The 115,343-nt window shown below is 59.4% G+C and carries 97 protein-coding genes and 7 tRNA genes; 60 read left to right on the forward strand and 44 right to left on the reverse strand.

Features of this window, described 5'->3' with window-relative positions; genetic code table 11:
• Positions 1-100 precede the first annotated feature (100 nt).
• The 3 genes from I6L44_RS04890 to I6L44_RS04900 all read left to right on the forward strand — a co-directional run bounded on the left by I6L44_RS04890 (position 101) and on the right by I6L44_RS04900 (position 3,357).
• Positions 101-1,216 carry an ATP-NAD kinase family protein gene (locus tag I6L44_RS04890; protein ID WP_216953443.1) on the forward strand — a complete coding sequence of 372 codons (1,116 nt, stop codon included), beginning with the start codon at positions 101-103 and terminating at the stop codon, positions 1,214-1,216.
• Positions 1,217-1,315: 99 nt separating this feature from the next.
• Entirely contained in the window at positions 1,316-1,594 is a 279-nt protein-coding gene (locus tag I6L44_RS04895) for a YfcL family protein (RefSeq protein ID WP_005333639.1), read from the forward strand.
• A 98-nt stretch (positions 1,595-1,692) separates the two neighbouring features.
• Positions 1,693-3,357 carry an AMP-binding protein gene (locus tag I6L44_RS04900; protein ID WP_005333638.1) on the forward strand — a complete coding sequence of 555 codons (1,665 nt, stop codon included), beginning with the start codon at positions 1,693-1,695 and terminating at the stop codon, positions 3,355-3,357.
• A gap of 109 nt (positions 3,358-3,466) precedes the next feature.
• Here I6L44_RS04900 and I6L44_RS04905 read toward each other — a convergent pair whose 3' ends face one another.
• From I6L44_RS04905 to I6L44_RS04915, 3 genes are all read right to left on the reverse strand, one after another.
• The gene (locus tag I6L44_RS04905) at positions 3,467-4,630 is read right to left on the reverse strand and encodes a PLP-dependent aspartate aminotransferase family protein (RefSeq protein WP_216953444.1); all 1,164 of its coding nucleotides are present in this window, start codon (positions 4,628-4,630) and stop codon (positions 3,467-3,469) included.
• A gap of 133 nt (positions 4,631-4,763) precedes the next feature.
• On the reverse strand, positions 4,764-5,807 hold the full coding sequence (locus I6L44_RS04910; protein WP_216953445.1) for an isopenicillin N synthase family oxygenase: 1,044 nt from the start codon (positions 5,805-5,807) through the stop codon (positions 4,764-4,766).
• Positions 5,808-6,183: 376 nt separating this feature from the next.
• A complete protein-coding gene (locus I6L44_RS04915) occupies positions 6,184-6,822 on the reverse strand; it encodes an NAD(P)-dependent oxidoreductase (RefSeq protein ID WP_216953446.1) in 639 nt (212 codons plus the stop codon).
• 101 nt (positions 6,823-6,923) lie between these two features.
• On the opposite strand from I6L44_RS04915, the gene I6L44_RS04920 reads away from it, so the two are divergent.
• Positions 6,924-7,814: a LysR family transcriptional regulator gene (locus I6L44_RS04920; protein ID WP_216953447.1), complete on the forward strand. Its 891-nt coding sequence runs from the start codon at positions 6,924-6,926 to the stop codon at positions 7,812-7,814.
• Positions 7,815-7,938: 124 nt separating this feature from the next.
• Here I6L44_RS04920 and I6L44_RS04925 read toward each other — a convergent pair whose 3' ends face one another.
• From I6L44_RS04925 to I6L44_RS04940, 4 genes are all read right to left on the reverse strand, one after another.
• Positions 7,939-8,841 carry a LysR family transcriptional regulator gene (locus tag I6L44_RS04925; protein ID WP_005352600.1) on the reverse strand — a complete coding sequence of 301 codons (903 nt, stop codon included), beginning with the start codon at positions 8,839-8,841 and terminating at the stop codon, positions 7,939-7,941.
• Between the two features lie 100 nt (positions 8,842-8,941).
• Positions 8,942-10,201 carry a CynX/NimT family MFS transporter gene (locus I6L44_RS04930; RefSeq protein ID WP_216953448.1) on the reverse strand — a complete coding sequence of 420 codons (1,260 nt, stop codon included), beginning with the start codon at positions 10,199-10,201 and terminating at the stop codon, positions 8,942-8,944.
• Positions 10,198-11,097, reverse strand: a complete 900-nt coding sequence (locus tag I6L44_RS04935) for a pirin family protein (protein ID WP_201987811.1) — start codon at positions 11,095-11,097, stop codon at positions 10,198-10,200. The genes I6L44_RS04930 and I6L44_RS04935 overlap by 4 nt, the downstream gene beginning before the upstream one ends.
• A gap of 58 nt (positions 11,098-11,155) precedes the next feature.
• A complete protein-coding gene (locus I6L44_RS04940; RefSeq protein WP_216953449.1) occupies positions 11,156-11,893 on the reverse strand; it encodes an isochorismatase family protein in 738 nt (245 codons plus the stop codon).
• A gap of 192 nt (positions 11,894-12,085) precedes the next feature.
• On the opposite strand from I6L44_RS04940, the gene I6L44_RS04945 reads away from it, so the two are divergent.
• Complete coding sequence (locus I6L44_RS04945) at positions 12,086-13,021, forward strand: LysR substrate-binding domain-containing protein (RefSeq protein WP_216953450.1); 936 nt, start codon at positions 12,086-12,088, stop codon at positions 13,019-13,021.
• 6 nt (positions 13,022-13,027) lie between these two features.
• On the opposite strand, the gene I6L44_RS04950 is transcribed toward I6L44_RS04945, so the two are convergent.
• Positions 13,028-13,936: a LysR substrate-binding domain-containing protein gene (locus I6L44_RS04950; RefSeq protein ID WP_216953451.1), complete on the reverse strand. Its 909-nt coding sequence runs from the start codon at positions 13,934-13,936 to the stop codon at positions 13,028-13,030.
• Positions 13,937-14,227: 291 nt separating this feature from the next.
• Here I6L44_RS04950 and metE point away from each other — a divergent pair, with 291 nt between their 5' ends.
• Positions 14,228-16,492: a 5-methyltetrahydropteroyltriglutamate--homocysteine S-methyltransferase gene (gene metE / locus I6L44_RS04955; RefSeq protein ID WP_201910718.1), complete on the forward strand. Its 2,265-nt coding sequence runs from the start codon at positions 14,228-14,230 to the stop codon at positions 16,490-16,492.
• A 217-nt stretch (positions 16,493-16,709) separates the two neighbouring features.
• A complete protein-coding gene (locus I6L44_RS04960; RefSeq protein ID WP_164536967.1) occupies positions 16,710-17,417 on the forward strand; it encodes an ABC transporter substrate-binding protein in 708 nt (235 codons plus the stop codon).
• A gap of 36 nt (positions 17,418-17,453) precedes the next feature.
• Here I6L44_RS04960 and I6L44_RS04965 read toward each other — a convergent pair whose 3' ends face one another.
• On the reverse strand, positions 17,454-18,317 hold the full coding sequence (locus tag I6L44_RS04965; protein ID WP_216953452.1) for a LysR family transcriptional regulator: 864 nt from the start codon (positions 18,315-18,317) through the stop codon (positions 17,454-17,456).
• A 166-nt stretch (positions 18,318-18,483) separates the two neighbouring features.
• On the opposite strand from I6L44_RS04965, the gene I6L44_RS04970 reads away from it, so the two are divergent.
• The 4 genes from I6L44_RS04970 to pflB all read left to right on the forward strand — a co-directional run bounded on the left by I6L44_RS04970 (position 18,484) and on the right by pflB (position 25,430).
• On the forward strand, positions 18,484-19,917 hold the full coding sequence (locus I6L44_RS04970; RefSeq protein WP_021231363.1) for a glycoside hydrolase family 1 protein: 1,434 nt from the start codon (positions 18,484-18,486) through the stop codon (positions 19,915-19,917).
• A 193-nt stretch (positions 19,918-20,110) separates the two neighbouring features.
• Positions 20,111-21,871 (forward strand): 30S ribosomal protein S12 methylthiotransferase accessory factor YcaO, encoded by a 1,761-nt coding sequence (gene ycaO / locus I6L44_RS04975; RefSeq protein ID WP_216953453.1) that lies wholly within the window; start codon positions 20,111-20,113, stop codon positions 21,869-21,871.
• Positions 21,872-22,252: 381 nt separating this feature from the next.
• Positions 22,253-23,101 (forward strand): formate transporter FocA, encoded by an 849-nt coding sequence (gene focA / locus I6L44_RS04980; protein ID WP_005333620.1) that lies wholly within the window; start codon positions 22,253-22,255, stop codon positions 23,099-23,101.
• Positions 23,102-23,147: 46 nt separating this feature from the next.
• Positions 23,148-25,430, forward strand: a complete 2,283-nt coding sequence (gene pflB, locus I6L44_RS04985; RefSeq protein WP_005352571.1) for a formate C-acetyltransferase — start codon at positions 23,148-23,150, stop codon at positions 25,428-25,430.
• A 532-nt stretch (positions 25,431-25,962) separates the two neighbouring features.
• Here the strand turns inward: pflB and I6L44_RS04990 are convergent.
• Positions 25,963-26,397, reverse strand: coding sequence for a YcgN family cysteine cluster protein (locus I6L44_RS04990; protein ID WP_005352569.1), 435 nt, complete (start codon positions 26,395-26,397; stop codon positions 25,963-25,965).
• A gap of 410 nt (positions 26,398-26,807) precedes the next feature.
• Positions 26,808-27,293: a cell division inhibitor gene (locus tag I6L44_RS04995; RefSeq protein ID WP_139399333.1), complete on the reverse strand. Its 486-nt coding sequence runs from the start codon at positions 27,291-27,293 to the stop codon at positions 26,808-26,810.
• 230 nt (positions 27,294-27,523) lie between these two features.
• Between I6L44_RS04995 and I6L44_RS05000 the strand changes: the two genes are divergently transcribed.
• Positions 27,524-27,721 carry a DUF4250 domain-containing protein gene (locus tag I6L44_RS05000; RefSeq protein ID WP_005333612.1) on the forward strand — a complete coding sequence of 66 codons (198 nt, stop codon included), beginning with the start codon at positions 27,524-27,526 and terminating at the stop codon, positions 27,719-27,721.
• Between the two features lie 375 nt (positions 27,722-28,096).
• Positions 28,097-30,571, forward strand: coding sequence for a glycogen/starch/alpha-glucan phosphorylase (locus I6L44_RS05005; RefSeq protein ID WP_216953454.1), 2,475 nt, complete (start codon positions 28,097-28,099; stop codon positions 30,569-30,571).
• Between the two features lie 366 nt (positions 30,572-30,937).
• Here the strand turns inward: I6L44_RS05005 and I6L44_RS05010 are convergent, their stop codons facing one another.
• Both I6L44_RS05010 and trxC read right to left on the reverse strand, forming a co-directional pair.
• Positions 30,938-32,323 carry a DASS family sodium-coupled anion symporter gene (locus I6L44_RS05010; RefSeq protein WP_216953455.1) on the reverse strand — a complete coding sequence of 462 codons (1,386 nt, stop codon included), beginning with the start codon at positions 32,321-32,323 and terminating at the stop codon, positions 30,938-30,940.
• A gap of 161 nt (positions 32,324-32,484) precedes the next feature.
• Positions 32,485-32,919 (reverse strand): thioredoxin TrxC, encoded by a 435-nt coding sequence (gene trxC, locus I6L44_RS05015; protein WP_216953456.1) that lies wholly within the window; start codon positions 32,917-32,919, stop codon positions 32,485-32,487.
• A 167-nt stretch (positions 32,920-33,086) separates the two neighbouring features.
• Between trxC and I6L44_RS05020 the strand changes: the two genes are divergently transcribed.
• The 4 genes from I6L44_RS05020 (at position 33,087) to I6L44_RS05035 (ending at position 40,183) form a co-directional block, all read left to right on the forward strand.
• Positions 33,087-35,891: a response regulator gene (locus I6L44_RS05020; RefSeq protein ID WP_216953457.1), complete on the forward strand. Its 2,805-nt coding sequence runs from the start codon at positions 33,087-33,089 to the stop codon at positions 35,889-35,891.
• 166 nt (positions 35,892-36,057) lie between these two features.
• Positions 36,058-37,794: an ABC transporter transmembrane domain-containing protein gene (locus I6L44_RS05025; protein ID WP_216953458.1), complete on the forward strand. Its 1,737-nt coding sequence runs from the start codon at positions 36,058-36,060 to the stop codon at positions 37,792-37,794.
• Entirely contained in the window at positions 37,791-39,542 is a 1,752-nt protein-coding gene (locus tag I6L44_RS05030) for an ABC transporter transmembrane domain-containing protein (RefSeq protein ID WP_216953459.1), read from the forward strand. The genes I6L44_RS05025 and I6L44_RS05030 overlap by 4 nt, the downstream gene beginning before the upstream one ends.
• 167 nt (positions 39,543-39,709) lie before the next feature.
• On the forward strand, positions 39,710-40,183 hold the full coding sequence (locus I6L44_RS05035; protein WP_019446113.1) for a DUF4442 domain-containing protein: 474 nt from the start codon (positions 39,710-39,712) through the stop codon (positions 40,181-40,183).
• A gap of 33 nt (positions 40,184-40,216) precedes the next feature.
• On the opposite strand, the gene ybcJ is transcribed toward I6L44_RS05035, so the two are convergent.
• Positions 40,217-40,450 (reverse strand): ribosome-associated protein YbcJ, encoded by a 234-nt coding sequence (gene ybcJ, locus I6L44_RS05040; protein ID WP_005361116.1) that lies wholly within the window; start codon positions 40,448-40,450, stop codon positions 40,217-40,219.
• Between the two features lie 260 nt (positions 40,451-40,710).
• Here ybcJ and I6L44_RS05045 point away from each other — a divergent pair, with 260 nt between their 5' ends.
• From I6L44_RS05045 to pdxY, 3 genes are all read left to right on the forward strand, one after another.
• Complete coding sequence (locus tag I6L44_RS05045) at positions 40,711-41,274, forward strand: hypothetical protein (RefSeq protein ID WP_005352548.1); 564 nt, start codon at positions 40,711-40,713, stop codon at positions 41,272-41,274.
• Positions 41,275-41,358: 84 nt separating this feature from the next.
• Positions 41,359-42,135: a DUF429 domain-containing protein gene (locus tag I6L44_RS05050; RefSeq protein WP_204383358.1), complete on the forward strand. Its 777-nt coding sequence runs from the start codon at positions 41,359-41,361 to the stop codon at positions 42,133-42,135.
• Positions 42,136-42,309: 174 nt separating this feature from the next.
• The gene (gene pdxY / locus I6L44_RS05055) at positions 42,310-43,173 is read left to right on the forward strand and encodes a pyridoxal kinase PdxY (RefSeq protein ID WP_216953460.1); all 864 of its coding nucleotides are present in this window, start codon (positions 42,310-42,312) and stop codon (positions 43,171-43,173) included.
• 77 nt (positions 43,174-43,250) lie between these two features.
• On the opposite strand, the gene I6L44_RS05060 is transcribed toward pdxY, so the two are convergent.
• Positions 43,251-43,643 carry an NUDIX domain-containing protein gene (locus tag I6L44_RS05060; protein WP_216953461.1) on the reverse strand — a complete coding sequence of 131 codons (393 nt, stop codon included), beginning with the start codon at positions 43,641-43,643 and terminating at the stop codon, positions 43,251-43,253.
• A gap of 339 nt (positions 43,644-43,982) precedes the next feature.
• Here I6L44_RS05060 and I6L44_RS05065 point away from each other — a divergent pair, with 339 nt between their 5' ends.
• Complete coding sequence (locus I6L44_RS05065) at positions 43,983-44,828, forward strand: DUF5718 family protein (RefSeq protein ID WP_216953462.1); 846 nt, start codon at positions 43,983-43,985, stop codon at positions 44,826-44,828.
• Positions 44,829-44,886: 58 nt separating this feature from the next.
• Complete coding sequence (locus I6L44_RS05070; RefSeq protein WP_216953463.1) at positions 44,887-45,327, forward strand: acetyltransferase; 441 nt, start codon at positions 44,887-44,889, stop codon at positions 45,325-45,327.
• A 77-nt stretch (positions 45,328-45,404) separates the two neighbouring features.
• On the opposite strand, the gene I6L44_RS05075 is transcribed toward I6L44_RS05070, so the two are convergent.
• From I6L44_RS05075 to I6L44_RS05085, 3 genes are all read right to left on the reverse strand, one after another.
• Positions 45,405-45,722, reverse strand: a complete 318-nt coding sequence (locus I6L44_RS05075; RefSeq protein ID WP_216953464.1) for a DUF4377 domain-containing protein — start codon at positions 45,720-45,722, stop codon at positions 45,405-45,407.
• Positions 45,723-45,813: 91 nt separating this feature from the next.
• Positions 45,814-47,100, reverse strand: coding sequence for a citrate synthase (locus I6L44_RS05080; protein ID WP_005346116.1), 1,287 nt, complete (start codon positions 47,098-47,100; stop codon positions 45,814-45,816).
• 189 nt (positions 47,101-47,289) lie between these two features.
• The gene (locus tag I6L44_RS05085; RefSeq protein WP_216953465.1) at positions 47,290-47,478 is read right to left on the reverse strand and encodes a hypothetical protein; all 189 of its coding nucleotides are present in this window, start codon (positions 47,476-47,478) and stop codon (positions 47,290-47,292) included.
• A 64-nt stretch (positions 47,479-47,542) separates the two neighbouring features.
• Between I6L44_RS05085 and sdhC the strand changes: the two genes are divergently transcribed.
• The 10 genes from sdhC (at position 47,543) to I6L44_RS05135 (ending at position 58,309) form a co-directional block, all read left to right on the forward strand.
• Positions 47,543-47,920: a succinate dehydrogenase cytochrome b556 subunit gene (gene sdhC / locus I6L44_RS05090; RefSeq protein ID WP_005346101.1), complete on the forward strand. Its 378-nt coding sequence runs from the start codon at positions 47,543-47,545 to the stop codon at positions 47,918-47,920.
• A complete protein-coding gene (gene sdhD / locus I6L44_RS05095) occupies positions 47,914-48,258 on the forward strand; it encodes a succinate dehydrogenase, hydrophobic membrane anchor protein (protein ID WP_216953466.1) in 345 nt (114 codons plus the stop codon). The genes sdhC and sdhD overlap by 7 nt, the downstream gene beginning before the upstream one ends.
• Before the next feature lies 1 nt (position 48,259).
• On the forward strand, positions 48,260-50,026 hold the full coding sequence (sdhA, locus tag I6L44_RS05100; protein ID WP_013723668.1) for a succinate dehydrogenase flavoprotein subunit: 1,767 nt from the start codon (positions 48,260-48,262) through the stop codon (positions 50,024-50,026).
• A 16-nt stretch (positions 50,027-50,042) separates the two neighbouring features.
• On the forward strand, positions 50,043-50,759 hold the full coding sequence (locus I6L44_RS05105) for a succinate dehydrogenase iron-sulfur subunit (RefSeq protein ID WP_216953467.1): 717 nt from the start codon (positions 50,043-50,045) through the stop codon (positions 50,757-50,759).
• A gap of 115 nt (positions 50,760-50,874) precedes the next feature.
• Positions 50,875-53,685 (forward strand): 2-oxoglutarate dehydrogenase E1 component, encoded by a 2,811-nt coding sequence (sucA, locus tag I6L44_RS05110; RefSeq protein ID WP_216953468.1) that lies wholly within the window; start codon positions 50,875-50,877, stop codon positions 53,683-53,685.
• Positions 53,686-53,718: 33 nt separating this feature from the next.
• The gene (odhB, locus tag I6L44_RS05115; RefSeq protein WP_041210302.1) at positions 53,719-54,906 is read left to right on the forward strand and encodes a 2-oxoglutarate dehydrogenase complex dihydrolipoyllysine-residue succinyltransferase; all 1,188 of its coding nucleotides are present in this window, start codon (positions 53,719-53,721) and stop codon (positions 54,904-54,906) included.
• A 170-nt stretch (positions 54,907-55,076) separates the two neighbouring features.
• Positions 55,077-56,243 carry an ADP-forming succinate--CoA ligase subunit beta gene (gene sucC / locus I6L44_RS05120; protein ID WP_005361097.1) on the forward strand — a complete coding sequence of 389 codons (1,167 nt, stop codon included), beginning with the start codon at positions 55,077-55,079 and terminating at the stop codon, positions 56,241-56,243.
• Positions 56,243-57,115 (forward strand): succinate--CoA ligase subunit alpha, encoded by an 873-nt coding sequence (gene sucD / locus I6L44_RS05125; RefSeq protein WP_005333542.1) that lies wholly within the window; start codon positions 56,243-56,245, stop codon positions 57,113-57,115. The genes sucC and sucD overlap by 1 nt, the downstream gene beginning before the upstream one ends.
• Positions 57,116-57,154: 39 nt before the next feature.
• On the forward strand, positions 57,155-57,709 hold the full coding sequence (locus tag I6L44_RS05130) for a GNAT family N-acetyltransferase (RefSeq protein ID WP_216953469.1): 555 nt from the start codon (positions 57,155-57,157) through the stop codon (positions 57,707-57,709).
• A gap of 291 nt (positions 57,710-58,000) precedes the next feature.
• Positions 58,001-58,309: a hypothetical protein gene (locus I6L44_RS05135; RefSeq protein WP_216953470.1), complete on the forward strand. Its 309-nt coding sequence runs from the start codon at positions 58,001-58,003 to the stop codon at positions 58,307-58,309.
• 163 nt (positions 58,310-58,472) lie between these two features.
• Here the strand turns inward: I6L44_RS05135 and I6L44_RS05140 are convergent, their stop codons facing one another.
• Positions 58,473-59,228 (reverse strand): NYN domain-containing protein, encoded by a 756-nt coding sequence (locus I6L44_RS05140; RefSeq protein WP_216953471.1) that lies wholly within the window; start codon positions 59,226-59,228, stop codon positions 58,473-58,475.
• 251 nt (positions 59,229-59,479) lie between these two features.
• On the reverse strand, positions 59,480-61,411 hold the full coding sequence (locus I6L44_RS05145; protein ID WP_216953472.1) for an amidohydrolase: 1,932 nt from the start codon (positions 61,409-61,411) through the stop codon (positions 59,480-59,482).
• A 196-nt stretch (positions 61,412-61,607) separates the two neighbouring features.
• On the opposite strand from I6L44_RS05145, the gene I6L44_RS05150 reads away from it, so the two are divergent.
• Positions 61,608-62,306 (forward strand): TetR/AcrR family transcriptional regulator, encoded by a 699-nt coding sequence (locus I6L44_RS05150; protein WP_216953473.1) that lies wholly within the window; start codon positions 61,608-61,610, stop codon positions 62,304-62,306.
• Between the two features lie 83 nt (positions 62,307-62,389).
• Here the strand turns inward: I6L44_RS05150 and I6L44_RS05155 are convergent, their stop codons facing one another.
• The 5 genes from I6L44_RS05155 to phnR all read right to left on the reverse strand — a co-directional run bounded on the left by I6L44_RS05155 (position 62,390) and on the right by phnR (position 68,762).
• A complete protein-coding gene (locus I6L44_RS05155; protein WP_216953474.1) occupies positions 62,390-63,796 on the reverse strand; it encodes an FAD-dependent oxidoreductase in 1,407 nt (468 codons plus the stop codon).
• An 18-nt stretch (positions 63,797-63,814) separates the two neighbouring features.
• Positions 63,815-65,551, reverse strand: a complete 1,737-nt coding sequence (locus I6L44_RS05160) for a putative 2-aminoethylphosphonate ABC transporter permease subunit (protein WP_216953475.1) — start codon at positions 65,549-65,551, stop codon at positions 63,815-63,817.
• Positions 65,548-66,642 (reverse strand): putative 2-aminoethylphosphonate ABC transporter ATP-binding protein, encoded by a 1,095-nt coding sequence (locus I6L44_RS05165; RefSeq protein ID WP_194496318.1) that lies wholly within the window; start codon positions 66,640-66,642, stop codon positions 65,548-65,550. The genes I6L44_RS05160 and I6L44_RS05165 overlap by 4 nt, the downstream gene beginning before the upstream one ends.
• A gap of 272 nt (positions 66,643-66,914) precedes the next feature.
• Positions 66,915-67,934, reverse strand: coding sequence for a putative 2-aminoethylphosphonate ABC transporter substrate-binding protein (locus tag I6L44_RS05170; RefSeq protein WP_139440599.1), 1,020 nt, complete (start codon positions 67,932-67,934; stop codon positions 66,915-66,917).
• Between the two features lie 120 nt (positions 67,935-68,054).
• Positions 68,055-68,762 (reverse strand): phosphonate utilization transcriptional regulator PhnR, encoded by a 708-nt coding sequence (gene phnR / locus I6L44_RS05175; protein ID WP_005352498.1) that lies wholly within the window; start codon positions 68,760-68,762, stop codon positions 68,055-68,057.
• Positions 68,763-69,015: 253 nt separating this feature from the next.
• Here phnR and phnW point away from each other — a divergent pair, with 253 nt between their 5' ends.
• From phnW to phnX, 3 genes are read left to right on the forward strand one after another with little or no spacing between them, the layout of a single operon-like run.
• Positions 69,016-70,158, forward strand: a complete 1,143-nt coding sequence (gene phnW / locus I6L44_RS05180; RefSeq protein ID WP_216953476.1) for a 2-aminoethylphosphonate--pyruvate transaminase — start codon at positions 69,016-69,018, stop codon at positions 70,156-70,158.
• On the forward strand, positions 70,155-71,594 hold the full coding sequence (locus tag I6L44_RS05185; RefSeq protein ID WP_216953477.1) for an aspartate aminotransferase family protein: 1,440 nt from the start codon (positions 70,155-70,157) through the stop codon (positions 71,592-71,594). The genes phnW and I6L44_RS05185 overlap by 4 nt, the downstream gene beginning before the upstream one ends.
• Positions 71,587-72,426, forward strand: a complete 840-nt coding sequence (phnX, locus tag I6L44_RS05190; RefSeq protein WP_216953478.1) for a phosphonoacetaldehyde hydrolase — start codon at positions 71,587-71,589, stop codon at positions 72,424-72,426. The genes I6L44_RS05185 and phnX overlap by 8 nt, the downstream gene beginning before the upstream one ends.
• A 144-nt stretch (positions 72,427-72,570) precedes the next feature.
• On the opposite strand, the gene nrfF is transcribed toward phnX, so the two are convergent.
• The 12 genes from nrfF to I6L44_RS05250 form a co-directional block, all read right to left on the reverse strand.
• Complete coding sequence (nrfF, locus tag I6L44_RS05195; protein ID WP_254204285.1) at positions 72,571-73,734, reverse strand: heme lyase NrfEFG subunit NrfF; 1,164 nt, start codon at positions 73,732-73,734, stop codon at positions 72,571-72,573.
• A gap of 38 nt (positions 73,735-73,772) precedes the next feature.
• Positions 73,773-74,375 (reverse strand): DsbE family thiol:disulfide interchange protein, encoded by a 603-nt coding sequence (locus I6L44_RS05200; RefSeq protein ID WP_103251170.1) that lies wholly within the window; start codon positions 74,373-74,375, stop codon positions 73,773-73,775.
• Positions 74,372-76,339: a heme lyase NrfEFG subunit NrfE gene (nrfE, locus tag I6L44_RS05205; RefSeq protein ID WP_103251171.1), complete on the reverse strand. Its 1,968-nt coding sequence runs from the start codon at positions 76,337-76,339 to the stop codon at positions 74,372-74,374. Before nrfE ends, I6L44_RS05200 begins: the two co-directional genes overlap by 4 nt.
• 46 nt (positions 76,340-76,385) lie before the next feature.
• Positions 76,386-76,829: a hypothetical protein gene (locus I6L44_RS05210; protein WP_216953480.1), complete on the reverse strand. Its 444-nt coding sequence runs from the start codon at positions 76,827-76,829 to the stop codon at positions 76,386-76,388.
• Positions 76,830-76,948: 119 nt separating this feature from the next.
• On the reverse strand, positions 76,949-77,902 hold the full coding sequence (nrfD, locus tag I6L44_RS05215; RefSeq protein ID WP_103251172.1) for a cytochrome c nitrite reductase subunit NrfD: 954 nt from the start codon (positions 77,900-77,902) through the stop codon (positions 76,949-76,951).
• Positions 77,903-77,989: 87 nt separating this feature from the next.
• The gene (gene nrfC / locus I6L44_RS05220) at positions 77,990-78,670 is read right to left on the reverse strand and encodes a cytochrome c nitrite reductase Fe-S protein (RefSeq protein ID WP_103251173.1); all 681 of its coding nucleotides are present in this window, start codon (positions 78,668-78,670) and stop codon (positions 77,990-77,992) included.
• Positions 78,667-79,266: a cytochrome c nitrite reductase pentaheme subunit gene (nrfB, locus tag I6L44_RS05225; protein WP_047439514.1), complete on the reverse strand. Its 600-nt coding sequence runs from the start codon at positions 79,264-79,266 to the stop codon at positions 78,667-78,669. The genes nrfC and nrfB overlap by 4 nt, the downstream gene beginning before the upstream one ends.
• Positions 79,267-79,319: 53 nt before the next feature.
• On the reverse strand, positions 79,320-80,765 hold the full coding sequence (gene nrfA, locus I6L44_RS05230; protein ID WP_216953481.1) for an ammonia-forming nitrite reductase cytochrome c552 subunit: 1,446 nt from the start codon (positions 80,763-80,765) through the stop codon (positions 79,320-79,322).
• A 625-nt stretch (positions 80,766-81,390) separates the two neighbouring features.
• Positions 81,391-82,593, reverse strand: coding sequence for an anaerobic glycerol-3-phosphate dehydrogenase subunit GlpC (gene glpC / locus I6L44_RS05235; protein WP_216953482.1), 1,203 nt, complete (start codon positions 82,591-82,593; stop codon positions 81,391-81,393).
• Between the two features lie 51 nt (positions 82,594-82,644).
• Entirely contained in the window at positions 82,645-83,910 is a 1,266-nt protein-coding gene (gene glpB / locus I6L44_RS05240; RefSeq protein ID WP_159143803.1) for a glycerol-3-phosphate dehydrogenase subunit GlpB, read from the reverse strand.
• Complete coding sequence (glpA, locus tag I6L44_RS05245; protein WP_216953483.1) at positions 83,900-85,573, reverse strand: anaerobic glycerol-3-phosphate dehydrogenase subunit A; 1,674 nt, start codon at positions 85,571-85,573, stop codon at positions 83,900-83,902. The genes glpB and glpA overlap by 11 nt, the downstream gene beginning before the upstream one ends.
• Positions 85,574-85,815: 242 nt before the next feature.
• The gene (locus I6L44_RS05250) at positions 85,816-86,271 is read right to left on the reverse strand and encodes a YchJ family protein (RefSeq protein ID WP_216953484.1); all 456 of its coding nucleotides are present in this window, start codon (positions 86,269-86,271) and stop codon (positions 85,816-85,818) included.
• Between the two features lie 123 nt (positions 86,272-86,394).
• Here I6L44_RS05250 and I6L44_RS05255 point away from each other — a divergent pair, with 123 nt between their 5' ends.
• The 4 genes from I6L44_RS05255 (at position 86,395) to I6L44_RS05270 (ending at position 91,312) form a co-directional block, all read left to right on the forward strand.
• A complete protein-coding gene (locus I6L44_RS05255; protein WP_103251177.1) occupies positions 86,395-88,062 on the forward strand; it encodes a methyl-accepting chemotaxis protein in 1,668 nt (555 codons plus the stop codon).
• 130 nt (positions 88,063-88,192) lie between these two features.
• Positions 88,193-89,404: an ROK family transcriptional regulator gene (locus I6L44_RS05260; protein WP_164536668.1), complete on the forward strand. Its 1,212-nt coding sequence runs from the start codon at positions 88,193-88,195 to the stop codon at positions 89,402-89,404.
• Positions 89,405-89,578: 174 nt separating this feature from the next.
• Positions 89,579-90,334 (forward strand): tRNA-uridine aminocarboxypropyltransferase, encoded by a 756-nt coding sequence (locus tag I6L44_RS05265; RefSeq protein WP_216953485.1) that lies wholly within the window; start codon positions 89,579-89,581, stop codon positions 90,332-90,334.
• 201 nt (positions 90,335-90,535) lie between these two features.
• Positions 90,536-91,312: a TSUP family transporter gene (locus I6L44_RS05270; protein ID WP_005333472.1), complete on the forward strand. Its 777-nt coding sequence runs from the start codon at positions 90,536-90,538 to the stop codon at positions 91,310-91,312.
• 76 nt (positions 91,313-91,388) lie between these two features.
• Here the strand turns inward: I6L44_RS05270 and I6L44_RS05275 are convergent, their stop codons facing one another.
• Together I6L44_RS05275 and I6L44_RS05280 are read right to left on the reverse strand one after the other, a co-directional pair.
• Complete coding sequence (locus I6L44_RS05275; protein WP_167574348.1) at positions 91,389-92,255, reverse strand: LysR family transcriptional regulator; 867 nt, start codon at positions 92,253-92,255, stop codon at positions 91,389-91,391.
• Between the two features lie 69 nt (positions 92,256-92,324).
• On the reverse strand, positions 92,325-93,242 hold the full coding sequence (locus tag I6L44_RS05280) for a DMT family transporter (RefSeq protein WP_167574347.1): 918 nt from the start codon (positions 93,240-93,242) through the stop codon (positions 92,325-92,327).
• A gap of 168 nt (positions 93,243-93,410) precedes the next feature.
• Between I6L44_RS05280 and I6L44_RS05285 the strand changes: the two genes are divergently transcribed.
• From I6L44_RS05285 to I6L44_RS05295, 3 genes are all read left to right on the forward strand, one after another.
• A complete protein-coding gene (locus I6L44_RS05285) occupies positions 93,411-94,289 on the forward strand; it encodes a helix-turn-helix domain-containing protein (protein WP_216953486.1) in 879 nt (292 codons plus the stop codon).
• A 262-nt stretch (positions 94,290-94,551) separates the two neighbouring features.
• Positions 94,552-96,189 (forward strand): ATP-dependent endonuclease, encoded by a 1,638-nt coding sequence (locus I6L44_RS05290; protein ID WP_216953487.1) that lies wholly within the window; start codon positions 94,552-94,554, stop codon positions 96,187-96,189.
• 168 nt (positions 96,190-96,357) lie between these two features.
• Positions 96,358-97,077 (forward strand): hypothetical protein, encoded by a 720-nt coding sequence (locus I6L44_RS05295; RefSeq protein ID WP_151285685.1) that lies wholly within the window; start codon positions 96,358-96,360, stop codon positions 97,075-97,077.
• 67 nt (positions 97,078-97,144) lie between these two features.
• Here the strand turns inward: I6L44_RS05295 and glgX are convergent, their stop codons facing one another.
• A complete protein-coding gene (glgX, locus tag I6L44_RS05300) occupies positions 97,145-99,208 on the reverse strand; it encodes a glycogen debranching protein GlgX (protein WP_151285686.1) in 2,064 nt (687 codons plus the stop codon).
• Between the two features lie 196 nt (positions 99,209-99,404).
• Between glgX and I6L44_RS05305 the strand changes: the two genes are divergently transcribed.
• From I6L44_RS05305 to yjjG, 9 genes are all read left to right on the forward strand, one after another.
• A tRNA-Met gene (locus I6L44_RS05305) sits at positions 99,405-99,481 on the forward strand.
• A gap of 87 nt (positions 99,482-99,568) precedes the next feature.
• Positions 99,569-99,645, forward strand: a tRNA-Met gene (locus I6L44_RS05310).
• Positions 99,646-99,732: 87 nt separating this feature from the next.
• Positions 99,733-99,809, forward strand: a tRNA-Met gene (locus I6L44_RS05315).
• An 87-nt stretch (positions 99,810-99,896) separates the two neighbouring features.
• Positions 99,897-99,973: transfer RNA gene (locus I6L44_RS05320), tRNA-Met, on the forward strand.
• An 87-nt stretch (positions 99,974-100,060) separates the two neighbouring features.
• Positions 100,061-100,137: transfer RNA gene (locus I6L44_RS05325), tRNA-Met, on the forward strand.
• Positions 100,138-100,224: 87 nt separating this feature from the next.
• Positions 100,225-100,301, forward strand: a tRNA-Met gene (locus I6L44_RS05330).
• A gap of 87 nt (positions 100,302-100,388) precedes the next feature.
• A tRNA-Met gene (locus tag I6L44_RS05335) sits at positions 100,389-100,465 on the forward strand.
• 172 nt (positions 100,466-100,637) lie between these two features.
• Complete coding sequence (locus I6L44_RS05340; protein ID WP_216953488.1) at positions 100,638-102,128, forward strand: leucyl aminopeptidase family protein; 1,491 nt, start codon at positions 100,638-100,640, stop codon at positions 102,126-102,128.
• Positions 102,129-102,150: 22 nt separating this feature from the next.
• Positions 102,151-102,831: a pyrimidine 5'-nucleotidase gene (gene yjjG, locus I6L44_RS05345; protein ID WP_216953489.1), complete on the forward strand. Its 681-nt coding sequence runs from the start codon at positions 102,151-102,153 to the stop codon at positions 102,829-102,831.
• Positions 102,832-102,967: 136 nt separating this feature from the next.
• Here yjjG and I6L44_RS05350 read toward each other — a convergent pair whose 3' ends face one another.
• The 3 genes from I6L44_RS05350 to dusC form a co-directional block, all read right to left on the reverse strand.
• Positions 102,968-103,675 (reverse strand): ABC transporter substrate-binding protein, encoded by a 708-nt coding sequence (locus tag I6L44_RS05350; RefSeq protein WP_254204286.1) that lies wholly within the window; start codon positions 103,673-103,675, stop codon positions 102,968-102,970.
• A gap of 158 nt (positions 103,676-103,833) precedes the next feature.
• Positions 103,834-104,202 (reverse strand): RNA polymerase-binding protein DksA, encoded by a 369-nt coding sequence (locus I6L44_RS05355; RefSeq protein WP_019445807.1) that lies wholly within the window; start codon positions 104,200-104,202, stop codon positions 103,834-103,836.
• A 97-nt stretch (positions 104,203-104,299) separates the two neighbouring features.
• Complete coding sequence (gene dusC / locus I6L44_RS05360; protein ID WP_216953491.1) at positions 104,300-105,244, reverse strand: tRNA dihydrouridine(16) synthase DusC; 945 nt, start codon at positions 105,242-105,244, stop codon at positions 104,300-104,302.
• 123 nt (positions 105,245-105,367) lie between these two features.
• Here dusC and I6L44_RS05365 point away from each other — a divergent pair, with 123 nt between their 5' ends.
• The 5 genes from I6L44_RS05365 (at position 105,368) to nfo (ending at position 110,781) form a co-directional block, all read left to right on the forward strand.
• Positions 105,368-105,745 carry a YbaN family protein gene (locus I6L44_RS05365; RefSeq protein WP_064335934.1) on the forward strand — a complete coding sequence of 126 codons (378 nt, stop codon included), beginning with the start codon at positions 105,368-105,370 and terminating at the stop codon, positions 105,743-105,745.
• A 134-nt stretch (positions 105,746-105,879) separates the two neighbouring features.
• Positions 105,880-106,425 carry an adenine phosphoribosyltransferase gene (gene apt / locus I6L44_RS05370; RefSeq protein ID WP_005352403.1) on the forward strand — a complete coding sequence of 182 codons (546 nt, stop codon included), beginning with the start codon at positions 105,880-105,882 and terminating at the stop codon, positions 106,423-106,425.
• Positions 106,426-106,597: 172 nt separating this feature from the next.
• Complete coding sequence (gene dnaX, locus I6L44_RS05375) at positions 106,598-109,189, forward strand: DNA polymerase III subunit gamma/tau (RefSeq protein WP_216953492.1); 2,592 nt, start codon at positions 106,598-106,600, stop codon at positions 109,187-109,189.
• Between the two features lie 114 nt (positions 109,190-109,303).
• Positions 109,304-109,633, forward strand: a complete 330-nt coding sequence (locus tag I6L44_RS05380; protein WP_005333445.1) for a YbaB/EbfC family nucleoid-associated protein — start codon at positions 109,304-109,306, stop codon at positions 109,631-109,633.
• A gap of 305 nt (positions 109,634-109,938) precedes the next feature.
• On the forward strand, positions 109,939-110,781 hold the full coding sequence (nfo, locus tag I6L44_RS05385; RefSeq protein ID WP_005352396.1) for a deoxyribonuclease IV: 843 nt from the start codon (positions 109,939-109,941) through the stop codon (positions 110,779-110,781).
• Between the two features lie 95 nt (positions 110,782-110,876).
• Here the strand turns inward: nfo and I6L44_RS05390 are convergent, their stop codons facing one another.
• On the reverse strand, positions 110,877-111,782 hold the full coding sequence (locus I6L44_RS05390) for a LysR substrate-binding domain-containing protein (protein ID WP_216953493.1): 906 nt from the start codon (positions 111,780-111,782) through the stop codon (positions 110,877-110,879).
• A gap of 102 nt (positions 111,783-111,884) precedes the next feature.
• On the opposite strand from I6L44_RS05390, the gene I6L44_RS05395 reads away from it, so the two are divergent.
• The 3 genes from I6L44_RS05395 to I6L44_RS05405 all read left to right on the forward strand — a co-directional run bounded on the left by I6L44_RS05395 (position 111,885) and on the right by I6L44_RS05405 (position 115,268).
• Positions 111,885-112,877 (forward strand): TDT family transporter, encoded by a 993-nt coding sequence (locus I6L44_RS05395; RefSeq protein ID WP_158112510.1) that lies wholly within the window; start codon positions 111,885-111,887, stop codon positions 112,875-112,877.
• Positions 112,878-113,132: 255 nt separating this feature from the next.
• Positions 113,133-114,122, forward strand: coding sequence for a lauroyl-Kdo(2)-lipid IV(A) myristoyltransferase (gene lpxM / locus I6L44_RS05400; RefSeq protein WP_216953494.1), 990 nt, complete (start codon positions 113,133-113,135; stop codon positions 114,120-114,122).
• A gap of 150 nt (positions 114,123-114,272) precedes the next feature.
• A complete protein-coding gene (locus tag I6L44_RS05405) occupies positions 114,273-115,268 on the forward strand; it encodes a lauroyl-Kdo(2)-lipid IV(A) myristoyltransferase (RefSeq protein ID WP_216953495.1) in 996 nt (331 codons plus the stop codon).
• Positions 115,269-115,343: the final 75 nt, after the last annotated feature.

A 115,343-nucleotide genomic window follows, 5' to 3' on the forward strand; every position in this document is an offset into this window, starting at 1 on the left:
TTGGTTGGAAAATTGAAGATGCGAATTCTAGCAGGGGTGCCACTGCTTGTCCCAGAGGGGGGAAAAGATAAAAATGGGGGCCATCGCAAGGGAGGCAGGCATGTTTCGATTAGGGTTCATTATTAATCCGGTCGCCGGGATTGGCGGCGCAGTGGGGCTCAAGGGGAGTGACGGCGTGGTGGATGAGGCGCTTGCTCGTGGTGCCGTGCCCAGAGCACAAGATCGAGCGCGGCAAGCTCTGTTGCCACTGTGCGAGCTGAGCATCCCGTTCGAACTGCTGACGGTGGCGGGAGAGATGGGGGAGGCGGTGGCCCGCGAGCTGGGGTTGCCCTGTCGGGTCATCTATCAACCGGTCGGGGAGAGCACCTCGGCCGATGATACCCGCCACGCTGCCGAGTTGATGCGCGAAGCCGGGGTCGATCTGCTGCTGTTTGCCGGTGGCGATGGCACGGCGCGGGATATCTGCGCCGCGGTGGGGGAGTCTTGCCATGTGCTCGGCATTCCGGCGGGGTGCAAGATCCACTCCGGCGTCTACGGGGTGACGCCCGCTGCCAGCGGGCGGGTGGTAGCGCGGATGATCGCAGGGGAACTGCTCAGCCTGATCGATGCCGAGGTGCGCGACATCGACGAGGAGGCGTTTCGCGTGGGCAAGGTGCGGGCCCGCCACTACGGCCAGCTGAAGGTGCCCGGCGATCTGCGTTACGTACAGGCGGTAAAACAGGGGGGCAAGGAGTCCGAAGAGCTGGTGTTGGCGGATCTCGCCGCCGGTGTGGTGGAGCAGATGGAGCCCGATACCCTCTATCTGATGGGCTCCGGCAGCACGGTGGCAGCCTGTATGGCTGAGCTCGGTCTGGAAAATACTTTGCTCGGTGTGGATCTGGTGGAAAATAGCCGACTTATCGGGCAGGATCTCAGCGCCGCCGAGATCCTGACCCGGATCCGCGGCCGTCGCTGCCGACTGATCATTACCCTGATAGGCGGACAGGGACATCTGTTCGGGCGCGGAAATCAGCAATTGAGTCCTGAGGTGATTCGGTGTGTCGGGCTGGACAATATCCAGGTGCTGGCAACCAAAGCCAAGCTTGCCGCCCTTGCGGGCAGGCCGCTGCTGGTGGACACCGATGATCCGCAATTAAACCGGGCGTTGCGTGGTTATCTGCGAATAACCACGGGATACAAGGATCAGGTCATCTACCCGGTGGCCAACCCGGAATAGGACGCCAAGGACGCTGCTGGCCTGGCGCCAGAGAGCCGCAATCAACCGGATTGCGGTTCCATACCCCCGAATTTTTTGCCGCAAATGAGGCTGCGTTACATGACGATTCACGATTTTGAGCACAAGTTGTTGGGACTGATCGACAGCATGGTTGCCACCGCGACCGACGATGAGCTGTTTGCGGGGGGTTACCTGCGAGGTCATATCTCATTGGCCGTTGCCCGGGCCGAGCTGGAAGGCAAGACCCTGGTGCGGGACGTCAAGAGCTATGTGCTGCGCAGCCTCAACGAGGCGATCTTGCAAGGTGAGCTATCTGAAGAGGATGAAAAACTGGTGCAGGCGATGTGGAGTCGTTTGCAACAAGATGCAGAAGCTTGATCGGATACACAATTCAAACTGAAGTTTGAGTTTATCCTTCCCCTGAAGTTAGTGAAAGGTTAATAATAAGTTTCGCCTTTTGTTTCAGGGATTAAACTATGGCCTCCTCCTCACGCATTGCCAATAAACTGCCGCTCGAGATGCTCTATCACTGGGAGCGGCAGTGTCCTGATCGAACCTACCTGCGTCAAACCATCAACCGCGAATATGTCGATTTCACCTGGGGTGAAGTGGCCGATGAAGCGCGGCGGATGGTGACGGCCTTGCGTCACCTCGGTCTGGTGGCCGGTGACAAGGTGGCGCTGCTCTCCAAGAACTGCGCCCAGTGGTTTATCGCCGATCTGGCGATGCAGATGGGGCAGTATGTGAGCGTGCCCATCTACCCGACTGCCAACGTCGATACCATCGAATATGTGCTGCGCCACAGCGAAGCCAAGGCGATCTTCGTCGGCAAGCTGGATGACTGGAAGAGTCAGGAGGCTGGCGTACCCGCCGATCTGCTGCGCATCGCCTTCCCCTATGACACCATGCCAGCCAGCCACCAGTGGGATGACCTGCTGGAGGCGCACGAGCCGATCCCTGACAGCCCGGTGCAGGCCCCTGACTCCCTGCTGAGTCTGGTCTACACCTCTGGCAGTACCGGCAAGCCGAAAGGGGCCATGCTGAGCGTCGAGCGCTACGCCTGGTCGTGCGAGAAGCTGGTGGAGACGGTGAGCCTGAGCCAGGCCGATCGGGGCTTCTCCTACCTGCCGCTGGCCCATATTACCGAGCGGGTCTACATCTATGGCGGCAGTCTCTATGGCGGCGCTACCATCGCGTTCCCCGAATCCCTCGACACCTTTATCGAAGATGTCAAACGCTGCCGTCCCACCGTCTTTATCTCGGTGCCACGGCTGTGGGCCATGTTCCGCATCAAGATCCACGAGAAGCTGCCCCAGAACAAACTGGCGTTGCTGCTCAAGATCCCGCTCATTTCCGGCCTTATCAAACGCAAGCTGCAAAAGGGGCTTGGGCTGGATCAGGCCCGGGTACTCGGCTGCGGCTCCGCGCCTGTCTCCCCTGCGCTGCTTGAGTGGTATCTGAGCATCGGCCTCAAGGTGACTGAAGCCTGGGGCATGACCGAGAACCACGCCTACTCCACCATCAACTACCCGTTCCGCGCCGACAAGATCGGCACCGTCGGCAAGGCGGGGATCGGGGTGACCATCAAGATCTCCGACGAGGGGGAGATCCTCTGCCGCTGCGAAGGGATGATGCTGGGTTACTACAAGGATCCCGAGCACAGCGCCGAGGCCATCGATGCCGAGGGGTGGCTCCATACCGGCGACATGGGCAAGCTGGACAAGGAGGGTTATCTCACCATCACCGGCCGGATGAAGGATGTGTTCAAGACCGCCAAGGGCAAGTATGTGGCGCCGGTGCCCATCGAGGGACTGCTGGGGCAGGAGCCCATTATCGAACAGCTCTGCGTGATTGGTTATGGCATGCCCCAGCCCATTGCGCTGGTGCAGCTGGCCGAGAGTGCCATGAAGGGCAATCGGGAGGAGGTCAACGCCAGACTGGAAGCGGCGCGGGTACGGGTCAACGATCAGCTGGAATCTCATGCCAAAATTCGCGGCATTCTGGTAGTGAAGACTCCTTGGAATATCGAGAACGGTGTGCTGACTCCCACCATGAAGATCAAGCGTCACCTGCTGGAGCAAAAGTACGCCCAGGTCGGGGATCGCTGGCCCTCATCCCAGGTGGTGGTGTGGGAGGAGTAAATCCCGTCTTTCCATAGCGCAACAAACAACAACGGCCCTTGATGGGCCGTTGTTGTGTTTGAGGCATATCACTCGCCGCTGTTTTGTCGGCGAGTAAAAGCGCGCCCGGTTAGATCTGCGCCAGCGCGGCGGCCAGATCGGCGATCAGATCGTCAGCATCTTCCACCCCGATGCTGAAGCGGATGAGGTCGTCATTGACTCCGGCGGCGAGGCGGCTCGCCTCGTCCATGGCGGCGTGGGTGGTACTGGCCGGATGGCAAGCGAGACTCTCGAGATCCCCCAGACTCACCGCCTGCACGAACAGCTGCAGGTTATCGAGCAGGGTGGCGCAGCGCTCAAACCCGCCTTCCAGCTCAATGCTCACCATGCCGCCAAAGCCGCTGGCGAAGGCGCCTAGGGCATCGTGGCCCGGATGGCTGGCAAGCCCCGGGTAGATCACCTTCTTCACCGCCGGCTGGGCCGCCAGAAACTCGGCCACTTTCTGCGCATTGTGCAGGTGGGCATCCATCCGCAGCGGCAGGGTCTTGACTCCACGCTGCAGCAGGTAGGCCTCCTGCGGGCCGATGGGGGAGCCGATATGCTTGAGGGCCACGGTACGGATCGACTTCATCAGGGCGTGAGAGCCCGCCACCACCCCGGCGATGATGTCGCCGTGGCCGCCCAGATATTTGGTGCCGCTGTGCATCACTACATCGACCCCGAGTTCCAGCGGACGCAGCAGGTAGGGGGTGAGGAAGGTGTTGTCACATACCGTAATGGCGCCCACCTTGCGGGCCGCTTCCACCACCAGCCGCGGATCCACCACCTTGAGGGTGGGGTTGGTCAGGGTTTCGAACAGTACCACCTTGGTGGCAGGGCGGATGTTGGCCAGCAGATCTCGATCGCTCTCGTAGGCGGTGACCTTGATGCCGGCGCGGCTGAAGGTCTGCTTGAGGAAGGCATCGGTGCCGCCGTAGAGCGGGCCGATATAGGCCACCTCATCGCCGCTGTCGGCTAGGGCATACATGATGGCGCTCACCGCCGCCATGCCGCTCGCCACCACCAGCGCTTCATCGGCACCTTCCAGCTCCGCCAGTTTCTGCTCCAGCTCGGCAGTGGTGGGGTTGCCAAAGCGACTGTAGATAAAGCCGGGGGCTTGACCTGCAAAGCGCTCCTTGCCCGCCTGGGCGTTGAAGTAGCTGAAGGTGCTGCTCTGGTAGAGCGGGGTGGTGAGGGCGCCGGTCTGGGGGTCGATCCGCTGGCCGCTGTGTACGCTCATGGTCTTGAATTTCATCGTGTTGCTCCGTGATGGCCAGGCTCTGGCCATGACTTGTTTTGTTGTTCGTTGCTTGTTGTTTTTGTCAGCGCGGGTATATCCATGCGGCTTGTGGCTTGTGCATATACCCGGCTGCGGATCTCTGCGCTGCTTAGGCCGGTATCGCTTCGCTCTCTGTGCGCGGGAGGCGAGCGGGTTCCACCGGCCCATAGTGACGTGCCGCCACATCCGGGTGGGAGCGCAGCCGCCCTTTCAGCACATTCTCCCCCACCTGATAGAAGAGCGGGTTGGTCGGGTCACTCTCCGGCCCTTGCGCCTGCGCTGCCAGCGCGGTGGAGAGGCTGAGCAGCGGCACGGTGGCATCGAGCCGCGCCGCCATAAAGAAGGCACAGGAGAGGCGCGATACGCCGGGCGGCGGGCTTACCACCCGATGCAGGGTCGCCTTGAGATAGCCGTTGGAGGCCAGCTCCAGCAGCTCGCCGATATTGACCACCAGCGCTCTCGGCAGGGGGGGCGCGGAGATCCAGCCGTCGGCCGTCTCGACCTCAAGCCCCGAGTGATTGTCCTGCATCACCAGCGTCAGGTAGCCGGGATCCTTGTGGGCGCCGACTCCCTGACTGCTGCCGCCCGCCTCTTGCCCCGGGTAATGAATCAGCTTCATGTGCTGGTAGGGGGCGCCGCGGATGCTGTCGTCAAACACGTTGGCCGGTTGCTCCAGCACCTCGGCAAAAGCGGCCAGCAGGGTGAGGGTGATGTCGCTCAGCCGATCCTGCCACGCCAGCAGATGGGCTTTCATCTCTGGCAGGGCGGTCGGCCACTGGTTAGGGCCGATCAGCCGCTGCCATGGTTCACGGATCAGGTCCGCAGGCAGGGCTTGCGCCTCATTCATGATATCGAACTGCTCCCGCAGATCCGGCCGCGCTCGGGTCAGCTCGGCACCGACCCGGTTGTAGCCGCGAAAGTGGGGGCTGTTGACCATCTGCACCGCCAGCTTCTCCTGCTCCGGCAGGGCAAAGAAGCGCTCTGCCAGCGCCAGAGTCTCTCGTTGCTCGGCGTCACTCAGGCCATGCCCTGTCAGATAGAAAAAGCCGACGTCGCGGGCGGCCACGGCCAGGCGGGCCAGCATAGGGCGACGCACCTCGGGTGCCCCGTTGAGGGCAGCCAGATCGATGATCGGCAGTGGTGAATGTTCCATGTGCACCTCCTCACTCTTTCGTTATACGGGATGGCGCGACAGTGTGGCTGTATGCGCAGCGGTGTGGCGCCATCTGGAATAAAAGGGATGCTACTGTTCGGTGTTATAAGACGGAAACAACAAATTATTCTTAGTTATATACAAAATTCGAAATGGAATTCGGCGTCTGATGGGCTGACGGTTTTTTGCGCAGCCATTGAGAGCTAAAAGGGGAATGATTGGGAGGCAGGCAAGCTGCCAGCGGCAAAAATGGCTAAAACAGAAAATGACCAAAACAGAAGGGAGGCGGATGCCTCCCTTCTGATTGAGCGGTTTTCACCTGACCGGGTGCACGGGCGAGTGGCCGCGTATTCTGGCCTTAACCGCCTGCTGGCTCTCAGTAACCCAGGGTAAAGCGCTGGCGCTGGTGAGCCGGTTTTTCCACCTCGTTCATCACACCGTCAGCCAGATCACCGGCGGTGATCCCGGCAGGCTGTTCGCCGCTGAACAGCACCTGATCGCCACCAATCCGATAGCCGCCGCTCTTCTCGCCCGGTTCGAGGAACACCGGGGGAGAGACAAAGCGCCAGTCGAGGGTGGTTTCACGGCGCAGGGCGGTGAGACCGTCGCGGGCCGCCAGCGCCCCCTGTTTCCACTCAGCCGGGAACTCAGGGGTATCCACCAGTTGCACGCCGGGGGCAACCTCCAGACTGCCGGCGCCACCTACTACCAGCAGCCAGCTGTTGGCCGCTTTGGCTGCTGCGACGATCGCGTTGGCGCCCTTGAGGTACTGGTCGTAGATATCCGGTGTGGTCCAGCCCGGGTTGTAGGCGCTGATCACCCGATCGTGCCCCTTGAGCACCTCGGCCAATGCCTGCGGGTTTTGGGCATCCACCGCCACGGCGGTGACCTGCGGATGGGCGGCCACCTTGCTGACATCGCGGACGATGGCGGTGACGTGATGGCCGCGGCTGATGGCCTCGTTCAGGATGGCTGAACCGACAAAACCGCTCGCACCGATCAGGGCAATCTTCATGGGGAACTCTCCTTCACTGTTGGAATGGGGCTATCCTACGCCGCCATTTATGATTTAATAATCACCTCAAAAATGCATTCACTTATAAGCTGAATTTAATAATGGAACAGCTCAGACGTTACGCCATCTTCGCCGCCGTGGTGGAAGCGGGCAGCATGACAGGGGCTGCCAAATCCCTTGGCATGACCCCCTCCGCCGTCAGTCAGCATATCAGTCAGCTGGAGAGCCTGCTCGGACTGCCCCTGCTCCATCGCTCCACCCGTCGTCTCAGTCTGACCGAGGCGGGAGAGGTGGTGTGGCAAGGGTGTCGGGCGTTGCAGCAGACTCTGAGCGAGACCGAACTGCGCCTCTCGGAGGTGCGCGACGCCCTGCTCGGTGAAGTGCGGATCACCGCCCCGGTGGGGATGGCGGGCCAGCCGCTGGCACTGGCTCTCTCGCCGCTGTTGCAGGCCCACCCCGGCCTCACCATCCAGATCATCGCCGACGACGAGAAGCGGGATCTGATTGCCGAGCGGATCGACGTGGCATTGCGGGTAGGCAGTTTGCCTGACTCAACCCTGGTTGCCCGTAAACTGGGGCAGACCCGAATGCTGCTCTGCGCCGCTCCCGCCTATCTGGCGCGCAAGGGGACGCCGCGCATGCCCGACGATCTGGCGACTCACGACTGGCTTTGCGGCGACATGCTGGGCAACGGTTTGCTGCTGCTCGATGAAAAGGGGGGCGAGCACAGGGTGAGGTTCAAGGCCAAGGTGCTCTGCAATAACGTGTTGCCCTTGCGCCAGTTTGCGCTGGCAGGGCAGGGGATCTCGCTGCAACCGGAGGGGGAGATTGGCGAGGATCTGGCGCAGGGGCGTCTGCTGGAACTGCTGCCCGGTTTTCGGGTGCAGCCGATGGAGATCCACGCCATCACGCCGCAGCGGGAGATCCCGGAGAAGGTGCGGCGGGTGGTGGAGGCGCTGCGCAGCTATTTCGGCACGACGATGTCGTCATGAGCTGCGCCTTAATGGTTGAGAAAAGGCGCCCGATTATCCTGAAGGGGGATTATCCATAAGGCGGTTTGTCGAGAAGGGCGATAGCCCGGATGAGTAGATGGGCATGCTTGACTGTTAAGCATACTTAAAACGAACTGACGGCCCGCACCTGATCTTTGAGCCAATTAAGTCCGGTATCCTGACCGGAGCTCTTGTGCCAACTCATGTAGACGGGGCAATCCTCCGAGAGCCAGGGGAGGGGATAGCTGGCCAGATCCAGCGCCTGCCCCAGCTTCTCCATGTGCCACTGGCTAGCGACGCAGAGCCAGTCGGTACGACTCACCAGATGAAGGGCGGTGAGCAGGGAGTCGCTCTCGTAGGCAATCTGGCGCGGCGGCAGCGGCGCCTTGGTCAGGGTGTTGAGCAGCAAGCTGTCGAGCCGCCTGGTTTGCAATACCACGTGCTTTTCGTTGAAGAAGGTGGCCATGTCGGGGGCCTGGCGGATCCTGGGGTGATCCTTGCGGCAGGCGATGCGCAGGGCCTGGGACATGATCTGCTCGTTTTCGATCCCCTGCTCCGCCATCGGCTTGGTGGCCAGCACCAGATCCACGCTGTGCAGATAGAGGCTGTTCTGGCGCAGGGCTTCGTCCTGCACCTGGGTGTTCCACTCCAGCTGACAGTTGGGGGCTTGGGTCTGCAGCAGGTTGTTGAGCTCCGGCAGGAAGAAGATATCGATATCGGGCACCCCCGCGATGCGAAAAGTGCGCCGACTGGTCTGGGGATCAAAGAGATCGGTGCGCTGCAGGCTGCGCTCCATGTCGTGCAGCGGCACCATGATCTCGTGGTGCAGACTGAGCGCTCGCGCCGTGGGGGTGATGCCGCGTCCCTGGCGGACAAACAGCGGCTCGCCCACCAGGGTGGTCAGGCGGCTGATGGCCTGGCTGATGGCCGAGGGGGTCATCTCCATCATCTCGGCGGCCGTGGTGACACCACCATAGCGGATCACCGCATCGAGGACGCGAAAGAGATTGAGATCGACTTGAGACATGGTGGCTACCGTTAAGCATGATTAAACAGTTAACATACTGAACAGCCTCTTGTCCGGCCAGCATTCCCTGCGATAACTGTGATGTTTCCCTCTCTATTCGTCATCTTCCATCTTGCCGCGAATGCGATCGAGCCTGTTTCGCAGCCATGCTTGAGTCCGGCAGGTGGCCCGCGGCATAGAGCAGCGCGACCAGCAGCAAGCCGCCCAGAAAGAGCCAGCGAGCGCTCCCCCAATGGCCGCTGTCCGTCATCAGGGCCGCCAGCAGCAAGGGCCCCAGCAGCTGACCGAGGTTGGCGAGCTGGACAAAAAAGCCCTGCACGATGGCCAGTTGTACCGGCCCCTGACTCACTTCCTGCGCAGACGAGAGGATGGCTGGCGGCGCCATACCGCCCGCCAGGGAGAGGGCGAGGCAGAGCCCATAGGCCCACCACGGCGACAGGCCGGGCCAGAAGGCGATCATGCCACACAGCGCCATCAGGCCCAGTGCCCAGCTGATGAGCCGATCTCGCGCCACGCCCCGGCGCAGCAGCCATGCCCCCAGCAGGTTGCCGGGAATATTGGCGACCACCGCCAGCGCCGAAAGCAGGGCGATCTGGCTTTGGCCAATCCCGGGGCTGCCTTGCAACATGGTTGGCAGCCAGACAAAGAGCGCCCAGAGCATCAGGCTGTAGAGCGTGAACGCCAACCCGTAGCGCCAGAGTGCCTTCTGCCGGAGCACCGTGAGCTGGCGCAGCGGGTGGCCCGAGTTGATCGAGTTTTGGGGTGCCCAGACCCGCAGTTTATCTGCTGAGCGACTGGCGAGCAGAAGCAGCAGGGCAGAGAGTTGCGGGATCATCAGGAGCAGCCAGGCCAGCCGCCAGCCCCCTTGCGCCGTGAGCCAGGGGGTGAGCAGCATACCCGCCGCCGCCCCGAGAGGCAGGTTGACCGCCCACAGGCTCAAGGCCAGCCGTTTATCCTCCTCCCGGGTCACCGCCACGATAAAGGCGGGCATAGCCACCGAGACCAGCAAAAAGCCAATCCCCTCGACAATGCGCGACAGCAGCATCATGGCCAGCCCGGTGGCGGGCAGCGCCAACGCACCGCCTGTGACGATAACCAAAAGCCCGACAACCCCGGTTTGCCGCCCACTCCAGCGGGTCAGCAACAGGCCGAGAAAGAGACTGCAGAGGATCGCCAGCGTATTGAAAGCTGAGGCGAGATAGCTGGCTTCGACCAGTGTCAGCCCCAGCTCGCTGCGCAGTATGCCGAGTACGGCGGGCACTTTGCCAAGGCAGAGGGCGCCGCTGGCACCGGCAAAAATGGCGAGGAAGACCAGAGGCCAGCGCGTGCTTTGTGGCTGGTGGCCAGCGAGCGTGCTCATGGCCGATATTGGCCGTTGCGCAGCCACTCATCGTTGAGCTGACCAAATTCGCCGCGCTGATAGGCATGCAGCCGATCTGCAATGGCGTCGTGGCTGTTCATGACGAAGGGGCCATGTTTGACCAGGGGTTCATTGAGTGCCTGGCCTGAGAGCAGCACGAAGTGGCAGGGCTCTGTGGCCTCAAGCTGCAGAGCCACCGCCTCGCCGCCATCGGCAGAGAGGCTGACACCCATCCCGTGACCTGCCGGGATGAGGTGCCGCTCTCCCTCCGCCTGAAGGGTCAGCGATCCGGTCAGGGGATAGATCATGGCATTCCAGCCTGCCGCCAGCAGATGGGTGAAGCGGCTGCCGGGCGAGCAATGGCCATCGAGCAGGGTAAAGGGTTGGGGCAGTTCTGCCGAGTGTGGTGCCGTTATCCCGTTACTGTGGCCTGCGACCACCCGTACTCGCACCCCTTCGCCATGAAACTCGGGGATGGTGGCTGCGTCTGCGTGGACGGTAAAAGGCGACGCCATCTTTTGACGGGCAGGCAGGTTGACGAAGATTTGCAGGGCGTGGACATAGGGCGATGCCCCTTCCGGCTGCTCGGTATGTACGGCCCCGCGCCCGGCCGCCAGCCAGTGGAGCGCGCCCGGTTCGATGGGGCCCTGATTGCCGAGGGTGTCGTAGTTGACGTGGGGGCTCGTCGAATCCTCGAACAGATAGGTGACGGCAGAGATCCCGGCGTGGGGATGGGGCTCGAAGGTGGGGGCGGTCATCTGGAAGTGATCCACCATCACCACGGGGTCTATCAGACCGTTGAAAAAGTGTTCGCCAAAATGATGTGCTTCAAAGCCGCTGCCAATGCGCAGTGGTTGGCCCTTGACGGGGGCGGAGAGAGTCAGGCGTCTGGTCATCAATGGATCCTCCAGAAGATAAAAGATGCCTTCGGTCATCTGACCGAAGGCGGGCGAGTTACGACTTCTTGGCACCTTCTTGCATCTGCCACACCAGGGTAGCGAAAGGCATGTCGAGGGCGCTGTAGACATCGTGCGCCTTGGGGTCGACGTTGCTGCGCAGCATCTCGACCGCGGCAGAGGCGTAGTCGGTGACCGGGATACCGGCCCCCAGCAAGCGTTGCAGCCCAGTGGTGCGCTTGGCTTCGTTGAAGGTGCCGGAGGCATCGAGCACCACCCGGGCATCATAGCCGGCAGCCTTGGCAGAGAGGGCCGGGAAGCTGGCGCAGATCTCGAGGGATACACCGGCGATGATCAGCTGTTTGCGGCCGGTCTTCTCAATGGCGGTGCGCACGGCAGGATCGTCCCAGGCGTTGATGACGGTGCGGTTGATCACCTTCACATCCGGCAGGGCACTGGTCAGTTCAGGCATGGTGGGGCCCCACATGCCATCGGGCATGGTCGCGGTCACGATCACCGGCACGCCGAGGGCGCGGGCGGCGTTGGCCAGCGCCACCACGTTGTGCTTGAGCTCGCCCACCGTGGTGTCGCGCACGCCGCTCAGCAAGCCGACCTGATGGTCGACCAGCAGCAGTACCGCATTGTCTCGGGAGAGCATCTCCAGATAGCGGTTGGGTGATACGGTCGGATGGCTGGCAGCCTCGGCGGCCATGGCCGGTGTCGCTGTGGTGGCCAGCGTGGCGGTCAGGGTCGCCAGACCGAGCAGGGTGGCAGAGCAGATTTGTCGCAGTTTCATGGTGAACTCCTTGTGATATCGGAACAGTCAAACGGCCCTTGCTGGTGGAGCGGATTGCCCGCGCAGCAACCGTCTGATGGGGACAGGGCCATTATGATGGCTGCAAAAATGGCGACAATCTGGTGAAATAGGTTCTTATCGTTCCATTAATGGAACGATGTGAATGATCCTCACCCTGACCAAGGCTGCTCGATGACACCACTGGAACTTGATTTGAATGATCTCTATCTCTTCACCCATGTGGTGCAACGGCAGGGATTCACTGCCGCCGCGCGGGCGCTTGGCGTGCCCAAGTCGCGGATCTCGCGCCGGATCCGGCTGCTGGAGGAGCGGCTGGATACCCGGCTGCTGCAACGTACCTCGCGCCAACTCAGCCTGACCGATGCTGGTGAGGTGCTCTATCGCCACTGTCAGGCGATGCTGGCCGAAGCGCAGGCGGGAGAGGCGGCTGTGCGGCAACGGCAGCAGGAGCCGAGCGGTCTGGTGCGCATCAGCGTGCCCATTACCATTGCCGATGCGCTGCTTGCCCGCTTGCTGCCCGCTTTTATGGCGCAATACCCCAAGGTGAGGCTCGCCGTGCAAGCCAGCAATCGGCAGGTGGATCTGCTGGAGGAGGGGCTGGATGTGGTGATCCGCGGGGTGGCCTTTGAGCAACCCCCCTCCAGTCTGGTGCAGGTGCCGCTCTGTACGGTGCAGTGGGGCGTGCTGGCGACCCCGGCGTGGCTCTCGCGCCACAATGCGCTGGCGCATCCACGCCAGCTGGAGGGAGAGGATGCCCTGCTCTTCAGCTCGCTGGAGCGTCAGGCCGATCTGTTGCGGCTACGGCACGATAGCGGGGAGAGTGAGGAGGTGGCGGTCAATGTGCTGCTGCGCAGCGACAATGTGCAAACCCTCAAACAGGCGGCGCTGGCGGGGCTAGGAATGGTGGGCTTGCCACTTTACGCCTGCGTGAATGAGCTGGCGGATGGGCGGCTGCAACAACTGTTGCCCGAGTGGCGTCCCAAAGATGGCAAGCTGGTGATGCTCTATCCCGCGCGGCGCGGCCTGTCAGCGGCGGTCAGAGCCCTCATCGACTTTATCAAGTCAAAGTTGCCTGCACTGCTGGCAGAGGTCGGCCAGCCTCGCTGAGGAGGGCTATCCCTCCATCTTGGTGCGAATGCGCTCGAACAGACTCTGCAGGCAGGCTTGATCCCGATCGGCGGCCCGCACCGCGCCGTACATATGGCGACGAATACCGCTGCCGAGGGGACGGGCGCAGAGCATCCCCTGTCTGACAAACTCCTCGCTGGCCCAGCGCGGCAAGGCGGCGACCCCGAGCCCTGCGGCGGCCATCTGCAGCATCACAGAAGTGTTGTCCACCGGCTTGCAGCGGGCGGGCTCCACCCCGGCGGGTTGCAAAAAGCGGCTGAAGATATCCATGCGGCTGCGCTCTACCGGATAGACCAGCAGCACCTCCGGCCCCAGATCGCCCGGCTTGATGTGGCTCCGGTGGCAGAGGGGGTGATCCGGCGCCATCACCAGAGTCAGATCGAAGGCAAACAGCGGCTCGAAGTGGAGATCGCCGCGGGCCTGCACATCGGAGGTGAGCAGCAGATCGAGCTGGCCGCCTAGCAGGGCATTGATGGCATCAAAGCCCGGCACTGACTCCACCTCCAGATCCACCCCAGGCCACTGGCGGCGAAATTCCGGCAACAGCGGCAGCAGCCACTGGATGCAACTGTGGCAATCGAGCGCCAGATGCAGCCTGCCCGCATCGCCGCTCTGCAAGGCCTGCAATTGCTTCTCGGTCTGGGATAGCGCAGGTAACACCTGACGGGCGAGGGCGAGCAGCTGGCTGCCGGCTGCGGTCAGCACCAGCGGACGGCTTTTGCGCAGGTAAAGCTCCAGATTGAGGCGGGTCTCCAGCTCTTTGAGCTGGTGGGAGAGGGCGGACTGGGTGAGGTTGAGGGTCAGCGCCGCACCGGCCAGCGAGCCCTGCTCGGCCAGCGCGGTCAATGTTTTCAAGTGTTTGATCTCTATCCCTGCATTGCTTGGCACTGCCATAAGATGGCTCCTTGTGAGATTGCGTATGGCGCTGAGGTTGCGGCCGGCGCGGCCTGACCTTTAGCCTCAGCCTCCTGCCGTCTTGCTGCTGCGCTTCTTGACACATGCAAGAACGGGCCTCTGTATCCTCGCGTTTAACCTGTTCGGCGGTCAGTTGAGGATTATTTGAGAGCCAGTTGAAGAGGATTCAATAGCCAGCGTCACCTTATCTTGTCATTTTGGATGTGTAAACATCTGGATGGCTAAATCATCCAGTTCCCATCAGATGAATGAGCATAAGGAAATGAACCTATGACACGAGCACACACCCTGGGCTTCCCCCGTATCGGCGCCAAGCGCGAGCTGAAATTTGCCCTCGAATCCTACTGGCGTGGCGAGACCACTCAGGCCGAACTCGTTGCCGTGGGCAAGACGCTGCGTGAGCGCCACTGGCAGGCCCAGCACGGCGCCGGGGTCAATCTGCTGCCGGTGGGGGACTTTGCTTGGTACGATCAGGTGCTCGGCACCAGCCTGCTGGTAGATGCAGTGCCTGCCCGCCACCGCCATGGCGAGACCGACCTCGACACCCTGTTCCGGGTGGCCCGCGGCCGTGCGCCGACCGGCCCGGCGGCGGCGGCCGCCGAGATGACCAAATGGTTCAATACCAACTACCACTATCTGGTGCCGGAATTTAGCCGTGACCAGCGCTTCAAGCTGGGCTGGAGCCAGCTGTTTGACGAGGTAGAAGAGGCCAAAGCACTGGGGCTGCCGGTCAAGGCGGTACTGCTGGGGCCGGTCTCTTATCTGTGGCTTGGCAAGGAGAAAGAGAGCGGCTTCTCCCGCCTTGAACTGCTCGATCGCCTGCTCATCGTCTATCAGGAGATCCTGGCCAAACTGGCCGCCCAAGGGGTGGAGTGGGTACAGATCGATGAACCTGCGCTGACGCTGGACTTGCCGGACGAGTGGCGGCTGGCCTACCTCAACGCTTACGAGCGCCTCGCGGGCCCTTGCAAGCTGCTGCTCACCACCTATTTCGGTTCGGTGGCTCATCAGCGCGACATTATCACCAGCCTCAAGGTAGATGGCCTGCATCTGGATCTGGTGGCTGCCCCCGAGCAGTTGGAGACCCTGGTGCCGCATCTGCCCGCCCAGTGGGTCATCTCAGCAGGGGTGATCAACGGCCGCAACGTCTGGCGTGCCAATCTGGCCAAGCTGGCGCCGACACTGAAGGCACTGAAAACCAAACTCGGCGAGCGGCTCTGGGTGGCCTCATCCTGTTCCTTGCTGCATAGCCCGGTGGATTTGACCCTGGAGCAGGAGCTGGATCCCCAGACCCGCAGCTGGTTCGCCTTTGCCTTGCAAAAATGTTTCGAGTTGGGACTGCTCAGAGAGTATCTGGATGGGGGCGAACTCGACAAAATCACTGCCTACAGCCAGCCCATCGTCGATCGGGAGTCCGACAGCCGGGTGCACAAAAAAGCGGTGCAGTCACGGCTCGCCAGCCTCACCAACAGCGATTTTGATCGCCACAGCCCCTATCCGGTCAGGGCAGAGCTGCAGCGCTCGGATCTCAAGCTGCCGCTGCTGCCCACCACCACCATCGGCTCCTTCCCGCAGACCTCGCAGATCCGGGTATTGCGGCAGGATTGGCGCGCCGGTCGCATCGATGACAGTGCCTACGAGGCGGGCATTAAGGCCGAGATCCGCGATGCCATCGCGCGTCAGGAGGCCATCGGGTTGGACGTGCTGGTTCATGGTGAGGCCGAGCGCAACGACATGGTGGAGTATTTCGGTGAACTGCTGGATGGCTTTGCCATCACCCGCTTCGGCTGGGTACAGAGCTATGGCTCCCGCTGCGTCAAGCCGCCGGTGATCACCCGTGACATCGACCGCCCGACCCCCATGACGCTCGAATGGACCCGATTTGCCCAGAGCCTGACCGACAAGCCGGTCAAGGGGATGCTGACTGGCCCCGTGACCATCCTCTGCTGGTCCTTCCCGCGCGAAGACGTGAGCCGCGAGCAATCCGCCCTGCAAATCGGGCTGGCCATTCGCGATGAGGTGGCAGATCTGGAAGCCGCCGGCATCAAGATCATCCAGATCGACGAACCGGCGATCCGCGAAGGCTTGCCCCTGCGCAAGCAGGATCATCAGGCTTATCTCGATTGGGCAGTGCGGGCCTTCCGTCTGAGTGCAAGCCCGGTGGCGGACAGCACCCAGATCCACACCCACATGTGTTACAGCGATTTCAACCTCATCATCGAGGCGGTAGCGGCGCTGGATGCGGATGTGATCACCATAGAGACCAGCCGCAGCCAGATGCAGCTGCTCGAAGCGTTCGAGCGCTTCAACTACCCCAACGAGATTGGCCCGGGCGTCTACGACATCCACTCGCCAAATGTGCCGAGCCAGAGCTGGATTGAGGGGTTGCTGCGCAAGGCGGCCAAACAGATCCCGGCCGAGCGGCTCTGGGTCAACCCGGATTGCGGCCTCAAGACCCGCGGCTGGGAAGAGACAGAAGCCGCCCTCAAGGTGATGGTTGATGCCACCAGGGCGCTGCGGGCCGAGCTGGCGTAACCGGCAAGCCGTGACCGCCATCGGTAAGGTGGCGTGCTGACAAACGAACGAGAGAGGGGAAGCCACTGCTTCCTCTCTCTTTTTTCGTTGGCCACTTTTCCACTGGATCCTGAACCTTGCCGCAGCCCGCTTTGCACTAGGCTCAGAGTTGGCAGAAGTGGATGGAGTCGCGGCCATGGGTGTTGGTATTAGGATCGCAATCCTTTGGGGATTGCTGATGTGGCAGAGTGCATGGGCGGCGCCAGCGGCCGAGTTGAAGATGGTCTACTTTGACGACTTTGCCCCATATTCGTGGCGTGACGAACAGGGTAGGATGCGTGGGCTGATGATCGACGTGATGGATCGGGTAGCGGCGCAGATGGGGCTGCGGGTGCGCCATGAAGGTTATCCGTGGCAACGGGCGCAAAAACTGGTGCGGATGGCGCAGGCCGATGGTTTTGTCACTATCGCTACCCGGGAGCGGCGCAGCTATACCCTGGTTGTGGAAGAGCCGGTCACTACCACTGTGCTAACCATTTTTACCCAGCGTGCCCATCCCCGAATGGCGGAATTTCAGCGTGCCAGCCGCTTGAGCGACTTCAAATCGCTTACCTTTCTCGACTATTTCGGTAACGGCTGGGGCAAGGAGAACCTGGCGGGCTTCACCGTTCATCACACCATCAATGTCGATAATGTTTTCAAAATGCTGGCAGCGGGTCGGGGGGATCTGATGGTGACCGACCCACTGGTGGCGCGTTTCAAACTCAACCAGCTGGGATTGTCCGGGCAGGTGGTCGAGGTGCCTCTGCAGCTTGCCTCTACCCCGTTCAATCTCTGCATCGGCAAGCACTCCCGCTTCAATACCCGGATAACCGAGTTCAACCGGGCCCTGCAACAGCTGCGACAAAGCGGCGAGTTGGCGCGTATCGTCGAACGCTATCGTTGATGCGCGGCCGCCATCTGCTGTTTGCCAACAGCGTGCCTATCTTGGCGCCATATCGGCGATGGTTGCCCAGAAGGCATCGATCAAGGGCCCCTTGCTGTGGGGCGGACGGATAAGGCCAATGGTCCAGCAGGCTTCCCCGTCTCTAAGGGGCAGGGTGAGCACATCCGGGTGCTCTATGGTGGTGGAGGAGGGGACCAGGGTCCAGGCGATCTCTGCCGCCGCGGTGGCAACACCGGCGGCGAAGTCGTTGACGTACTGGATATCGCGAAAACGCAGCCCGCTCTGGGCCAGATAGTTCATCAGGTGATCGTAAAAGGATGGGGCCTTGTCCCGACGCAGGATCGCCAGCGGTTTGTCCACCAGATCCGCCAACTCCCTCACATCGCGGTAGCTGGCGGGCAGTACGGCGACAAAGTGGGCTTCGACCACCGGCAGGGCGTGCCACCCCTTGGGGGCGGGCAGGCGGCAAAAACCGAGATCCAGCTTGCCTTCACTGAGCGCCAGTAGCTGGTGGTGGGTGGAGAGATCGTTGAGCTCTATGGTCACCTGCGGCCGCTCGGCGCGAAAACGGGCGATGGCGGCGGGCACCAGGATCTTGGTGGCCACACCAAAGCCGATGCGCAGGGTGCCGACATTGCCCGCCAGCACGTCGCGGGCGGTGCGCGATAGCTGCTCGCTCTGGATGACCACAGCGCGGGCATCCTCATACAGCGCCCTGCCCAGTCCGGTGAGGCGAGTGGTACTGGCGTTGCGCTCGAACAGCTCGCCGCCCAGCTCCTCCTCCAGCCGCCTTATCTGTTTGCTCAGGGCCGACTGGGTAACGTGCTGACGTACCGCCGCCTGGCCGAAGTGCAGCACCTCCCCCAGAGTGGCGAAGGCTTTCAGATCCCGTAGCTCCATCAGGGCTCCTTTCATTCCTGTTGGGAATGTTGAGTGGTCATATTTGTCATTGGACGGAATTTTAGAAGTGATGGATGCTTATGCCAATTCATTTCGGGCGCCCCGACAGGGGGCGCCGAGTTATCAGAGATGGCTGACACCATCAGCGCAGAAGGAGCAACACCAGATGCATCACCACAAGTTCAACGACTTCCCGAGCGATTTTCTTTGGGGCGCAGCCTCCGCCGCCTATCAGGTGGAGGGGGGCTGGAATGCCGATGGCAAGGGGCCCTCGGTGTGGGATCTCTTCACCAAGTTGCCGGGCAAGACCTTTGAGGGGAGCAACGGCGATGTGGCTGTGGATCACTACCACCGCATGGAAGAGGACGTGGCGCTGATGGCCGAGATGGGGCTCAAGGCTTACCGCTTCTCGGTGAGCTGGCCGCGCATCTATCCCACCGGTCGGGGGGAGGTTAACGAGGCGGGGCTGGCCTTCTACGAGAAGCTGATCGACACCCTCTTGGCCCACCAGATCGAGCCGGTACTGACCCTTTATCACTGGGATCTACCGCAGGCGCTGCAGGATGAGTACGGCGGCTGGGAAGATCGACGCATTATCGAGGATTTCGAGCGCTACTGCGTGACCCTCTATCAGCGCTTTGCCGGCAAGGTGAAGTATTGGGTGTCCCTCAACGAGCAGAACTACAACCTGACTAACGCCTATCAGCTCGGCACCCATCCACCCGCTGTGCAGGATCGCAAGCGCTTCTTTGCCGCCAACCACATCGCGTTTCTGGCCAATGCCCGGGTGATCAAGGCGTTTCGCCAGCATGTGCCAAATGGCCTCATCGGCCCGAGCTTTGCCTACTCCCCGGCCTATCCGGCGTCGTGCGATCCGAAAGATATGCTGGCCTATGAGAACGCCGAGGAGTTCAACAACCTCTGGTGGCTGGATGCCTACTGCTTTGGCCGCTATCCCCAGGCGGCGCTCGCTTACTTGCGAGAAAACGGCGAGGCGCCGGAGATCCTGCCGGGCGATATGGAGTTGCTGCGAGAGGGGACGCCCGACTACATCGGCGTCAACTACTACTACACCCTGACCTACACAGATAACCCCTTGGGCGGTCAGACCCTGCAGCGGATCAACACCACCGGCAAGAAGGGTACTACGCCATCGAGCGGCATCCCCGGCCTCTACAAGACGGCGCCCAATCCGCACCTTGAGACCAGCAACTGGGATTGGGCCATCGACCCGACCGGGATGCGCATCGCGTTGCGTCGCCTCTCTTCCCGCTATGGTCTGCCGCTGATGATCACCGAGAACGGCCTTGGCGAGTTCGACAAGCTGGAGGCGGGCGACAAGGTGAACGATGAGTACCGCATCGATTACCTGCGCAGCCACGTCAAGGCGTGCCAGGAGGCGATGCAGGACGGGGTGGAACTGCTTGGCTACTGTGCCTGGTCGTTCACCGACATCCTGAGCTGGCTCAACGGCTACCAGAAGCGTTACGGCTTCGTCTATGTGGAGCGTGACGAGCAGGGGGGCTCCCTTCGCCGGATCAAGAAGGCGAGTTTCCACTGGTACAGCCAGGTGATCGCCAGCCAGGGCAAGCAGCTCTGACGATGTATCGCATTGCGTAACCAGCGGGCCCGGGCAATCCCTGGGCCCGCGCTGTTTGTGGCGGGGGAGCTGGGATAAGCCGGTTTCTCAACGTGCGACTCATCCCTGTTTGCTGATTTTTGTCCTGCCAAAGCCGCCGACCCCTGCTATTATCTGCGGCCGAACATGAGCCAATAAAAATCAGGATATCGTGATGACTGACCACACTTTTATTCCCGGCAAGGACGCGGCGCTGGAAGACTCCATCGAACGCTTCCAGACCAAGCTGCAAGCCTTAGGGTTTGATATCGAAGAGGCCTCCTGGCTCAACCCCGTGCCGAACGTCTGGTCGGTGCATATTCGCGACAAAGAGTGCGCCCTCTGCTTCACCAACGGCAAGGGTGCCAGCAAGAAGGCGGCCCTCGCGTCTGCCCTTGGCGAATATTTCGAGCGTCTCTCCACCAACTACTTCTTCGCCGACTTCTATCTTGGCGAGCAGGTCGCCAACGGCGATTTCGTTCACTACCCGAACGAAAAGTGGTTCCCCATCGAGGGTGACCAGTTCCCGGCCGGTCTGCTAGATAGCTTCACCCGCAAGTTCTACAACCCGGACGGTGAAGTGACCGCCGACATGCTGGTGGATCTGCAGTCAAACAACGAGGAGCGCGGTATCGTCGCCCTGCCGTTCGAGCGCCAGTCTGACCACGAGACCGTCTACATCCCGATGAACATCATCGGCAACCTCTATGTCTCCAACGGCATGAGCGCCGGCAACACCAAGACCGAAGCGCGCACCCAGGCGCTCTCCGAGGTGTTCGAGCGCCACGTGAAGAACAAGATCATCGCCGAGGCCATCAGCTTGCCGCTGATCCCGGACGAGGTGATTGCCCGTTATCCGGGGATTGCCGCCTCCATCGCGGCGCTCGAAGCGGAAGGCTTCCCCATTTACAGCTTCGATGCCTCTCTGGGTGGCCGTTATCCGGTCATCTGCGTGGTGCTGCTCAACCCGAGCAATGGCACCTGCTTTGCCTCCTTCGGCGCTCACCCGCGCTTCGAAGTGGCCTTCGAGCGTACCGTCACCGAGCTGCTGCAGGGCCGTGGTCTCAAGGATCTCGACGTGTTTGTGCCGCCGTCATTCGACAACGAGCAGGTGGCGGATCACCACAACCTCGAGACCCACTTCATCGACTCCTCGGGGCTTATCAGCTGGGATCTGTTCAAGCAGGATGCGGACTTCGAGTTTGCCGACTGGGACTTCCGTGGCACCTCGCAGGAGGAGTTCGATCACCTGATCGGCATCTTCCATGAGCTGGAGCAGCCGGTCTATATCGCCGACTACGAGCATCTGGGTGTCTACGCCTGCCGCATTCTGGTGCCGGGCATGTCCGACATCTATCCGGCCGAAGATCTGCTGCTGGCCAACAACAATATGGGCGCCAACCTGCGCGAAGTGATCCTGGCACTGCCATCACTGGATTGGGATGCCGAGCAGTACATGGCGTTGTTTGATCAACTGGATGAAGAGGGGCACGACGAGCGTACCCGTGTACGCGAGCTGCTGGGCATCGCCGCTGCCAAGGGGACCGCGCTGCACACCCTGCGCGTTGGTGAGCTGAAAGCCATGCTGGCGCTGGCCGCCGGTGAGTTGGAGACTGCTCTCGATCTCATCGACTGGACCATGGAGTTCAACCAGTCGGTGTTCACTGCCGAGCGTGCCAGCTACTACCGCGCCCTGCGTGCCTGCGTCGAGTTGTTCCTCGACGAGGAGCGCGACCCCGAGCTGTATCGCGCCGTCTTCACTCGCATGTATGGTGAAGAGACGCTGGCACAGGCATGGGCCAACGCCAGTGGCGAAGCACGCTTCCACGGTCTGGAAGCGGCCGACCTGTCGCTCTCCCAGTTCCCGCTGCACCAGAAGCTGCTGGCGGCTTACGAGAAGCTGCAGAAGGCCAAGCGAGCCCATCACTGGGCGTGATCATTGCTGTAAAGGAAGGGGCCGAGTGGCCCCTTCTGTTTATCGTGCGGCAAGGCACGGGATTGTTATTCAAAGATGAAATAAAAAACAAAAAATACCCCTAAGGGGGTTGATGGCAGGGCAGGGGATGTGCTGTTGAACTGCAAAGATATCTTGCCAATACCATATTTCCATGCTCTGGAATAAATTCTTTAAAATCATTGCATTAAAAATGTGATATTTCTGTTTCAGCTGATACCTGGTGTAAAGTGGCGTAGCCATCGCACTAAAATATTTGTAGTAAAATTACATTCGCACTCTGATAAACTTGATCAATGTCAATTTTGGCTATTTGGCCCTTTGTTATGATTTCAACAGGCAAAACATTCAGGTAGAAAATAATTGAAAGCTGAATCTCCATTCGATTGTCTCAAGCCCGAAGCCATCGCTGCACTGGCTGAAGACATCACCTATGCCAAGGCTACCAAGCCGGCATACAAGGTCATTCCACTGGCCATCACCGCAGGCGCTTTCATCGCCATCGCATTTATCTTCTACATCACAGTGACGACCGGGACCGGCTCCATGCCTTGGGGTATGGCCAAGTTGGTGGGCGGTCTCTGCTTCTCTCTCGGACTTATTCTCTGTGTGTTGCTCGGTGCCGAGTTGTTCACCTCCACCACCCTGACGCTGGTGGCCAAGGCTGCCAATCGCATCAGTTGGGCTCAGCTGCTCAAGAACTGGGGGCTGGTCTACTTCGGCAACCTGATTGGCGGTCTGCTGATGGTGGCGCTGATCATTGTTTCTGCAGAGTACACGGCAGCAGATGGTCAGTGGGGCCTTAACGCCCTCAAAGTGGCCCAACACAAAATTCACCACACCTTCTTCGAAGCGGTGGCGCTGGGTATCCTCTGTAACCTGATGGTATGTCTTGCTGCCTGGATGGCTTTTGGTGCCCGCAGCGCGACTGACAAGGTAGTGGTTATGCTGCTGCCGGTTGCCATGTTCGTTGCATCAGGTTTCGAGCACAGCATCGCAAACATGTTTATGATTCCGGTTGGTATCGCTATCCACAGCGTGGCTAGTCCGGAATTTTGGCAGGCCATCGGCCAGGATCCGGCAACCTTTGCTGACCTGACCGTATCCAACTTCGTCCTACACAACCTCATCCCCGTGACCATCGGCAATATCATCGGTGGTGGCGTGATGGTTGGTCTGACTTACTGGTTTATCTTCCGTCGTCATCATTAAGGATGATTGCGGGATACTACATCAATACCGTGTGAGGTAATGAAAAATGGCAGAACTTAACGAACAGTTCCAAAAAGCATGGGAAGGCTTCGCGGCCGGTGAATGGCAGACCTCTGTCAACACCCGTGACTTCATCCAGAAGAACTACACCCCGTATGAAGGTGACGAGTCCTTCCTGGCTGGCGCGACCGAAGCGACCACCAAGCTGTGGGACAAGGTCATGGAAGGGATCAAAATCGAGAACCGCACTCATGCGCCGGTTGATTTTGATACTGACCTGCCCTCCACCATTACCGCACACGATGCCGGTTATATCGATCAGAGCCTGGAGCAGATCGTTGGTCTGCAGACTGACAAGCCGCTGAAGCGCGCCATCATCGCCAACGGCGGTATCAAGATGGTTAAAACTTCTTGCGAAGTGTACGGTCGTCAACTGGACCCGATGGTCGAGAAGATCTTCACCGAATACCGCAAGACTCACAACCAGGGCGTGTTTGACGTTTACACCAAAGACATCCTGAACTGCCGTAAGTCTGGTGTTATCACCGGTCTGCCGGATGCCTACGGCCGTGGCCGTATCATCGGTGACTACCGTCGTGTTGCTCTGTACGGTGTTGACTTCCTGATGGCCGACAAACTGGCCCAGTTCAAGTCCCTGCAAGCTGACCTGGAAAACGGCGTCAACCTGGAAGCCACCATCCGTCTGCGCGAAGAGATCTCCGAGCAGCACCGTGCCCTGGCACAGATGAAGGTGATGGCTGCCAAGTACGGTTGCGATATCTCCGTACCGGCCAAGAACGCTAAAGAAGCCGTACAGTGGACCTACTTCGCCTACCTGGCGGCAGTCAAGTCCCAGAACGGTGCAGCCATGTCCTTCGGTCGTACCTCCAGCTTCCTGGATATCTACATCGAGCGTGACCTGCAGAAAGGCCTGATCACCGAGCAAGAAGCCCAGGAGCTGATGGACCACATGGTCATGAAGCTGCGTATGGTTCGCTTCCTGCGTACCCCGGAATACGATTCACTGTTCTCCGGCGACCCAATGTGGGCTACCGAGACCCTGGCTGGTATGGGCGTTGACGGCCGTACCCTGGTCACCAAGAACAGCTTCCGTATGCTGAACACCCTGTACACCATGGGCCCGTCCCCTGAGCCGAACCTGACCATTCTGTGGTCCGAGAAGCTGCCGGTCGGTTTCAAGAAGTACTGCGCCAAGGTATCCATCGAGACCTCTTCCGTTCAGTACGAGAACGACGACCTGATGCGTCCGGACTTCAACAACGATGACTACGCCATCGCTTGCTGTGTGTCCCCGATGATCGTTGGTAAGCAGATGCAGTTCTTCGGTGCTCGTGCCAACCTGGCCAAGACCATGCTGTATGCAATCAACGGTGGTATGGACGAGAAGCTCAAGATCCAGGTCGGTCCGAAAACCGAGATGGTCAAGTCCGAGTACCTCGACTACAACGACGTAATGGATCGTCTGGACCACTTCATGGATTGGCTGGCCAAGCAATACGTTGCTGCGCTGAACATCATCCACTACATGCACGACAAGTACAGCTACGAAGCCTCTCTGATGGCGCTGCACGACCGTGACGTATATCGCACCATGGCGTGTGGTATCGCTGGTCTGTCTGTAGCCGCTGACTCCCTGTCTGCCATCAAGTACGCCAAGGTCAAGCCGATTCGTGACGAAGATGGCGTTGCCATCGACTTCGAAATCGAAGGCGAATACCCGCAGTTCGGTAACAACGACGCTCGCGTCGATGATATCGCCTGTGACCTGGTTGAGCGCTTCATGAAGAAGATTCAGAAGCTGAACACCTACCGTGGTGCTGTTGCTACCCAGTCTGTTCTGACCATCACCTCCAACGTGGTATATGGCAAGAAGACCGGTAACACCCCGGATGGCCGTCGTGCCGGTGCTCCGTTCGGCCCAGGTGCAAACCCGATGCACGGTCGTGACCAGAAAGGTGCTGTTGCTTCCCTGACTTCCGTAGCCAAGCTGCCGTTCGCTTACGCTAAAGATGGTATCTCCTATACCTTCTCCATCGTTCCGAACGCACTGGGTAAAGATATGGAAGCCCAGAAAGCCAACCTGGCTGGCCTGATGGACGGTTACTTCCACCATGAATCCAACGTAGAGGGTGGTCAGCACCTGAACGTTAACGTGATGAACCGTGAAATGCTGCTGGACGCCATGGAAAACCCGGAGAAATATCCGCAGTTGACCATCCGCGTATCCGGTTATGCCGTTCGCTTCAACTCTTTGACCAAAGAGCAACAGCAAGACGTCATCACCCGTACCTTCACTGCTTCTCTGTAATCGAGAGATAGTGAGTAAAAACCGGCGCCAAGGCGCCGGTTTTTTTATGCGTGTGATTTAGGGGAGTAGGCTTACATCCAGTTCCATCGTAGTCACAACAGTTGTCATGGGGTATTTGATCAGGGCTATGGCGCAGGCGTTCATCAGGATTGAACTTGGCACAGCCTGTATTGCGATAACGTGTTATTCACGCTCTAAGGGAATAGGACGGTTGCTTTGCCTGCCATTGCATCAGTGTTGCTATGGCTTGTGGAACAGGCTTATCAGGATACAGGGTGAAGAGAGACGCCATCGTGTGTATAAAGCAATACCCGTAAGCCTGTGACTATGGAGTCATTCTCTGCCTCTGCCTCTGCCTCTGCCTCTGCCTCTGCCTCTGCCTCTGCCTCTGCCTCTCTCTCTCAATGCGCAGTTGGGAGGGGGTCTGGTTTAGCCAGCCAGATATGTGTGAAGCTACAAACCCTGCTTGCGGAAACAACAAGGGCTGCACATTGTACAGCCCTTGCCTCTGGAGAATAGCGGGTTGAGCGTGTCAGCTGGCCCAGGTGATGATGTGATCGATCCATTCACCCGCCTGATCCTCATGAATGACTTTGCCACGGACGGATTGACCAGCCTGATGCATCGCGGAACGACTGCCGGTCAGCAGAGGATGCCACTCTGGAAGAGCGTCACCTTCAGACAGCAGGCGATATGCGCAGGTTGAGGGGAGCCAGTCATATTCGGCGATCTTGTCATGGGTGATCTGCAGACAGTCAGGCTCTTTTTTGAAACGATTGGCGTAATCAGAGCACTGACAGGTCTTGGTGTTAAGCAAATTGCAGGCGACATTGGTGAAAACCAGTTCGTCGGTATCTTCATCGATCAGCTTGTTGAGGCAGCATTTTCCGCAACCATCGCAGAGGGATTCCCATTCGGATTCAGTCATCTGCTGCAGACTCTTGGTCTGCCAAAAGGGGGCTTGCATCATACCGCTCACTTATTACACCTGATAAAACGCGTGGTTATACCCCTTGTTACCCGGTATTTCAAGGAGAGGGTCACTCCGGGGAGAAAATTGTCGTGATCAGCTCAAATGAATGCAATGACTTTCAGCCTCATCATATTGCTCAAACGGGTTCGCTGGTGGGCAGGAAGTCCCGCAGGTTTGAATACTTGGGCTGCATGATAGTTCAGTTCAGGTTTTATTTTCTGCTTCTTTATCCGTTACATCTTTTGATGTTTGTCTGCTTGCAGCAAGCAGGGTCAAATGATCTCCGATGCCTACCGTCAGGCTGTTGCACGCTTGTCTTTCAAATAAAGCCGCTGGTCACATATTGTTTGCGCCCTTGTCACTGCGACCCGCGGGAGAGCCTACGTAGGCGTTCGTTTTTTGTCTTAATGATTGAGATAGATATCTTGCTCTGCATAGGCCAGCAGAGGTGTGCCGAGGTTAGTCCGTTTCGCGCCAAAGAAGCGGGTGAGTACGCCAGATTGCTGTCCCAGTCGCTGTAGCTTGACGTGATCCAGCTCGATCTGCTCGGGTAGCCAGGTAAATACGGCGGCGCAGTGACCATTGCCCAGACTGCGCTCCAGGGTTTGCTGCCAGTTCTTGATTTTGGGGCTATGTACCACCAGCACTCTCTTGGGATCGATACCTCGCTCTTCCAGACGGCTGACTGTGGGGCGTCCCGGCGGGGCGATCAACAAGATCCAGCCGGTATGAGCCTCCCCAAGCTTTGTCAGCTCGCTCAGAAACTGATCATCAGACTGGATAGTCACACCATAATGAGCCAACTCCGCTTTGCAGGCGGTTCTGGTTGGCCAGGGCTTGCTCATGACACGATTCATCGCAAAGGGCTGTGGGTGCAGGGGCTGGTTCATATATGGGGTTCCTGTATGAATATCCAAGCTGTATGTGCATACAGTAGTTCTATCCTGTGGCAGTGACAAGGTGTTTTTGCTGAATAATGTGATGGCGTTGGCATGTGTCGTTAGTAACATTATGTTTTTAAAGACTATTTAATATAAAACAGACTGGGTGTTTTTCGTACTATGGACAAACCTTGCGTAACCGCCCATGGTTATACAGGTCATTTACAGGAGGTGCCGCCATGGACATCAGTACCTTGCAACGTCTTGATGCCAACATCTTGCTGGGCATCATCAATGAGAAGCTAAGGCTTGAGTGTGACGGGTTGGAGGAGTTGCTGGCCTATTACGATATGAGTGAAGAGCAGTTGGCAGGGCGTCTGGATCAGATTGGGTACCATTACGACCCATTGAGCAATCAGTTCAAAGCACATCTTTAAGGGTGCAATGATTGCTTCATATTTATACGGTAATTTTTCAGGCACATTGAAATCGGTTTCAATGTGCCGTCTTGCTGCCTATTTTCAGGGATTTTCAAGGCTTGGCAATCTCTGAAAACCTATTCATGCCAGAATATTTTTATTTCTTCATTAAGTTTATGATAATAAAGGGAATGTTTGTTTTTGTACGATCAATTAAAGGAAAGGGTTTTCAAGCTTTTCAGGCTGTTTTTATCGGTTAAAGTGTGACTTGCGTTAACTTTTAATTCTGCCGCTTTAGTTAGTATTCTCACGCCGGTACATATTTTGAGATAACAACAGCGCCGGTCCCGCAAGCGGGATAACAATTTTATTTGTAACGAAGGAATATGGTTTATGGCTACCAAGAAGAAGACAGACCAGGATCTCCAACTGGATAAAGATCAGCTCAAGGCGAGTATCGTGCGTCACCTGCGTTCTACCTTGGGAACAAGCGAACAGAAAGCCTCTCCCGAAGCGTGGTGGAAAGCCACTGCTGCGGCTGTCAATGAACAGGTGTACGAGCGCCTGACCCGCACTCAGCAGACTCATTTCAAGAAAGATACTCGTGCGATTCACTATCTCTCTGCTGAATTCCTGATGGGGCGTCTGACCTCCAACAACCTGCATAACCTCTCTCTTTACAAGATTTGTGAAGAGGCGCTGAGCGAACTCGGTCTGGATCTGACCGACCTGTGTGAACAAGAGCCTGATATGGCGCTCGGCAATGGTGGCCTGGGTCGTCTGGCTGCCTGCTTCATCGACTCGCTGGCAACCCTGAACTACCCGGCTGTGGGCTACGGTATCCACTACGAACACGGTCTGTTCCGTCAGGAGATCCAGGATGGCCGCCAGATTGAGCGTCCGGACTCCTGGCGTGAATATGGCAACCCTTGGGAGATCTGCCGTCCGGAGTCGGTACAGGAAGTCCCCCTCTATGGCTATGTCGAGACCGTGTTTGGTGACAATGGCGGCCTGAAGAAGGTTTGGCACGCGGGTCGCAAGATCAAAGGGGTGCCTTGGGATATCCCGGTCGTCGGTTTTGGCGGCAGCACCGTCAACATCCTGCGTCTGTGGGAGTCCCGAGCCTCCGAGTTTTTTGACTGGGACGTGTTCAACGCCGGTGGTTACATCGACTCTCAGGCCGAGAAAGCACAGGCCGAAACCATCTCCAAGGTGCTCTATCCGAACGATGAGACCGATGCCGGTAAAGAGCTGCGCCTGATCCAGCAGTACTTTTTCTGCGCCTGCTCCATCAAGGACATCATGCGCCGCTACAAGCGGGTACATGAGAGCGACTTCAGCAATTTCGCGGCCCAGATCGCTATCCAGCTCAACGATACTCACCCCACTATCGCCATTCCCGAACTGATGCGAGTGCTGGTGGATGAAGAGGGGCTGGACTGGGCTGCCGCCTGGGAGATCAGCTATCAGGTCTTCTCCTACACCAACCACACCCTGCTGCCGGAAGCGCTGGAGAAGTGGTCTGTCAGCCTGTTCGAGAAGGTGTTGCCACGCCATCTCGAGATCATTTATGAGATCAACGCCCGTTTCCTGAACGAGCTGGTCGAACCCAAGTGGCCCGGTAACGATGCCATTAAAGCCAAACTCTCCATCATCGAAGAGGGGAGTGTACGCAAGGTGCGCATGGGCAACCTCTGCGTCATCGGCTCTTCCAAAGTGAACGGCGTTGCGGAGATCCACTCCAAGCTGGTCAAGGAAGATCTCTTCCCCGAGTATGCCGAGCTGTGGCCAGAAAAAATGTGCAACGTGACCAACGGGGTAACCCCGCGTCGCTGGCTGCTGGCGTGCAACCCGGAACTGGCTGCACTCTATAACGAGGTGGTGGGCAAGGAGTGGCCGCTGCAGTTGGACAAACTGCGTGGCGTGGTGAAATTTGCCGACGACAAGGCGTTCCAGCAGCAGTTCATGACCATCAAACGTCATAACAAAGAGAAGCTGGTCAAGGTCATCAAAGACGAAACCGGTATCGATGTCAGTGCCGAGGCGATCTTTGACGTTCAGATCAAGCGTCTGCACGAGTACAAGCGCCAGCAACTGAACCTTATTCACATCATGGCACTCTATCGTCGTCTGCTGGCCAACCCGGACTATGACATGCATCCGCGTGTGTTTATCTTCGGCTCCAAAGCGGCGCCCGGTTACAAGCTGGCCAAAGACATCATCTATGCCATCAACAAGCTGGCGGATCGGGTCAACAACGATGCTCGTATCCAGGGCAAGCTGAAAGTGGTGTTCATGCCGAACTACCGCGTGAGTCTGGCCGAGAAGTTGATCCCGGCGGCAGATGTCTCCGAGCAGATCTCTACTGCTGGTTACGAAGCATCCGGTACCGGCAACATGAAGATGGCACTCAACGGTGCAATCACCATCGGGACGCTGGATGGAGCCAACATCGAGATCGCCGAAGAGGCGGGGGCCGAAAACTGTGCCATCTTCGGTCTGAACGTGGACGAAGTGAAGTCGCTGAAGGCGCGCGGTTATAATCCATACGACTTCTACTATGCCAACTCCGAGCTCAAGGCCGTGCTGGACTGGTTTGATACCGACTACTTCACGCCGGGTCGTCCGGGTGAGCTGGCCTCCATCAAGCGCTCTTTGCTGGAAGGGGGAGACCCTTACCTGACCTTGGCGGACTTCCAGTCCTACTCGGATGCACACAAGCTGATCGATACCTGGTATCGGGATCCGGCACTGTGGGCGAAGAAGGCTATCATCAACTCGGCCACCATGGGTAAGTTCAACTCAGACCGTTCCATCCAGGACTATGTGGATCGTATCTGGAAGCTGAAACCCTGCAACATCGGTTGATCACCTCTTAATATGAGAACCCCGCTATGCGGGGTTTTTTTATAGCTGCTTGGATTCGTAAATATTTGTACACCATTTGCAAAAAGCTTGATCATCTGTGATAGATGTACAGGGCATCACATATTATTTTAATGTCGTTATTACCAGCCTTTCCCGGGAACACCTCATCTCATGGCACCCGTATCGCTCATAAGTCTGAAGTCATCATCATGTGTACTCTCGCTGCTGTCGCATGGCACAAGCTGACGATGGTCAGGGATGTGACAGATGGCCGTTGGGGTGCAGGAAAAGAGAAAGCCCCGATGATACGGGGCTTTGTTGGAACCTGGTGTTGATTGAGGAGCCCGGCGAGCGAGCCACCAGCCATCAATGCAGTATGTCGCCCATAAAATAGGCAAGCAGGGTCAAAATGACGGTGAAGACCAGGTTCAGCGCCAGGCCGGCCCGCATCATTTCACGCTGCTGGATATGGCCGCTGGCGAAGACAATGGCGTTGGGCGGGGTAGCCACTGGCAGCATGAAAGCGCAGGAGGCACCGACAGCGATCAGCACGGATACGACAATGGGAGAGACTCCCAGTGCCTCTGCGACTCCGGCAAACAGTGGAACCAGCAGAGCGGCGGTAGCGGTGTTGGATACCAGCTCGGTCAGGAACACCACGAAGGTGGCAAGACAGAGCAGGATGACGAAGATCGGCATGGTGGCCAGACCGTTGGATAGGTGCTCCGCCAGGAAGGCGTTGGCCCCGGTCTGCTTAAGGATGGCGCTCAGGGTCAAGCCGCCACCAAACAGCATCAGTACTCCCCAGTCGGTGTTCTGGTTGATGTCATCCCAGCTGGCCACCCGGCTGACGGCGATGGCGATGATGGCTCCCATGGCGATCAGTGTATCAAATTGAGGTATTCCTCCCAGCGCCTGGGCAATAGGCTGGGAGCCAATCCACAACAGCACTGTGGTCAGAAATATCAGCATGGTCACCTTGCGTTGGCCGGTCCACTCTATGGTCACTCGCTCGGTGCTGACCTGATGTGAGAGGTTGGGGCGGGTTACCAGATAGAGCAGCCCGATGCCTACTGGCATGAAGATGAGGACAACAGGAATGCCAAATTTCAGCCAGTCAGTGAAGCCCAGCCCCATCTGGGCGGCCGCAATGGCATTGGGCGGGCTGCCTACCAGGGTGCCGATGCCGCCAATACTGGCGCTGTAGGCAACACCAAGCAATACGAAGACCAGTGTGCGGCGCTCCTTGTGAATGTCGAGACCTTTGAGCATGCCAAGGGCCAGCGGCATCATCATGGCGGCGGTAGCGGTATTGCTGATCCACATGGAGAGTGCCGCAGTAATACTGAAGAGTACGATGGCAGCCCAGCCGAGGTGTCCCTTGGCGAGCTGCATCACCTTACCGGCAATCTGGGTGTCTAGCCCCTGTTTGGATAGCGCTGCCGCCAGGGCAAAACCGCCAAAGAAGAGGAACAACACCGGGTTTGCGAAGTCGGTCAACGACTTGCTCATATCAAACACCCCGAGCAGGGTGGCAAGTACCGGGATGGAGATCGCGGTGATAGTGATGTTGACCGCTTCGGTCAGCCAGAGAATAGCTATAAAGACCAGAATGCCCAGCCCCTTGTTGACCATAGGATCAAAAGGGAGCCAAGCGAGCATGCTGCATAGCAGGAGCAGATCCAGGATCACGATCCCGGTCTTGATATCCAGCCAACGAGATGGAGTAGCGGGTACAGCCGATGTGTGCATATCGTTCTCTCGGTTAATTTATGGTTGTTTTTGTGTTGCCGAGATTACATCCATTCACTTGTTTGAAACAGGCTCACATATTGAAAATCAGTCTCTACTCACACACTCATTGATAAAAATGAGGAAATAAATACATAAATCAAACATTTCTGAAACATAAGTTAAACATCCATGAGCTGTTCCAGCCACTGCTTGAACATGTTCTTGGGCAGGGATCCATTTATCTGGTTCACCACTTTACCCTGTTTGAAGACCATCAGGGTGGGGATGCTGCGAATGGCGTAACGGGCGGCAATGGTGCTCTGCTGCTCGGTATCGACTTTGACAAAGCGCATCCGTGGTTCGAGTTCATGGGCAACATCATGAAATACTGGAGCAAACTGCTGGCAAGGGCCGCACCAGCTGGCCCAAAAATCGACAACGACCGGAATATCGGAGTTGATCAGGGTATCGAAGTTATCCGCCTTCCCGAGGCAAGGGGTTTGGCTGAACAGGGACGCCTTGCAGTGCCCACATTTGGCGGAGTGGGTTACATGGGGGGAGGGCAGGCGGTTTCTTGTAAAGCAGTGGCTACAATAAGTAGTGATAAATGACATAATAGTCTCCTTAAAGATCGGTTCTGGTGGCTGTGATGAAACTAGTGCCAGAGTTAAAATAGTGAAATAACGTTAACACAGCGCTCGGCTGGGGTGGACACTTCCACTCCGAGCTCTGCTCAAGCCGGACAATTCAGCGGCCATTATAAGTAGAGAGTCAAAACGGGATGAATAAAGGATCACGGAAGAGCCCTGTGGTACTGCTGCTTGTTGCTGCCTTGTTGCTCGGCTTCTCGGTTCTTTGCTGGCAACTGCTTAGTCAACAGCAGCGTGCATACAGCCTGAATCAGGCAGCGGAGGCAGTGCTGAACCGGATCAACACCGACAGTGTTTACCTGCTTGGTCGTGAGAGTGCCAATGATAGCAATGTTCAGCAACGGCTCGTCCAGTTATCCGGTATCCTCGATAGCTTTGTTCACAGGGTTCGTAGTGATGCTGAGGTTAAGCAAACGCCTCTTTCACAGAGGTTGCTGCAGGATTTGGATCTCTACCAGATGGAGCTGGCCAGACTGTACAGCATGGAAAAGGCGGTGGAATATATCGTGCAACCCTTTCAGCATCAGCTTGAGAAGGTACGCGCTATCACGCCGGCAGAGAGCCTCTTGCATCGTGATCTCAATGAGTTGGCCCAACTCAGCCATTTTTTGCAACACAGCGCCGATAACCAGTATCAGCAACAGCTGAGCTTGTTGCAGCGTGCTCTTGCTTCCCATTACGGCTCGCAACCCGAGGTGATCACCTTGGTTAACCTGAGCAAGGATTTGAGTCGTCAGGTGATGGCTTATCATACCCTGCGCCATCGTCTCATCGATATGCAGGTGAGCGATAACCTGGTGCGCTGGAAGATGGATAAGCTGGAGCGGGCTTCATCATTGCTGAACCGCTTCTATTTAATGGTGCTTGGCGGTGCCTTGATCAGTTTTGTGCTGGTGGCCTATACCCTATGGCGTCGTAATCAGAAGTTGAGCGAGTTGTCCCGTCAGACGGCCTTGCTGGCACAGGCCAAAAGCGATTTTCTGGCCAATATGAGCCACGAGATCCGCACCCCCATGAATGCCATCATCGGTTTCAGCTCACTGGCACTGCAGACAGAGCTGGATCAGCAACAACGGGACTATCTGGGCAAGATAAAGTCTTCATCAGATACCTTGCTGCTGCTTATCAACGACATTCTCGATCTGACCAAGGTGGAGTCCGGCAAGCTGACGTTAGAGGAGATCGACTTCGATCTCAGCGAGCAGCTCGACTCGCTGGCGGGCATGTTTGCCGATCTGGCGGAGCGCAAACATGTGGAGGTGATCATTCGCAAATCGCCGGAGGTGCCTGTCTTCTTGCGTGGGGATCCTCTGCGGCTGGGGCAGGTTCTGGTCAATCTGGTGAACAATGCCATCAAATTCACCGAACGTGGTGAGGTCGAAGTCTCCATCGATCTGGCCAACTCCCATCCAATGCGGATCCGCTTCAGTGTGCGCGATACCGGCATCGGCATTGCCGAAGAGAAGCAGACCCAACTGTTTCAGGCGTTTACCCAGCTGGAGGCGGGCAATACCCGCAAATATGGCGGCTCGGGTCTTGGGCTCAATATTTCCCAGCGGCTGGTGGAGCTGATGGGGGGGCGGATCACCGTAGAGAGCAAGCCTGGCGTCGGCTCTCTGTTCAAGTTCGATATCCCGATGGCGCAGGCGGTCTACGGTGTGGCTGGACGGAAAGTTTTCTTCGAAAACCAGCCGCTGGTGATGGTGATGGATGACAACGAACTGGTGCTGGATCTGGCTCGGGACATCCTGACTCGGGCGGGTGTGCGAGTGCTGCCGGTCAACTCCCTTTCCCGTGCCCGTCAATTATTGCGTGAAGAGGGGCCCAATCTGCGGTTGGCAATCCTCGACTGGCGCATGGGGCAGGAGGATGGACTCGATCTGGCGCTGGAGATGTATCAGCACAGCCAGTGGCGGCGGATACCCATCCTGATGATCAGCGCCTGGGCCAGAGAGGGGCTGCACGCCCGGATGGACAGCATGGGGCTGACCCATTTTCTGCCCAAGCCGATGACCGAGAATGCCCTGCTGGCCAAGGTGGACGAGTTGCTCAACGGCAGCTCTTATGAACTCAATCTGCGCAAGGCAGAGGCTCAGGGGGATCAGCAGCACTTCAAATCCCTGTTGCAGGGTACCCGAGTGCTGTTGGCCGAAGACAACCGGGTCAATCAGCAGCTCATCATCGAATATCTACGTCGGGTCGATGCGGTAGTGTGCGTGGTTAACAATGGTCGCGAGGCGGTGGAGCGGGTTGCCGAGCAGCCTTTTGACGTGATCCTGATGGACCTGCAGATGCCGGTGCTGGACGGACTCGATGCCACCCGCCAGATCCGCAAAATGGTCGACAAGCACGATGTGCCCATCATAGCCCTCACTGCCAGCGCCATGCATGGAGACAAGGAGCGCTGCCTGGGGGTGGGGATGAATGGTTACGTCACCAAGCCGGTGAGCAAGCTGGATCTTTACAACAACCTGCTGCAGTGGGTGAAGCCGCAAGGGGTGGTGCAGGCGGGGATCATGGAGGTGAAACCGCCGGATATGATCGGGATCCTCGATCTGCAGGATGCACTCAAGCGGCTGGAGCAGGACAAGGAGGCATTGCAGATCCTGTTCAAGCTGTTCATGTCGGAGCACAAGGACGATCTGTGGGAGATCCGCTCCGCCCTGCGCCGTCAGCAGCCCGAGGTGGCCAGCAAGCTGCTGCACACCCTCAAGGGGGTGTCTGCCAATATCTCGGCGGCCCGTCTGCAATTGGTGGCTGGCGAGCTGGAGTGGCGCCTGCGGCAAAACGAGGTGCTGAGCGAGACGGATCTGGAGCAGTTGCAACAGGTGTTCAGCCAGACCCGGGAAGAGGTGTCACACTTCCTGTTGACCGGTGAGCAGCATGAAAATTCGTATAATCCCTATTCATCAGGGAATGATCGCATGTCACAGTGAATTAAATAGTAATTATTCTCAACCATCCCGGTTCGGGATATGATGAGCTTTCGTTCGAATCGCCTCCAGCCGGAGGCGATTGTTTTCATTCTTCTATTTCTGCGTGGCTTCTCTGATGGCCGCTCCTTGGAGCGGTCACGGGCAGAGAGCGCTAAAGGTTGGTGGTGTGAGCGTATTTCTACGATTGAGCTGGTTTTTCAAGGAGCAGTGGCCCCGTTATCTGGCCGCCATCTCCCTGCTGCTGATGGTGGCCCTGTTGACCGTTATTCCGCCCAAAGTGGTGGGCTGGGTGGTGGATGGCATCACCAGGGGTGGTCTCGACAATGGTACCCTGATGCGCTATCTGGCGGGGCTGTTTGGTCTGGGTGTGCTGATTTATCTGCTGCGCTACGTTTGGCGGGTGATGCTGTTTGGTGCCTCTTACCGTCTGGCCTATGTGCTGCGCAATCGCCTTTTCAGCCATTTCACCCGGATGAGCCCCGATTTTTATCAGCGCCACCGTACTGGCGATTTGATGGCCCATGCCACCAATGACATTCAGGCGGTGGAGATGACCGCTGGCGAAGGGGTGCTGACTCTGGTGGACTCCATCATGGTCGGGGTATTGGTGCTCTCCATCATGTGCAGCCAGTACTCCTGGCAGTTGACGCTTGTCTCCTTGCTGCCGCTGCCGGTGATGGCCTATTTCATGAACCGCTTCGGCACCCAGATCTACACCCAGTTCAAGGCTGCGCAAGGGGCCTTCTCCAAGCTCAACAACAAGACCCAGGAGGCCCTTTCCGGCGTACGGGTATTGAAATCCTATGCGGTTGAATCGCTGGAAGATGAAGGCTTTGCCGAGCTGACCAAACAGGCGGGGGAGCGCAATATGGCGGTGGCCCGCATCGATGCCAAATTCGATCCGGTCATCTATCTCTGTATCGGTTGCTCCTACTTCCTCACGGTGGCGGGGGGCAGTGTGCTGGTGCTGCGCGATGAGCTGACTCTGGGTGAGCTCACCAGCTTCACCATGTACCTCGGCCAGCTGATCTGGCCGATGTTTGCCATCGCCTGGCTGTTCAACATCATCGAGCGGGGCAGCGCCGCCTACTCCCGTATCGAAAGCCTGCTGGGGGAGCGCAGCGATATCGAAGAGCCAGCCCAGCCGGCCGCGTTTACCTCTGCCTTTCCTTTGCAGATCAAAGGGGTGAGCTATCAACTTGAGCAGCGCACCCTGCTTGCGGATATCGACGTTACCCTCAAGCAAGGGGGGATGCTCGGGGTGGTGGGGCGCACCGGGGCAGGCAAGAGCTCCTTGCTGAAGCTGTTGATGCGCCTTGCCAATCCGACTCACGGTTCGATTGTCATGGGTAGCGTTCCGATTGACCAGCTGCCGCTCGCCACACTGCGCAGCCAGTTTGCCTATGTGCCGCAGGAGCCATTCCTGTTTTCCACCACTATCGCCGCCAATATCGCCCTGGGCAAACCCGATGCGAGCCGCGAGGAGGTCGAACGGGTGGCGCGCATTGCCTGTGTCCACGATGACATAGTGCGCTTCCCCAAGGGATATGAGACCGAGGTGGGGGAGAAAGGGGTGACCCTCTCCGGCGGCCAGAAACAGCGGCTGGCCATTGCCCGCGCCCTGCTGCTGGAGGCGTCCATTCTGGTGCTCGATGATGCGCTCTCGGCGGTGGATGCCCACACCGAGCAGCAAATTCTGCATGCCCTCAAGGCCCATCGTCGCACCCTGATCCTAGTCAGCCATCGCATGACGGCGGTGGAGCAGGCCGACGAGATCCTGGTGCTGGAGCAGGGGACCGTTAGCGAACGGGGTCATCACGGTGCCCTGATGGCGCACAATGGCTGGTATGCAGATATGGTGCGTTATCAGCGTCTCGAAGAAGCGGTGGAGGAGAGCCTGTGAATCCGACCATTAAACGACTGCTCGCCTACTGCGCCCAGTATCCTCGCTGGCTGATCCAGGCGGGGATCTGTTTGCTGCTTGCTACCGGCGCCGAAGTGGCCGGGCCGCTGCTGATCAAGCTCTTTATCGATGACTATCTGGCGCCTCGCAATATCGTGCTGCCCACCATAGCCCTGATTGCAGCGGGCTATCTGGGCTTGCAGATACTCTCGGCGGCGGGCTTCTATTTGCAATCCCTGCGCTTTAACCGTATCGCCCAGGCGGTGGTGCAAACCTTGCGCGAGCAGGTGTTTGCCACCGCCATCCGCTTGCCGGCCAGCTACTTTGACAAGCATCGATCCGGCTCGCTGATTTCCCGCATCACCAACGACACCGAGGCGATCATGAACCTCTATGTGCAGGTGATCGGCCTTTTGGTGCAAAAGGTGGTGCTGTTGTGCGGCATCCTCATCTCCATGGCGCTGCTGGATCTGCGGCTGATGCTGGTCTGCTCCCTGCTGCTGCCCGCAGTGGGCGGGGTGATGTGGCTCTACCAGAAACTGAGTGTGCCGGTGGTGCGAGCGACCCGCAGTCTGCTCTCCGACATCAACAGCCGCCTCAACGAGTCGCTGCAGGGGATGCCGGTCATTCAGGCTATGGTGCAGGAGCGCCACTTTGCCAACGCCTTTGCCGAGGTGAACCAGCAGCACTGGTCGGCACGGATCAAGAGCCTCAAGATCAACGGCATTTTGCTGCGCCCGCTCATCGATCTCTTCTACATGATGGTGCTAATCGGTCTGTTGGCGCTGTTCGCCCACGAGGGGGTGAGCCACGCCGGTGCCATTCAGGTGGGGGTGCTCTACGCCTTTATCAGCTATCTGGGGCGGATGATCGAGCCGCTCATCGAGATGACCAACCAGCTTAACCAGCTGCAGCAGGCGATGGTGGCGGGGGAGCGGGTCTTTGCCCTGCTCGATGAAACCCGCGAGAGCACCGAGGGCGAGCTGCGCCCGCTGGAAGGGCGGGTCAGTTTCGAGCGGGTGAGCTTCTCCTACGATGGTGAGCAGCAGGTGCTGCGGGAGGTCAGTTTTGCCGCAAAACCGGGCCAGATGCTGGCGCTGGTGGGCCATACCGGCAGCGGCAAGTCCACCATTATCAGCTTGCTGATGGGCTTCTATCCGCTGGGTCAGGGGCAGATCCGCTTCGATGATCACGCACTGGATACCCTGTCGCTGGCAGCGGTACGCCGTAGCATCGGGCTGGTGCAGCAAGATCCCTTTATCTTCGTCGGCACTCTGGCGGAAAACCTGCGTCTCGGTCGGGCCGGAATAGACGAAGCGCGGCTCTGGCAGGCGCTGAGCGAGGTGCAGCTGGCCGAGTTTGTGCGCAGCCTGCCACAGGGGATCAACACCCTGATGGAGGAGGGAGGCAAGAACCTCTCCGCCGGTCAGCGGCAACTGCTCTCCTTTGCCCGTGCACTGGTGGGAGATCCGCGTATCCTCATTCTGGATGAGGCGACGGCGAGCGTGGACTCCCAGACCGAGTTGGCGCTGTCGCAGGCGATCTCTGCTGCCCGTCGTGGCCGCACCACCATCGCCATCGCCCACCGCCTCTCGACCATCGTCGATGCGGACGAGATCCTGCTGCTCTCCCGCGGTCAGGTGAGCGAGCGGGGTACCCATGGTGAGTTGATGGCCCTCGGCGGTCACTATGCCCAGCTGTTCGAGATGCAGAGTCAGGGGGCCTGGCTCGAAGAGAAGCGCGCCTGAGCGGCACATTTGCTGTAACAGCGACATGAACGAAAAGAGGGAACCGGTGCGGTTCCCTCTGTTTTTTTGGGTTGGGCAAAAGGTCGTAACCGTGATCCCTGTACTTGTCGAATGGCGCAGATGCAGGCAACATGTTGTTTACATTAACTCATCGGATCAGTTCGCATATGGATTTGCAACGCTTCAAAGCCAATTTGGCGCTCCGGCTGTTTGCCTGGCGCTATATTCCCGTCATCGGGTTTTGTGCCCCGATCATCGAAGAGATGAACGCCAAGGCGCTGCGCATTCGCATTCCCCTTGGCTGGCGTACCCGCAACCACCTGGGCAGCATGTATTTTGGCGCGCTGGCGACCGGCGCCGATCTGGTAGGCGGTCTGCTGGTGATGGAGAAGGGGCGGCAGCGGCGCAAGAAGGTGCACTTTGCCTTCAAGGATGTGCAGGGAGAGTTTTTGAAACGACCGGAGGGGGATGTGCAGTTCGACTGCGCAGCGGGGGAGGAGATTGACGCCATGATCGACGAATCGTTGGCAAGCGGTCAGCGCATCAATCGCCCCATCCAAGTGGTAGCCACCTGTCCGTCATTGAACGGGGATGAGGCGATGGCGCGTTTTGTGCTGACCCTGTCGATCAAGGCCAGCTAGCGGGTTGCCGGAGAGTGGCTCCCCGAAACGGGTTTAGCCAATCTCCGGGCTGACGCCCTCTTTCACCACGACCTTCATGCCGTTGAAGTTGACCACCTGTTCGGCCACGATCTTGCAGCGCTTGCGGGTCTCCACCTGACCGTCCACCTCGACCAGCCCTTCGGCAACGAGGGCTTTGGCGGCGCCGCCACAATCGGCCCACCCCTGATGTTTGATAAGGTCACACAAGGCAACGAAGGGGTGACCTTCGAGCAGAAACGTCTCCATGGGAAATCCTCTAGATGGATGAATGCCGGATACAGCAGGGCGACTATTTTAGGCAGTTCGCTCAGGCAAAGAAAGGAAGAGGGGCCACTCGTTGCGAAAAAGTGGCCGATTGTCCTTGAGGTGGCGCTTTCGCAAGTCCTGAAGGAGAGGTGAGAGGGCCACCCGTGACGTATCGTGACGCACCTCGTCCCTGCTGGTGTGCCCACACTCTCCCCTGACTGTTAGGATCGGGCCACTCTCTATGGCCCAAGGAACTTCCCATGACACTCTCCCGCCTGCTGCTGGCATGCAGCGCCCTTACTCTGTGCGGTGTCGCGCAGGCCAGTACTCCGGTGCAGGTCTCGCTGCCAGGGGTCAATTTGCCCGCGTCCCATCAGGTGGAAGGGGCGCGCGCCTCGCTGCTCTACGGTCGGACCGGTCAGGTGAAGGGTATTGATCTGCCAATCTTCGCCCTCTCCGATGTGGATCAGTTCAGCGGCCTGCAGCTCGGGGTATTCCTGGGTGCTGGTCGGGTGCGCCACCAGTTTGGCGGGGTCGCCATCAACGCCATCAACTGGCACGAAGGGCAGGATACCGGCGTCAATCTGGGGCTGGTCAACCTGACCAACAATGTGCAGGGGCTTAACTGGGGGGCGGTCAATATCGCCAAGGGCAATGCGCTGGCCAACGTCGGCTTCGTCAACTATGCCGAGCGTACCACCTTCCAGATTGGCTTTATCAATGCGACCAAGCACCTCGATGGCTTGCAGATCGGGCTGGCCAACTATGCCGCCAACGGCGTGTTCCCCATTTTGCCACTGGTGAACTTCCAGAAATCGTTCTGACCAAGGCAGTTCGCTTTGCGTTAAGGGCCTCTGCTGATTACCCTGTGCCTCTTGCAACTTGTGACAGGCGAACAGAGGTAATTGATGACGGCAGGGCAGATGAGTGCAATCGGGATCGGCTGGGATGTGCGTGGCTGGCAGGGCAGTGCCCAGGCGGTGGCCGTGGTGGGCTGGCAGGCCGAATCCAACCGCCTGCACTGGCTCGGGGTGTCGCCGCTGTTTCGCCTGAGCTCGCGGGTGGCGCCGGATCTGGCCGCCCTGCTGCGTCCCGCCCTGCAAAACGAGCTGACCCTGATGCAGGTAGAAGCCTGCCCGCAACTGGCGCTCGGTATCGATGCGCCGCTTGCCTTTCCCCGCGCCTTGCGGGATCTGCTAAATGGCCAGCCACATAGCTGCGCCGCTCCCGAGCGTGAGATAGACAACCCCTACGCCTATCGCGACTGCGAGCGCTGGCTGTATCAGCAGTACGGCAAGAAGCCGCTGTCGGCCACCTTCGACCGGCTTGGCAATAATGCCACCCTGGCGCTCTCCATGCTGCCGCGACTCTCGGGTCTGCAACTGGTGCCGACCGTTGCCCCGAAGGCCAGTCGCGCCGTGCTGGAGGTCTATCCGGCATTGGCCAAAGTGGGCGGCAAGGCCTCCTCGGCACGGCCCGAGCTGGCGGCCTTGCTGCCTGCGGACGTGCTGGCCGGCACCGATCGCTACGATGCGGCGCTCTGCGCCCTGATGGCCCTGCAATATGCCGCTGGTGGCAAGGTGACTGTGTTGCCTGAGCTGATTTCGCCACCCAGTGACATGCCGTGTGATGAGGGATGGGTCTATCACTTTGCCCGTTATGCCGTTGAGCACAGCGGCATGTGATGGACGGTGATGCGGCGGATCATGGCGCCGCTCACTTTGTTGACGTGGGCCAAATGGCGTAAAAAACCTGTCTTTAGTCAGGAAATTACTTGTTCATCCCGCGCCAAGGTGGCGCATCGTTATCTTCATCCGATATATTGCCCACCTTGCTGATCCTTTGCTGTGGTATTCCCGATGAAATCCGTTCTCTCTATTCAGTCCCACGTGGTCTTTGGTTGTGCCGGCAACAGCGCGGCCGTCTTCCCCATGCGTCGCCTTGGTATGGATGTATGGCCCATCAACACGGTGCAGTTTTCCAACCACACCCAATATGCCCAGGGGTGGCAGGGGATGGCGATGCCGGCGGGTCATATCAGTGCGCTGGTGAAAGGATTGGGCAATATCGAGGTGTTGAGCCAGTGTGACGCCGTGCTGAGTGGCTACCTTGGTTCTGCCGAGCAGGGGGACGAGATCCTGACCGTGGTCAACGCTGTCAAGGCGGCCAACCCGGATGCCATCTACTTCTGCGACCCCGTGATGGGGCATCCGGAGAAGGGGTGTATCGTCGCTCCCGGCGTCACCCGTTTCCTGACCGAGCAGGCGCTGCCGGTGGCCGACATGATGGCCCCCAACCTGCTGGAGCTGGAGACCCTCTGCGATACCCATCTGGCTGATCTGGATCAGACCCGCGCGGCTGCCCATCAGCTGCTGGCCCGCGGCGTCAAGCTGGTGCTGGTCAAGCATCTCGGTCGTGCGGCGCAGGACTCCAGCCGCTTCGAGATGCTGCTGGCGACCCCGCAAGGGGATTACCTGATTGCCCGTCCGCTCTATGACTTTGCCCGCCAGCCGGTGGGGGTGGGCGATCTTATCAGCGCCCTGATGCTGGCCAATTTGCTGGCCGGTCACGATGCGGTCAGCGCGTTCGAGCGCACCAACGCCTCGGTGGATGCGGTGCTGCAGGAGACCTGGCGCCAGCAGGCTTACGAGCTGCAACTGATCGCCGCGCAAGATGCGTTTGATTCGCCGAAGGTGGAGGTGCGAGCGGTGATACTGCCCTGATTGCTGCCATGTCTGAAGCAAAAGAGGTGAGCCATTGGCTCACCTCTTTTTTGTTTGTATCGCTCCCGGCTATGGGGTCAGCGGATCAACCCCTGCTCAACCAGCCAGGCAAAAAGCAGACGAGAGACGGGGGAGAGCTCATCGAGGTGAGAGCTATCGAGCCAGCGCAGCTCGGCAATTTCGGCCGAGGCGATTGGGGTGCCGCTCGCTTCGCCGGTGTAGCAGCGCAGTCGCACCTCGACTCCTGCCGGTTTGCCATCGGCCTGGGCGCTGAACTCGCAGGCAAAGCGCAGGGTATCGGGCTGCAGGGTGACAGCCAGCTCCTCCTCAATCTCGCGGATCAGCGCCGCCTCGTCGCTCTCACCCGGTTCCCGCTTGCCGCCGGGGATGTAGTAGATGGCTTTGCCGTGGGAGCGGGCGCAGAGCAGTTGCCGATCTTTAAAGGTGAGCCAGGCGAGTTTGTCGATCATCCGTTTTCTCTCCGATGGGGTTACCGTGATGAGCAGTGGCGCACTCAAGCGCACCGTTGTTTTGCATGCAGGCAGCCTAACAAAGATGAGGTTGAGTCCCAAGGAGAAAGAGGGGAGAGACAGGAAACGCACTGTTTCCTGCGTGGTGACCAGCGTAGCTGGAAGAGTACGCAATGGCTGTTTCACCACAGCCTTCTCGCCCCTAAAAAAGTGGACTGGCGCACACCACGACAGGGCCGGACTGGGCGAAGGCGGGGCCCTTGTGGTTTAATCTTGCCACTTTAGCGGTAGTGGGCGACGGGCCTGCTACCTTGCGTGGTCAAGATGCAGGTGAGCAAGATGCAGATAGCAGCAGAGAGCAAATTTATCGGACTCGGGGTCGCGGGGAATTTCGCCGGTCATCTGGAGCAGGCGGGTGAAGCGTCGGACTTCGTAGCGGTAGTCGTGCGGGATACCACGGCGCCCAAGGCGCTGTTCCCCTTTTTCGTGCCGGGCCATCCGGGTCAGCTCGGGGTATTCCCGTTGAGCGACAAGGCTATCTTCCTGCCGGAGGCGGCGGTCAGTGGTGACGAGAAGGTGCAGATCGAGCCGGAAGTGGCCCTCTGGTGCGAGCTGGAGTATGCCGGCAAGCAGGTGGTAGCGATCCATCCCCGTGCCTTTGGCGCCTATAACGACTGCTCCATCCGTCGTCCCAATGCCAAGAAGATCAGCGAGAAGAAGAACTGGGGCGAAGAGAGCAAGGGGTTGGCGGCCAATCTGCTGCCGCTTTCCGGTTTTGCCGCCGGTTGCGAGCTCGATGACTATCGCATCGCTTGCTATCTGGAGCGCGATGGCGAGCTGCACGCTTACGGGGTAGACAGCGCCGCCATCGACTACAGCTACTTCCACGGCAAGCTGCTCGACTGGGCCATCGACAAGTTCAATCATCAGCAGGATGAGGGGCCGGCGGAGCACATTCAGGGACTGCTGGCGCAGGCGGGACATCCTCCCCATGCGCTCATCAGTATCGGTGCCACCCGCTATACCCCGTTTGGCGAGACCCACTTCCTCAAACCGGGCGACACCTCCTGCGTGGTGGTCTACCCGGGCAGCCGTTATAGCGAAGCGGATATTCGCGAAGCGATCCGCAGCCGCCACTTTGATGCTGATATGTCGGTGCTGCTGCAAGCGGTACAGGCGCGCTAATCAGGTTGGCTCGCGGGGAGGCCACAGTCATCCTGCGGGCTGCAACACAGAGTCATTGATGAAGATTGATACTGCAACGCGGGCCGATTATCCGGCCCTGATCGCGCTGTGGGAGGCCTCGGTGCGGGCGTCCCACCACTTCCTGCCCGAGGCCGAGATCCTCGCGCTCAAGCCGCTTATTCTGGAGCACTACTTCGATGCGGTGACACTGCACTGTGCCCGCACAGAAGAGGGGCGTATTGCCGGTTTTTGCGGGCTATGCGATGGCAAGATAGAGATGCTGTTTGTGGCACCGGCGGTGCGCGGCAGTGGCGTGGGGCGTTTGCTGGTGGCACATGCCATCAGCCAGTGCGGCGCGACGCTGGTTGACGTCAAAGAGCAGAACGAACAGGCGGTGGGCTTCTATCTGAAGATGGGATTCACCGTGACGGGTCGCTCGCCGCTGGATGGTCAGGGCAAGCCCTATCCGCTGCTACATATGGCGCTGGCGCCGACCTGATCGTGCCTGATGAGGCGCAGTACCCATAAACCAACGGGGGATGGCATCAGCCATCCCCCGTTTTTTGATAGTGTTTGTTACTTGCTGGCGACCTTGTTCACCACCTTGATCAGCTGATAGCGCAGGGAGGGGGCATCGGCTGGTACATCGGTGAGCTGCTCCTTGCTGACTGTGAGCTGATACCGGTAGCCCGGCTCGAACTGGAAACCTTCAATATTCTGGTAGAACAGCGTCCAGGGCTGCTGCTCATCACTGCGAACCTGCATGCACTGCATCGGGCCAACCCCGACGCAATCGACCAGCTGGCTGTTGATATAGAGGGTCTCACCCTGTTGGACCGTGGTGCCCTGACAGGCGGTGAGCAGCAGGACGGCGCTGGCAAGCAGAGGTTTCATAAGGGCTCCTTGAGCTGAAAAGGGCATTAAAGCGGCAAACAAAAAGGCGGTCAATGACCGCCTTTGTAACAAACCATGTTGATTCAGTTCATTAGCGTTGATCAAGCGGCGTGAAGTCCCGTTGCGGGTGGCCCACGTAGAGCTGGCGCGGGCGGCCGATCTTGCTATCCGGATCGGAGTGGAACTCGTTCCAGTGGGCAATCCAGCCGATGGTACGGGAGATGGCGAAGATCACGGTGAACATGTTCATCGGGATACCGATCGCCTTCATGATGATACCGGAGTAGAAGTCCACGTTCGGGTAGAGTTTCTTCTCGATGAAGTAGGGGTCGGAGAGCGCGATGCGCTCCAGCTCCATGGCCACGTCCAGCAGCGGATCCTTGATCTGCAGCTCGGTCAGTACTTCGTGGCAGGTTTCGCGCATCACGGTGGCACGAGGGTCATGGTTCTTGTAGACACGGTGACCGAAGCCCATCAGACGGAACGGATCGTTCTTGTCCTTGGCCTTGGCGATGTACTCGGGGATGCGATCCACCGAGCCTACTTCCTCCAGCATGCGCAGGCAGGCTTCGTTGGCACCACCATGGGCCGGACCCCACAGGGAGGCGATACCTGCGGCGATACAGGCAAACGGGTTGGCACCGGAGGAGCCAGCCAGACGGACGGTTGAGGTAGAGGCATTCTGCTCGTGATCCGCATGGAGGGTAAAGATGCGGTCCATGGCGCGTTCGACCACCGGATTGACCTTGTACTCCTCGGTCGGTACCGCAAACATCATATGCAGGAAGTTGCCTGCATAGGAGAGGGCGTTGCGCGGATGCATGAACGGCTGGCCGATGGAGTACTTGTAACACATGGCCGCCAGGGTCGGCATCTTGGAGATGAGGCGGAAGGCGCAGATCTCGCGGTGCTGTTCGTTGTTGATGTCCAGGGCGTCGTGATAGAAGGCAGAGAGTGCGCCCACCACACCACACATGATGGCCATGGGGTGGGAGTCACGACGGAAGCCGCGGAAGAAGAAGGCAATCTGCTCGTGCACCATGGTATGGCGGGTCACGGTACGCTGGAAATCGGCAAACTGTGCCTTGGTGGGCGCCTCGCCGTAGAGCAGGATATAGCAGACTTCGAGGTAGTTGGACTCTTTGGCCAACTGGGCGATGGGGTAGCCACGGTGCAGCAAGACACCCTGATCCCCGTCAATGTAGGTGATGGCAGATTTGCAAGAACCGGTCGCCATAAAGCCCGGGTCAAAGGTGAAATACCCTTGCCCACCCAGCTTTCTAACATCGACAACATCCGGTCCAACGGTTCCAGAGAGGATCGGCAGTTCAACCGGATCTTTCCCGGGCAGGTGTAGGGTGGCTATCTTATCAGCCATAGCACGTCTCCTTTGCTCTTTATAATTTGGTTCCAGTCCTACTCTATTACGACTTTTATGACGCTGGCAAAGGTTGTTACCCATACCGAGGTGGCTGGAGCGCCCTATTTGAAACAGAGTTCCCTATCAATGTCAATTTTGCTGGGGCGGCATTAAAGGCATTAACGGAATGTTAAATTAAATATGCGATCAAGTTTGCGGTTTTGTGTTTTCTTTGTAGCTGTTTGATTGTCTTCGGTTAAGGCCGTCGATATACTGCGCCACGTGGGTCATGGCTGCTGGTGTTTGAAACGCTTTGGCAAAGCCTGATGTGAAACCAAAAATTCGCGTTTTGGCTTTTTCAGAGTGTTTTGGTAACAAATAGCCAACAATCACCATCCCGTGCCCTCAAGTGTGAGTTAAAACAATAACTAACGTGCTCAATAGAGCTGAGTGGGCAAGCGTGAAAAACAAACAGAGACCGGTCAACCTCGACCTACAAACGATCAGCTTTCCTGTCACTGCCATCGCCTCCATCCTGCACCGTGTTTCAGGGGTTATTACCTTTGTTGCACTGGGCATCTTGCTGTGGATGCTTGGCACTTCACTCGCCTCTCCCGAAGGATTTGAGACCGTGGTGTCCATCATGGACAACTTCCTGGTCAAATTCGTATTGTGGGGGATCCTGACTGCGCTGGCTTACCACATTGTGGGCGGTTTGCGTCATCTGGTCATGGACATGGGCTATTGGGAAGAGCTGGAATCCGGTAATCAGAGTGCCCGTGTGGCCTTCGTGATCACCGCGATCCTGGCTGTATTGGCGGGAGTGCTTGTATGGTAACCAATTCTGCAACTTTCGGGCGCAGCGGCGTTCACGATTACATCCTGATCCGCGCCACCGCCCTCATCATGACCTGCTATGTCCTCTATCTGGTGAGTTTTGTCGCGTTCAACGACATCACCTACGAGGTGTGGACAGGTTTCTTCGCCAATACCTTCACCAAGGTATTCACCCTGTTGGCCCTGCTCTGCGTACTGATCCATGCCTGGATCGGTCTGTGGCAGGTGTTGACCGACTATATCAAGCCGGTAGGGCTGCGCGGGGCGCTGCAATTTGCCCTGGTCGTGGTGCTGTTTGTCTATCTGATGACGGGTTTCGTCGTGCTGTGGGGTGTGTAAGGTGACTATTCCAACTCGTGAATTTGATGCTGTGGTGATTGGTGCCGGTGGTGCCGGTATGCGCGCCGCGCTGCAGATTGCCCAGTCCGGCAAGAGCTGCGCTCTGTTGTCCAAGGTTTTTCCAACCCGTTCTCACACGGTTTCCGCCCAAGGCGGTATCACGGTTGCGCTGGGCAATGCCCACGATGACAACTGGCAGTGGCACATGTATGACACGGTAAAAGGTTCCGATTACATCGGTGATCAGGAAGCCATTGAATACATGTGCAAAACCGGCCCCGAAGCCATCTATGAGCTGGAGAACATGGGCTTGCCCTTCTCCCGTTTCGATAACGGGTCTGTCTACCAGCGTCCGTTTGGTGGTCAGTCCAAGAATTTCGGTGGCGAGCAGGCTGCTCGTACCGCAGCGGCCGCCGACCGTACCGGTCACGCCCTGCTGCACACCCTTTACCAACAGAACGTCAAGAACAAGACCACCGTCTTCTCCGAGTGGTATGCGCTGGATCTGGTGAAAAACCAGGATGGCCATGTGGTGGGTTGTACTGCCATCGATATGGAGAGCGGTGAAGTGGTCTACTTCAAGGCCAAGGCCACCGTGCTGGCGACTGGCGGTGCCGGTCGTATCTACCAGTCCACCACCAATGCCCACATTAACACAGGTGACGGTGTCGGTATGGCGCTGCGTGCTGGCGTCGGCGTGCAGGATATGGAAATGTGGCAGTTCCACCCGACCGGCATCGCCGGGGCAGGGGTGCTGGTAACCGAAGGCTGCCGTGGTGAAGGCGGCTATCTGCTCAATAAAGATGGCGAGCGCTTCATGGAGCGTTACGCCCCGAACGCCAAGGACTTGGCCGGCCGCGACGTGGTGGCCCGCTCCATCATGATCGAGATCCGTGAAGGCCGTGGCTGCGACGGTCCCTGGGGCCCGCACATCAAGCTCAAGCTGGATCACCTCGGCAAAGAGGTGCTGGAATCCCGTCTGCCGGGGATCTGCGAGCTCTCTCGCACCTTCGCCCACGTGGATCCGGTCAAAGAGCCGATCCCGATCATCCCGACCTGCCACTACATGATGGGTGGCGTGCCGACCAACGTGAATGGCCAGTGCCTGACCCAGGACAAGAACGGCAACGATGTGCCGGTGGTCGGTCTGTTTGCGGTGGGCGAGATTGCCTGCGTCTCGGTGCACGGCGCCAACCGTCTGGGTGGCAACTCCCTGCTGGATCTGGTGGTGTTCGGCCGCGCGGCCGGCATGCATCTGGTCAACACTCTGGGCGAGATGGAACATGGTCGCGATGCCTCTGAGTCGGATCTGGATGCCGCACTGGCCCGCTTCAACCGCTGGGAAAATTGCCGTGACGGGGAAGACCCGGTGCAGATCCGCAAAGACCTGCAGCGCTGCATGCAGAACAACTTCTCCGTGTTCCGCGAAGGGGCTGCGATGGCAGAGGGGCTGGCCGAGCTCAAGGTTATCCGCGAGCGCCTCAAGTCAGCACGTCTGGATGACACCTCCAAAGAGTTCAACACCCAGCGCATCGAGTGCCTGGAGCTGGACAACCTGATGGAGACGGCGTTTGCCACGGCGGTTGCCGCCAACTTCCGTACCGAGAGTCGCGGTGCTCACTGCCGCTTCGACTTCCCGGATCGCGACGATGAGAACTGGCTGTGCCACAGCCTCTATCATCCGGACACCGAGTCCATGACCCGTCGTGCTGTCAACATGTCACCCAAGACCCGTGAGGCGTTCCCGCCCAAGGTTCGGACTTACTGATTGCGGAGCCAGCCCTATGAACGTCACATTCTCTGTCTACAGATACAATCCGGATGTTGATAACGTCCCCCATATGAAGGATTATCATCTTGATATTCCTGAAGGTTCCGACATGATGGTGCTCGATGCACTGATCCAGTTGAAAGAGCTGGATCCCACGCTCGCCTTCCGCCGCTCCTGCCGCGAAGGGGTTTGTGGATCTGACGGTCTCAACATGAATGGCAAGAACGGTCTTGCCTGCATCACCCCGCTCTCCGATTTGCTGAAGAAGGGCAACAAGGTCGTTATCCGCCCCTTGCCCGGCCTGCCGGTGATCCGTGATCTGGTGATCGACATGACCCAGTTCTACACCCAGTGGGAGAAGGTCAAACCCTTCCTCATCAATGAAGACAAGTTGCCGCCGGTGCGTGAGCACCTGCAATCCCCCGAAGAGCGTGCCAAGCTGGATGGCCTGTACGAGTGTATTCTTTGTGCCTGCTGCTCCACCTCTTGCCCCTCCTTCTGGTGGAACCCCGACAAGTTCATCGGTCCGGCCGGGCTGCTTGCCGCCTACCGCTGGCTGGCTGACAGCCGCGACACCGCGACCACCGAACGGCTGGGTAATCTGGACGACGCCTTCAGCGTGTTCCGCTGCCACGGCATCATGAACTGCGTGAACGTCTGTCCGAAAGGCTTGAACCCGACCAAGGCGATTGGCCAGATCAAGTCGATGTTGCTCAATCGGGCTGTTTAGTATTTGGGCCGGCCCTGTGCTGGCCCGACTTCCGGATAGCCATCCCACCCGTGGCAGGATGGCTGTTTGAACCCTACAAGCTGCGTAGCAGTAACAAGAAGTACAAGGGATAGAAATGCATAACGGCGTGATGAAGGCCTGGTTGGAGTCATCTCACCTGGCTGGTGCGAATGCAAGCTATATCGAGGATTTGTACGAATCCTTCCTGGAAAATCCTGACTCCGTATCCGATGAGTGGCGCAGCCTGTTTAGCGAGCTGCCCCAGGTCAATGGCCATGCGGTCGAACAACCCCACTCCCAGGTCCGCGATTATTTCCGTCGTCTGGCCAAGGATCCCTCTCGCTACAGTGCCCCCGTCTCCGATCCGCAAGTGGATGCCAAGCAGGTGCGGGTATTGCAGTTGATCAATGCCTTCCGTTTCCGTGGTCACCAGAATGCCAATCTGGACCCGCTGGGCCTGTGGCAGCGTGAAACCGTTGCCGAACTGGATCCTGCGTTCCACAACCTGCAGGGCGCAGATATGGAGGCCACCTTCAATGTGGGTTCCTACGCCATCGGTCGCGAGACCATGGTGCTCTCCGACCTCTACGCCTCGTTGAAGAAGACCTATTGCGGCAGCATAGGTGCCGACTACATGCACCTCACCTCCACGGAAGAGAAGCGCTGGCTGCAACAGCGCCTCGAATCCATTGAAGGGAAGGGGAGCTACACCCTCGAAGAGAAGACCCGTTTCCTCGAGAGCCTGACCGCCGCCGAAGGGCTGGAGAAATATCTGGGCGCCAAGTTCCCGGGAGCCAAGCGCTTCTCGCTGGAAGGGGGCGACGCCATGATCCCCATGCTCAAGGAGCTGATCCGTCGCGCCGGTGAGCAGGGCTGCAAAGAGGCCGTTATCGGTATGGCCCACCGCGGTCGTCTCAACGTGCTGATCAACGTGCTGGGCAAGCGCGCGCAGGATCTGTTCGACGAGTTTGCCGGCAAGCATGGCGAATCCTGGGGTACCGGTGATGTGAAGTACCATATGGGCTTCTCCTCCGACTTCGCCACCCCGGGTGGCAACGTCCACCTAGCGCTGGCGTTCAACCCCTCTCACCTCGAGATCGTCAACCCCGTGGTCATCGGCTCGGTCCGTGCCCGCATGGATCGTCGCGGTGACAAGGATGGCTCCAGCGTGTTGCCCATCACTATTCACGGTGACTCGGCCATGGCCGGTCAGGGCGTGGTGGCCGAGACCTTCAACATGTCCCAGACCCGCGCCTATGGTGTCGGCGGGACGGTGCGCATCGTCATCAACAACCAGGTTGGTTTCACCACCTCCTATATCCGTGACCTGCGCTCCACCGAATATTGCACCGACATCGCCAAGGCGGTGCAGGCGCCGGTGCTGCATGTCAACGGGGATGATCCGGAAGCCGTGGTGCTGGTGACCCAGATTGCGCTGGATTACCGCAATACCTTCAAACGCGACGTGGTGATCGAGCTGGTCTGCTACCGTCGTCACGGCCACAACGAAGCGGATGAGCCGAGCGCGACCCAGCCTTTGATGTACCAGAAGATCAAGCAGCACCCGACCCCGCGCAAGATCTACGCCGATCAGCTGGTGGCCGAGGGGAGCCTCGCTCAGGAGCGGGCGACCGAACTGGTCAACGTGTATCGTGAAGCGCTGGATCGCGGTGAGCGGGTGAGCAAGGAGTGGCGGCCGATGGAGCTACACTCCGTCGACTGGACGCCGTATCTGGGCCACGACTGGAACATGGCCTATGAGAGTGCCGTGCCGATGGATCACCTCAAGAGCCTCGGCGAGCGGGTGAGCCAGTATCCGGCAACCCACGTGCTGCAGCGTCAGGTCGAGAAGATTTACGAAGACCGCCGTCTGATGGCAGCGGGCGAGAAGCTGGTGGATTGGGGCTTTGCCGAGACCCTGGCCTACGCCACTCTGGTGGACAAGGGTTCCCGCATCCGCTTTACCGGTGAAGACTCCGGCCGTGGCACCTTCTTCCACCGCCACGCCGTGCTGCACAGCCAGACCGATGCCAGCACCTACACCCCGCTGTGCAACCTGCACGACGAGCAGGGCCCGTTCGAGGTGTATGACTCTGTGCTGACCGAGAACGCGGTACTGGCCTTTGAATATGGTTACGCCAGCGCCGAGCCGGCTGGCCTCACCATATGGGAAGCCCAGTTCGGCGATTTCGCCAACTGTGCCCAGGTAGTGGTGGATCAGTTCCTCTCCTCCGGTGAGCAGAAGTGGGGCCGGATGTGCGGCCTGACCATGTTGCTGCCGCACGGTTACGAGGGGCAGGGCCCGGAGCACTCCTCCGCCCGTCTGGAGCGTTATCTGCAGATGTGCGCCCAGCACAACATGCAGGTGTGCGTGCCCTCAACCCCGGCGCAGGTGTTCCATATGCTGCGTCGTCAGGTGGTACGTCCGATGCGCCGTCCGCTCATCGTGATGACGCCCAAATCCCTGCTGCGCCACCCGCTGGCGGTGAGCAAGCTCGAAGAGCTGGCGGAAGGCACCTTCCAGAACGCCATTGGCGAGATCGACGCGCTGGATCCGAAAGCGGTCAAGCGGGTGGTCTTCTGTTCCGGCAAGGTCTACTACGACCTGCTCGAAGCCCGTCGCAAGGCGGAGCAGAAGGATGTGGCGATCGTGCGTATCGAACAGCTCTACCCCTTCCCGGAAGAGGAAGTGCGCGCCATTCTGGACGATTACAGCCACGTCACCGATTTTGTCTGGTGTCAGGAAGAGCCGCAAAACCAGGGCGCCTGGTACTGCACCCGTCACAACTACGATGACGTGCTGCCGACCGGAGCCACCCTGCGTTATGCCGGTCGTCCGGCGTCCGCCTCACCGGCGGTTGGTTACATGTCCGTCCATGCCAAGCAGCAGAAAGCCTTGGTGGAAGATGCCCTTACTCTGGCCTAAGCCCTGAACAAGAAGTAACAAGGAACTGATTAGATGACTATCGAGATCAAGGTACCGGATCTGCCGGAATCAGTGGCGGATGCCACCATTGCCACCTGGCACAAGAAGCCGGGTGATCTGGTTGCCCGTGATGAAGTGCTGGTCGACATCGAGACCGACAAGGTGGTGCTGGAAGTACCGGCACCGCAAGCTGGCGTGCTGGGCGACATCCTGCAGGCAGAGGGGGCGACCGTCCTCTCCCGCCAGCTGATTGCCACCATCAAGGCGGCTGCCGTAGCCGGTGAAGAGACCAAGGAGAAGCCGGCCGAAGCGGTGGCCGATGATGGCGCCGATGGCCTGAGTCCCTCGGTGCGTCGTCTGATTGGCGAGCACGACATCGACGTGGCCAAGCTGACCGGCACCGGCAAGGGCGGTCGCATCACCAAGGATGATGTGGAAGCCTACATCAAGGCCCTGAGCAAGCCTGCAGCCGCCGCTCCCGTTGCTGCGGCTCCGGTCGCTCCGGTTGCCGCACTGGCCGGTCGCAGCGAGAAGCGGGTACCGATGACCCGTCTGCGTAAGCGCATCGCCGAGCGTCTGCTGGAAGCGAAAAACACCACCGCCATGCTGACCACCTTCAACGAGGTCAACATGAAGCCCATCATGGATCTGCGCAAGCAGTACGGCGAGATCTTCGAGAAGAAGCACGGCATCAAGCTCGGCTTTATGTCCTTCTACGTGAAGGCGGTGGTGGAGTCCCTCAAGCGCTATCCGGAAGTGAACGCGGCGCTCGATGGTGATGACGTGGTTTATCACAACTACTTCGACGTCAGCATCGCCGTCTCTACCCCCCGTGGTCTGGTGACGCCGGTGCTGCGCGACTGCGACAACATGAGCCTGGCGGACATTGAGAAGGCCATCAAGGATCTGGCGGGCAAGGGCCGTGACGGCAAGCTGACCGTGGATGAACTGACTGGCGGCAACTTCACCATCACCAACGGTGGCGTGTTCGGCTCCCTGATGTCCACCCCGATCATCAACCCGCCCCAGAGCGCCATTCTGGGCATGCACAAGATCCAGGATCGCCCGATGGCCGTTGACGGCAAGGTCGAGATCCTGCCGATGATGTATCTGGCGCTCTCCTACGATCACCGTCTCATCGACGGACGCGAATCGGTAGGCTTCCTGGTCTCCGTCAAGGAGCTGCTGGAAGACCCGACCCGTCTGTTGCTGGACGTCTAAGCCTGTGGCACCCGGGCAAGGGGTTTGCGCCCCGAGCCGGATGTGCTGCTGGACGTTTGAGTAATACCCGAGCGATTGAAAGATAACGAGGGGCCGCCCAGGCCCCCTTCACAGGGGATTGAGAAACACCAGCCCCGGACGGAAATACCTACAACACGGATAGAGCATCTATGAATCTGCATGAATATCAGGCAAAACAGCTGTTTGCCGAGTATGGCCTGCCGGTCTCCGAAGGTTATGCCTGTGCTACCCCACAAGAAGCGGCCGAAGCGGCCGACAAGATTGGCGGCAATACCTGGGTCGTCAAATGCCAGGTACACGCCGGTGGCCGCGGTAAAGCGGGCGGCGTGAAAGTGGCCAAGAGCAAGGACGAGATCCGTGCTTTTGCCCAGAACTGGCTTGGCAAAAATCTGGTGACCTACCAGACCGATGCCAACGGCCAGCCGGTCACCAAGATCCTGGTGGAATCTTGCACCGACATCGCCAAAGAGCTCTACCTGGGCGCCGTGGTTGACCGTGGTTCGCGCCGCGTGGTCTTCATGGCCTCGACTGAAGGTGGCGTGGATATCGAGAAGATTGCCCACGAAACCCCCCATCTGATCCACAAGGCGGCTATCGATCCGCTGGTGGGTCCGCAGGCTTATCAGGCCCGCGAACTGGCCTTCAAACTGGGTCTGGTCGGCGATCAGATCAAACAGTTCACCAAGATCTTCATGGGTCTGGGCCAGATGTTCCTGGATTGCGATTTCGCGCTGCTGGAGATCAACCCGCTGGTGATCACCGCGCAGGGCAACCTGCACTGCCTGGATGGCAAGATCAACATCGACGCCAACGCACTGTATCGTCAGCCCAAGCTGCGCGAGATGCACGACCCGTCACAAGATGACCCCCGCGAAGCGCACGCCGCCCAGTGGGAGCTCAACTATGTGGCCCTCGATGGCAACATCGGCTGCATGGTCAACGGCGCGGGTCTGGCCATGGGCACCATGGACATCGTCAACCTGCACGGCGGCAAGCCGGCCAACTTCCTTGACGTCGGCGGCGGCGCCACCAAGGAACGGGTAACCGAGGCGTTCAAGATCATCCTCTCCGACAGCAACGTCAAAGCGGTGCTGGTCAACATCTTTGGCGGCATCGTGCGCTGCGACATGATCGCGGAAGGCATCATAGGTGCGGTCAAGGAAGTGGGGGTCAAGGTGCCCGTCGTGGTCCGTCTGGAAGGCAACAACGCCGAGCTGGGTGGTATCAAGCTGGCCGAGAGCGGCCTCAACATCATTGCGGCCAAGAGTCTGACCGATGCCGCGCAGCAAGTCGTCAAAGCAGCGGAGGCCAACTGATGAGCGTACTGATCAACAAGGACACCCGAGTCATCTGCCAGGGCTTTACCGGCGGTCAGGGTACTTTCCACTCCGAGCAGGCGCTCTCCTATGGTACCCAGCTGGTGGGCGGCGTCTCTCCGGGTAAGGGCGGCACCACCCATCTGGGCCTGCCGGTGTTCAACACCGTCCGTGACGCGGTCGAAGCGACCGGCGCTACTGCCTCCGTCATCTATGTGCCGGCACCTTTCTGCAAGGACGCGATCCTAGAGGCGATCGACGCGGGCATCAAGCTCATCGTCACCATCACCGAAGGCATCCCGACGCTGGATATGCTGGACGTCAAAGTGAAGCTGCAAGAGACCGGCGTGCGGATGATCGGCCCCAACTGCCCAGGTGTGATCACTCCGGGTGAGTGCAAGATCGGCATCATGCCGGGCCACATTCACAAGCCGGGCAAGGTGGGTATCGTCTCCCGCTCCGGCACCCTGACCTACGAAGCGGTCAAGCAGACCACTGACGAGGGCTTTGGCCAGTCCACCTGCGTCGGTATCGGTGGCGACCCCATCCCGGGTTCCAACTTTATCGACATTCTGGAAATGTTCCAGAACGACCCGCAGACCGAAGCGATCGTGATGATCGGCGAGATCGGCGGCAACGCCGAGGAGGACGCGGCTGCCTATATCAAGGCCCACGTCACCAAGCCGGTGGTCTCCTATATCGCCGGTGTTACTGCCCCTCCCGGCAAGCGGATGGGCCACGCTGGCGCCATCATCTCCGGTGGCAAGGGTACTGCCGCCGAGAAGTTTGCCGCGCTGGAAGATGCTGGCGTGAAAACCGTCCGCTCCTTGGCCGATATCGGCAAGGCCCTGCGCGAAGTGACCGGCTGGTAATTCCTGTTAGCCCGTTATCTCTAATAAAAGTGCCGCCCGATGGGCGGCTTTTTATGCCTAATAATAGAACATCATTATCTATTCTCGCGAATTAAAGAATATGTTTTGCCTTGGGAAAAAGGATATATGGAAATTTCATTGCTTGCAGATCATCCGCATCATATATCGACAATAGTCGGCTGGTATTTCGATGAATGGGCCTCTCATGTGCCCGGCGTTACGAAAGAGATGGTACGTAAAAAGGTTGAAGTCACAGCTTTAAATAGAGATATCCCATTTAGCTTGGTGGCGCATGACGATAGAGAACTGGTTGGAACATTGGAGATTAAAATTCAGGAAAATAAAAATCACCCTGAATATGAGTTCTGGATTGGTGGTATCTATGTTTCAGCAGTACACCGCAGAAAAGGTATCGCTAAAAAATTGATGAATGTTGCCAGGAATATGGCTGTTTCCCGTGGTGTTGCGACACTCTACTTGCAGTGTGAAACACATAATGTTGGCTTCTATCGTGAGCAAGGCTTCAACGCAATACATAAATCAACCCACGGTCACTGGGAAACGACCATTATGGTATGGCATGCCATCACATAAATATGCCTATAAATCTGTTTTACGGCTTAACCACATCCTTATTTATTCCGCTTTTGTTGGCGCAATAATGCGCACTTGATATTTGACGTCACAAGTTGAGGCGATGAGGTGCTAACATTTTTATGGCCGCGCTCTCGGTGCTTGGAGGAAACAATGAGGTGGTTTTTTCTGCTGTTTATCATGATGCTTGTTGTGGTTGGCAACGCAGCAATTTTTGATAATTCTTCATCTACCAAAGTATTGGTGACATTGCGTTTAACCTGATCCCGTTATCTTTGCTTATGTTCTGGTTTGGATTTTATTTTTTCTGATGGAGATAAGCGCGCCCAGTTACTTGTGGTTGGTCATGTGCTGCTTGTCTTTTTTGTCGGCGCTGGATTTTTGCTTATCGGCACCAATATTGTTTTGGCTGACACATGTGAAATAGTGACATTTAGTAGGAGAACGGGTGGTCTTCTCTGGAAATTTGCAAACTATATACAGTTGATGGGGTATTGTCAGGAGCTGGTGGGCATTGCCGTGTTCGGAATTATTATCTCTTATTCTAACGCTAGACTTTTTTGGGGTTGGTGCTTTCACGTTAATCATTTAAAAAAATAAGGATGTTGTCATTAATCATAAACCTATTTAACAAGACAATGGCTTTCTGTTATCACTTCACATAACTCCCTAACGATGACACTAACGTATTAACTGTTTTTATTAGGGAGTATATTTTCGTATGTCAGGATTCGTATCGTTCTTCGACCCTAGAGACTTATGATTAGTTTTTACTTGCTACGGATTGTAAGGGTGGAGTGGACTTATTCAGTTGTTTTGCTTTTCTTTTGTCTCTAACCCAAATAACTGAACCATTTGTTTTTTTCATCTCGAAGAGATCGATGGACTGGAATAGATCGCTCAGCTTTCTAAATCCGTAGTTTCGTTGATCAAATGAAGCATGGTTTGAAATGTGGTTGCCAATCTCACCAAGCATAGCCCAGCCATCATCTTCGCCAATAGCATCTATTGCCTGCCGGAGTAAATTGATGAGTTTTGTGTCACCCTTTATGTTTTTACTTTGTTTTTGAATGGGTAGCTCCAGCACTGGCTCGGCATCCAGATATAGAAATCGAGAACAACTATTAACGAATGGTAATGGTGCTTTCCGTTCTCCAAATCCGATGACAAATTTCCCATCAGCAAGTGTTCTGGTAACTAAAGGTGTAAAATCACAATCCGATGATACAAGGCATATTATGTCAATATCCTTTGTATATATTACGTCCATTACATCAATGACTAATGCCATGTCTGTCGCATTTTTACCCTTTGTTAAATCAAATTGTTGTACTGGTTGTATGGCATAGTCGTGTAGGACATCTTCCCATGGTTTAAGATTAGGGTTTTTCCAGTTACCATATGCTTTTCTAATATTTACAACGCCGTATCTAGCTAATTCTGAAAGAACTATGTCTATTTTACCTGCGGGTGCATTATCAGCATCAATAAATACGGCTATTTTTTCTTTATCTTTCATAAAGGCCTCCGTGCTATTTAATTATTTTATGCGCTGTGACTCCATTACAGCACTTAGCCCTCAATGCGAGCAGTAAAACATATCCAGACGCTTGGGGTCATGTAGTATGCCACAAGTATTTTGGACTGCCAGTGTTGAACCTCTCAATATTAGGAGTCTTCTTAAGAAAAAACTCCGCAATAAAAATACCGACCCTTGGGTCGGTATTATCATTCTGTTCGCAGCTGATGACTTGTCTTACTACCAGAGTCCTACTGGTTAAAGATGGTTTGCCCGCGAAAGACGGTCTGGACTACCTGGGTATCGGCGATCTGCTCCGGCTTGCCGGCGGCGACCAGCTGGTAGAGATCCCGATCCAGCACGATAAAGTCGGCCGATTTGCCCGCCTCGATCGAGCCGCTGATAGCCTGCTGGCGCACCGCGCGGGCGCCATTGATTGTGTAGGCCGCCAGCATTTCGTCAAGGGTGATGCGCTGGCTGGCGCGATAATCATCGCCGCTTTGGGGAGCCTTGATGATCCCGGTCGCCATATTTTCGAAGGGGCGGGGATCCCGGCTGTCGACCGGGGCATCGCTGCCTGCGACCAGTATGGCCCCCGCCTTGCGCGAACTCTCGACCGGGTAGAGGGCTCCGTGCAGATAGCCGAGGGGATCATAGAGGGCATCGCTCAGGGATTGGCCCACCCGGGTCGGCTGGATAAAGGAGGCAACCAGCATGTCGTAGGCCAGTTGGGGGGAGGTCCAGGCATAGGTAAAGGTGAGGTAGAGCCCAAGCTCGCCGAGCCGTTTTTGATCATCGGGATGGACCACCTGCAGGTGGGCCAGGGTGTGGGGAATGCCGCTATCACCGTTGCTGGCGCGGGCGGCGGTGAGGGCATCCAGCGCCGTGCGGGTGGTGCGATCACCGATGCTGTGCATATGGATGCTGAAGCCTGCCTTGTCCAGCGCCCCTATATAGCGGGTGAGGTCGGCCTCCCGGTAGTTGACGATCCCGTTGTTGCCGGACTCCTCGCTGTCGGCTGTGATGGTCACTTCATCGGTAGCCGGGTCTCTGGCCAGATGGGGGGTGTGGTAGTTTGCCAGCATGCCGGCATTGGGCAGGAAGGGGGGGGTTGTGAAGGGATCCCCTTCCAGCACACCGTCGAGGAAGATCTTGACCGCATCGGCCTTGATCAGCGGGTTGTTGGCAAAGGATTCTCTCACCTGGCTGGCCTTGGCAAGATGCCCCTCTATATCGAGTTTGCCCTGATAATCATCATCGCTAAAGCAGGTGGCGGCCGTGACACGCATATGCAGCAGGTCCCGTGACTGCATGGTGAGTAGTCGCTGGCGGATAAAGTCGGTGGCGCAGGCATCCTGAATGCTGGTGATACCGCGAGAGGCCATCAGCTCGGCAATGGCGGGCAGGATCTGGTCGTATTGGCTGGCTGCCTGCTCATCACTGGCGCTCAGAACGCCGCTATCGGGCACTGGAATGGCGCTGCGGGCCGTGTCACGCACCACTCCGCTGGTCAGGTCGACATAGGGGATAAAGGGCTCGAAGACCCCGCCGGGGGCCAGCGTAGTTCCATTGAAGCCGATTGTGTTGCCGTCGTTATCCTGCGCCATGGCAAGGGCGCGGGAGTTGTAGGCACTGGCATGGCCATCGACCCCGGCCAGCACCACCGGATTGTCGGGGGCGGCGGCATCGAGGGCTGCCAGCAGGGTGGCATGGCTGGCGGTTGCCGTATTGCCCTCGTAGGGAGACCACTGGTTGACTACCAGCCACTCCCCCGGTTTGGCCGCATAGCGGGGCAGGCATGTGCTGATCTTGGCGGCCAGCTGATCCAGAGTGACGGGTTTGCCATCGAGATCGCACATGTCCAGCGCCACCGTACCGAGCAGATGGATATGGTTGTCATGCAGGCCGGGCAGTACCATTCGGCCTTGCAGATCCACCACCCGGGTGGTGGGGTGCTTGAGCGCTTCGGCCCCCTCCTGGTTGCCCACATAGATAAACTGGCCGTCACTGACCATCATGGCCTCGGCTACCTGACGCTGCCCATCCTGGGTGTGGATCTTGCCGTTGAGATAGAGGGTCGTTGCCCCATTCGTATCATTGGTGTCACTTCGGCAGCCACCGAGCAGGCCTGCGGCCAACAGGAGGGTGATGCCAAATCGGGTTGAGGTATGTTTGCTATCCATTGCACTGCTCTCCTTGGGTTAAATGCAGTAATTACTGCAGATCTGAGCAGATATGTTTATTGCAGCTATTCTGAAAAAATCCAGTAATTACTGCATTTATTTAACTTTTTGTTTACCTTGTCTCATGGATGTCAATGAGCCACTACCGGTCGTGACCCGGGCAAAGAGGGGACCTCAGTGGTTCGAAGGAGAGAAGATGTCAGAACAACGAGTGCCTGCCGCCCTGCATATGCGGCGTCAGCCCCGGCAGCAGCGCAGTCAGGAGGTGGCGAGTCGCATTGAACAGGCCACCCTGCTGTTGCTGCAGGAGCGAGGTTTTGCCGCCCTCAACACCAATGCCATTGCTGATCGGGCCGGTGTCGGGATCAAATCGCTCTACCACCTCTATCCCAACAAGGAGGCGATCATTTGCCGTCTCGCTATGGGGTGGCTGGCAGCTGTCTGTGAGGCACAAGAGCAGATCCGAACCCAGGCGACCAGTTGGCCGCACGTGCTGGTGCTGCTGGATCTTGCACTTGAAGAGCTTGAGCGTCGCTTTGTCGGCTATGGTGCCTTGTGGCACGCCATGGATCTCATCCCCGAACTGCACGTGGTCGAGCAGGAGCACGAGCGGCGCCAGATTGACTTCTGGTCATCCCTGCTGCGCGACTTTGGCTGCCGCTGGCCGGAGGCTGAGCTCACGAGTCTGGTGCGCTACTTCTATCGCACCGCCGATGTGACCAAGCAGTGCACCCGTGGTGATGGGGAGGCGGGCCAGAGGATGTGGTTGCTGCATCGTCGCTGGAGCGAGCAGCTGATCGCCGCCGCTATTGCCGAGTCCGACCCGGCACGGGTGTGGCAGGCAAGGCCAGCCCTGCTTATTGGCACGGAAGTACAGGCAAAGGCGGCGCCATAACAGGCGCCGCAAGGTGTGCGGGTCGGCGCTTTGCTTGTTGCAGTCAGACGGGGCTGAACCGTGCGGGATTGGCGTCAGCGCGCTTACTTGTCTGCCTTGCCAGCGGCATCGGCAAGTTTGGCCAGCTGTTTGTCATACCAGGCCACCGGGCGGTTCTCATCTTCCGCCCGCTCCTTGCGCCGGATGGCATTGCGTACCGCCATGGCGCCCAGCCAGCGAAATGGCTCGGGCGGAAAATAGCCGCGCGGGCCGCTTACCAGAGCGCAGTCACGCCACGGTTTGTCCTCCTCCCTCACCTCGTCTCTCACCAAGGCCGCCAGGATCTGGCCACCCATCCAGCTCTGAGCCACTCCGTTGCCAGAGTAGCCGAGGCCATAGACGATATTGGGCTGCCCTCGCCAGTGGCCGAAGAAGGGGAGGCCATCTACCGAGCGGTCGGAGGCGCCGCACCAGCTGGCGGCGATGGGCACCTCTTTGAGTGCCGGAAAGAAGCGGCGCAGGGTGCGGGTGAGGGGGGCAAGATAACGGCTCGGCGCATCGAACTCGGCCAGATGGCGGTTGGCAAAGGCGAAGGTGTTGCCCCCCTTGCCCAGCATCAGCCGCCCTTGCGGGGTGGAGCGGTAGTAATGGACAAAGGTGCGGCCATCCACCACGGAGCGGCCGTGCGCAAGCTGCTGGGCGGCCAGTGCATCCGGCGCGGGGTCGGTTATCACCATATCGGAGGAGACCAGCACGATACTGCGGCGAAACTCGCGAAAGTGCTGCACCATGGCGCTGTTGAGGGCCAGCACCACTTTGCGGGCGCGCACCTCCCCCTGCGGCGTTTGCACCCGCGCCGGCTGACCCGCTTCGAGGCGCTGCATGGGGGAGTGCTCATAAACCTCGACCCCCAGTTCCCGCGCCACCCGCAGCAGGCCGCGCACCAAGAGCGCCGGTTGTACCGAACCGGCGTGGGGGCTATAGAGCCCCTCCAGATGAACGTGGGAGCCGCTCTGGCTCGCCAGTTCACCCTCTTCAATCGCCTGCCACTGGTTAAGGTTGGCTCGCTGTAGCTCCCGCAATACCGGCTCCATCAGGCCGCGCTGCGCCTCGCTGGTAGCGGTGTAGCAGGTGCCCTCGACCCTCAGCTGTGCCTCTATGTTGTGCGTTTCGCAGAAGCGGGCGATCTCGTGCACCGCCTGCTCGGATCTTTGCACCAGCCAGGCGGCCTGCCGCTCGCCAAAGAGGCGCTTTAAGGTCAGGTATTTGGCCGACCAGGTGAGCAAACAGCCGCCGTTGCGCCCGGAGGCGCCGCTGCCGCAGCGATCTTTTTCCAGCACTATGACGTGCAGGTGGGGCTCGGCCTGTTTAAGGGCAATGGCGCTCCACAGCCCGGTAAAGCCGCCGCCGACGATGCAGACATCGACCTCGTGGTTGCCGACTAGGGGCGTGGGCGGCGCGGGCTGTTCGGCGGCGAGCGCCTCGGCCAGCCAGAAGGGGATAGTGGACATGATGACTCCTCGATAAGGTTATTGGTGGCGCCAGCGCTGGGTGCGATCCAGCAGGGCGCGGCTCAAAAAGAGCTGGAGCAGCTTGACGGTGGCGGCGGCCAGCAGGATCAGGGTGGCCATGGCGGCTGCTGCTGCGGTGTCGCCGGAATCCTCCATATTGAGCACGGCGATGGAGGCGAGCACGCTGTCGCTCGAGTAGAGGAAGATCACCGCCGAGGTGGTGGTCATGGCGTTGACGAACAGATAGATGAAGATCTCCAGCAGCGCCGGTAGGGAGGCGGGCAGGGTGACTCGCCAGAACGCCTTCCAGAGCGGAATGCGCAATGAGATGGCCACCAGCTCCAGCTCCTTGGGCAGTTGCTTGAGGCTGGTCAGCGCCGTCATATGACCCACCGTGTAGTAGTGGATGACGCAGGAGAGCACCATCAGCGGCAGAGTGCCATAGAGGCTGCCAAAGAGTGGATTGCCGTTGAAAAAGAAGATGTAGCCGAGCCCCAGCACCATGCCGGGTACCGCCAGCGACAGCATGGCGAGCAGATGCAGCAACTGGCGAAGCCATGGGAAGTGGCGTCCCTTCTCCTGCGCCCAGGCCAGCACCATCACCAGCACGGTACCGATAAGCGCGGTATAGAGGCCCAACTGCAAGGTGTTGGTAAAGGGCTGCCAGCCATAGACGCTATTGCTGTCAAAGGCGTAGTGATCGAGCGTCAGCCCGAGGTTGTAGGGCCAGAACTGCACCAGGGAGCCGTAAACCGCCATCCCGACCAGTGCCAGAAACAGCAGGGCCCAGAGCGTGCACCAACCGAGCGCCAGCAGATCCCGCAGCCGATGGGGTTTGGGTTGATAGGGCACCGCCTTGGTGCTGCTCTGCTCCTGCATCTTGCTGCGCACTCTGTGCTCCAGCGCAAAGCTCAAGAGCGCCGGCAGCAGCAGAGTGACGCTGGCAACGGCGCCCAGCGAGAAGTTCTGCATCCCGATCACCTGCCGGTAGATGTCGGTAGCCAGCACGCTGTACTGGCCGCCAATCACCTTGGCTACCCCGAAGTCACAGATGGTGAGGGTGAAGACGGCGATGGCGGCGCTGAGCAGGCCATAACGGGCGGTAGGCAGGGTGACGGTGACAAAGGTGCGCCAGCCGCTGCTGCCGAGCACCCGGGAGGCTTCATAGAGGCGGGCATCGCTCTGGCCGAGCGCAGTGATAAGGATCATCAGGGCGTGGGGGAAGCACCAGAAGCCCAGACCAATGACGATGCCGATGGGGCCGTAGATGCTCTCGCCGCCGAGCAGCCCCTTGGCGATCCCCTGATTGCCAAACCAGTAGACCAGACTGATGGCGGGCAGCAGGGAGGGCATCAACAGCGGGATCAAACCGATGAGGCGAAACAGGGGCTTGCCCGGCATACAGGTGCGGGTGAGGGCATAGGCGTAGCCAAAGGCGATGGTCACCACCAGCGCGGTGATCAGCACCCCTAGCCAGAGGGTGTTGCCGATGGTGCGCCCCAGATGAGGTGAGTCGAAGTAGGCGCTGAAGTTGGCAAGGCCCACCCAGAGGCCGTTCTCATCCTGCAGGCTCTTTTGCAACATGGTGAGCAGCGGCAGCAGCAAGCCGCCGGTGAGCAGGGCGATGCCGAGCGCAAGCAGGAACAGTTGCAACAGCTGATCCCGGCTCCAGCCGCGACAGAGCCGCTGCCAGCGAGAGTCTTGGCGGGCTGTCACTGGTGGCAGCAGGGAGGAGGTCGCGAAGGGGGCTGTCATGGGCGATCTCCTTCAAACAGCTGCATCGCCCCGGCAGGCCAGTGCAGCGAGCAGCGCATGCCGCTGCGCCAGCCACCCTGTTCGTGGCGGGGTAGCTCGTGGGTCGGGCGCTCCACCAGGATCTGCTGCGGGCCCAGATAGGTGTCGGCGGTGCAGATAAGACGCTGGGCAGCGCCGAGAAACTCCACCTGATCGATGGTTGCTTCAACGCCATGTTGGCCAAGATACGGCTCGCTCGGCGCACTCAGGGTGATCGCCTCGGGGCGGATCGCCACCTGCAATTTGCTGCCGGCAGAGGCCTGGTTGGCAAGTGTCAGCGGTTGTTCGTTGAGGCGCACCTGAGTGGGGCTCAGCACCAGGGTCTCGAGGAAGTTCATGGTGCCTACAAAGCTTGCCACGAAACGGCTGGATGGCTGGTGGTAGATCTCCTGCGGAGTGCCCACCTGTACGATGCGGCCGCCCTCCATCACCACGATGCGATCGGCCATGGTCAGCGCCTCTTCCTGATCGTGGGTCACCATGATGGTGGTGATGCCAAGGCGCTGCTGCAGGGCGCGGATCTCGCTACGAAGATGGGTGCGCACCAGCGCATCCAGGGCGCTGAGCGGTTCGTCCAGCAGCAGTAGGCCGGGGGAGAGGGCCAAGGCCCGGGCCAGCGCCACCCGCTGCTGCTGGCCGCCTGAGATCTGGCTCGGGTATTTGTGGGACTGGGCAGTGAGATCCACCAGCCCCAGCCAGTGGTCCACCCGCTCCTTGATGAGATCCCGCGCCAGCCCCTGATTCTCAAGCCCGAAGGCGATGTTCTGGGCCACCGTCAGGTTGGGGAAGAGGGCGTAGGACTGAAACACGATGCCAAAATCGCGCTCCTGGGGCGGCAGGCGAGAGATATTGCGACCCCCTTGCCAGATCTCGCCGCTGTCCGGCAGATCCAGCCCGGCGATGGCTCTGAGCAGGGTGGTTTTGCCGCAGCCGGAGGGGCCGAGAAAGCAGATAAACTCCCCCGGCTCAATGGTCAGAGAGATCCCTTTAAGGGCCTGAAAAGCACCGAACTGCTTGTTGAGATGTTGAATGTCCAGATAGGGCTGGGTCATGGTTCGACTCGCTACTGATTTGGTATATACCAGTTTGCGGGTGAAGTGTGACGGTCAGGTGATCGGGGGATGACAGCTTGATGACAGTCAAATGAGATCGGGTCGCCAACAAGTGGCTGGGCACTGTGCGAATGGACTAAGCATCGCTAATTGAAGGCAATGCAAACTCGGGAAGTTAAAACCAAAAAGCGAAGGCCAACAGCTGTTGGCCTTCGACTGGCAGTTTATTGGCAGCGGTGTGTCTGGCGTGAACAAATCGCCGCCCTTCACGCTTACTGTTTGGCTTCGGTCTTGCCGTCGAAGCTGGCGCTCCACTGGGCCAGGATGGCGTTACGCTCGCGGGCTGCCCAGCTAAAGTCGTTGTCGATCATCTGGCCTTTGATATCCGCCGGATAGCCCGCTCTCGGTTGGGCCACATCGGGGATGGCGACCACGGCGAACGATTTGTTGTAGAGGGCGTTGGCCTGTTCGGTGGCGGCAAAGTCGAGCAGCTGTTTGGCGGCATCCAGCTTGGGGGTGCCTTTGATGATGGCGGCAGCTTCCATATCCCAACCTGACCCCTCTTTCGGGAACACCACCTCGATGGGGGCACCCTTGGCCTTGAGGCTGGTGGCCGGGAAGTCGAAGGAGATCCCGATCACCGTCTCGCCGCTGGCGGCCAGCTTGCAGGGGGCGGAGCCCGAGTGGGTGTAACGGTCGATGTTCTGGTGCAGGCCGTTCATGAATTGCCAGCCCTGCTGCTCGCCCATGGTCTGCAGCCAGCCAGCAACGCTCAGGTAACCGGTGCCGGAGGAGCTGGGGTTGGGCATGATCACCTTGCCCTTGTAGATGGGCTTGGTGAGGTCGGCCCAGCTGGTGGGGGCCGGGATCCCCTGTTTCTCCGCCTCTACCTTGTTGAAGCAGATGGCGCTGAAGAAGGCGTCCAGACCGATCCAGTGCGGCTCGGCCTTGCTGTCGCGAAAGCGGCTGTCGAGCTTCTCCAGTCCTTTCGGTGCATAGGCATTGAGCATCTGCTGCTGATCGAGCTGCATCAGGCTGGTGGCGGCCAGTCCCCATACCACATCCGCTTTGGGCTGGGCTTTTTCTGCCAGCAAGCGGGCGGTGACAACGCCGGTGGAGTCACGCACCCACTTGATGTTGATGTCCGGATGCTGGCGTTCGAACGCGGTTTTCAGCTCGTTGAGCTGCTCCGGTTCGAAGGCGGTGTAGACGGTGAGATCGGTCGCGGCCAGTGCCGGGGCGGTCATGGCAGCCAGCACGGCGGCGGCCAGCAGATGGGTTCCCTGTTTCATCCTCTTCTCCAGTTAAATTGGTTTGGTATAAACCAGATTGGTCGAGAGAGAGGCTAGGGGATCTTTATGACGTGACCGTGACAGCCCCGTGACGTTTTGCCGTTCCTGATTTATCCGTGACTAATCCTGGGTATCCACCTCGATCTCCAGACTGTCGTGACGCCAGTACTCCAGATCGAAGTCGAGCACCCGTCCGTGCTGATCGAAGTTGAGCCGCTCGAGGCGCAGGGCGGGTAGGCCAGCGGTGGCCCCCAGCGCCTTGGCCACTTCGTCCGGCAGGGCGGTGGGGAAAAAGCGCACCTGCATGCGGGCGTAGTGGAGATCGTAATGGGCTTGGTAGATCTCGGTCAGGCTGCCGTTGAGATCCAGCGCCAGCAGGCCGGGCACCCGCTCGGGCAGGCAGTGGTTCTCGCAGTAGCAGATGGCGCGCCCGTTGGCGTAGCGCAGTCGCTTGAGCAAAAAGAGGCTGTCAAACGGCTTGAGCTGCAGTTGCGCCATCAACGCGGGCGGCACCGCCTGGCGGCTTTTCTCCAGCAGCTCGGTGTGCGGTTCTCCTCCTTGCTCCCGCACTATCTGGTGAAAGTTGGAGGTGCGTCTGGGGTTCAAGCGAAAGCGCGGCGGGGTGACGAACCAGCCGCGGCGATCCTCCCGATAGATAAGGCCGTTCGCCTCCAGCTGCACCAGCGCCTCGCGGATGGTGACTCTTGTTGTGCCATAGAGTTCCCCCAGCAGCCGCTCGGAGGGGAGCTTGTCGTTGGGGGCCAGACCCCCTGCCAAGATCTGGTTGGCGAGGGCATCCTTGATCTGCAGATATTGCGGTTTGCTCATGAAAATCCCTGGTTATGCAATGAGTTGGGCAATGGGCTGGGCACAGGACAGGTCATCTGCCCGGTCGTTTCACGGCAACATCAACATGCGTTGGTAGATACCAGAATCGCCCCTGTTGTTCAGGCTTCCTAGATTATCGCGATCCCTGCGCTGAAAATGAATTTTTTGTTGCACGTAGCGCCACCCCTTTGACCTTGGCGGGGGAGTTACCCACAATGCGCTCATTCTGGTATATACCAATAGGAGCGAAATCATGATCCATATTCCTGCGGCCCCCGCCGCCGTCGATTACCTGCTGCTGACCCCGGGCCCCCTCTCGACCACCGCCACGGTGCGCGCCGCCATGCTGCAAGACAGCTGTACCTGGGATGCGGACTACAACCAAGGCGTGGTGGAGCCCATCCGCCGCGAGCTGGTGCGCCTCGCCACCGGCCCTGAATATGAAAGTGACTACAGCGCCGTCTTGCTGCAGGGCAGTGGCAGCTATGTGGTGGAGAGCGTACTGGGCTCGGCGATAGGCGTCGATGAGTGTCTGCTGATCATCAACAACGGCGCCTACGGTGCCCGCATGGGGGAGATGGCCCGTTGTCTTGGCCTGCGTCACCATGAGCTCGATTGCGGTGAGACCACCCGCCCCGAACCCGCCGCCATCGAGGCGATGCTGGCGCGCCACCCCGAGATCACCCATTTGGCCATGGTACATTGCGAGACCACCACCGGCATGCTCAATCCGCTCGATGAGGTGGCTGCGCTCTGCCAGCGCCGCGGCATCCGCCTGATCGTCGATGCCATGAGCAGCTTTGGCGGTATACCCATCGACATGGGACACCTTGGCATCGAGTTTCTCATCAGCTCGGCCAACAAGTGCATTCAGGGGGTGCCGGGCTTTGGCTTCGTCATCGCTCGCCGCGCCGCGCTGGTGGCCTGCGCCGGTCGCGCCCGCTCGGTCTCCCTCGACCTGCACGCCCAGTGGCAGACCATGGAGCAGCAGGGGGGCAAGTGGCGCTTTACCTCGCCCACCCATACTGTGCTTGCCTTTTCCCAGGCCCTGCGTGAGCTGGACGAGGAGGGGGGCATTGAAGCCCGTCATCAGCGCTACAGTGAAAATCAGCGTACGCTGGTGGCGGGGATGGCTGCGCTTGGCTTTGCGCCGCTGCTGCCAGAACAGTGGCAATCCCCCATCATCACCGCCTTCTACTCTCCGGCCCACCCTGACTACCGCTTCGCCGATTTCTACCAGCGGCTCAAGGCGCAGGGCTTTGTTATCTATCCGGGCAAGGTCTCCCAAGCCGATTGCTTCCGTATCGGCAATATCGGCGACGTGACCCCTGAGCGGGTGCGCGATCTGCTCGCCGCCATGGCCAGCGCCTGCTACTGGCAAGGGGACGCGCGATGACCAGCATGCTGGCTCAGGGTCGTGATCTGCGTGGTCGCGATTTGTATGACCATAAGCTGCACGGCAGTGGCCGCGCCGACAGCGAAGGGGATATCAACCTCGGCGAGGGGCGGGCGCGCTGGTGGGCGGGCCAGAGCGAAGATGTACAGGCCGGATTGGTGGAGGATAGCCGCTACTTTCTCCATCAGGCACTCTCCACCCCCTGTCTGGATTTGATCGAGGGGGCGCAGGGGAGCTGGTTGACCAGCGTATCGGGCAAGCGTTACCTCGATTTTCACGGCAACAGCGTTCATCAGCTGGGTCACGGTCACCCCAGGGTGGTGGCCGCGGTGCAGCAGCAACTCGCCGATCTGCCGTTCGCGCCCCGCCGCTACACCCATCAGGTTGCCATCGACTGCGCCCGCACCCTGGCCGAGCTGGCCCCGGGCGATCTCAACCGGGTGCTGTTCGCCCCCGGCGGCAGCGAGGTGGTGGGGATTGCCCTGAAGCTCGCCCGTTTCATCACCGGCAACAGCAAGGTGGTGTCCCTGTGGGATGCCTTTCACGGCGCCTCCCTCGATGCCATCTCGGTCGGCGGCGAGGCCTGTTTTCGCGCTGGTATGGGCCCCTTGATGGCCGGCGTGGAGCGCATCCCGCCGCCCACCCGTTATCGCGGTGTCTGGTATCGCGGGGAGGGGGATGACCTGCACTACGCCGATTATCTGGAGTACGTCATCGAGAAGGAGGGAGGCATCGGCGCCTTTATCGCCGAACCTATCCGCAACACCGATGTGCAGGTGCCCTCGAAGGCCTACTGGCAGCGGGTGCGGGAGATCTGCGATCGCCACAAGGTGCTGTTGATCGTCGACGAGATCCCCAATGCCCTGGGGCGCACTGGCCACTGGTTCAGCTTTGAAGAGTTCGGCATCGAACCCGACATCATCTGTCTGGGCAAGGGGTTGGGGGGCGGGGTGGTGCCGTTTGCGGCGCTCATCACCCGCGACCGTTTCAATCAGGCGGCAGCTATTTCGCTCGGTCACTACACCCACGAGAAGAGCCCCATCGGCTGCGCGGCGGCGCTCGCGACCATCGCTACCATCCGTGAAGAGGGATTGCTGGCAAAAGCGCAGGAGGATGGCCGCTTTATGGCGGCCGAGCTCGGCAAGTTGGCCGAGCGTCACCCGCTGATAGGACAAGTACGCGGTATCGGTATGCTCTGGGCGCTCGATCTGGTGGTCGATCACCAGAGTCGTGCCCGCAATAGCCAGGCCGCCGAGCGGCTGCTCTACCGCTGTCTGGAACTGGGGCTCAGCTTCAAGGTCTCTCAGGGCAATGTCATCCAGCTCTCGCCGCCGCTCAATATCGCCCGCGCCGATCTGGTGCGCGCCATCACCATTCTCGATCGCGCCCTTGGCGAGATCGCACTTTCACCGAAACAGGAACACCACCATGACTGACTTGCAGATTGCTGTAGACCCGACCACCGACGTGGAGGCGCTGATCCTCGATTGGGCTGGTACCGTCGTCGATTTTGGCTCCTTCGCCCCCACCTCCATCTTCGTCGAGGCCTTCGCCCGCGCCTATGACTTTCCCGTGACCCTGGATGAGGCGCGCCAGCCCATGGGCCTTGGCAAGTGGGATCATATCGCCGCGCTGGGCCGTCTGCCCTCGTTGGATGCGCGTTGGCAGGCCCGCTTCGGCCATCCTATGAGCCACGCCGAGGTGGACCACATTTATCACACCTTTATGCCGCTGCAGATTGCCGCCGTGACCCGCTTTGCCGCCCCCATCCCCGGCGTGTTGCCGGTGCTGGATGCTCTGCGGGAACAGGGACTGCGCATCGGCTCCTGCTCCGGTTATCCCCGTCCGGTGATGGAGGCGCTGGTGCCTGCGGCGGCCGCTCACGGCTATCGCCCGGATCACTGGGTCGCCACTGACGATCTCAAGGCAGGTGGTCGCCCCGGCCCCTGGATGGCGCTGGCCAACGTGATTGAGCTCGGAGTGAGCGCCGTGCATCGCTGCATCAAGGTGGATGACGCCGTGCCGGGTATCAGCGAAGGGCTTAACGCGGGCATGTGGACGGTGGGATTGTCGGTTTCCGGCAACGAATTTGGCGCCACCTGGGACGAGTTTGTCGCCATGAGCGAGCCGGAGATCGCCGCCCGGCGCGCACCGGCCGAGGCCAAACTGCGGGCGGCGGGTGCTCATTACGTCATCGACACTCTGGCGGATATCGCCCCGGTCGTTGCCGATATCAACCGCCGTCTGGCCGCTGGCGAACGACCTTAAGCGGGTGTCGAGATAAACCTGCCAAGGTGGCCCAATAACAAAACACCCCCGCATGGGGGTGTTTTGCATTGATTGGCATTGCGCAGTGCTTGGCAGGAAGAAGAAGGCGCTAACGTCCTGAAAAGATGCAACGGATCTGCCGGGCTAGCCACCCATCATTCGCGCGGTCTGAATTGCCTCGATCAGTGCGGCCCGGTTGATGCGGGGTCGCTCTTCATCGAGCAGTTGCTGCCATAGCGCAATGGCCTGACGGTAGCGACCATGCAGAAAGTGATCGGAGGCGAGCAGCATCAGGGCGCTCACTTCCCCCCCATCCTGCGTGAGGGCGCTCTCCAGTAGGCGGGTTGCCTCGGGAGTCAGCTGCTGGCCCGCCTGATAGTAGAGCACGGTAGCCTGCGCGGCTTGAGTCGCAGCGCTGGCGCCCCCTTCTTGCAGGGCGAGACGCTGGTAGGCGAGCAGGGCGTTGTCGTACTCGTCCCGATAGAGATAGAGCTGACCGAGCGCCGCCCAGCTGTCGAGATCGGCAGGATTGCGCTGAAGCTTCTGATGCAGACTTCCCAGCTCCTTGTCCTGCAGATCCCGCGGGCTCAATCCCGCCAGCGGATCGGGGCGCGACTGATAAGCCTGCCACGCCTGATAGCGGCCGGTGCTCAGATACACAGCGGCAACAGCCGCGATGGCCAGGAGGCCAAGCAGCAACAGGGCCCGCCCGTGCCGATGATTGCGGCCGCGATTGTCATGCTGGCTGGCCAGTTGCGCGCGCAGGGCCAGCTCAGCCGCCGGGATGGCGTTGGCCAGGCGGGCGGCGCTCAGCTCCCTGTAGAGTGGTTGGTCGGGGGAGAGGCCTGCCTGCTCCCCGTGCATGATCAGCAAATTCAATTCACTGCGCGGATCGGCGGCGGGTTGAGGGGGGGCCTCAACGATGGCCTTAACGGCAGGGATGGGTTGCGCCTTTGTACGTGTCAGGCGGCGAAACAGGGTCAACAGCGCCAGCCCCAACAGTAGCAGGGGTCCGCCCCATAGCAGCGCTGTGCTGGCCTTGAAGGGGGGATCGTAGCGCACGAAATCGCCGAAGCGCTCTGTCATGCGGGCAATCACCTGCTCATCAGACTGCCCCTCGTCCACCCAGCGGTAGACCTCGAGCCGCAGATCCCGGGCGATAGGGGAGTTGGACTCCACCAGGTTCTGGTTCTGGCACTGAGGGCAGCGCAGGGCGCGGGCCAGATCCTGAGCGCGGGTCTGCCGCTCGGGGTGGCGAAACTCATAGGTGTCGACCCCGCTGGAATATGCAGTTGCACTCAGCAGCATGCCGAGGGCCAGCAGGGTGCAGGCAAGAGAGCGGCACATCATGGCTGTGTCTCCCGAGCTGATGTTGCAATAGATGGCGCAATTGCGTGTGCCGTTGCAGCGGCCTTCATTTGCGCGTCAGTTCGCGCCTGGTCGAGCAGGGGGGCAAACTGACGTTGCCAGATCCCTTTGGTAAGCTCGCCGGTATGGCGGGCGAGCAGGGCACCATCGGCATCAAACAGATAGGTCTCTGGCGTGCCGTAGACGCCGAGCTCAAGAGCCAGTTTGCCGTCAGGGTCGGCCAGTACGGCGCGATAGGGGTTGCCCGCCTGGATAAGCCAGGCGCGGGCCGCATCCCCTTTGTCGCGATAGTTGAGACCGTAGAGGGGCACGGTACCCGCGAGCTCGCTGAGCAGCGGATGTTCGGCGCGGCAGTTGGTGCACCAGCTGGCCCAGACGTTAAGGACAAAGGGCTCGCCCTTGAGGCTGGCGGTCTGGATCTGACTCCCACCCAGCAGATTGTCGCTTTGCCACGCAGGTAGGGTACGCCCGAGCGTCGCCTCATCCTGGCTGTAGGGATTGTTGCTAAGGCCGAGCCAAAGCAGGGCGCCGAGGCTCAGGGTCAGCAGCAAGGGAAGAAAGAGGCGCAGGCGGGATCTCATAACGCCTCCTGTTCGAGCCGGGGATGGGAGGCGCTAACCGCAACGGAACGGGAGGCAAGCAAGAGGCGACGGGCGAGCAGGCGCAGGGTGCCGCCCGCCATCATCAACAGGCCGCCGAACCAGATCCAGCGTACCAGCGGCTTGTAGTGCAGCCGCATGGCATAGGCATCTGGCCCCATCTTCTCACCCAGCACCACGTAGAGATCGCCGAACATTCCCCACGCGATGCCGGGTTCGTTCATGTTCATGGTGCGCACGCTGTAGAGGCGCCGCTCAGGCGTCAGCCGCGCCACCTCTTTACCGTTCTTGTGCACGCTAAGCGTGAGCCGCTCGGCGGTATAGTTGGGGCCGATCACCGGCTCGCGCCTCTCATAGCGAAACTCGAACGCGCCGAGCTGGTAGGGTTGGTTGGCACCAAGCACTGTGCCCCCTTCCTGACTGTGGTGACTCACCTGCGCGATGCCGAGGGCGCACACCGCCACCCCGAGGTGGGCCAGCAGGCTGCCGAACCGATTGAGGGTGAGCTCACGCCGCGACGTCAGTTGCAAGAGCGGGAGCAACAGGCTGGCCATCAGCCAGAGGCTCACCATATTGGCGAGGATACCGCTCCAGCTAGCGGAAAACGATCCCTGTTCCAGATAGGCAAGGCTAAGCAGCCCGCCACCAAGCAGGCCAAACAGTGGCGGCAACAAAGTGTTGAGTCGGGAACCTGCGACAAGCAGCTGCCAGCGCAGGCGCGGCAGTTGGGTCATCAGCACCATCAGGCAAAGGGCCAGCGGCACGAAGATGGTATTGAAATAGGGGGCGCCCACCGACAGCGAGCCCAGATGGAGCGACTGGAACACCATGGGGTAGAAGGTGCCGAGTAGCACGCTGGCGCAGGCCACGCAGAGCAGCAGGATGGCGGCGCCGAGCAGCCCCTCCTTTGACAGCAAACCAAAGCGGGCATAGGGGGCGTGAATGTCTGCGCGCAGGGCAAACAGGGTGAGTGCGCAGGTCAATAGCAAACCGAGCAGCAACAAGAGGGTGAGGCCGCGGCTGGGGTCCACCGCAAAGGCGTGCACCGAGGTGAGTACCCCGGAGCGCACCACGAAGGTGCCGAGCAGGCTAAGGGCAAAGGTAAAGATGGAGAGCAGCAGCACGGCATGGCCGTAAGCACCGCGCTTCTCGCAGACAATCAGGGCGTGCAGCAGGGCGGTGCCGAGCAGCCAGGGCAAGAGGGAGGCATTTTCTACCGGATCCCAGAACCACCAGCCACCCCAGCCGAGCTCGTAATAAGCCCACCAGGAACCCAGCACGATGCCGGCGGTGAGAAAGACCCAGGAGCCGAGCGCCCAGGGGCGGCTCCAGTGAGCCACGGCGCCATCGAGCCGCCCCGAGAGCAGCGCCGCCATGGCGAAGGCGAAGTTGACCGCAAAGCCGACGTAACCGAGATAGAGCAGGGGCGGGTGGATGATGAGGCCGATATCCTGCAGCATGGGGTTGAGATCGCGCCCCTCCAGCGGCCCCGGGAACTGGCGGTCAAACGGGCTGGAGAAGATCAGGGTATAGAGGCCGAACAGCCCGACGATCAGCCCCATGATGGCCAATACCCGGGTTGTAATAAGCGGATCGACCCGCTTGGAGCAAAGGGCCACCAGAGCGCCCCACAGCCCCAACGCAAAGACGAAAAAGAGCATGGAGCCCTCGTGGCCCCCCCATACCGCCGCCAGCTTGAAGCCCAGGGGCAGGGCACTGTTGGCGTGCTGGGCCACATAGCTGACGGTGAAATCATCTTGGGCAAAGCAGCTGGCGAGCAGCAGCAGGGAGGCCAATAGCAGGACGGCATTGATCAGCGCCAGCGGTGCTGCGCTGCGCAGCAGAGTCGGGGAGGCGAGCCGTAATCCCAGCCAGGGCAGGGTGCCCTGCAGCAAGGAGAGTGCCGCCGCCAGCAACAGTGAGAGATAGCCGAGCTCCGCCAGCACATAACCTCCAAATGCAATTAGACATTAATTGAATTAATGACAAATTTCAGTCTTTCAACTCAGGTTCGGAAGGCGCTTCTGAGTAGACGTGGATCGTTTCCACAATGGTGCTTTGAGGAAACGCGCCTTTGAAATAGAGCCAATGTTCGTCATCCGAAGGGACTGAGGGGGTATCAAGACAATCATTGACTCGATAGATGGTTACGCCAGCTTTCTTTAATTCTGGGATGGACATTCGGATGACATGGCCGTTGGCAAACCTTCCATTTCCCAAGGCATAGCGTTTGGCTACTTCAAAATGCGGGGTAGTCGATATCCCTCCCGTTGGTTCACCATTCCCACCGTATTCGTGTGAGTGAATGGTATTAGTGATAGAGAGTCCGCATGTGAAATCGGAGTCTCCGCATTGAACTCTGTCATCACCAAACTCAGCGCCTTGCTCCGGATCATCCGATAGCGATTTGGGAACCATTGCATCGGTCACTGTCATATGGCAGTTGAACCCTCGATAAAGAAATTCCAACGTTGTTATCCCCATTTAGATTTCACTCGCGAATCAACGAGCCAGCGCCAGTCACCCGAAGGTGGCTGGCGCTGGTGATCATACCTTTAAACTACTGTCATCTGGCCGGCGTAGAGCACGAAGTAGCGCAGCAGCAGGATCCCCACCAGGGTCAGGCTGCAGACCAGTACCAGATGGCCGTTTCGCTCCCGCAGGGGCGTGGGGGTCAGCAGAGCCAGTAACTGGGGCAGCAGCATGCCGATGCCCACCACCCCGACCCAGAACACCTGAGCCCAGAAGCCGCTGCCGATGGCCGCCCACATGGCCACCTCTTTCTGACCGCCACCGAAGTAGAGGCCGGTAAAGAAGCAGACCAGCAGCAACACCTCCACCGCTAGCATCGGCCGCTCGAAGCGATGCACAAAGCTCACCCCCTGGCTGTGATGGTTCTCCTTGAACAGGGTGACCGCCAGCAAGATGGTGGAGGCGATGCCGGAGCTGATGCCCGAGACCAGAAACAGCACAGGCAGTACCGGGTTGTTCAACAGCGGATAGGTCTTGAGCGCCGAGAGCAGAAAGCCGGTGTAGGCCCCCAGCATCACGGCGAGCAGCAGCAACAGCGGGGCCAGCAGCCGCTCGATGCGGGCAAGCCAGCCAATCAGCCCATCCACAAAGGCGAACTTCTCTTTCAGCAACCGGCAGCGCATTGTCTCGATCTCGGTGCGAAACACCACCGCCAGCCAGGCGAACAGCACCGCCATATAGAGCTGAAACAGCATGACCCCCATCGACATCACGGAGTCGAACTGGTAGTGGAACATCAGCTTCCAGAAGGTCCAGGGGCGGGCCAGATGGAAGATAAGGATCAGCAGCCCCAATATCACGCTCGCTGGCGCCAGAATGGCGGTCGCTTTGATGATGCCGCTCTCGCTGCCTGCCCCCTTGCGGCGCAACAGCACCGAGAGGGTGGTGGCTCCGGCGGAGATGCCGAGCAGGAACAGGTAGATGGCGATCGGCCAGTCCCAGACAAGTGAAGGGAAGTGAAATGCGTCATGCAACATGATCCATTCCTCCCTCTGTTACTGCGGTAGATGGCGATCGGACAAATCCCCAGACAAGGGAGAGGAATTGAAATGCCGCTTGCATGGTCATGAGGTTATCTCCCCTTTGGGCACGCGGTACATCTTGGGCGAGGTGCCGAGCGCCTGCTTGTAGCGATAGGTGGTCTCCTTCACCAGCCGTTGGGCGATGGGGCTGTCCGGATCATCCAGATTGCCGAACACCAGCGCCTTGGTGGGGCAGGATTCCACGCAGGCCGGCTCCTTGCCCGCCGCCAGGTTGGTCTTGCGGCAAAAGTCGCATTTGTCCGCCACTCGGGTGACCGGGTTGATAAAGCGCACCTGATAGGGGCAGGCGGCGAGGCAATACATGCAGCCGACGCAGAGATCCGCGTCGACATCGACGATGCCATCCTCCTTGCGAATATGGGAGGCGCCGGTGGGGCAGACGTGGACGCAGGGGGCGTTGTCGCAGTGCTGGCAGGACTTGCGAAAGAAGCGGTACTCGGCGTCGGGAAATTCCCCGATGGGGCTTGAGCGGATGATCTCGAGGCGCGAGACCCCTTCTGGCACTTTGTTCACTTCCCGGCAGGCATCCATGCAAGCGGTACAGCCGATGCAGGCCGTCTCATCGTGGATCATGCCATAGCGGACCCCGTCTATGGTCTGGCTGTGGGCAAGGGGGGTGGCAAGGGTGCGAGTCGGCCCCGTCATCATGATAAGGGCCCCTGCGCCCATGCCCGCCATAAAGTCACGGCGAGAGCAGCTCATGATGCCTCCTTGCCGGTAGCCGGTTTGGACTGCTCCTGCCGGGCCTTGCTGGCCTCATGTTGCTTGCTGTGACAGTCGACGCAGAGCTTGATGCGGGATTTTTCCGGGATCGCCACCATGGGCTCCTTGGCCGGATGCAACTGGTGACAGCTGGTGCAGGTGAGCTTGGTGGCGTGCACGTCGTGGGCCCAGAGCGCCTCGCGCAGCTCTTTAGGCTCGTGGCAGCTCATGCAGACTCCATTCTGCTCGCTGATGGGATAAAGCTTGATGCTCTCTTTATCCTTCAGGCTGTGGCTGAAGCGCATCACATCCTTGACCCCTTCCCGGTGCTGGGGGGAGGGCTGGCCGTGGCAGTTGGTGCAGGTCACCGGTTTAAGGTTGTTGGGATTGGTCGCCTGACCATGCTTGCCGTGCATCCCTTCGCTCTGCTCCTTGTGACAGTCGGTGCAGGCCTTGTCGGGATTGCGTAAAAATTCCACCTCATGTGTAGCTGGAACAGGGGCTGCTGCCGGCTCGGCCGCCTGACCCTGCAGGCTGGTGAGCAGCATGGCTGCCATCAGCATCAGTCGTAAAAAATCCATCGTTAAATCACCCATAGGAAGCCTCCATCCGCTGAGGGCCCGACTTGGCGCCGGACCCGCAGGCGCCGTTACTGTGCCAGCCGTCCGGCTGCTTTGGCCTCGGCATCCCAGGCGGGGACCGTGGTCTTGAGGAATTGGGCCTTGTCGCTGTTGAACTGCTTCATATCCATGCCAAGGGCGGCTTGCGCTTTCTCCTTGGTGGAGATGTCGGGGATGGCGATCTCGTGGCTGATCCCCTTGCTGGCCAACAGGCGCGCCAGCTTGGTGCGGGCGTCAGCGGCTTTATCCAGCGCGCTGCCAAGTACCTTGAGGGCCACTTCGGGGGCGTGCATCTGCACCCCGTGGGATGCGATGGCGTAGTCCCAGCGCCACTGGGCGTGACGGATGTCCTGCAGAATATCCTTCATCTCAGCCTCGGTGGCGCCGGCATCCCAGGCCGCCTTGGCTTCAAAGTGGGCGTGTACCAGCTGCTTCTCGACCTTCAGCTTGGTTTCGATTACCGCCTCTTTGCGCTGCTTGACGATCCCCTGCAGCATCTCCTTGCTCTGGGTATGACAGTTGCGGCAGGTCTGCTCGAAACGATCGAAGGGGTTCCCCACTTTGTGATCCGTGTAGACCTTGCCCTGCTCGTTCTGCACCTTGGGCATGTGGCAATCGACACAGGCGACGTTGTTCTGGCCGTGAATGCCGGCGCGCCAGGTTTCGTACTCGGGGTGCTGGGCTTTCAGCATGGGGGTTTTGGAGAGGGCATGAGTCCAGTCGGCAAAGCCGATTTCATCGTAATAGGCCTCCATCTGCTCCACCGTGGTGCCCTTGTCCCAGGGAAATTTGACCGCCTTGGTGGGGCCGCTGAAGTAGTACTCCACGTGGCACTGGCCGCACACCTGGGACTGCTGATCAAAGCGCCCCTGCTCCTTGAACGGCTTGCCGATGGCTGTCATGGCCCGATCGGCATAGGGACGGGAGAGGTGCAGGGCCGGTTTACCCTCCTTGAACTCCTTCGAGGCGGTGTCGTGGCAGTCGGCGCAGCCGATGGTGTTGACGATCTCGGGGCCGCCCTTGGCCCACATCCCTTTGAAGTAGCCATCCTCACCCTGCTCGTCGATGACGCGGGCCACATCCGGGCCTTTGCAGCTCCAGCAGGCCATGGGCAGCGGACCATCTTCGGCGGTCTTGGGGGCGCCGGTGCGCAGGGTTTCCCGCACGTCGGTCAGGGCATAGAAGTGACCGCGTGGCTTGTTGTAATCCTTGGCGAAGGGGTAACCGCCCCACAGCACCACCATGTTGGGATCTTCCGCCAGCGCATCGGTGCGTTCCTTGCTTTCGCTGGTGGCTTGCCAGCTGGTGAACTGATCGGCGTGATCCTTGGCGAACAGCTCGCTGCGCGCCTCGATCTTGCCTTTGGGTTGCGTGTCATCGGCTGCCTGTGCCCAGCCGCTGGTGCCAAGGCTGGTAGTCAGCAGCAGGGCGGCGAGGCCCAGCTTGATCTGTCTGTTGCGTGAACTCACGATCATCACTCCCTAATCGATCTCATTGCCAGACCTGACAGTTCCATCCTGGATGTGGGCATTGGTTCGCCCCCGCCAAGCAGGAGCAGGCAGGCCGCTTCATTGTTATTAGTGAATAAAACCCATGTTTTTATGCGATTGCTCGAGTTGGATATTACCAAATGGGTAAAAAGAATGATGATTTATCAGAGGGGGGCTTGCGCTAGATCAATTACCGAGAGCACCAACAGACAGAAATGAGATCCCGGTTAAATTATTAAGAAAGTCAGAATATTGGAAGTGTAATGAGTCTCTGTGGCGGGACGGAGCGACACCTGAGGTATGCCTGTGTTATTTGGCAAGGCATGCAGGGTTATCTGTCATATCAATTATCTATTTATGGGTATAAAAATAATAAATGAATAAATATTCTTTTTTTTGAGAGGGCTGTCGGTTACAGTCTGTACGGGCCGGGCGTTCCGCCGATGGGCGAGATGGTCGGCAACATCAATGAGAGAAGCCGGCAATGCCGGCTCCTCTCAGGTCTTATCGTGATCAGATACTGTTTGGGTTGTAGCCCCAAAGGCATGGTGGTGAACCAACGAATACCCCGGCTTCGGGGTTTACACCAGCGGATATGGTCACGCTCATCTTATGCCAGAGCCTGGGCCAGCAGATGAATGGGATGCTCGCAGCGGAAGCTGGTGCTCATCTCGATCTGCCATTTGCAGGTCTCGCAATCGGTGATCACCAGATCGGGGGAGAGGCGGTTGATCTGATCAAACAGCCCCTCGCCGATGGTCTGGCTGGTCTGGTAGTTCTCCGACTTGAAGCCGTAGGTGCCGGCGATACCGCAGCACTGGGACTCCAGTACCGTCACCTTGACCCCGGGAATGGCGCGCAGCAATTCGAGGGTGTAGATGACGCCCCCCATTTTTTCCATGTGGCAGGGGGTGTGGTAGGCGATGTGCAGATTGAGCGGCTTCATCGCCGGTTTGTTGCCCTTGTAGAACTCGTTCCACAGGAAGCGGGTCACCAGTGAGATGCGATCCCTCACCTTGTGGTTGTCCTGCTCCAGCAGGTGGGGATATTCATCGCGCAGGGTAAAGCCACAGGTGGAGGAGGTGGCCAGCAGCGGCATCTCGTTGCCCAGCAGGGAGTTCTCCATCTGCTTGATGTTGAAGGCCGCCTGCTGCTTGGCCTTGTCCATGAAGCCGTTGGCAATGAGCGGCACGCCACAGCACTTCTCCCGCTCCAGCAACTGCACGCCGATGTTCATGGCGTTGAGCACCTGCACCAGCTCCTTGCCAAGCTGAGGATGGTTGTAGTTGACATAGCAGCCGTGGAAATAGGCTATTTGGCGCTCATAACGGGCCTGCGCTTCTTTTTGCTTCTTGTACCAGCCGCGGAAGGTGCCCTGGGAGTATTTGGGCAGATCGCGGTGGGATGAGACCCCCAGCGCCTTGTCCAGCACCAGCTTCATCGGCTTGAGGCCGGTGGTGAAGTTGACCACCGGGGCCATCAGGGTAGACATGCTGCCCATCAGATCGGTGTGAGAGAGCACGAACTCGCGGATCCCCGGTGTGAAACCGCTGTACTGATGCTTGGCCTTGGCGATGATGTCGCCGATGCGCACTCCGCTCGGGCAGGCTACTTCGCAGCGTTTGCAGTTGGTGCAGTGCTTGAGGGCGCTATCGAACAGCTCGGGGCTCTTGATGCGCAGCCGCTCGCCATCCGGGCCCGCCTGTTTCGGGCCGGGGTAGGCGGGGTTGGCCTTGGCCACCGTGCAGTAGGCGGTACAGACGGTGCATTTGATGCACTGATCGAAAGTTTGGTTGGCGTGATCCAGTAGCATGTCAGTTCTCCTCCCGTAGGGTGTGAAGGCACGGGATATGGGACAAATAAATCATTGGGCGGCGCCCAGAATATGGCCGGCGGCCTGCCAGCCGGTGGCAACGGCGACACCTGAACCTGACCCCTCCTTGATGGGGTCATAGTGAGCCAGCACGCTGCCAGCGCCGTAGAGGTTGGCGAGCGGCTTGCCGCCACGCAGCACACGCAGCTTGTCGTCGGTCTTGACTCCGAAACCCATAAAGGGGTGGTGGTCGAACAGGCGACGACCGGCCCAGGCGTCGCGCTCCTCCAGACTCAGCACATCGGCATCGAAGATGGGTTCGCGAATGCCGCGCAGACGGGACTCCAGACCGCGGCTAAAGAAGCTGCCGGAGGCGAGCACGAAGTTGTCCGCTTCAAACAGCTGATCATCGCCATTCTGGGTGTGTACGCCGACCACCCGATCCCCCTCGTAACGGGCGCCCAGCACCCGCTCGCTGGTGAGGAAGGTGCCGCCAAGGGCCATGAAGCGGCGCTTGAGCGCCTCCTGCATCCGCATCCCGATCAGCGACGGCGGCATGGTCGCCACCTCCTTGATGGTGCAGCCGGTACGTTGCTCCAGCTCCGCCAGACGCGGGCCAACCAGCCCCAGCGACAGGCAGGCTGGTAGCACGATATGGCGGCAGTCGGGCACGCCGCTCTCCTGCACCATTCGACTGATCTCGCTGGCCAAATCGGCCACCAGATGGTGCTTGTCACAGAGGCGCGCGATGTCGGCAGAGCGAAACTCATGGGGATTGCGGCTGAATTCGGCCAGCTGGGGCAGGCGGATCTCGCCAGTCAGAATGCGGCAGTGGGCGAAGCGCGGATGGGTCGCCAGATTGGCCGCCGCCAGTGCCGGATGAAAGTCGCGAAAGCCTTCGAGAGTGGCCAGCAGCAGTACGTCCGGGATCGGCGCATCGGTGACGCAGGCACAGGTATCGGGGGAGAGCCAGGTGCGCTTGAGGGTACCGATGGGAGTCAGGCGCTGGTGATTGGTGTCGTGGCGAACCAGCGGCAATCCCTGCTCGGCGCAGTGGCGCTGCAGATCGGCCAGACTCGCTTCGATATTTTGCATCCCCACCTTGCTGTAGGGGTGATCCGGATGGGCTGCCATAAAGGCAGGCAGCGCAGCGCGGGGATCCCCCTCGCTTTCGAGCAGATCGACCGAGCCGGAGGAGAAGTGCAGGGCACTCTGGCCGGAGGCCATCAGCAGGGTCTTCTGGCCTGCCTCCACCAGCCGCAGGGCAGCCGAGAGTCCCGCCATGCCACCGCCGATAACGATATTGTCAAACTTCATGACGGCTCTCCTTGTGAGTGGTCTCGCTGGTTGGGCCGCGTGGGGTATCGGCAACCAGCTGCGGCGCCGTCCATTCTCCCAGGCCAAACAGCCCTTCGTAAATCCAGTAGGTGAACTCGGCCTCGCGCAGGGCATCGCCCCACAGGACGGGGCGGGTGCCCTTGTAACGCTCCTCCAGGAACTGGCGCAGCATGACGCAGGCCTGACGACCGTCAGCCTTGCCATACTCCTGCATCAGACCTGCGGCGCGGTAGGCGCAGAGCTCGCCTTGGCAGGGGCCCATGCCGAGGCGGGTGCGGCGGCGCAGGTCGATGAGGTTGTCCACATCCAGCTCGCGCAGGGCGTATTCGATTTCGCCCGCGGTGACCATTTCGCACTCGCAGATGAGGGCGTTCGCTTTCGGATTGTCACGGAAGAAGGCGATGACCCGCTCGCCGTGGCGGTATTGGGCCGACCCTTCGGCAGGCACCGAGAGCCCCGGGGCGGAGACCTTCTCCGGATCCCGCGAGCCGGGTAGATTGAGCTCGGCGGTGCGGCAGGGCTTGCTGTTGCCAAGCTTTTTGGCCAGCAGATCGGTGGCCCATTCGGCCATCAGGCGGTAGGTCATCAGCTTGCCGCCGGTGATGGTGTTAAAGCCCTTGAGACCGTCGCGCTCGGCGTGATCCAGCAGCACTATGCCGCGGCTGATGTTGCGGCCGGTGTCGTCACCGTCCACCGCCACCAGCGGGCGAACGCCCGCGTAGGCGCGCAGCAGGCGGGTGCGGGCCATGATGGGGGCAAGCTTGATCCCCTCGCGCAGCAGCACCTCCACCTCTTCGGGTTCGACGGTGAGCTGGTCAATCTTGTTGTAATCGATGCGACTGGAGGTGGTGCCGATGAGGGAGATGGTATCGCCCGGCACCAGAATGTCCGCATCCGCCGGTTTGCGGGCGCGGTTGAGCACCAGCTGGTTGATGCGGTAATCCATAATGAGCAGGGATCCCTTGGCAGGGAACATGCGGATGCCGAGATCGGCGTATTCGCAAATTTGCTGGCCCCAGATGCCGGCGGCGTTGATCACCTCCTGACACTCCACCTCGAACGCTTCGCCGGTGCGGGTGTTGATCGCCTTGACCCCGTGTACCCTATCTTGTGTGCGCAAGAGTCCCAGCACCTTGCAGTGGGTGAAGATGCGCGCGCCGTGCTCTTTAGCGTCCAACACGTTGGCGGCGGCGAGGCGGAACGGGTCGACCGTGCCGTCCGGCACATGGATGGCGCCGATCATCGCCGGGTTGGCGTTGGGCTCCATGCGCAGGGCTTCACCGGGATCGAGCTGGCGGGTTTCGATACCGGCCAGGGCGCAGGCATCCATAAAGGTGGTTTGGAAATTGATGTCATCTTCCGGCAGGGTGAGGAAGAGGCCGCCCGTGTCTTCGACACAGTGGCTGGCAATCCGCTTGAGGATGCGGTTTTCCTGGATGCATTCGCGGGCGGACTCCTGATCCGTCACCGCGTAGCGGGCACCGGAATGGAGCAGGCCGTGGTTGCGGCCGGTGGTGCCGGCGGCGATATCATCGCGCTCGAGCAGGATGCAGTCGATGCCGCGCAGTGCGCAATCGCGCATGATGCCGGCCCCTGTGGCACCGCCGCCTATGATGACGACTTGTGTAGTTATTCTTTTCATTGTTGCCCGTCTCATCTCTTCCAGATGAGGCCAGTGTGGCCTACTTCTGAGTGGAAATGTTTGATATGGGCCAAATTTGCGCTCGCAAACGCTCATTTGCTCGCGCGTTAATGAGCATTATGTGACATTTGTCACGCTTGTTATCGCATCGGTTTGTGGGCTGGTGGCGAATAACAGGCACAAAAAAGGGGCATCGGATGCCCCTTGTCACTGTTTGACGAGTCTGGTGGGTGTGTTAGGGGTCAGCCGCAGCACTTTTTGTGTTTTTTGCCGCTGCCACAGGGGCAGGGATCGTTGCGCCCCGCCTTGAGGGGCGCCGGATCCTGCTCTCCCTCGGTGTAGACCCAGCGGCCCTGATAACGCACGAAGCGAGAGCGCTCATGGAGGCAGTGACGCTCATTCCCTTCCAGAAACCAGGCTTTGAACTCCACCATCCCGGTTTCATCCTCCGGGCCGCCCTGGCTGGCGATGATTTCGAGACCATCCCAGCGGGTTTCGATGCGTGAAAGCTCTTCGGCGGTGAGACCGCCAAGGTGGGCCGGGTGCCAGCTATAGACCAGATACTCCCCCAGACCAAGCACAAAAGCACTGTAGCGCGAGCGCATCAGCTGCTCCGGGGTGTCAGCCACCGCGCCACTGTGACGTAAGCCACAGCACAATTCGAGAGAAAGGGTTGAGCCGCAAGGACAAAGATTCATGATTTTCACGTTCTGGCCGATTTGTTTAAGGGAATTGTAACGAAAGCTGGGCTCGCCCTGCCAGCACCTATACTGATGGGTAAGCAAGGAATTCCAATAAAAACAGCTGCAAGGATGTGAAAGATGACGCTAAAACAGAAAATCCTGTTATTGGGTGCAGTACCCGTGCTGCTGATGGCCCTGGTGGTCAATCTCAGTAACTACATGGTCTCCAAGAGCGACCTGGAGTCTGAGCTGGTGGTGGCGAGGGAGAATGCCATCAAGGAGCGTAAAGCGCTGCTCAGCAGTTACATCATGATGGCCAAAACCGCCGTCGATGCCGTTTATGCACAGCCGGATTCTCCGGAAAATCGTCAGAAGGTCAAAGAGCTGCTCAGGCCGTTGCGTTACGGCAGCGATGGCTATTTCTTTGTCTATGACTTCGAGGGCAATACCATATTGCTGCCTACCCGTGCCGAGCTGGAGGGAAAAAATCGCTGGAACGACAAGGATGCCAAGGGCAAGTTGCTGATCCAGGACATTATCAAGGTGGCCCGTCAGGGGGATGGCTTTGCCGAGTACTGGACGGCCAAACCTTCCATTGGTCGTGATGCTCCCAAGCTCGCCTACAACATTGCGCTCGACAAATACCAGTGGGTTATCGGTACCGGTTTCTATATCGATGACATCGACAACGAGCTGGCGGCCCTGCGCGCCGAGCGCGAAAGCAATATGCACGAGTCGCTGCAGAGCAGTGTGCTGGTGATCTTGCTGATCCTGGGTGTCACCCTGGCGGCGACCGTGATCGTGGGGAATCGGGTTACCAAGCCGCTGGCTGATGCCGTGCTGGCATTGAACGATATTGCCAATGGTGACGGGGATCTCACCCAGCGCCTCAAGGTGCAGAGCGACGATGAGATTGGCCAGCTGGCCAGCGCCTTCAACCGCTTTGTCGAGCGGATCCAGTCGGTGGTGAGTCAGGTTGGCGAGACCAGTAACCATCTCTTCACCGCTGTTGACAAGCTGCACCATCTGAGCGAGCACTATGACCAGCAGATGCATGGCCATAGCCGGGAAACCGATCAGGTGGTGACTGCGGTGACCGAGATGAGCTCCACTGCCCAGGAGGTGGCGGCCAGTGCTTCCAACGCGGCGACGGCAACCAGTGATGCCGCCCGTGAGTCCGACGCAGCTCGTGGTGTGGTCAGTACGGCTATCAACAGCATCAACCGACTGGTGGGGGAGGTGCATACTGCTGCTGGCGTCATCGCACAGTTGGCCCAAGAGACCGCCAAGATTGGCTCGGTGGTGGAGGTCATTCGCGGCATTGCCGAGCAGACCAACCTGTTGGCGCTGAATGCCGCTATCGAGGCGGCCCGTGCCGGTGAGCAGGGTCGCGGCTTTGCGGTGGTGGCGGATGAAGTGCGTTCGCTGGCCGGTCGTACCCAACAGAGCACCAAAGAGATCAATGAGATGCTCCAGCGCTTGCAAGGGGGGGTGAAGCAGGCGGTGGATGTGATGCAGGCGAGCGAGGATCGCAGTCAGGAGACGGTGCAGGAGGCAAGCCATATTGCCAGCTCCCTCGACAGCATGGTGATGGCGGTCAGTACCATCAACGATATGAATATCCAGATCGCTACCGCCGCCGAAGAGCAGCATGCGGTGTCGGAGGAGATCAACAAGAACCTGGTAGCGATCCAGCAGATCGTCAGCGAGCTGACCGACGCAGCCATGGAGTCCAACAGCACCACCCGCGATCTGGCCAATACCGGTGACAAATTGCGCAAACTGGTCTCCCAGTTCCGTTATTGAGCCCGACCATCTCGGTGATATTCACTCAACAATGCGGTCTGAACCCCGGTTCAGACCGCGCTTTATTTGGGGATCGAGCAATAATGTGTGAAAATCGGTGGCCCCAGTTTCAGCCCTTAATCCATACCCTATGAATGAGATCGTGAAAGGCAGTATCGATTTGATCCGTCAGCTCAACTATGGCCTGGTCTATGCCAGTCTGGAGGAGCACAAGGAGCTGTCGCGCACCGATCTCTCCCGCCTGACCGGCCTCTCGCCTGCCAGCATCACCAAGATCACTCGTGAACTGCTCGATGGTGGTCTGGTGGTGACCTGTGGCGAAAGTTCGGTGGGGCGCGGTCGTCGTCAGACCCTGCTGCGCATCAACGAGCGCCGCTTCCAGTTTCTCTCCATGCGTCTTGGTCGTGGTTACGTGGATATGGCGCTGTTCGACTTTTCAGGCCGCTCCCTGGCCCGCCATCGCCACCTCTTTACCGAGCTTGAGCGTAACGACCTGCTGGGCAGCTTAGTACATGCGATCCAGGGGTTCTTGCCGAGAAAGTCCCTCAATCTGGCCTGTATCGCTCTCTGTCTACCCGGACAGGTAGAGCGTCACTCCGGTATGGTCAAACATTTCCCCTTCTATGATCTGCGCAACTGGCCGCTTGGGCCGACCTTGCAGGAGGTGTTCTCGGTACCTGTGCTGGTGAGTGGTGATGTGCGCACCTGGATCCAGGCAGAGCGGGAGTGGGGGGCCGCCAAAAATTGCGCCGATGCGGTGCTGGTGTTTGTCCACAACGACATCGGGGTTGGCATGGTGGTCAATGGCCAGCTCATCGAGAGCGAGAATGCGCTGCTCGGGGATCTCAGCCACCTGCAGCTCGAGCCCTATGGCCAGCGCTGCTACTGCGGCGGCTTTGGTTGTGCCTGCACCCTAGTGACCAATCAGGCGCTGGAGGCGCAATACCGGGATCTGCGCGAACGGATGCAGGAGCACGACTTGCCCGAGAGCGTCACCATCCGCGAGCTGTGCGAGCTGGCGCTGGCGGGCAACGGCCTCTGTCAGGATATTCTCCATCAGGCGGCGGGCCGCCTCTCCAAGGTACTCTCCAATCTCATCTGCCTGCTTAATCCGGGCAAGCTGCTGCTGGGGGGCGAGATCACCCGTGCCGATCGGCTGCTGTTCCCCATGCTGCACCAGTCGCTGGCCAGCCAGTTGCCCGCCGAATATCTGGTTCGGCTGCAGATTGAATCCACCCACTTCTACGAAGATCCCACCAAGCCCACCTCGGTGCAGGTGCACAAGGCGCTGCGCGATGGCAGCCTGTTGCTGGAGCTGCTGCGCAGCTGTCAGGAGTCGTAAGACAAGAGGAGTTGGCGCAGTGTCTGGCGAAAAGGGCAGGGATTGCTGTTCCGCCAGCGCGTAACTCGGTACAATCTTGCGCTTTTCCGGCAGTCCCCCTGTTATCGCGCCCTGTGGCGCCGTGACATGTTGGCACCGCTGCCGTTCCTGTTTTGACTCCAGTTGTGAACCTAGATGAAGCCTGTTCCTGATCACGCCGTCAACCGCCTGCGGGCCTGGCGCAAGAGTATCTCTACCCGACCGTTTCTTGCCCGTGGCGGCACTCTGGCCCGCTGTCCGGCCTGTCAGCTGCGCGAGGATTGGTGTGCCTGCGAGTGGCGCCCCGAACTCAAAGCAGAGGCAGGTTTCTGCCTGCTGATGTATGACAGTGAGCCGATGAAACCCTCCAACACCGGTCGCCTCATTGCCGATGTGTTGCCGGACACTACCTGGGCGTTTCTCTGGTCACGTACCCAGCCCCATCCCGAGCTGCTGGCCCTGCTGGCCGATCCAGCCTGGCAGCCCTATGTGGTCTTTCCCGCTTGCGAGAAGGAGCCTGCCCGCCTGACCGGCGAGGTGACGCTGGCACCGGGTAAAAAACCGCTCTTTATCCTGCTCGATGGCACCTGGCCGGAGGCGCGCAAGATGTTCAACAAGAGCCCCTATCTCGACGGATTTCCGGTGCTGGCCATCAAGCCCGATGCGCTCTCGACCTATGGGATGCGGGTGGCCAACTGCGACGAGCACCTCTGCACCGCCGAAGTGGCGGCCTGCGTGCTGGAAGTGGCGGGGGAGCTCAAGGCGGGGCAGGCATTGCAGCACTGGTTCAATCTGTTCAGCAGACGCTACATGGCCGGTCGGGTCAGCCGTTTCCCCGGTGCCGATGAGGATCATCTATGTGAGGCGCTGGCGGCCATCAAGGAAGCGGAAGTCCCGTCACCCGCGCTGTAACGGGCCCTCTGAGGGTTGGGGCAGGGGCGTGGCCGCTCAAATTAATGAAAATCAGGAATCAATTGGCTGCCACTGTTTCGTTAGATTCATGGTCAGTGGCCCGCTAGGATAGCGGACAGCCTGTGCTCCCCGCACAACGTCGTTTTGGTGTTCTCCGGTTGCCCAACCCCTTAGGGCAACCCACTCTCGTGAGGTCTATGGATGGAATTGGAACTGGTTACCCTGTTTGCCCTGTTCGGTGTAGCGCTTGTCGCCGGCTTTATCGATGCCATCGCCGGTGGCGGCGGTCTGCTGACGGTGCCAGCGTTGCTCGCCACCGGCATGCCGCCCGCGCTGGTGCTCGGCACCAACAAGCTGCAGAGCAGTTTTGGCTCCTTCTCCGCCACCTGGTTCTATGCCCGCAAGGGGCTGCTGGAGTGGGCCATGATCTGGCCTGCGGTGATCTGCACTTTTATCGGTGCGGCTATCGGCACGCTGGCGGTGCAGACCATAGACGCCGCCATTCTCGAGCGCCTGCTCCCTTTCCTGCTGATGGCCTTTGCCTGCTACTTCTACTTCTCGCCGCGGGTAAGCGATGCCGAGAGCTCCCGCCGTCTGACTCCCATGCTGTTTGCGTTGCTGGTGGGGGGCGGTGTCGGCTTTTATGACGGCTTCTTCGGGCCGGGCACAGGTTCTTTTTTTGCCATCGGTTTCGTAGCGCTGGCGGGTTTTGGCATGGCGCGCGCCACCGCCCATACCAAGCTGCTCAACTTCACCTCGAATATCGCCTCCCTGCTGTTCTTTGCGCTCGGTGGCAAGGTGGTGTGGAGTGTCGGTTTTTGCATGGCGCTGGGACAGTTTATCGGCGCCCGCTTTGGCTCCAAGATGGTGCTGAAAAAAGGGGTGAAGCTGATCAAGCCACTGTTGGTGACCGTCTCCTTGCTGATGTCTGCCAAGCTGGTGTGGAGCCAGTATCCGGAGCTATTTGCCTGGATCTGAGTTGCGGGGAGTGTACGACGAATCGGATGTTTACGGGGCCCTTGGGCCCCGTTGTCATATCTGGTGTTTTACAGCGCTAGCGCGGTGTGTCGCTGCAGTGGCGAAAGTGTTGGTGCAGGGCGCTCACCAGCCTGGCGATCCGCTCTCGCTTTAGGCTGTTTGGTCGGTAGACCAGATGCAGGGGACGGCCTAGCCCGGGCAGTGGGCGCGCCATCTCCCCCTGTTCTCCCACCAGCCCCAGCAGGCCAGCGGGGAGCAGCACAGGGCCAATGCCTGCCTTGGCGAGTTCGATGAGCGCCAGATAGGAGTCGAGCTCCATGGTGGGCTCCAATCCCATATCTGCCAGCGGTTCGCGCAGGTAGCGGTTGGAGGGGTTCTCCAGATCCATGGTGAGGATCTTGCGCCTGCTTTCTGCGCTGGCTGGCGGCAGGCTCTGCTGCGCCTCGCCAACCAGATAAAAGGGCTCTTCCAGTAGCAGATCGGCGCCGAGGCCATGGCCGGGTGGGAGCCGACCGGCGCAGATGCCGAGCAGGGCATCACCGCTGCGCACCCGCGCCAGAATGACCGGCGTGTGGTGGGTAGAGAGGGCAAGGTGGGGATCGTGCTCCAGATAGTCGCGCATGAAGTGGGCGAGATAACCCGCCAGCAGGGTTTCGGAGCAGGCGATGGGGAGAGGACTCTGATCCGCCAGATCCTGACTATCGGCAAGCACCCCTTTCATTTCGGCCAGACTCGGGGCCACTCGCTCAAGCAGCTCCTTGGCCTGCGGGGTGAGGCGGATCTGGCGCCCCTCCGGCTCGATCAGCTTCTTGCCGAGGCGCTGCTCCAGCTGGGCAATCCGCTTGCTCACCGCCGACTGGCTGATATAGAGGCGACTGGCCACCTTGGCCATGGTTCCTTCACTTGCCAGTAGGCTCAGCGTCTCCAGCCCTTCCAGTAACATCTCGCCCCCTTGTTTATCGCCATCAGGATCGTCACAGATTGATCAGCGCTACCTTAGGGGCTGACTGGCTCAGGAGCAAGGGTCGTTTGCTGCCTTGGCCGGTCGAATGCGCCATTCGCTCAAGGGCGGCGCGAAGATCACCAGATTGCCGATCAGGCTGATCACCACTCCGGCCACCGAGACCGGCTGCCAGACAAAGCCTTCATAGAAGGTGGAGAGGGTAAGCGCCACCAATGGAAAGAGCACGGTGGCGTAGGAGGCCTTGCTGGCACCGATGCGCCCCACCAGCGTCAGATAGGCGGTAAAGGCGATCACCGAGCCAAACAGGGCGAGGTAGACCATGGCCACCAGATAGTGGCCATCGGTCGGCACCACCAGCTGTTGGCCTAGCAATATGACCCAGCCCAGCAACAGCACCACGCCGTAAACCATGCCCCAGGGCACCAGTTGCAGTACGTGGTAGCCATGGCGTTGGCCCCGTGCCGAGACCAGATTGCCCAGCGAAAAGCAGAGGGTGCCGCCGCAGGCGAGCAGCAGCCCCTTCCAGCCGTTTGCACCCAGTTGCGCATCCGCCAGCACCGGCCAGAACAGCAGCAGGGTGCCAAAGAGCCCCAGCAAGGAGCCTTGCAGCCAGCGCAGGGTGGGGCGCTTGTTCTCGAACAGCCAGAGGTTGAGGCCGTTGAAGATGCTGGCACTGGCAAAGATCACCGCCGACATGCCGCTCGGGATATAGCGGGTGGCGTGGTAGAAACAGAGAAAATTGGTGGAAAAGAGCAGGGCACCGAGCAGCGCCGCATAGCGCTGGCCATGCCACGGCAGGCGCGGAAAGCGGCCGCTGGCGGTGAGCAGGGCAAACAGTGCCACCGCAGCCAGCAGGAAGCGGTAGAGCACCGACACCTCGATGGGGATGGGGCCAAGTTGCCAGGCGATGGCAATCCAGGTGCTGCCCCAGATAAGCACGGTGGCAAGATAGAGCATCAGGTTCATCACTGTTCCGGTGAGTCAGGGAGAGATGACCCACTATGGGGCAAGCCCTGATGGCTGGATTGCACCATCTTGCGGTTTTTCATCGCCCTGCGCTGTCATCTGCGGGCGCGGTCGGTAAGATGGGTGGCAGCGACATAACACTTACACCGGAACAGGCGGCAGGGGCGAATGAAAACAGCAGGGGTATTTGATGCTCTGGTCAGCACCGGCGCCCGGCTGGACGACGCTTGCTGGCTCGAACCCGGGCTTGGCGTCGCCAGTTGGTGCAACTGCTATGACCAGACCCGCTATCACAAGCCGGGCCACCACACCCTGAGCGTCTATCTGCAAGGAGGCGAGCAGACCGAGCGACTCGATGGGCCGGGTGGCCACGGCGGCACCGGCAAGGTGTGCATCATGCCGGATCACCACAGATCCGAGTGGCTGGTGCGCGAAGAGTTTCGCTTCTTTCATCTCTACTTCACCCCGGCTCACCTCACCCGTATCGCCGAGGAGGTGTGTGACAAGGAGGGGCGCCACCTGCAACTGGTGGACAAGACCTTTATCGACGATCCGCAGGCGGCTTCGCTGGTGCAGCGCCAGTTGATGCAGCTTCAGTGGCAGCAAGGGGTCGATCGGTTGGCACTCTCCCACGGCGCCTGGATGTTGATCCTCCACGCCTATCGCCACCACACCGAGGAGGCTCCCGGTCTGCCGCCTCTGCGCGGCGGGCTGGCGCCCGTGGTGATCAAGCGGGTGCAGGAGTATCTGCAGGCCCATCTGGCCGATTCGGTCACGCTGGCAGAGCTGGCCCAGCAGGCGGGGCTGAGCGAGTATCACTTTGCCCGCATGTTCGGCCAGAGTCTCGGCTGCCCGCCCCACCGTTACCTGCTGGGGCTGCGGCTCAAACGGGCCAAGCAGCTGTTGACTGGCCCCGAGCCGCTGGCCAGCATCGCCAGTCAGTGTGGCTTCTCTTCGCAGGCCCATTTCGGTAATCGTTTTCGCGAGGCGTTTGGTTTGACGCCGGGGCAGTGGCGGGCGCAATTGTCATCTTCCCGTCACAGATAAGCCTGAGACTTTGGGCAAAAGAGGTGTACTCTCTACCACTTATCCATTGAAAGGAATGCCCATTGAATTATCGCAAACGTCAAATCCGTACCCGTCACCTTTGGTTCAGCCACTGGAATGCCCCGCAAGATCGCACCGCTGTCGTCACCCCTCCCGAACCTGCAGTGCCTCACAGTTCACGTTGAAAAAGCCCGGCTGCCGATAGGATTTTCCAGTTAACTTTGCCACTATTGCTCAATCTGAGTGACGTGGACATTGCAGGATGTTTCTGGAACGTATTGAAGTAAAAGGTTTTCGCGGTATAAATCGTCTTTCGCTCGGGTTGGATCACACCACAGTGCTGATTGGCGAGAATACCTGGGGCAAGTCGAGCCTGTTGCGCGCGCTCTGGTGTCTGCTGGGGCAAAATGCCGAGCCCTATCAGTTCACCGCCGATGATTTTCACCAACCGGAAGATCCCGAGCTGGCCCCTTCGCGTCATCTGCAACTGGTGCTCACCTTCAGTGAGCACAGGCCACAAATGTGCCAGCATTCTCGCCGTCTGGCTCGTCTTGGCGCCTCCTGGGTGCTGCACAAGGACAAGTTTCATCGCATCCACTATCGTGCCAGTGCCGAGCTGCAAGCTGATGGCTCTGTGCTCACCATTCACGACTTTCTCGACGGGGTGGGCAAGAGCCTGCCTATTGCCAATACTAACGAACTGGTTAGCCTGCTGATCACCATGAACCCGGTGTTCCGGCTGCGGGACGCTCGCAGTGCCCGCAACGGGGTGGAAACCCTGCAGTGGGGAGATCTCTCGGAGCACAGACTCAGTGAACTGGCCGACAAGCTGATCGATGAGCCCCAGCGCATCGGGGAGCCGGAGTTGAAGGAGGCGCTGCAAGCAGTGCGCCAGCTGATGGATCACTATTTCAACGCTCTGGCCCCCATCAAGAACAAACCGCGCAGCCAGCGTGACATCATCAATCGTCCCATGACGTTGCGCAATCCTGGCAACCTGCACACCCTGCTGCGCCATGCCGATAACCGCACCCTGCAACTGGCGATGGCCGGGATGGCGGCGACCCTGCTGCAGGCGCGAGGCAATCGCGAGCTGGAGGAGGGGGCCCGTCCCATCATGATCCTGGAGGATCCTGAGAGCCGGCTGCACCCCACCATGCTGGCGCTGGCGTGGGGGCTGCTGGAACAACTGCCGGGCCAGAAGCTGCTCACCACCAACTCGGGGGACTTGCTTTCTTCACTGCCGCTCAATCAGGTACGACGACTGGTGCGTCGGCAGCAGGATATCCTCTGTCACCAGCTGGGGGGCGAGCGCTACAGCAGCGACGATTTGCGCAAGATCGCCTTCCATGTGCGGATCAACCGCCCGATGTCGCTATTTGCCCGTTGCTGGCTGCTGGTGGAGGGGGAGACCGAAATCTGGTTGCTCTCCGAGCTGGCCCAGATCTGTGGTTACAGTTTGCGGGCCGAAGGGGTGCGGATTATCGAGTTTGCCCAGTGCGGCCAGTCACCGCTGATCAAGGTGGCGCGGGATTTTGGTATCGAATGGCACTTGTTGACCGATGGCGACGAGGCGGGGCTCAAGTATGCTGCTTCGGCCCGGGGCCAACTCAAAGGGGAGCGGGAACGGGATCGGTTGACTCAGTTGCCAGCCTCTGACATTGAACATTACCTCTATCACAATGGTTTTGAAGCCGTGTTCCGGCGGGAAGCAGGGGTGGGCGGACGAGCCATGTGGAGTGCCAGTCATATCATCAACAAGGCGATTCATCATCGCAGCAAGCCGGGGATGGCGCTGGCTGTGGTGGAAGAAGCCGAGCGGCTTGGTGCCGAGCATATTCCTCCCGTGCTGCGTCAGATGTTTGCCCGGGTGGTGGCACTGGCTCGCGGTCAGGTGTGAAGTCGGTGTGATAATGGGCCTGTCGGCAGCATCATGACCTTCGGGGCATCTGCTCATTTTTTGCCGGTCTGTTTGTCGTGATTGGGGATAGCCGCAGGTTTGGGTATACTCGCCCACTCTTCTCCGGCGCCCCGGTGGCGCCCCCGAATTCTTGCTGCTGGAGGCGTCATGTTCGTCCAACTCCCACTTTGGCTCTTTCCCCTTACCGGCTTGATGGCGCTTGGAGCCCTCATTGCCCTCGGTATCGTGTTGTGGCGCGGTGATATCTGCCCTGGCCAGCGCTCACGCATCACTCAGCAGCTCTTTTCCATCTGGGTCATTACCGCGCTCTCCTTGATGCTGGCGGTAGAGGCCAAGGCAGCCAGTTGGCTGATCTGGAGTGGTGGTGCCGCACTGGTGCTCGGGGTCGGCTTGTCGCTGGCCCAGTCACGGTTGGAGGGCAAGCGTGCAGTCCCCTCAACGCTGCTCTGGCTACCGGCGTTGCCACTCGCTGTTTATGGCTTCGGGCTGCTGCAGCTGCAGGGCTGGGTGAGCGGTTTATTGCAGATGGTGATGCTGGGAGCGGCCTTTGCTCACCTGATGCTGTTGCGAGCCCGTCACCGCCTCAAGGCGTTTAATACTCTTCTGCCGCTGGCTGCGCTGGCGGGCGCCATGGCCAGCCTTATCTGGCTGGCCGTGCTGGTGGGCTGGCAAGGGGCTGAAGCCAATCTCGATGATCTGATCCCGGCGGTGGTGACACAGGCTGCCTTGTTGGTGGCTTCCCTGCTGCTCTGGTTCAGCCCGCTCTACTTGCAGCGTGATACCGCGCCTGTGGTGGTTTCCACTTCCCTGTGTGGCCTGCTTATCGCCCAGATCGCCGCTACCAGCGTGCTGTACCAGCTGATCTGACACTGACACTGAAAAGAGCAAGCCCCGAGCCAAGGCCCGGGGCTTTTTCATATCTGACTCTCGAGAATCAATAGAAGTCATCGGCCCCGCAGATAAACAGGCAACTGCTGCGTGGCTGGGCCAGATACTCTCTGGTCAACCCTTCCAGTGGCATGCCAAAAGTGCAGATATCTTGCGGTGAGGGGAGGGCGGTATCGAGGATCCGCCGCCAGTAGCCGCCAACTCCCTTGGGCGGGCTGGGCAGGTTGAAGGTGAGGGGCTCCCAGTAGGCGTTAAACAGTACGTAAAGGGCCAGTCGGGTTTCGCTTGACAGCGCCGACATGGCGATGGCATGGGAGTGCGGACTGAAGTCTGGCTGCATGGCATTGACTCCGTGCCAGCAGATCTCGCTGTGCCGCAGGATTTCGGTGAGCGACAGTGGCATGCTCTCCTGCTCCGGGCGCTGGAACAGATGTTTGCGATATTGGATCAGCTCCTTCATGAAGCGGAACATCTCCTGGCTGCGGGGAGTTGGTTGCCAATCCATCCAGCAGGTCGCGTTGTCCTGACAGTAACCGTTGTTGTTGCCGTGCTGGGTGCGCAGCAGTTCATCCCCCATCAACAGCATCGGGGATCCCACCGATAACAGGGTTGCCACCATCATGTTCTTGGCTTGGCGCGTGCGCAGGGCATTGATCTGGGGATCGTCCGTTACCCCTTCATGGCCGTGGTTCCAGCTGAAGTTGTGATCACAGCCATCACGGTTCTGCTCGCCATTGGCCTCGTTATGCTTGTTGTTGTAACTGGCCCAGTCCCACAGGGTAAAGCCGTCGTGGCAGGTGACGAAATTGATACTCTTCTCGGGATCTGCATGGTGATAGTGATAGATATCGGGGCTACCGCACAACCGTTCGACAAAGGCGGTGACGCTGTTGTCATCCCCGCGCAGAAAGCGGCGCACATCATCCCTGAACTGGCCGTTCCACTCACGCCAGCGGGCGCCGGCCAGTGATCCCACCTGATAGAGCCCCCCTGCATCCCAGGCCTCGGCGATCAACTTGATATCGGCGATCTTGGGATCGGTATCTATGGTGCGCAGGGTCGGGGCATTGGCCTGTGGCTGGCCCGATTCATCCCGCGACAAAATGGCAGCCAGATCAAACCGGAAGCCGTCGACGTGCATCTCCTGGCGCCAGAAGTGCAGGCTGTCCATGATCATCCGCAGTACCACCGGGTGTGCGCCGTTGAAGGTGTTGCCACAGCCCGAGTAGTTGGTGTCCTTCTGGTTGTTGTCGAGGATGTAGTAGGCCTCGTTGTCGATGCCGCGAAACGAGAAGGTGGGGCCATCATCTCCCCCCTCGGCGGTGTGGTTATAGACCACATCCAGGATCACTTCGATATTGGCCCTGTGCAACGCCTTGACCATATCGCGAAATTCGGTCAGCGGATCATCGCCACAGGCGTACTGGGCATGGGGGGCGAAAAAGGACATGGGGCTGTATCCCCAGTAGTTGGATAGCCCCCTGGGAGCATCCTGAGGATCGAACTGAAACACCGGCAGCAGTTCAACGGCGGTGACCCCGAGAGATTGCAGATAGGGGATCTTCTCAATCAATCCAAGATAGGTGCCCCGCAATGCAGGATCAACCCCGGAGCTCGGGGAGTTGGTAAACCCCCCCAGATGGAGTTCGTAAATCACCGAGCGGGAGAGAGAGTGAGCAGGCAGTTTGTCTCCTTCCCAGTTGTAGTGGCGGGTATCGACTACCCGATTTTTGGCGCAGCAAGCCATATTGCTGCCGGGGCGTGCAGCCGCCCATCGGTCATAGTTGGGGCCCAGTTCAATACTGCGCCCATAGGGATCGAGCAGAACCTTGTCACCATCAAAGCGGGTGCCACAATAGGGACGCCATGGTCCCTGGATACGGTAGGCGTAGCGTTGCCCGATGGGGAGTCCTTCAATATGGATATGCCAGTAGTAGGCAGTTCGGTTGAAACGGGGGGAGAGGGGAATTACCTCGGGACTATCATCTTCGGCACTGGAGAAAAGCAGCAGCTCTACCCGGCTGGCCAAGCGGGCCCAGATGGCGAAGTTGACGCCGCGGTTGTCGGGTGTCGCCCCCAACTGACGGCAGTGACCGGCGGAGATGCGCATATCATACCTACCCAAAATGAGGAGTGTTCATCTCACTGAGTATAGTGCCTGGTATGTGGCTTTGACTCTATTGCCTGAAAAAACAGCATGATGCTGCTAATGTCCTCACTCTCTGTCTGATTAATCTACGAATAAACTTTTTTTGAGATATTTACTTGCAATCTGTGCGCTGGCGCCTATTATTGGCGACCTCAGACGCGGGGTGGAGCAGCTCGGTAGCTCGTCGGGCTCATAACCCGAAGGTCGTCGGTTCAAATCCGGCCCCCGCAACCAACTTTTCGTCAGCCTGCGATTGTGTCAACAGTCGAAAGCAGACAAACGCCACCAAGCTACTGCTCTGCTTGAGGGTGACAATTCGGACGCGGGGTGGAGCAGCTCGGTAGCTCGTCGGGCTCATAACCCGAAGGTCGTCGGTTCAAATCCGGCCCCCGCAACCAACTTTTCGTCAGCCTGCGATTGTGTCAACAGTCGAAAGCAGACAAACGCCGTCAAGCTACTGCTCGGCTTGAGGGTGACAATTCGGACGCGGGGTGGAGCAGCTCGGTAGCTCGTCGGGCTCATAACCCGAAGGTCGTCGGTTCAAATCCGGCCCCCGCAACCAACTTTTCGTCAGCTTGCGATTGTGTCAACAGTCGAAAGCAGACAAACGCCATCAAGCTACTGCTCGGCTTGAGGGTGACAATTCGGACGCGGGGTGGAGCAGCTCGGTAGCTCGTCGGGCTCATAACCCGAAGGTCGTCGGTTCAAATCCGGCCCCCGCAACCAACTTTTCGTCAGCTTGCGATTGTGTCAACAGTCGAAAGCAGACAAACGCCATCAAGCTACTGCTCGGCTTGAGGGTGACAATTCGGACGCGGGGTGGAGCAGCTCGGTAGCTCGTCGGGCTCATAACCCGAAGGTCGTCGGTTCAAATCCGGCCCCCGCAACCAACTTTTCGTCAGCCTGCGACTGTGTCAACAGTCGAAAGCAGACAAACGCCGTCAAGCTACTGCTCGGCTTGAGGGTGACAATTCGGACGCGGGGTGGAGCAGCTCGGTAGCTCGTCGGGCTCATAACCCGAAGGTCGTCGGTTCAAATCCGGCCCCCGCAACCAACTTTTCGTCAGCTTGCGATTGTGTCAACAGTCGAAAGCAGACAAACGCCATCAAGCTACTGCTCGGCTTGAGGGTGACAATTCGGACGCGGGGTGGAGCAGCTCGGTAGCTCGTCGGGCTCATAACCCGAAGGTCGTCGGTTCAAATCCGGCCCCCGCAACCAACTTCCTGATAGTTTTCTTCTTTTCCCCCTCATTACATTGAATATATATCCATCGGGTATGCAACCGATGGCGATTAATGCTGTTTCCTGCGCTTTTTCAAGACCATAACTGGTCGTCTCGACCATTTGTTAGGTATCATCAGATATCTCTTCATGGATGAGGCACGCGCCTGTGATCACTCCTTTTACCTATCTTCCTCCTGCTATTGAAAGCCGGGATGCCACGCTGACCGAGACCCTTTCACAGGGCTTGCCATTGCAACTGCTGCTGATCGCCGAAGAGCAAAAGGAAGCATTGCTGTCGCTACCGGCCCTGTCGGGGATCAATACCCAGTTGGCACTTGGGCAAAAAGCACCTTTCACCCTGATGCATGGTTCCACCCTGTTGCTGGTCATATTGGTGACCGGCAATGTGACGCGGGATCACCGTCTTTATAAGCAGGTCAGAGGTTGGATAGCCCCGCTCTCCGGGCTCAAGGTAGAGCGGCTCGGGCTGCATCTGGAGGGGTTCTCCCCCTCAGAGTGGGTGATGCTGGCTGAATTGATGTTGTCGGCTCTGTTGGCCGCCAATCTACCGTTGCCGACCAGCAAAAGCCGTAGCGAAAGTGGCTGGAACTATCAGCATGTGTCGGTCTCTCCTGCTGTAGTGCTGGATCTGGCTCGTATCTACAGCGAAGCAGGGGGCAATGGGCTGGCTCGTCATTTGGCGGTGTTACCCGCCTCGGAGCTGACTGCGGCCAGCTATCGCGAGTTCGTCAGCCAGCTGGCTCAGGATGAAGGTTGGCAGTGCCATCACTACGATCAGGCGCAGCTGGCCGAGCTGGGAGCGGGGGCTTTTTTGGCGGTAGCCCGCGGTTCGGAAGATAATCAGGGGGCCATGGTGAAGCTCAGCTACTACCCGCCCAAGCCGGTACGCCGCATTGCGCTGGTGGGCAAGGGGATCTGCCATGACTCAGGTGGCTATAACCTCAAGGTTTCCGGCAGCATGTATGGCATGCATCTCGATATGGGGGGCAGTGCGGTGGCGCTGGGTACCCTTTATGCCATCAGTCGGGCTCAGCTGCCCTATGAGGTTCACTGCTGGTTGGCGATTGCCGAGAATCATATCGGTCCCCAGGCTTATCGTCCGGGTGAAGTGGTGACGGCGATGAATGGTCTCACCATCGAAGTGGTGGATACCGATGCGGAGGGACGAATGGTGCTGGCCGATACCCTGACGATGGCGGCGCAGGATACTCCGGATCTGCTGATCGATTATGCGACTCTGACCGGCGCTTGCAAGCGGGCATTGGGCAGTCGCTATAGCGGCGTCTTTACCAATCGCCGCGAATGGCTGGCATCGCTGGTCAAGCTGGGTCAGCACAGCGGTGAACGAGTCTGGCCCTTTCCGCTCGATGAGGATTACGATGAAAATATCGAGAGCGAGTGGGCCGATCTGTTGCAGTGTGCACCAGGCAGTTCGCCGGATCACATTGATGCGGCCCGCTTTCTTGCCCATTTTATCCCCGAGCAGACGCCCTGGCTGCACTTCGACCTGAGCGGTTTTCGCAACAAGGGGGGCAATGGGGTGGTCTCCAGCGAAGTGACCGGCTTTGGTGTGCGGCTCACGCTGGATCTGCTGGCTGGCCCACTCGGTCGAGTGGGGCACTCAGCTTCCGAATAATCTGACTGATAAAAGGATTTCTGTGAAACAACCAAGCTATGACTGGGTGCTGTTCGATCTGGATGAAACCCTGCTCGATTTCCCGGTCGCCGAGGCACTGGTGCAAACGCTGCAGATCTATGGTGTGGAGGCCGATGACGCCAGCATGGCGCAGTACCATGCTATCAACCATGAGCTCTGGCAGCAGTACAACGATGGCGAGATCGATGCGACAGTGCTGCAGCAGACCCGCTTCTCCCTCTTTGCCCAGCAAGTTGCCGCCGACCCCATGGCGATGAACAATACCTTTCTGGAGCAGATCATTGCCCTTAGCATGCCCCTCGAAGGGGTGGTCGAGACCCTGCAGCAATTGCGCAGCAAGGTGCGGATGGGGATCATCACCAATGGTTTCAGCGTCCCCCAACGTGGCAGACTTGGAAAACTGGGCTGGAGCGAGTGGTTCGAGCCCCTGGTGATCTCTGACGAGATCCGGGTGACCAAGCCGGCGCCGGCTATTTTCCAGCACACCCTCTCCCTGATGGGGAAGCCGGATCCGGCCAGAGTGCTAATGGTGGGGGACAATCCGAAAACTGATATTGCCGGGGCTGCGTCACAGGGATTGGCCACCTGCTGGTATAACCCGAGGCGGCACTCGGGCGAATGCGATGCGACCCACGAGATCCACCACTTCGCCCATCTTGCTGACATTGTGCTGGGATGCTGACGGGCAGAGGTAACCCATCATGTCATCGGTGGCCAAATCGTCTTGGCAAGTCGCAACAAGGTTAGTTTGAGACAAGATAGGGTTTGCTTGAGACGGCAAGGGGAGCGGATGCTCCCCTTGCTCATTGAGTGTTTTGTTATGGTTGCAGTGATCTGAACTGGTAGCGGTCGAGGATCTGCTGATAGTCGGGGCTCTGTTTCAACTGATGGATGGCCTGATTGATCCGGTGCAGTTGCGCCTTTGTGGTGCTCTCTTTGCTTAGCATCAGGTGTACTGGTGTCTGCTCGAGCGGCAGCTGGATCTTGAATTCGGAAAGTATATCTCCATCATCACTCAACCCCTGCATCCCGTGGGGGTCTAGCACGAGCCCCTGAACTCGCCCAGCCCGTAGCATCTTCAACAGCTGATCCAGCCTCAGGCGTATCTGCAGGCGTGGTTGCATTTCGGGTTCGGTCATCAGCTGGCGAAAGGCATTGCCGTAATCAAAATTCTTGAGTACACCAATATTGAAGTCAGCTCGTTCGCGCAGCGATGCCAGCGAGGTAATGTCGCGCCAGCGTTGCTCATCCTGCCGGCGGATAATAATAACGGCCTGCTCTTCCCGGTAGGGATGGGTGAATCGCGCATATTGTTGTCGTTCGGTGGTGATATTGGCAGACATGGCAAGTTGTACCGTGCCAAAACGCAGTTCATGAAGCACCCTAGACCAAGGCATTTCGCTGAATCTGGCCTGATAACCGGCTCGCTGGAAGATGGCGTGGACCAGCTCAACGTCCAGCCCCCGCAACTGTTGCTGCTTATCGCGAAAACTGAAGGGTTGCCACTCTGTCCAGCCTACAACCAGGGGCTCTTGTGCTATTGCTTGGCAGCATAAACACCATATCAGCAAGACTCTGTACACACCTTATCCCCCCGGATCGGCTGATAGGGTTGAGTATTGGACAGGAATGACGGACTAACCAGTAGAGAAGAGGGGTGAGTGGATGCACAGAGGTGCATCCATCACAGTTCGTGGGCGTGGAATCCCTTGCGATAGCGGGCTTCGCAGCGCGGGCAGCGTTGCAGGGTCGGATCCTGTTCCAGCTGTTCGATGGAAAGCGGCTCTTCACAATCGGAGCAGAGGCCATAGAGGCCGAGATCCATCTGGCAGAGTGCCGCATCGATCCGCTTGAGGCGGGCCACGCTCTGCTCTACCTTCGGCAGATCCAGCCGGCTGGTCAGTTCCACCAGTTGATCCTGCTCGCAGTGACCGACCTGTTCGGCCCACTCGTCACGGCGGCAGGCTTTAAGTTGACCGATCAGCGTTTCTCTTACTTGGGCCCAGTCTGACAGCAGGCGATTACGCCAGACAGTCAACTGTGCTTGCGTCATTTCACACACATTATCCCCCACAGGACAGACGACAGATTCGGGGCAGTATAGGGATCCGATAACTCTATCAAGATGATATGCGTCAAGTTAAACGTGGTTAGCCGTGGCTTTTGGCTGCTTGCAGCAGGGCATCGCGGATCGGATCCGTCTCTTTGAGCACCCGGATCTCCTGAAACAGCTGGTCCGCTTCGGGATATTCCCGCTTGAGATAGCTGAACCACTGCTTGATGCGGCTGGGGTAGTAGTCGGCTTTTTCGCTGGCCAGATCCTGCTCGGTATAGCTCACCATCAACTGCAGCACCTCGGCCCAGCTCATGTGCGGGCAGCCGGTTTTCATCACGTTGGCCAGATTGGGCAGGGAGATGGCGCCGCGCCCGACCATCAGGGCATCGCAACCCGAGACCCTGGCGCAGGTGAGGGCATCTTTATGATCCCAAATTTCGCCGTTGGCGGTGACGGGGATGGGCAGGGCGCGGCGAATGGCGTCCACATACTCCCAGTGGGCGGGGGCCTTGTACCCTTCGCGCTTGGTGCGGGCATGAACGGCCAGCTCGTTGGCTCCCCCATGAAAGACCGCCTGAGCGTTCTCTAGATAGAGATCCTTGTCGTCGTAACCGAGGCGAATTTTGGCGCTCACCGGCAGATGGGCAGGCACCGCCTCGCGCACCGCCTTGACGATGCGGTAGATGGTCTCGGGCTCTTTGAGCAGCACCGCACCGCCCTTGCTTTTGTTGACCGTAGGGGCGGGACAGCCGAAGTTGAGATCGACGCCGGGGGAGCCCAGCTCGATGGCGCGCAGGGCGTTCTCGGCCAGCCACTCGGGGTGTTGCCCCAGCAGTTGTACCCGCACCGGGGTGCCTGCGCGGGTTTTGCCATCTTGCAGCAGTTCAGGGCAGAGGCGGTAGAACACCTTGGCGGGCAGCAGCTGATCGACGACCCGGATAAACTCGCTCACGCAGAGATCGTAATCATTGACAGAGGTGAGTACCTCCCGCATCAGGTGATCCAGTACCCCCTGCATGGGGGCCAAAATAACGCGCATAACGGCTTTCCGACGAGAGTGGCAAGAAAAAAGAGCGCAGATTGTAGTGGGGTTGCGGCCCGCTGTCAGCACCCGCTCAAACTCTGTTAGGCTAGAGGGAGATAAATCACGCAAGGAGAAGGAATGAAGCGTTGGTGTCTGATGGCGCTCGGGTGGCTGGCATTCGCCACCGGTATTGTGGGCATTGTGCTGCCGCTCTTGCCGACCACCCCCTTCATGTTGCTGGCTGCCGCTCTGTTTGCCCGCTCGTCGCCCCGTTTTCATCGCTGGTTGCTGACCCATCCCTGGTTTGGCCCGCCCATCGTCGATTGGCAGCAGTATCGCGGCATTCGTCGTCAGGCCAGACGGCGCGCCATTATCTTCATTTTGCTCACCTTTTCGGTGTCGCTGGCGGTGGTGCCACTGCTGTGGGTCAAGGGGTTGCTGGTTATCATAATGGTGATCCTGCTCACCTGGTTAATGCGTCTGCCGGTGCTGGAGCCAGTTGCAATGGTGAAGTGAAGTCCCTAAGCTATTGCAGCAATAATGCTATGGAGTCGGCCTGTCATTTTTGCGTGACAGGCTTTTTTATTTCCCGCAGAAGGGAATTGAGAAAAAATGGCCACCCCTGGGTCAAAAAAATAAGCGGTCAACACATGAATCCGGAAACCCTGAAATTTATCGAAGCAAGCATCAAGACCATTCCCGACTATCCGAAGCCGGGCATTCTGTTTCGTGACATCACCAGCCTGATCGAGAATGCCGAGGCCTTCAAGGCCACCATCGATCTGCTGGCCAATCATTATCGTGATCAAGGGATCACCAAGATTGTTGGCACCGAAGCTCGCGGCTTCATCTTTGGCGCGCCGGTTGCCTATGCCATGGGGCTGGGCTTCGTACCGGTCCGCAAGCCGGGCAAGCTGCCGCGCGAAGTGATCGAGGAGTCCTATGCCCTCGAGTACGGCACTGACACCCTGCAACTGCACACCGATGCCATCGTGCCTGGTGACAAGGTGCTGGTCGTGGACGATCTGCTGGCGACCGGTGGTACCGTTGATGCGACCGTCAAGCTGATCCGCCGTGCCGGTGGTGAAGTTGCCGATGCGGCCTTCATCATCTCCCTGCCGTCTCTGGGTGGCGATGCCCGCCTGACTGCTGCTGGCATCAAGGTAGTCTCACTGGTCGAGCTGGCCGGCGAGTAATGCCTCTTCGGCCCGATCCTCTGCATCGGGCCTGCATTGAACCGGTGCCCTTGCGGGCATCGGTTTGAAAATCAAGCGATCCCTCCCGCTCTGACCGATAGCCGATACAGCCAGCCCGCCATTTGTGTTAGCATCCGGCCTCAATGCCCTGTCTTCCCTGCATGATGGATTTATGAGCTATCAGGTTCTGGCGCGTAAATGGCGCCCCCATACGTTTGAACAAGTGGTAGGCCAGCAACATGTGCTGACCGCCTTGACCAACGCCCTGGATCAGGGACGGCTGCATCACGCCTATCTGCTGAGCGGTACCCGCGGGGTCGGCAAGACCACCATCGCCCGTATTCTGGCCAAGAGCCTCAACTGCGAGCAGGGGATCAGCAGCCACCCATGCGGCGTCTGTGATACCTGCCGCGAGATCGATCAGGGCAACTTTGTCGACCTGCTGGAGATTGACGCGGCGTCCCGCACCAAGGTGGAAGATACCCGCGAGCTGCTCGACAACGTGCAGTACCGTCCGGCCCGCGGCCGCTTCAAGGTCTACCTCATCGATGAAGTGCACATGTTGTCGCGCCACAGCTTCAACGCGTTGCTGAAAACCCTGGAAGAGCCGCCCCCCTATGTGAAGTTTCTGCTGGCCACCACGGATCCGCAGAAGTTGCCCATCACCATTCTCTCGCGCTGTCTGCAGTTTCATCTGAAGAGTCTGGATCAGACCCAGATCGCCAAGCAGCTCGAATGGGTGCTGGATCAAGAGGGGCAGCCCTTCGAGCCACGCGCCCTGCTGGCCCTGGCCAAAGCCGCCGACGGCAGTATGCGCGATGCACTAAGCCTGACCGATCAGGCGCTGGCCCACGGCAATGGCAGCGTGCGCCTCGAGAGTGTGCTGGCGATGCTGGGCACGCTCGATCACCGCCATCTGCACCAGCTGCTGGAAGCCATTTTGCGGCAAGATGCCCCCGCGACTATGGCCAAGATCACCGAGATCGCCACCCTGGGCCCCGATTTTGATCAGCTCCACGCCGAGCTGGAAGGCTTGCTCCATCGCATCGCCATGGCGCAGCTGCTGCCTGCCAGCGTGCAGGAGCAGGGGGCGGATGCCGATTCCCTGCTGCAACTGGCCAAGGCGATGAGCCCGGAAGAGGTGCAGCTCTGCTACCAGATCGTGCTGGGTGGCCGTAAAGATCTGCCCTGGGCCCCCGATGGCCGCACTGCGCTGGAGATGACCTGCCTGCGGATGCTCGCCTTCTCCCCAAGGTGTGATGCCCTGCATCCGGCCAGCCTCACCGCGTTGCCCCCGTCAATGACGAGCGGTGCGGCGAGCAGCGCTACTTCGGTTGCCTCTTTGCCGGGAAAGCGCCCGGCCGCTGAATCGGCCGCACTGGCACCGATCAGCGGCGCCGTGCCTGCACCGCTAGCCAGCCCTGTTGCTACCAGTGCCGTGCCCGCGGTTGATGTCTTCCTGCCTTCGATGGTGGATGACATCGGCAACCCCGCCGATAGCGAGGAGGAGGCACAAGCCGCCGAGCTGTTCAGCCAGCAGGATGAACTGCTGCGTGAAGCCGCAGGCATGGGGTATCAACCCGAGCCCGCGTTACCCCATGTGCAGCCCGATGTGTCTGCGCACTCGGTTGCACAGCCCGCAGATGCGGATGATCGAGCGTCTGCCGCAGCCGATACCGACTATTCCCGTGGCGAGCCGCTGACCGCCCCCTTCGAGCCCGCGCTCGCAGCGACAGCAACGCCTGTTGCCGCTGCTGAACCGGTATCAGCGGTATCGAGCATGCAGAGTCTGCTTGGCAAGCGAAATATGCTGCGCAGCCGCCAGCGAGGTCAGGATGCCCCGGCGGCGCCTGCGCCGCGCGCAGTACCAGTTGCGCCAGCTCGCCCTGTCGCGCCCGCTGCTGCACCGGTCGTCTCGCAACAGCCAGCTCCGGTCGGCCAACCGGCCGGGCAGGGGATGGCGGCGATGGGTCACTATGATGATCTGCCGCCGGTGGATTTCTATGGCGATGGCTACGAGCCACAGGGTGACAACGGGGAATACGAAGAGTACCTCAATCAGGGCTTTGCCGAGCAGGCTCCAGCAATGAGTCACGCCCCCGTCACGGCACCGGCCCAGCCAACCGATCTGCCACCCTGGGATCTCGACGGGCAGCCGAGCTATCGACCCGGTGAGCGCAGCGCTGCGGCGCCAGCGGTGACGTCCACCCCAGCGACCCAGCCGCCCGTTGCAAGCACGGCGGTGGCTGCTGCCCCTGTGACGCAGGATGAACCCCCTCAACCAGTGATGGAGACCATCGACTGGGATGAGCTCGAAAGCGACAGCGAGCCGCAAGAGGGGGAGGCGACCCGTCTGATTCCCTCCTCGCTGCTCAATGGTTGCGGCGACCCTTGGGCCGAGTTGATCGCTCACACTCAGGTGGGAGGGCGGCTGCGCCAGCTGGCCATCAACTCGGTGATGACGCGGGAAGGGGACAAGGTACTGCTAACCCTCAAGCCCGAGCAGCGCCATCTGGTGAGCGACAAGGCGCGCGCCGATCTGGCCGAGATCATCGGGCCAGCGCTGGGTCAACCGGTGCAGGTCGAGGTAACGCTCGGTGTGGTGCCTGACAAGGAGACCCCCCTCGAGATCGAGCATCGCCTCTATCTCGGGGTGCGCGAGCAGGTGACCCGGGATCTGGAGCAGGATCCCAACGTGCAGTTTTTAGTTCAGCGGTTTGGTGCCGTGCTCCATCACGAGAGCATCGAGCCCCTCAACCGCTAAATTCCGTGGCCGGGAGCTTGCTTCCGGTTGAAAAGCAGTTTGGCTGTCCCCATCTAGGACAGACAAGCCCACAGCCCGGCGCTGGATGCCGGATTTCAAGACGAGAGACGACATATGTTTGGTAAAGGTGGAATGGGGAACCTGATGAAACAGGCCCAACAGATGCAAGAGCGTATGCAGAAGGCGCAGGAGCAGCTGGCTCAGATGGAAGTGACCGGTGAAGCCGGTGCAGGCATGGTCAAGGTCACCATGACCGGTAGTCACAGCGTCCGTCGCATCGAGATCGACCCCTCCCTGATGGAAGATGACAAGGAGCTGCTGGAAGATCTGGTTGCCGCCGCTTGCAACGATGCCGTGCGCCGTGTGGAAGAGCAGAACAAGGCCAAGATGGGCGAGCTGACCGGTGGCATGCAACTGCCGCCAGGCTTCAAGATGCCCTTCTAAGGCGACTCTCCCCGCGCATTCTTGCTCCCTTGTCGCTGGCCATTCGGGTCACGGCAAGGGGGACGGCCGAGAGACCCAAAGACGCAGTGTTATTGCTCAGGCGATACGCTGCGTTTTTTTATGGGCGCCATGCTGGCGCGGGCGGGCTCTAACTGAGAGGTTGCCACAGCGAAGGCCGATTACGCCATGAAACGCAGCGCCTTGTATAGGCGGCACTATTTGTCGATACCCGCTATCGGATATCCCGGTTTGGCGTGGCCGGGCGGGAGCGGCATAATGGCGGCTTGCCGTATTGAGGAGATTGTATGAAATATATCGGAGCCCACGTCAGTGCGGCCGGCGGGGTGGAGAATACCATCGCCCGCGCCCAGGCCATCGGGGCCAACGCGTTTGCCCTCTTTACCAAGAATCAACGTCAGTGGCAGGCGGCCCCCTTGTCGGATGCCACCATTCGTGCCTTCAAGGCGGCCTGTGACAAGGCCGGTTTTCTGCCGGAGCAGATCTTGCCCCACGACAGTTACCTCATCAATCTGGGCCACCCGGATCCCGATGGTCTGGCCAAATCCCGCGATGCGTTTCTCGACGAGATGAAGCGCTGCGAGCAGCTGGGGCTTTGCTATCTGAACTTCCACCCCGGTAGCCATCTCAAGCAGATCCCAGAGGCGGCCAGCCTCAAGCTGGTGAGCGAGTCCATCAACTGGGCGCTGGAGCGCAGTGAAGGGGTGACGGCGGTAATCGAGAATACCGCCGGCCAGGGGACCAACCTCGGCTGGTCGTTCGAGCACCTAGCCACCATCATCGAGGGAGTGGAGGACAAGAGCCGGGTCGGGATCTGTTTCGATACCTGCCACGCCTTTGCCGCCGGCTACGATCTGCGCACTGCAGAGAGCTGCGCTGCCGTCTTTGCCGAGTTCGATCGCACGGTGGGTTTTCATTATCTCAAGGGGATGCATATCAACGGCGCCAAGTGCACCTTCGGCAGCCGGGTCGATCGCCACCACAGCTTGCGGGAGGGCAATCTGGGAGAGGCGGTATTCCACCACATCATGAATGATGAGCGCTTCGATCGCATTCCGCTGATCCTCGAGACCATAGACGAGTCTATTTGGGGCGAGGAGATCAGCTGGTTGCGCAGTCTGGCGAAGTGATACTCAGAAGCGGATCAAAGAGAGGGAGCCGTGGCTCCCTCTCTGCTTTTTCCGTTATTGGTGGGCGGACCAGCCAGCGGCGCTCCGATCGGGCGTTACTCTGCGCGGCTCACTTCGGCATTGTTCACCTGAGCCCGGCAGAAGTGGATAAAGTGGCGCAGGGAGGTGGAGTGGTACTTCTGCTTGTGCCAGATAAGGGAGAGCTGGCGCGGGAAGCGACGGGAGAGGGGCAGGGCGATCAGCCGCCCATCTGCCAGGCGATCCGAGGCTGCCAGCCGGGAGATAAAGGAGATGCCAAGCCCCTTCTCCACCGCCAGCATCACCGCCTCCAGGGTGTTGAGTTCAAGCCCTGGTTGCCAGCGGGGCAACTCGGGCTGGATCTGCTGGATAAATTGCTCGCGGCTGCCCGATTGTGCTTCACGCAATACCCAGGTTTCGCCCCCCAGACGGGAGAGGGAGAGCTCCTTCTTGTTGGCAAGCGGGTGACCGGGTGGGGCCACCACCAGCATCTCGTCCTGCAGCCAGGGTTCGGCGAGCAGGTCGGGGTGGTGGTTCTCCCCCTCGATCAGTGCCAAATCAAGCTCGAAGTTGGCCAACGCATGGCAGAGCAGGTGAGTGTTGTTGATGGTCACCTTGGGGGGGAGCCCCAGCTCCTGTTTGCTGCTGGCGAGCAGGGTGGGGAGCAGGTAGTTGCCGATGGTCTGGCTGGCACCAAGGCGCAGTTGGCCGCTCGGCTCGGCATCGGGGCTGAACAGGTTCTCGATATCTTGCATCCGTGTCAGCAGCTCTTCGGCGGCCGGTTGCAGCAGGCGCCCCTCGTTGTTGAGCTGCAATCTGGGGTGAATGCGGTCAAACAACGGGGTGGAGAGCTGGCGCTCCAGCTCCTGTAGCGACTGGGAGACGGCCCCCTTGCTCAGGCAGAGCTCGTTGGCGGCAAGGCCAAGGTTTCCATAACGGGCAATGGTGGCGAACACTTTCAGCTGCTGCAGGGTCAGTTTCATCGTGTTTGGTTTTCCTGAATGATTGATTTAATTCATTTAGATATCGTAAACGATAAGGGACCATTATCCTATCGCCATCGTCATCAATAGAAAGGTGTCATCATGATCGCAAGAACCCGTAAATCACTGGCTGCCGCCCCAACCCCCATGGCGGGTCTGGCGCTGGGCATCGCCAGCCTTGGTTGGTGTTGGGAAAATGCCGGTCACTTCGATGGCCGGATGCAACTGCTGGGTGCTGCCATTGCGGCCGTGCTGCTAGTGATCCTGACCTTCAAGTTTCTGCTTCACCCCCGCCTGCTGTTGCTGGATCTCGCTCACCCCGTGGTGGGCAGTGTGGTACCGACCTATGCCATGGGCACCATGGTGGTCTCCAAAGCGCTCGGTATGATTGCGCCGCAAGCGGGCGAGGCCCTCTGGCTGTTTGCCGTGGCGGTTCATCTGCTGTTCCTGGCCACCTTTATCTGGCATCGCGCCAAAGAGTTTGAAATCCACCACATGGTGCCGAGCTGGTTCGTGCCGCCGGTGGGGATCATCGTGGCTGACGTCGCCTTCCCGGGTGGTCAGTTTGCCCCGCTGGCCAACGGTCTGCTCTGGTTCGGGATCATCTGCTACGGCTTGATGCTGCCGCTGATGCTCTACCGCCTGATCTTCAGCCATGAAGTGCCGGATGCCGCCAAACCGACCATTGCCATTCTGGCTGCCCCTGCCAGCCTCTCTCTGGCCGGTTACCTGACTGTCAGTCAGGAGCCGTCACTGCTGCTGGTGGCCGTGCTGTTGGGGATCGCCATCCTGATGACCGGCATCATCTATCTGGCCTTCATCAAACTGCTGCGTCTGCCCTTCTCGCCGGGTTATGCCGCCTTCACCTTCCCGCTGGTGATCGGTGCCACCGCTCTGTTCAAAGTGGCTCATCTGGTGGAAGGGTTTGCGCAAGGGAGTCACTACGTCGAGCAGATCAGACTGCTGGCTCACTTCGAGCTGGGGGTGGCTACCGTGATCGTCGGGTATGTGGCACTGCGTTACCTGATGTTTTTTCTGCCGCAGCGTAATACCGAAATGAATAACGGCATGGCTCGCCAAGGGGCTCACCGATAAACCTTGATGATGTGACAACGGGAAATGGATAAGCAGTGCGCTCCGAGAGCGACGGGATAAACGACCAGTCATACGATGGATGGACAAAGAGCCTCCACCCTGGTTGTGTAACGAGCAAAATGCCCCGCAGTGCGGGGCATTTTTTTATGGTTTTTTGATGTGGCGCCAGTGGCGGGCTATTTGACATGGATTTAACTGGTATTACCTGTCAGGACGACTACAATGCAGCACCACTTTTTCGCTCGACCCCGATACATGTCGTCCCAAGATCCCGTATTTGACTCCTCTTTTGAAGCCCGTTTTCTGCATCCCCGCTACTGGTTCAGCTGGCTGGCGCTCGGTGTGCTGATGCTGCTGGCCTTTGTGCCGGTGCGATTGCGCGACCGTTTGGCCGAAGCCTTGGCACCGCTGGTGTTTCGTATCTCGAAAAAACAGATCTATATCGCCAGAACCAATCTGGAGATCTGCTTTCCGGACAAGAGCCCGGAAGAGCGGGATGCCATTGCACTGACCTCGATCCGGGTCGGCCTCAAGAGTCTGTTGGGATTTGGCGAGTTCACCATGCGCAGTCAGCGTTATCTGATGAGCCGGATGCAGGTGATCGGTTGGGAGCATATCGAGGCGGAGCGGGCTGCCGGTCGTCCGGTGATCCTGGTGGTGCCCCATACCTGGCCGGTGGATGCCGCCGGTTACTGCTTCACCCAGCGCGGGGTGCCCATGTGCACCATGATGAAACGGGCACGCAATCCGGTGTTTGACTGGCACCTCAACCGTGCACGGGCCAAAAACGGTTGCCGCGTTTACGAGCGCAGCGCCGGGATCAAGGCGGTGATCAGAACCATCAAGAGTGGTCGCAGCTTCTTCTACCTGCCGGATCAGGATCACGGTCGCGAGAAGAGCATCTTTGCTCCCTTCTTCGGCCACCCCAAGGCGACCCTGCCAGCCTTGCCCCGTCTGGTTCAGGTCAGCGGCGCCAAGGCGGTGCCGCTGCTCGCCTGCTATGACGAAGCGAACCACTGTTACCGGCTTGAGATAGATGCCCCGTTTGACAACTATCCCACCGAGGATGTGATGGCCGATACCTGTCGGATGAACGATATGGTGCAACAGCAGCTGACGCGCCATCCGGGCCAGTACATGTGGTTCCTCAAGATCTTCGATACCCGTGAAGATCAGGAGGGGCCGGATGGCCTCTACGAGGCGGGGATCCAGCGGATCCGCAAGGGATTGTCGCCCCACGGCTGACCCTGAATTAAGATTGATTGAAATGGCCCCAGGTGGGCCATTTTTTATGATAACTAGTCTGATCTGTGCCTTGCAGGCTGATGGCCAGCCTCCCCAGGGTAGAAAAAAATGTCAGGATAATTACAATAACCGCTTGTTTTTGATGACTTGATGGTCGCCATGTCTGCGTTAGATCCGGTATTTGATACCTCATTTCATAGCCGCCTGCTGCATCCCAAATGGTGGGGCAGCTGGTTCGCACTGGGCCTGCTCTCCCTGCTGGCATTTACTCCTGCGAGGTTGCGGGATCGCTTTGCCGATCTGGTCTCACCGACCCTGCTGCGTTTTTCGAAAAAGCAGGCCTATATCGCCGATACCAACCTCAAGATCTGCTTTCCCGAGCTGGATGCCGCAGCACGTCAGGCGCTGCTGCTCAAATCGATCCGGGTCGGGCTCAAGACCTTTATGGGCTTTGGCGAGCTCAGCTGGCGCAGCAAGGCGCGGCTGACCCGCCGCATCAAGGTCACCGGCTGGGAGCATGTGCAAGCGGAGCAGGCTGCGGGCTGCCCGGTGATTCTGGTGGTGCCTCACACCTGGGCGGTCGACATGATTGGCCGCTACTTCTCCATGATGGGCATCGAGATGTGCACCATGATGAAGAGCCCGAAAGATGAGGTGTTCGACTGGTACATCAACCGCGAGCGGGCCAAAGGAGGCAAGGTCTATGAGCGCAGCGCCGGGATCAAGCCTGCGATCAAGTCGATCCGCGCCGGTGCCAGTTTCTTCTATCTACCGGATCAGGATCACGGCCGCGAGGCGAGCGTGTTTGTTCCCTTCTTTGGCCGCCCCAAGGCAACCCTGCCAGCCTTGCCCAAGCTGGTGAAACTGACCGGTGCCAGAGCGGTGCCCATCTTCGCCAGCTATGACGAGGATGAGGGACGATATCTGCTGGAGATCGAGCCGCCGTTTGACCCTTATCCCACCGCCGATCTGCTGGCAGACGTCAATGCCATGAACCGGGTGGTGGAGATGCAGGTGGCGCGCCATCCCGAGCAGTACATGTGGTTTCTCAAGATCTTCGAAACCCTGGAGCATCAGGAGGGGGATGACGGCCTCTATGAAGCGGGGATCCAGCGTATTCGTCAGGGCTTGCCGCCTGAACCTTGAAAATTGGCCCGCTTGCGGGCCATTTTTGTTGGCACAGGCGCCTTTCGTATTTGGTCTACTGATGGTGGTTTTTAA

This window comes from Aeromonas sp. FDAARGOS 1414, assembly GCF_019047065.1.
In the GTDB taxonomy this organism is placed as follows: domain Bacteria; phylum Pseudomonadota; class Gammaproteobacteria; order Enterobacterales; family Aeromonadaceae; genus Aeromonas; species Aeromonas veronii_A.

Bases quoted from the DNA above. Each gene is read 5' to 3' on its own strand.
- I6L44_RS04890 (WP_216953443.1), top strand. From the start codon at position 101: ATGTTTCGATTAGGGTTCATTATTAATCCGGTCGCCGGGATTGGCGGC.
- I6L44_RS04895 (WP_005333639.1), top strand. From the start codon at position 1,316: ATGACGATTCACGATTTTGAGCACAAGTTGTTGGGACTGATCGACAGC.
- I6L44_RS04900 (WP_005333638.1), top strand. From the start codon at position 1,693: ATGGCCTCCTCCTCACGCATTGCCAATAAACTGCCGCTCGAGATGCTC.
- I6L44_RS04905 (WP_216953444.1), bottom strand. From the start codon at position 4,630: ATGAAATTCAAGACCATGAGCGTACACAGCGGCCAGCGGATCGACCCC.
- I6L44_RS04910 (WP_216953445.1), bottom strand. From the start codon at position 5,807: ATGGAACATTCACCACTGCCGATCATCGATCTGGCTGCCCTCAACGGG.
- I6L44_RS04915 (WP_216953446.1), bottom strand. From the start codon at position 6,822: ATGAAGATTGCCCTGATCGGTGCGAGCGGTTTTGTCGGTTCAGCCATC.
- I6L44_RS04920 (WP_216953447.1), top strand. From the start codon at position 6,924: ATGGAACAGCTCAGACGTTACGCCATCTTCGCCGCCGTGGTGGAAGCG.
- I6L44_RS04925 (WP_005352600.1), bottom strand. From the start codon at position 8,841: ATGTCTCAAGTCGATCTCAATCTCTTTCGCGTCCTCGATGCGGTGATC.
- I6L44_RS04930 (WP_216953448.1), bottom strand. From the start codon at position 10,201: ATGAGCACGCTCGCTGGCCACCAGCCACAAAGCACGCGCTGGCCTCTG.
- I6L44_RS04935 (WP_201987811.1), bottom strand. From the start codon at position 11,097: ATGACCAGACGCCTGACTCTCTCCGCCCCCGTCAAGGGCCAACCACTG.
- I6L44_RS04940 (WP_216953449.1), bottom strand. From the start codon at position 11,893: ATGAAACTGCGACAAATCTGCTCTGCCACCCTGCTCGGTCTGGCGACC.
- I6L44_RS04945 (WP_216953450.1), top strand. From the start codon at position 12,086: ATGACACCACTGGAACTTGATTTGAATGATCTCTATCTCTTCACCCAT.
- I6L44_RS04950 (WP_216953451.1), bottom strand. From the start codon at position 13,936: ATGGCAGTGCCAAGCAATGCAGGGATAGAGATCAAACACTTGAAAACA.
- metE (WP_201910718.1), top strand. From the start codon at position 14,228: ATGACACGAGCACACACCCTGGGCTTCCCCCGTATCGGCGCCAAGCGC.
- I6L44_RS04960 (WP_164536967.1), top strand. From the start codon at position 16,710: ATGTGGCAGAGTGCATGGGCGGCGCCAGCGGCCGAGTTGAAGATGGTC.
- I6L44_RS04965 (WP_216953452.1), bottom strand. From the start codon at position 18,317: ATGGAGCTACGGGATCTGAAAGCCTTCGCCACTCTGGGGGAGGTGCTG.
- I6L44_RS04970 (WP_021231363.1), top strand. From the start codon at position 18,484: ATGCATCACCACAAGTTCAACGACTTCCCGAGCGATTTTCTTTGGGGC.
- ycaO (WP_216953453.1), top strand. From the start codon at position 20,111: ATGACTGACCACACTTTTATTCCCGGCAAGGACGCGGCGCTGGAAGAC.
- pflB (WP_005352571.1), top strand. From the start codon at position 23,148: ATGGCAGAACTTAACGAACAGTTCCAAAAAGCATGGGAAGGCTTCGCG.
- I6L44_RS04990 (WP_005352569.1), bottom strand. From the start codon at position 26,397: ATGCAAGCCCCCTTTTGGCAGACCAAGAGTCTGCAGCAGATGACTGAA.
- I6L44_RS04995 (WP_139399333.1), bottom strand. From the start codon at position 27,293: ATGAACCAGCCCCTGCACCCACAGCCCTTTGCGATGAATCGTGTCATG.
- I6L44_RS05000 (WP_005333612.1), top strand. From the start codon at position 27,524: ATGGACATCAGTACCTTGCAACGTCTTGATGCCAACATCTTGCTGGGC.
- I6L44_RS05005 (WP_216953454.1), top strand. From the start codon at position 28,097: ATGGCTACCAAGAAGAAGACAGACCAGGATCTCCAACTGGATAAAGAT.
- I6L44_RS05010 (WP_216953455.1), bottom strand. From the start codon at position 32,323: ATGCACACATCGGCTGTACCCGCTACTCCATCTCGTTGGCTGGATATC.
- trxC (WP_216953456.1), bottom strand. From the start codon at position 32,919: ATGTCATTTATCACTACTTATTGTAGCCACTGCTTTACAAGAAACCGC.
- I6L44_RS05020 (WP_216953457.1), top strand. From the start codon at position 33,087: ATGAATAAAGGATCACGGAAGAGCCCTGTGGTACTGCTGCTTGTTGCT.
- I6L44_RS05035 (WP_019446113.1), top strand. From the start codon at position 39,710: ATGGATTTGCAACGCTTCAAAGCCAATTTGGCGCTCCGGCTGTTTGCC.
- ybcJ (WP_005361116.1), bottom strand. From the start codon at position 40,450: ATGGAGACGTTTCTGCTCGAAGGTCACCCCTTCGTTGCCTTGTGTGAC.
- I6L44_RS05045 (WP_005352548.1), top strand. From the start codon at position 40,711: ATGACACTCTCCCGCCTGCTGCTGGCATGCAGCGCCCTTACTCTGTGC.
- I6L44_RS05050 (WP_204383358.1), top strand. From the start codon at position 41,359: ATGACGGCAGGGCAGATGAGTGCAATCGGGATCGGCTGGGATGTGCGT.
- pdxY (WP_216953460.1), top strand. From the start codon at position 42,310: ATGAAATCCGTTCTCTCTATTCAGTCCCACGTGGTCTTTGGTTGTGCC.
- I6L44_RS05060 (WP_216953461.1), bottom strand. From the start codon at position 43,643: ATGATCGACAAACTCGCCTGGCTCACCTTTAAAGATCGGCAACTGCTC.
- I6L44_RS05065 (WP_216953462.1), top strand. From the start codon at position 43,983: ATGCAGATAGCAGCAGAGAGCAAATTTATCGGACTCGGGGTCGCGGGG.
- I6L44_RS05070 (WP_216953463.1), top strand. From the start codon at position 44,887: ATGAAGATTGATACTGCAACGCGGGCCGATTATCCGGCCCTGATCGCG.
- I6L44_RS05075 (WP_216953464.1), bottom strand. From the start codon at position 45,722: ATGAAACCTCTGCTTGCCAGCGCCGTCCTGCTGCTCACCGCCTGTCAG.
- I6L44_RS05080 (WP_005346116.1), bottom strand. From the start codon at position 47,100: ATGGCTGATAAGATAGCCACCCTACACCTGCCCGGGAAAGATCCGGTT.
- I6L44_RS05085 (WP_216953465.1), bottom strand. From the start codon at position 47,478: ATGGTGATTGTTGGCTATTTGTTACCAAAACACTCTGAAAAAGCCAAA.
- sdhD (WP_216953466.1), top strand. From the start codon at position 47,914: ATGGTAACCAATTCTGCAACTTTCGGGCGCAGCGGCGTTCACGATTAC.
- I6L44_RS05105 (WP_216953467.1), top strand. From the start codon at position 50,043: ATGAACGTCACATTCTCTGTCTACAGATACAATCCGGATGTTGATAAC.
- sucA (WP_216953468.1), top strand. From the start codon at position 50,875: ATGCATAACGGCGTGATGAAGGCCTGGTTGGAGTCATCTCACCTGGCT.
- odhB (WP_041210302.1), top strand. From the start codon at position 53,719: ATGACTATCGAGATCAAGGTACCGGATCTGCCGGAATCAGTGGCGGAT.
- sucC (WP_005361097.1), top strand. From the start codon at position 55,077: ATGAATCTGCATGAATATCAGGCAAAACAGCTGTTTGCCGAGTATGGC.
- sucD (WP_005333542.1), top strand. From the start codon at position 56,243: ATGAGCGTACTGATCAACAAGGACACCCGAGTCATCTGCCAGGGCTTT.
- I6L44_RS05130 (WP_216953469.1), top strand. From the start codon at position 57,155: ATGGGCGGCTTTTTATGCCTAATAATAGAACATCATTATCTATTCTCG.
- I6L44_RS05140 (WP_216953471.1), bottom strand. From the start codon at position 59,228: ATGAAAGATAAAGAAAAAATAGCCGTATTTATTGATGCTGATAATGCA.
- I6L44_RS05145 (WP_216953472.1), bottom strand. From the start codon at position 61,411: ATGGATAGCAAACATACCTCAACCCGATTTGGCATCACCCTCCTGTTG.
- I6L44_RS05150 (WP_216953473.1), top strand. From the start codon at position 61,608: ATGTCAGAACAACGAGTGCCTGCCGCCCTGCATATGCGGCGTCAGCCC.
- I6L44_RS05155 (WP_216953474.1), bottom strand. From the start codon at position 63,796: ATGTCCACTATCCCCTTCTGGCTGGCCGAGGCGCTCGCCGCCGAACAG.
- I6L44_RS05160 (WP_216953475.1), bottom strand. From the start codon at position 65,551: ATGACAGCCCCCTTCGCGACCTCCTCCCTGCTGCCACCAGTGACAGCC.
- I6L44_RS05165 (WP_194496318.1), bottom strand. From the start codon at position 66,642: ATGACCCAGCCCTATCTGGACATTCAACATCTCAACAAGCAGTTCGGT.
- I6L44_RS05170 (WP_139440599.1), bottom strand. From the start codon at position 67,934: ATGAAACAGGGAACCCATCTGCTGGCCGCCGCCGTGCTGGCTGCCATG.
- phnR (WP_005352498.1), bottom strand. From the start codon at position 68,762: ATGAGCAAACCGCAATATCTGCAGATCAAGGATGCCCTCGCCAACCAG.
- phnW (WP_216953476.1), top strand. From the start codon at position 69,016: ATGATCCATATTCCTGCGGCCCCCGCCGCCGTCGATTACCTGCTGCTG.
- I6L44_RS05185 (WP_216953477.1), top strand. From the start codon at position 70,155: ATGACCAGCATGCTGGCTCAGGGTCGTGATCTGCGTGGTCGCGATTTG.
- phnX (WP_216953478.1), top strand. From the start codon at position 71,587: ATGACTGACTTGCAGATTGCTGTAGACCCGACCACCGACGTGGAGGCG.
- nrfF (WP_254204285.1), bottom strand. From the start codon at position 73,734: ATGCTGCTGAGTGCAACTGCATATTCCAGCGGGGTCGACACCTATGAG.
- I6L44_RS05200 (WP_103251170.1), bottom strand. From the start codon at position 74,375: ATGAGATCCCGCCTGCGCCTCTTTCTTCCCTTGCTGCTGACCCTGAGC.
- I6L44_RS05210 (WP_216953480.1), bottom strand. From the start codon at position 76,829: ATGACAGTGACCGATGCAATGGTTCCCAAATCGCTATCGGATGATCCG.
- nrfD (WP_103251172.1), bottom strand. From the start codon at position 77,902: ATGTTGCATGACGCATTTCACTTCCCTTCACTTGTCTGGGACTGGCCG.
- nrfC (WP_103251173.1), bottom strand. From the start codon at position 78,670: ATGAGCTGCTCTCGCCGTGACTTTATGGCGGGCATGGGCGCAGGGGCC.
- nrfB (WP_047439514.1), bottom strand. From the start codon at position 79,266: ATGGGTGATTTAACGATGGATTTTTTACGACTGATGCTGATGGCAGCC.
- nrfA (WP_216953481.1), bottom strand. From the start codon at position 80,765: ATGATCGTGAGTTCACGCAACAGACAGATCAAGCTGGGCCTCGCCGCC.
- glpC (WP_216953482.1), bottom strand. From the start codon at position 82,593: ATGCTACTGGATCACGCCAACCAAACTTTCGATCAGTGCATCAAATGC.
- glpB (WP_159143803.1), bottom strand. From the start codon at position 83,910: ATGAAGTTTGACAATATCGTTATCGGCGGTGGCATGGCGGGACTCTCG.
- glpA (WP_216953483.1), bottom strand. From the start codon at position 85,573: ATGAAAAGAATAACTACACAAGTCGTCATCATAGGCGGCGGTGCCACA.
- I6L44_RS05250 (WP_216953484.1), bottom strand. From the start codon at position 86,271: ATGAATCTTTGTCCTTGCGGCTCAACCCTTTCTCTCGAATTGTGCTGT.
- I6L44_RS05255 (WP_103251177.1), top strand. From the start codon at position 86,395: ATGACGCTAAAACAGAAAATCCTGTTATTGGGTGCAGTACCCGTGCTG.
- I6L44_RS05260 (WP_164536668.1), top strand. From the start codon at position 88,193: ATGAATGAGATCGTGAAAGGCAGTATCGATTTGATCCGTCAGCTCAAC.
- I6L44_RS05265 (WP_216953485.1), top strand. From the start codon at position 89,579: ATGAAGCCTGTTCCTGATCACGCCGTCAACCGCCTGCGGGCCTGGCGC.
- I6L44_RS05270 (WP_005333472.1), top strand. From the start codon at position 90,536: ATGGAATTGGAACTGGTTACCCTGTTTGCCCTGTTCGGTGTAGCGCTT.
- I6L44_RS05275 (WP_167574348.1), bottom strand. From the start codon at position 92,255: ATGTTACTGGAAGGGCTGGAGACGCTGAGCCTACTGGCAAGTGAAGGA.
- I6L44_RS05280 (WP_167574347.1), bottom strand. From the start codon at position 93,242: ATGAACCTGATGCTCTATCTTGCCACCGTGCTTATCTGGGGCAGCACC.
- I6L44_RS05285 (WP_216953486.1), top strand. From the start codon at position 93,411: ATGAAAACAGCAGGGGTATTTGATGCTCTGGTCAGCACCGGCGCCCGG.
- I6L44_RS05290 (WP_216953487.1), top strand. From the start codon at position 94,552: ATGTTTCTGGAACGTATTGAAGTAAAAGGTTTTCGCGGTATAAATCGT.
- I6L44_RS05295 (WP_151285685.1), top strand. From the start codon at position 96,358: ATGTTCGTCCAACTCCCACTTTGGCTCTTTCCCCTTACCGGCTTGATG.
- glgX (WP_151285686.1), bottom strand. From the start codon at position 99,208: ATGCGCATCTCCGCCGGTCACTGCCGTCAGTTGGGGGCGACACCCGAC.
- I6L44_RS05355 (WP_019445807.1), bottom strand. From the start codon at position 104,202: ATGACGCAAGCACAGTTGACTGTCTGGCGTAATCGCCTGCTGTCAGAC.
- dusC (WP_216953491.1), bottom strand. From the start codon at position 105,244: ATGCGCGTTATTTTGGCCCCCATGCAGGGGGTACTGGATCACCTGATG.
- I6L44_RS05365 (WP_064335934.1), top strand. From the start codon at position 105,368: ATGAAGCGTTGGTGTCTGATGGCGCTCGGGTGGCTGGCATTCGCCACC.
- apt (WP_005352403.1), top strand. From the start codon at position 105,880: ATGAATCCGGAAACCCTGAAATTTATCGAAGCAAGCATCAAGACCATT.
- dnaX (WP_216953492.1), top strand. From the start codon at position 106,598: ATGAGCTATCAGGTTCTGGCGCGTAAATGGCGCCCCCATACGTTTGAA.
- I6L44_RS05380 (WP_005333445.1), top strand. From the start codon at position 109,304: ATGTTTGGTAAAGGTGGAATGGGGAACCTGATGAAACAGGCCCAACAG.
- nfo (WP_005352396.1), top strand. From the start codon at position 109,939: ATGAAATATATCGGAGCCCACGTCAGTGCGGCCGGCGGGGTGGAGAAT.
- I6L44_RS05390 (WP_216953493.1), bottom strand. From the start codon at position 111,782: ATGAAACTGACCCTGCAGCAGCTGAAAGTGTTCGCCACCATTGCCCGT.
- I6L44_RS05395 (WP_158112510.1), top strand. From the start codon at position 111,885: ATGATCGCAAGAACCCGTAAATCACTGGCTGCCGCCCCAACCCCCATG.
- lpxM (WP_216953494.1), top strand. From the start codon at position 113,133: ATGTCGTCCCAAGATCCCGTATTTGACTCCTCTTTTGAAGCCCGTTTT.
- I6L44_RS05405 (WP_216953495.1), top strand. From the start codon at position 114,273: ATGGTCGCCATGTCTGCGTTAGATCCGGTATTTGATACCTCATTTCAT.